The sequence below is a fragment of the Verrucomicrobium sp. 3C genome, from assembly GCF_000379365.1.
GTDB lineage: Bacteria > Verrucomicrobiota > Verrucomicrobiia > Methylacidiphilales > Methylacidiphilaceae > Methylacidimicrobium.
The window spans coordinates 619427-732093 of the sequence record NZ_KB901875.1 but is presented as its reverse complement, the minus strand read 5'-3'; the positions used below and the strand labels follow the sequence as shown (position 1 = coordinate 732093).

Genomic DNA, 112667 nt, shown 5'->3' with positions numbered 1-112667 from the left:
TCCGAGCCGCCGTCTTTTACTGCTATTGAACGAGGAAAAGATCACTTCCCCTTCGCGGAAGGTAATCGTAAGAGCAGCTCGGGCGGCTCGGCGCGCTGATCCTGCAAGAGGCCGCTGTAAAAGAGGCGGAAAACATACCCGTAGAAGCGCTGATGGGGGACGGGATGATCCAAGCGATAGACGACCCGAAGCACTTCGACGCGGTTGCCTCCCCAGGACGGGAAGGCATTCTCGAAGGCGACGGTGATATGAGCGTTGGTCGGCACGATGATTCCCGAATCGATCTGATCGTAGGCGTAGAACTGGTAACTCGTCTGTTCCAAGGAGATTTTCGTTCTGGGGTCGGCGGCGATCCGGAAACGGAAAAGCAACTCCTGGCCAAATGGGCTGCCGTTGCCGTTCCTGCGCTCGACTCCGAGGAGGCGAAGGGGGGTTTTGACCCGATGACGGAAGGTCGCCTCACTGGAATCGGTGCCTTCCGCTTGCGCCGCTTCTTGGAGGCGGCTGCGGGCCCTTTCGTAGGATGCCCCCGCGGCCGGGCCCATCGAAATGATCCGACTCCAGTAATCCGTAGCACGCGAAACGTTCTTTTCTTCTTGGGCCAATTCCCCTTGTCGTTCCAGGACGGTTGGATTTTGAGGCTCGAGATCCTCCGCTCGTGCGAGGGCTGCCCGAACCATTGATCGATCTCCTTCGCTCCGAAAACGTTGCGCTTCCTGGAGAAGAGCCGCCACCCGTTCTCGGTTGGTCAGGGCGGGAGGAGCCAAGCGTCCACCGTTGGGGTGGGGATCGAGGACGAGCGATCGAGGACGATGATCGTATTGGGTGGACGGAACGGGAGGCCGAGGCGCAAGCAGCGCCAGCGGCGGATCCTGCGACGGAGGCATGAGTCGGGCGCTGGGCATCAGGGCAGGGGCGCGTGTGTCCCCCTTGATCCTGTGACGGAGCCAGAATACCGACAAAAGCGCCATGGCTTGGGCAGAAACTACGAGAGCGGCAAACCAGAGAGACCAGGCGTAGATTTTCGGGGCGACCCGCCTTACCGGCGCAGGTGGTGGTTGCGGGGAAGCAGTCGTTTTCGGGAAAGATGGCGAAGGGGACTGAGCCGGGGTTCCATCCTCCAGGAGCTTGGCGCTCACCCGCCGCAGAAGCTCTGCGGGCGTGCCTGGCGCAGCGGGCTCCTTCCATGGCTCCGAGGGGACGGCTACCTCCATCGCGGCGGGGTACGAGGGAGCGGTGCTCCGGGCTTCGGCGAGGAGGAGGGGCAGACGCTTGACCGCAGCCCGGAGGGCAGCCGCGTTGATTTTTCTCCCCGGGGCAGGCAAAGGCAGCGTGGAGGACGACGAGTCGAGGGAAGCGGTTGCCCGGGCGAAGGAAGACGTTGCTTCTCGATCCGGCGAGACTAAGCTATCTGCGTCAGCCCTTTTCTGATCTTGCATGGAAAAACCCACGCCGGACGTTCCGATTCGAGAACCTACCGACCGAGAACTGGTCCTCTCTCTACAGAGCGGTGATCTTGGCGCGTTCGATCAGCTTGTCAAGCGGTATCAGGCGCGCCTCTATCGGGTGATCTATGGAGTGCTGCTCCATCACGAGGATACAAATGACGTTCTCATGGAAACGTTTGTAAAGGCTTATCGCAACATGGGGCGATTCCGGATCGGGGCCTCATTCTATACCTGGATCTATCGGATCGCCGTGAATACGGCGATTAGCCATCGGAGGAAAGTCGCCCGCTTTCGGGTGGCAGGCAGCACCGGCGAAGGGGACGAGGAAGAGAGAACGCCAGAGGCGTTCGTGGACGAATCGGCGGGAAAGGAAGCTCTGCGGAAGATCGAGCTTCAGGAGCTTCATCGAGAGCTCGATCAAGCGCTTGGCCAGTTGAGCGAAGCCCATCGGGCGGTGGTCACCCTTTTCGACGTGGAAGGTCTGAGCCATGGAGAGATCGCAAAGATTCTCGGTTGTTCGGAAGGAACGGTTCGCTCCCGTCTCTTTTACGCCCATAAACGTTTGCAGCAATTGCTGCGTAATTATGTTTGACGGCTTCGGTGGCAACGGAGCAAAGTTTGAGGCCAACGATGAACGGAAAGCAAGCGGGCGAGAGGAAACTCAACGAGCAGTTGCGCAACTTCTTTGCCAATCGTGTCGTGGAAAAGGCAACTCCTGAGTATTTCGAGACGATGCTGGGGCAGGTACACCGGCGGCTGCGGCAGGAGCTTGTGGGCCGTCCTCGCTGGTGGGATCGGTTCGCGGAACTCTTTCCTCTCCCCGTGTCGGATATGCGACCCCTGCTCGTTCGATACGCTCTCCCGCTGGTTCTTTTCGGCTCAGCCGCAATCCTTGCGTTGCACCACGACCACTCGGCATCAAAAGTGGCTTTTTCTACGGGCGGAACTTCATCGCTTGCCGAAGCTGCTTCCCCAGCGCATTGGTTCACGGCGAACCAGGATCTACTCCGTGATCCGAGGGGGACCATAGAGCCATCCATTATTACACCCACGACTGCGCCGGGAGCATCAAGAGCATCGGGACCTAGAGGAGAATTGACAACTAAGGCAAAAGGCCGGGAGAATGGAGAGCGATCGTTCGTGAGCGTGCTTCCCGTCCGGTATGAAGCCAGCGTTGACTTCTAGAATTTCCCTTTTTTCGGCTAGCGTTCTGCTATTCGCCTCGAGCGCGATACCCTGTCTGGCATGGCAGGAATCCGTCGCCGCTCTCGGTAGCGAAGTCACGCGCATATTCGAAGTCGCTCAGCACTCCGTCGTGCGTGTCCGGGTGCGGAGCCACTCAGTGGACACGGTCGGAACTGGCTTTTTCATCGACGCCGGTGGCTCGGTCGTCACACTCACGGAACTCGTCGGTCAAGGGCAGGAGATCCGAGTAGAGTCGGAAAGTGGGATCTTGCCAGCCGTCCTGGTGGGGGAGGATCGCCGGAGTGGGCTGGCGCTGCTGCGGACTAAACCCGCTCGCGCCACGCCTTTTCTCCACATTGCTTCTGGAGGTGAACCGCCGCCGGGAGCTTTTGTGGTCGGAGTGGGATATCCATTCAATCTATCCGTGTCGCCTCTCGTGGGAGTAGTGCTGGGTTTGGATCGGCAGTTTCAAGATCGGCTCTTTTGCGTATCGCATTTGCGGGTTGATGTCACCGTCAGCCCGGGGGAGCTGGGAGCGCCGCTGCTTAATCTCCAAGGGTTTGTCGTTGGCGTGGTGACGGCGGTCGTCAATGAGGGAAGGTGGGCGTATGCATTGCCCGGTAGAGCTGCGGAGCGGGTGATCGCGGACGTTCGGCAGCATGGTCGGGTCCGGTATGCATGGGCCGGGGTCGGCGTGGCTATGGCCGGTGATGATCGAACGAAGAGCGCCGTCATCATCAGCCGGCTCTTTCCCGACTCGTCGGCCAAGGCGAGTGGACTGCAAGAGGGGGATCAGCTCGAACGGATTAACGGAAGGCCGATCCACCACTTGGCGGACGTCGTGGATGCATCCTTTTACGCACCCGTGGGTCAACCGATGAAGATTGCCATTTTCCGAAACGGGAAAACCAAGCACTTTTCCCTCCTGGCTGGGGAGCGGCCTGCGGATAATCCGGGAGGAGACTCCGGCACTCCCGCCGTCACGGTCGAAACCTCCGCGGCGGGTTCCGCTACGGACGCTCCCGTGCAGAAAGCGGTAGGAACCGGCCCGAATTAGAGGGCCGACGTCATGACTGTTTCTCTGCCAATGCGGCCAGACGGGCCTGCCGGTAGAGTCCCCTGGTAACGGAAATGGAGAGTCAAAAGCCCAACGTCATTTTGGTCGACGTTCCCAAGGGCCGTCCGAGCGTGATCCCGTACGGAGGCATGGGTGGACTTCTCTTCTGGATCGCCGTCTGCGTCTTCCTCGGAATTGGGACCTTCCACTTTCACGGTGCATTTACGGTTCAAGACCGCAAGGCACGAGCCTTGCAAGGCGAGTCTGAGCTTCTGCGAAGAGAAAACCAAAAGCTTCACGCGGTGGTCGATCAGCTGCAGACCGAGCTCGGCCAGACGGGCAGCCTGCTGCGGTTGCAGCAAGAGCTTATCGGACAGTCTGCGGCTGGGAATGGAATGGACGATTCGAAAAAGGAAGAGCCGAGATCACAAAGTCTTTCGCCCTCGGAAACCCTGGAGCTTCGGACTCTGGAGGAGAGGTTGGATAAAGCTTTCGCGGCACGGCTGAACGCCAAGGAAGCGGCAATCCTCCGGCGAGAAGACCGGATCGTGATCGTCCTCGACCATCGCACCCTTTTCCCCGGAGCAGGACTCAAGATCGGGACTTCTGGCCTGACGCTCCTTCACGAAGTGGCGGCCGGCCTGCAATCCCTTCCGGAGTCGCCCGAAGTTCGGGTCACGGCTTTCGCCGATCCGTCTCCCACGACTGCGAGCTCCCGCCAAGCTTCCCTGTCCAACTGGGAAGTCTCCTCCCTGCGCGCCTCGGCCGTCGCAAAACAGCTGGTGGAAGGCGAGCATCTTCCCGCCGGGCAAGTCATTGCCTCTTGTCGTGGAGCGCAGCTTCCCTTGGTAAAGGGTCCCGGAGTGAGCCCAGGACCTTCCGCCCATCGGCTGGAAATCTGGCTCATTCTCCATCCGGATGCTCCCCTGAGCGGCTGGCGAGAGGCAAAAGGAAGTGGTCGGCTCTAGCCGCCATTTCTCGTGCGCCGTGAAAAGGGTGTATCGCCCAGTGGGGAGGGAGTGATCTCCACCCGGCAACGATTGCTCCAGCCGGAAGCACTCGGAGCGGCTACTGGTGGTAACGCCAGCGGTCGAAGCCTCTGGGGGAAAAGGCCCGGGAAGCGGGTCAGCGAGCAAGCAGGCCCTAAGGAAAGTGAACGCTGAACAAAGCCTCGAAACGGGCAATGCGGACGCCGAGCTCGTGAGAAAGAAGCGAAGGCCGTTGTCTCCCTGGGAAGGAGAGCAATACGTGCACTGGGGAGAGCCGCCGGGGTATTGGGCGAGGGCATGCGGGCAAAGGACGATGCATCAACACGGGAGGCCCATCTGGCCGGGAGCTCGGGTTGGCCCCGAGCGGACCGACCGCTGCCCTGCGAGGGGCCGAAGCGGGACCAGGTGGGAGTCGGATAGGTCCATACTACCTGTGAGCTCGGAGAAAGTCCGAGGGAGGGAAGGGGCCTTAGTTCAAGGGAAACGTCGGAAGGAGCGAGAACGGAGAGTGGCGGTACGCCTACAACCTCCCTTGCGTGTTCGGAAGCTCCAGATGACGTTGCAGGAGAAAGCGAAGGCAAGTTCGACCTCATCCCCCTCAGGAGCTGTACGAGGAGCTTACCGTGGGCATAATCCTGTACCAACCTTGTCCGGAAGCCGAATGCGGGAAATCCGCCTGTTCGGTTTGATGAGCGGGGAGTGGAAACGGCCGATAGGGAGAGATACTCAGGCACTGTCATACCGAAAGGGGCAGCCCCCGCTATGGCTCTCCTACGTCGCACCGCGCCACTCCTCGACTCCACACAAGCTTTCCCCTGCGGCTTGCGGGTGGGAGTCTGCTTCGCTCTCGCTTGGTTTTCCATCCTTGCCGTATGTCCTCATTCAGCTTCGGGGGAAAACCGTCGCCGCGCCTAGGCTACGAAATTTGTGAGAAATGGCTGCTAGCGGGCACCAAGATGGAAGGTGAACACCTTTAACCGGGCTTCCTTCGCCTTTCTGCGTCGGCGATCGGACGGTTTTTCGAAGGATCGCCGCGCTCGCACTTCTCGTAGCGTTCCCTCACGGTCGAGCTTGCGCTTGAGCCGTCGTAACGCCTTATCGATCGATTCGCCTTTTTTTACTCGGACTTCGGTCATTTCCCTCCAGGATTTGTTTTGCTCTTCAACGGGAAAAGACACTCTTTTCCCAAAAATCGGAACCACTCTCTTCAACTGCCAGGAATTAGTACGGCCGCACCCGCGACTCGGCCCTCCCGGAGCGCACTGAGCGCCTCGTTTGCCTGCGAAAGCGGGTAGGAGTGGATATGAGTACGAAAATGCACGCGCGCTGCCAAGGAAAAGAATTCTTCGCCATCCTGCCGAGTGAGATTGGCAACCGAGGCGATCTGCCTTTCTTCCCAGAGGAGACGGTAGGGAAAGGAAGGGATGTCGCTCATGTGAATCCCGGCACAGACGACCTTCCCGCCTCGATCGAGCGCGCGCAAGGCGGCTGGAATCAACTCGCCGGCCGGAGCGAAGAGGATGGCTGCATCGAGAGGAACGGGAGGGGCTTCGGTCGAAGCGCCCGTCCAGGCTGCGCCCAGCTCCCGAGCCAGGCTTTGCGCGGCGATATCACCGGAACGGGTAAAGGCGTAGACCTCTTTCCCTTGGGCGACGGCGAGTTGGATCAGAAGATGCGCTGCGGCTCCGAATCCATAGAAGCCTAGCTTCTCCCCGGATTCAGCTAGCCGATAGGAGCGGTAGCCGATGAGACCGGCGCAGAGAAGCGGAGCGGCTTCCCCGTCGCCGTAGCTCTCAGGCAGGGAAAAGGCAAACCGCTCGTCGGCTACCAGGTGTTCCGCATAGCCTCCATTGCGGGTGTAACCAGTAAATTCGGGATCTTCGCAGAGGTTTTCCCGGGCGCTGCGGCAGAAGCGACAGTGCCCGCAGGTTTTGCCTAGCCAAGGAATTCCCACCCGCTGCCCGACCACGAACCGTTTTGCCCCCGGGCCCAGGCGCGCGACCTTCCCAACGACCTCGTGGCCGGGAATGAGGGGGAGCTTTGGCTCTGAAAGCTCGCCGTCGACGACATGGAGGTCGGTCCGGCAGACCCCGCAGGCGCTGACCTTGACGAGGATCTCGCCCTCCCCCGGTTCGGGCGTGGGCAACTGTCGCTCGACAAGAGCCTTTCCGGGCCCGTCCCAGACCATAGCTTTCATCAATGGAAGGGTACCTTTCCGCGTCCGAACGGGAGCGAAACCCCAGAGTATCCCGTGAGGCGCCTGCCGTCAATCGGACCTCTTTCTGGTGTCTTGACGAGAGCAGGGGAAAGTCCCTAGGTTAAACAATCGGCTCAAAACCCGGTCCGGAGGAATGGGTCGGGAGCAGGAACGAACGAAACCAACGAGTGGACTAGGCGGAAGATCTCATGCGGATAGAGGCGTTAATCACGGCGGACTTGGGGCATCTCAAGGCATATCGGGTATCGGTGGACGAGCTTTCCGGGAAAATCCATGTTCAGAACCTCGTGGATCAGATTCTTCCGGAGGCGCATAAGAAACTGGCGGATATCGAAACAGATGAGCCCGGGCGCTATTCGGTTCGAACCGGAAAGATTACGTTAGGGCGTCCCGCCGGAGAGCAGAACACCCTCGAACTGGAGATTCGCAAGCGATTGCTGGGGCAACTGGCTCAGGAGATTGACGCCCTAATCCATCGGGAAGATTGCAAACGTTGGGGCTTGGCCGCCGGCTCCGAAGTGCTTCCGAGGCTCCTGGAGAAGCTGTCCTCTTCTACCCGGGAACGGCTGGTCAAGACGATTCCCTCCGATTTGACGAAGCTCGACAAGGGAGACGTTCTCGCCCGGTTTCTCGCCTAGACTGCCTATCTCACAAAGTTCGTACCCGAGGCGCGGCGAATGAGCTTGGATGCAAGGCGGGGCACAGGTTTTCCCCCGAAGCTGTCGGACGACATACTGCGAGGAGGGAAAACCAAGTCCCAACGAAGCAGCCGGGTCCATTTCGCAAGCTGCAGGAGAACGCTGGTGAGACAGGCAGGCTAAGCACGCTGGCCGATCACAAACATCCGGGCTTCCTTCGCGCCGCCGGCTTGTCGGTGGGTGCGCTATTCTTCTCGAAAAGGTCCGCTAGATGCAGCCGCCGGAGCATCGATCGCTTCTTCGTCTGGTGGGCTTCCATTCTCCGCAGGACATCGTCCAGGAAGTGGAGGGCCTCTTCAAGATGAGGCCCTTTGTTGAGCATCACGCACTCCGATCGTTCCGCCATGGCCGCGTCGGTGACTTCCGCTCGGGAGGGAGTTCCCGTCGTCGCCAGCGTTTCCAGCACTTGTGTCGCCCAAATCACAGGCAGGTGCGCGGCTTCCGATACCCACAGGATTTCTTCCTGAACCTCCGCGAGCCGTTCGTATCCACACTCCACTGCCAGATCCCCCCGGGCGATCATGACCCCGACCGATGGGCTGCGCATCGCCGTGAGCAAGGTCGCGGGGAGTGCTTCGAACGCCTTCCGGGTTTCAATCTTGATGATGATCGGAAGTCCTTCGTCGCCGGCTTGCCGTAGAGCATCCTGTAGGGTCGTCACATCGGCAGGACTGCGCACGAATGAGAGGCCTATGCCATCTCCCCGTGCTCGATGATCCAGGGAAGCAGAGCGCGGTCTCTTGCGGAGAGAGGAGGGAGGTCGAGATCGGTTTCCGGGAGGTTGATTCCCCGATTTGAGCCGAGTTTCTCTCCCCGAGGCTGGGCTCGGGTGGTTTCGAGGACCACTTCGCTCGGCGTGGCGGTGCAGACCACCCCTGCGATCCGCCCATCGTCAAACAAGATGGTCTGATCCTTGCGCAAGGAGCACAAAACCCCGGCCGGTTCCACCTCGATTGCGGGAAGCGCTCTCTTCCCTTGGAAGGTAACGCGATCCTTGGAGTCCGGTGAGACCAACCGGAAGCGGTTTCCAAGATAGAGAAGCAGGAAGGAGCTGGTATCGCCCAGCCCCTGAGCGAATGCGGCCCGCTGGTCGAGATGCTCCAGACTAGGAGCCGGATCGAAGGAAACAAAAGCCGTCTGCTCCGAGACCGTCGCGCCTTGGCGAGACTCAGCCAGCAGACCTCCCTCGAGTCGTTCCACGATCCGGATCGAGCGGGGCCTCCCGCGGATGTCGAAAAAGAGAACGTCCATCCCCGGCGCGAGCTCCCGTAACCAGTCCTCAGGAAAAAGGAGGGTGGCGGAGATCCCTTCGGGCATGCGGCGGCCTGGCGGCACTGCGAAGAGCCCGATCTGCGCGGGCTGGATCACGCGGCCGAATCGATCGGTAACGGGCTTCCAGGCGGTGAAGCGCGGTCCGTTCCGTATGGCGCCGGTCCGCAGCTTTGGTCCCGCAAGGTCTAGGATGATGCGAATCGGCCGATTCTCCTTTCGAGCCGCCCGGCGGAGGTTTTTCACCATCCGAAGCCAGATGGCCTCGCTGTCATGGGTGCAATTGATTCTCGCGATATCCATGCCTGCTCGCAGAATCCGGCGGGTGAGCTCTGGATCCTGCGCCGCTTCCGCCGGCATCGTCACCATGATGGCGGAGTTTCGACCCTCCGGCTTGGGACCAAGAAGAGAAGTCGTGTGCGCTTGAAGAAGCTGTGCGCCCTCCAGCCGGGTCAGCGGCGGGCGGGCCTTGGCCAGTCGCGTGGGGACCTCTGCCCCCAGCGCCTGCAGGACGGCCTGCAGGCTGAAGAGCACGCAGCCTTCCGCCCGTCCGAGCGAAGAGAGCCCTCGGTCGGCAAGCTCCTCTTGGAGCGGGCGCAGGTCGAAGCGGCGGAAGGCCAGGTAGTGGACCAGGTTGCGTGCGCTCGCCTGATAATGAGGGTGAACCTTTGTGATCCAACCCTGGAACTTTTCTTCTAAATCGAGTGCTGCTTCTCCGATCTCGATCAGCTTTTCGACAAGAGTTCGACGCTTCATCGATGGCCTGGTTGCACGATGGCGACGCTCGAGGAAGTACCCAGCCGCGTAGCTCCGGCTGCGACGAGCCGCTCGGCGGCTGCCCGATCCCGAATCCCGCCCGAAGCCTTGATGGGCAGGTCCGGTCCGACCGCCGAGCGCATCAGGGAAACCACTTCGGGGGTGGCTCCGCCGAAGCCAAAACCGGTGGACGTCTTGAGAAATGTCGCACCCGCCCGGGCCGCGTGGAGGCAAGCGGATCGAATTTCGGCTTCCGTCAGTGCCCCGACTTCGAGAATGGCTTTCACCGGGTGAGGAGCAGCCGCGCGCACCACGGCTGCAACGTGGGCTTCGACGCGGTTCCAATCTCCCTCTTTCGCTGGGCCCAGAGGGATGACCATGTCGAGTTCCTGGGCTCTTTCCTCCACCGCGATCTCGGCTGCCAGTGCTTTTAGTCGCAAGCTCGATGCCCCATGGGGGAAATCGATCACGGTGCATAGACGCACTCCGCTATCTTCGAGCCAGTGCGACGCTTCAGCGAGCCAGATCGGCTGAATGCAGACCGAGTAGAAGCCGTAGGCCAAGGCTTCCTGGCAGAGCCGAGCAATCATCGCGGAGGTGGCTTCCGGCCTCAATAGGGTGTGATCGATCATGGAGGCGAGCTTTCTGCCCGTTTCATCCAGGATCGGATCTTCCATCGCTTCCGCGATCATCGTTTTCTTCGAGAAGAGAATTCTTCCCCCTTTTCGCTCAGGGGAGAAGGAGAGATGCGAGGATGATTCACCCCTTGGAATCCCTGCCGGCCGAAAAACCGATCTCGCCCTGTACTTCCAGCCGTTCCGTAAATTTTGGTCTCTTTTCCACTTCGTCCAAGAAGCGGAAAAATTCGTCCGCGGTCTCGAAAAGGTGCCCCTTTTCCACATAGGAATCGGTGGTGAAGGGGGAGAACCCTCCAGGGAAAATCATGTACCGAGCCTTCATGTAGTCGCGGGCATGGCCGAGCTCGTCCATCATGCCAGCGGAAAGCGGGGGACGCTCAGGATAGGGATGGATCGCGACCACGGCATGCACTTTACCGACATACCAGTGGAGATCCCGGTGGACCGTATAGGCGTAGATGACCTCGCGATCGATGGGACTGTCAAACTCCCGGGCGATTTCGACGGTCTGCGGGTCGATGACCACCGCATACTCCCGCAGACGCTGGACGATCCTGTTGACTTCCAGCCGCATGGCTGGCTCTGCGTGAGTCATCGAATAACTCACGTAGACGACCCACGGCTTTGGATAGCAGACCAGCTTGTAGAGCGCATCCGCCGGTTCGTTGACGGCAAGAACATAGTGGGGAATCCCCATATAGCGCGCCCAATCCTCGGAGAGGGAGACCTCCTCGTTCATCCAGGAAAGAATCTCGTAGATTGTGTGGTGGCGCTCCTTCAGAGTCCGGAGGAAGCGATCGGGATGATCGAGGGACTCGAGTTCCTTCTTGATCGCCCATTCGGCCTCGATCAGGGTTACGACCGCGTCCGGCCCGATGAAGTCCCGGAGGATTCGCTGATCCTTGAATTTCCGGTTGATCCGGTTCCATTCGATGGTCGCGGGCAGGCGGACAACCACATCCGAGTAGCCGTGCTTGGCGATCTCGTAACCGATCTTTTCGTACTCCCGCTCGCGGGTGAGCTCGAAGACATAGTCGGTCGTTCCCAAGAGCCGTTCCAGGGGCTTTTTCCCATGCTTCGTAAACTCGCCCACCGCATCGAAGACCCGGATGTCCCTTCCATTTTCCTTGCCGAGAGCGACGACTTTGCGCAGATACGAAGCGTCGCTCATGCCCGCGACCATGCCCGTGACAAGGAGTTTCATGATCGGAGCCTAGCCGCCATTTCTCGTGCGCCGTGAAAAGGGTGCATCGCCCAGTGGGGAGGGAGTGATCTCCACCCGGCAACTATTGCTCCAGCCGGAAGCACTCGGAGCGGCTACTGGTGGTAACGCCAGCGGTCGAAGCCTCTGGGGGAAAAGGCCCGGGAAGCGGGGGTCAGCGAGCAAGCAGGCCCTAAGGAAAGTGAACGCTGAACAAAGCCTCGAAACCGGCAATGCGGACGCCGAGCTCGTGAGAGAGAAGCGAAGGCCGTTGTCTCCCTGGGAAGGAGAGCAATACGTGCACTGGGGAGAGCCGCCGGGGTATTGGGCGAGGGCATGCGGGCAAAGGACGATGCATCAACACGGGAGGCCCATCTGGCCGGGAGCTCGGGTTGGCCCCGAGCGGACCGACCGCTGCCCTGCGAGGGGCCGAAGCGGGACCAGGTGGGAGTCGGATAGGTCCATACTACCTGTGAGCTCGGAGAAAGTCCGAGGGAGGGAAGGGGCCTTAGTTCAAGGGAAACGTCGGAAGGAGCGAGAACGGAGAGTGGCGGTACGCCTACAACCTCCCTTGCGTGTTCGGAAGCTCCAGATGACGTTGCAGGAGAAAGCGAAGGCAAGTTCGACCTCCTCTCCCTCGGGAGCTGTACGTGGAGCTTACCGTGGGCATAATCCTGCGCCAACCTTGTCCGGAAGCCGAATGCGGGAAATCCGCCTGTTCGGTTTGATGAGCGGGGAGTGGAAACGGCCGATAGGGAGAGATACTCAGGCACTGTCATACCGAAAGGGGCAGCTCCCGCTATGGCTCTCCTACGTCGCACCGCGCCACTCCTCGACTCCACACAAAGTTCGTAGCCGAGGCGCCGCAAATGGGCTTGGATGCGAGACGCGTCGCCGGTTTTTCACCGTAACTGTATGAGGACATACTGCAAGGATGGAAAACCAAGCCCAACGAAGCAGACAAGCCCATTGTGCAAGCCGCAGGAGAAAGCTTGTGAGAAATGGCGGCTATGGATCAGATTGCGACAAAGGGAGCGGTAGCGATCGCTCTTCCGCATCCGGTGACGACTTCCGAGAGTCGGGCGCTTCTCCGCGCTCACGCCGCAGCGACACGGCGACGCCTTCGGCTTGGGGCAGCGGGAACTTCTCCAAAACGACCGAGACGCTTTTCACCTTGGGGCGGAAGAGGATCGTTGAGGCAATCTCTTCCGCCAGTCGTTCGAGGAGGTTGCGCGGCTGGGCGCCGGCTACTCGCCGGACCTCTTGAGAAAGCTCGGCGTAGTCGACCGTCTCCTCGATCTGATCGGATCGGGCGGCTTCGGTGAGGCTGCCGACCTCCAGGCGAAGCGAGACGCGCAGAGGCTGCGCGCGATTCCTCTCCTCCGCGGTAATCCCGATCCGGCTTTCGAGCCAAAGCCCTCGGATTTCGATGGTGTCGATCCCCGCTCGCAGTGCGGTCCCCGGCCCCGCTCCTTCGGAGGGCGCCAGGGCGAGAAAAGGGGGAAAGAGGACTTCTTCTAGGATCGTCCAGACGAGCCGGCCTACCCCCGGTTCTCGGCTGCTTCGGGAGCCCGCAACGTTGAGGACGCGAACGCGGTGCCCTTCGAGGAAGGCGCGCAGTTTCTCCGCCGCGCAGCGAGTTGCCCCGTCCAAGTGAATCCAGGGCTTGCGGAGACGAGCCGCTTCTTGCGCGGTAAGACGGGAGCCACCGGTAAGTGTCGGGCCAACGGTGAAGATGGCGGTGCCGTCGCTGTCGCGAGCGTTCCAGAGCGTACGCTCCGCATAATCCTCGCTCGGTGTCTCCTCCAGCGGATAGCGGAGGGGGATGGGGCCGTCTTCGGCGCGACGCCCCCGCGGGCACCATCCACCCGCTGGGATTCCATGGGCGAGCGCCCAATCGAGAGCCGTGCGATCGGCTCCGGTTTGCCCACCGGAAACAATCTTCGCAAGCGGCGGTCGAAGCTCTTGGCGCATCCAAGGATTTCTACCGGATCTCCTCGTTCCTGGCGAGCCTCCTTGCGAAGGGAAGAGTCGTCGGAAAAGACCTTTCCCCTTCCGACCGCTTCGGCGTCGTGGCAGAAAAGGAGACATGATCCACTTGCCACCAGATCCCCGGATCGAGACGCGCCTCAAGGTCTATTACTTCGACACGGACGCGGCCGGCGTGGTCCACAACGTCGCCTACCTGCGGCTCGTCGAAATCGCTCGTTCCGAGCTGGCGGAAAAGCTTGGCTGGAGCTTGGAAGAGATGGGGCGGACAGGTCTTGTCCCCGTCCTGGTTCGGACCGAGATCGACTACTTGCGGCCGGCCCGGTTGGGAGAAGAGCTCTCCATTGAGTCGAGGCTGACCCGGCTGGAGCGACTGCGCTTCGTCATCGAGAGCGCGATTCGGAAGTGCGGAGAGCCGGACGATCTGGTCCACTGTCGTCAGACTCTCGTCACGGTGCGCCTCGAGGACGGTCGTCCCCAAGCGGTTCCGGATGCCTGGGCAAAAGCCTATCCCCATCTGTCGATCGGCCGCACGCAGCCGAAGATCGGCTCCTGAGATCGGCGGTTTTCGGCTTGCCGATGAACGGCTGGGCGGCCGACGGGACTCGAACCCGCAACAGCCAGAACCACAATCTGGAGCTCTACCATTGAGCTACGGCCGCCGTCTGCTTTCGAGCACCATAGGGCAGCGAGAATCCCGGCGCAAGCACCGGCTTCCCCGTCTTTTCTTAGCCTGTGCAGGCTAGTACATCGCTTCATAATTACGTGACATAACAGTGCAGACTAGGTATTATGGCTTTCATTATGGGAGCCATTTTAACTGCATTACCGATTCGTGAAGAGCAGAGAGAAGTGTTAGAAGAGATCGTCCGCAAGAGGAATGCGAAAGCCGGGTTGGTGATGAGAGCACGGATAATTCTGATGGCTGCCGATGGGGTTTCCAGCGCGGCGATTTCCCGGCAGCTCCAGTGCAACGCGCATATCGTGGGCAAATGGCGGCGACGGTTTTCCGCGGAGGGGATCGCTGGGCTCAACGATGAGCCGCGGAGCGGACGCCCGGTAACGATAAGCCAATCGCTTACGCGCAAAGTGGTGATGACCGCGTGCAGTAAACCGCCGAGAGGTTTGAGCCGGTGGAGCATCCGCACGCTGGCGCGGGAGGTGGGTTTGCCCCCAGCTCGGATCGCGCGCATTCTGCGAGCTTACGATCTGCATCCGCATTGCCTTCGCACCTTCACGTTTAGCCCGGATCCCCAGTTCAAGGAGAAACTCCTCGAAGTGGTCGCTCTGTACATGCAGCCTCCGGAGAACGCCGTGGTGCTCTGCGCGGACGAGAAAACCGGCATCCAGGCCCTGGATCGCACGCAGCCGATGCTGCCTTTGCGGGCGAAAAGGCCCCGTTGCTGGACCAACGAGTATGTCCGGCACGGAACGCGCACGGTCTTGGCCAGCCTGGAGGTGAAGACCGGGAAGGTCTTTGCCCATGTCAAGGAGACCCGGACCTCGGCCGATTTCCTCTCGTTTCTGGACGAGCTTGTCAAACGCTACGAGGACCAGCGGCTCTACGTGGTTTTGGACAATTTGAACACGCACAAGAATGAAAAGGCCCGAAACTGGCTCAGGCTTCACCCTAATGTCAGCTTTCACTATACGCCGACCCATGCTTCCTGGGTAAACCTCATCGAATGCTTCTTCAGCATCCTGACCCGACAGGGCCTCCAACACTCTGTTCACAAATCGAGCAAGGACTTAGAGCGCTTCCTCAAGGCTTACTTCGCCAAATACAATGAGCACTGTCAGCCCTTCCATTGGACTAAAGGGCCGGAAAAGCTTCAGCACATCATCGAGCTCACCCAGCAATTCCAAGCCGAATATGCTGCTGCGAACCTATGAGGCGATGTACTAGTTCGACCTCTCTCCCGCTCCCGGCCGAAGAGCGAGACCTTTCTCGCTTGTTCTCGGGCGATTGCGGAGAATACTCAGAGAAGATGATCATCCTTTCGACCTCGGCCATCCGACGGAGTGAAGAGAAGGAGAGGGCCTGCGGAATTTCCGAAGAAGAGCTGATGGAGCGGGCGGGGAAGGGGTGCGCTGAGCGGATTCTCGAGGCATATCCGGGAAAGAAGCGCGTGCTTGCCCTGATCGGGCGGGGCAACAACGGCGGCGACGGGCTGGTCATTGCGCGCCGGCTTGCCCGGGTCGGCCGGGAGGTAACGGTCTCCCTCTCTTCCGGGCGAGAGGGGCTGGGCAGGCTTTGCGCGAAGAAGCTCTCGGAATGGGAGGCGCAAGGCGGACAGGTGGCGCCCCCTGGATTTCCCCTCTGGGCAAAAGCCGATCTGGTCCTCGACGCTCTGCTTGGTATCGGGATGAGCGGAGAGCTTCGGGACGAGATGGCCGAGCTTGTCTCCACCCTCAACGCCGAGCGGACCCGGCGGTTTTTCCGAACCGTCGCGATCGACACCCCTTCGGGCCTTTGGGATGGCGCCAGCGCTGCTTCCACGGCCGTGGTGGCGGATCTCACCCTGACCGTTGGCTACGGCAAGGATTTCCTCTTTCGGGAAGCGCTTTCCCGCTTCGTGGGCCGGATCGAGGTGGTTCCGATCTTCTCGGGCGGGGAAGCAGGGTCCGGGGCCGAAGCGATCGTCCCCGAGGAGCTTGCCCGGTGGCTTCCGAGGCGCAGCGCACACTGCCATAAGAATCAGTTTGGCCGGGTTCTCCTTTTGGGCGGCTCCCGCGGTTTTACCGGCGCCCCTGCCATGGCTGCGAACGCTGCGCACCGCGTCGGGGCGGGCCTCGTGACCCTCGGAGTGCGGGAGGAGATCTATCCGATCGTCGCCGCCCGCTCCCGACCGGAGACGATGGTCTTCCCGGTCTCGGACCAGCTTCTCCTCTCCTCGAACCTCTCCCGAGCGACGGTCGTCGCGATCGGCCCGGGTCTCGGCTTGGATCGGGCGGCCGAGGATCTCCTTGCCCTCCTTGTGGAAGCAAACCGATCCCCCGCCGTCTTCGACGCAGATGCCTTAACCCTTTTGGCGAGAAATCCGGGGCTCTTTGATCGGTTCCGCTTCCCGGCGGTTCTCACCCCTCATCCGGGAGAGATGAGCCGGCTTCTCGGACGCGAGATCAGGGACGAAGCTAGGGAAGAGGCGGCGCGCGAGTTCGTCGAGCGCACCCCGGCGACCCTGGTGCTCAAGGGCACTCGCACGCTCGTCGTCCAGAAGGGATCGCCTTTCTGGTACAATACGACCGGCAATCCCGGCTTGGCCGCTGGGGGATCCGGAGACATCCTGTTGGGGATGCTGGCCGGGTTGATCGCTCAGGGAATCCCTCCCTGGGAGGCGGCAAAGCTGGGAGTCTGGCTCCATGGACGGGCAGCCGATCTCCTCCTTCAGGAGAAGGAGGTCGAAGAAGGAATCCTGGCGAGCGAGGTGGCCGAGAGGGTGGGTGCGGCGAACCGAAGCCTCCGTGCGGCGGCCCGGCGTGCTCTCCGCGAACGGGAGGAGTGGTCTGCGGGCAACCTCGCGGCGGCTGCTACCACCAGCCGGGACCCCATCCCATGACATCTGGCTCCCAACCGATCGGATTCCAGTATTGGTCAATGGCGCCATATTCGTCAATCGACCCGTAGGCTGCGAGCTTCTTGTTCTGCTCCTCCTCGATCGTTTTCGGTTCGTGCGGCCACAGGCAGAAACGAATGGCCTCCAGCCGGATCGTTGGGCCGGGGCGGAGCGCCGGATTAGGGAGGAGGCGGCCGGCCACGGTGAGCCTCTTCCCGGGGCTGTAGACTGCGGGATCGAGTCGCCCCTCGTACTCGACGAGGATCCTGCCACCGGATTCCGCCGTCCTGAGCGGCACATCGTGGGCGCTCAGTGGTCGCTGCGACAGGAGCACGATGCTCCCCTTCTCGAAGAGTCGGGTCTCGATGATCCGGCCGCCGAAGATGACGATCCTGCCTTGATAGGCGGCCGGGTCGGACGCGATCTCCGAAAGAAGAGGTTGACCTTTGGCCTTGTGGCGCAGGGACTCCGGAAGGGGGCTCAAGTTGGCGCATCCCGGCAGGGAAAACAAAAGGAAAATCAAGAGGCTGGCACCCACCAGCCGCTCTTTGTGGTTACCCATCGTTGGACAGGAGTGAAGCAGCCTTGGCTTTCCCGGCCAAGGCTGGAATGTGGATCGGGTGGATTTACTCGGCAAGTGAGGGAAAAAAGACTTGGCAGGCCGATTGCAAATGAGCATGAGAAGGCAGATCGGCTCCTGTGACAAAGGGGCTGCCAACCGAGAAGCCTCGAGAAGCCATGGAATCCCGGAATCGCGTTCGCGTTGCCCTTCTCCAGGCTGGAGCGGGGAAGGATCGAGACGACAATCTCCGGCGGCAGGAGAGGCTTTTCCAAGAAGCGGCGGAGCAGGGGGCGGGGGTGATCTGCACGCAAGAACTCTTCGCCGCCCCGTATTTTTGTCAGGAAGAGAATGTCGAGGCCTTCCGATGGGCCGAGGCGATCGACGGCCCGACCGTCCAGTTTCTGCGGAGGCAGGCGCAAAGAGCCAAGGCGGTGGTGATCGGCTCCTTCTTCGAACGGCGCGCCCCAGGACTTTTCCATAACACCGCCGTGGTGATCGACGCCGAGGGTAGCCTGCTCGGCTCCTATCGGAAGATGCATATTCCCGACGATCCGGGTTATTACGAGAAGTATTACTTCACACCCGGGGACTTGGGCTTCCGCGTCTGGCCAACCCCTGCCGGTCGGCTGGGTGTTCTGGTCTGCTGGGATCAGTGGTTTCCCGAGGCGGCGCGGCTGACCGCCTTGCAAGGGGCGGAGGTGCTTTTCTACCCTTCGGCGATCGGCTGGCATCCGCACGAGAAGGAGAGCGAGGGCGCGGCTCAGGTGGATGCTTGGCGGACCATCCAACGGAGCCATGCCATTGCCAACGGTTGCTTCGTCGTTGCCGTCAATCGGGTGGGACGGGAGGAGGGGCCGGGCGGACGCGCGATCGAGTTTTGGGGGCGCAGCTTCGTGGCCGACCCGATGGGACGCGTCCTCGCGGAGGCCATCGGGAAGGAAGGAGTGCTCTTGGCCGATCTCGATCTTGGTTTGATGGAAGAAGTTCGCGGTCATTGGCCCTTTCTGCGCGACCGCCGAGTCGACGCCTATGGAGAGATCGTGGCGCGCTATCTGGGGTGAGGGCAAAAAAGGCGGTGAAGGGCGAGAGCGGGGAGCCGCAGGGAAGAGGCAGGATGGATACTCCTCGGGCTTTCGGGTTTCGCATGCCCGCCGAGTGGGCGCATCATCGGGCGACCTGGCTGACCTGGCCGCGCGCGGAAGGGATCAGCTTTCCAGGGAAAGAGAAGAGGATGATCGCCTTCTGGGCGGATCTGGTCCAACACCTGTCCAAGGACGAGCTTGTGCGGGTGAACTGCTTTTCCTCCGAGCAGCGGGAATCGGTGCAAGAGCTGCTGCAAGGCCGTGGCCTTCCCCTCGGCCGCAGAGTCCTCCTCTACGAGAATCCCGCCTATGAGCCATGGTGTCGGGATCATGGGCCGATCTTCGTTCAGAATAGCCGGGAGACCGCGATCGTCGATTGGGGCTATGACGCCTGGGGGAAAAAATATCCTCCCTACTCGCTGGACGACCAGGTACCTCAGCGAGCCGCCTCCTTTCTTGGAATGTGCTGTTTCGATCCTGGGATCGTCCTGGAAGGGGGAGCAATCGACACCAATGGCGAGGGCATCTTTCTCGTGGGCACCCGCTGTCTTCTGGATCCGATTCGCAACCCGGGAATGACGAGGGAGCGGATGGAGTGGGCCCTGTGCGAATACCTGGGTGCGGAACGGATCATCTGGCTCGAGGCGGAGATCGCGGGGGATGATACGGACGGTCATGTTGACGAGATCGCGCGCTTCATCGACCGGTCGACCATCGTGGCCCCGCGCACGCACGACCCCCAAGACCCCAACCACGCGGCTCTCGAAGAGAACTTCGAACGCCTTCAGACGGAAGCGGCGAAGGGCCCCGCGGGGCTTTGCGTGGTTCCCTTGCCGATGCCGTCGGCGATCTACGAGGGGGAGACGCGGCTTCCCGCCTCCTACGCAAACTTTTATTTCTCAAATGGAGCGCTGCTCTACCCCGCTTTCGGAGATCCCATGGATGCCGTCGCCGGTAAGATCTTCGGCGAGCTGGTCCGCGACCGGCCGGCGGTCCCCGTGCCGGCTCGCGATCTGATTTGGGGATTCGGCGGCTTGCACTGCATCACCCAGCAGGAGCCGGAATGAGGCAACTATGATCTATCACGTTTCCTTGGGCCTAGTGGCCCTCGTCGTCGGCCTGCTCCACGGACTGGCCGGGAGCCTCGCTCTTCTATGGCCTAATCGGGTGCAACGATTTATGCAGAGGTTCCCGAGAAACCTTGCCCTTGGCAGGATCCTGTTGGGAGGCGGCACCGTGTGGGCGGCAACCCTCTGCGCCACCACCGATCTGGGGGAATATTCCGCGTTCCGTTCAGGCCTTGTCTTAGGGTGCCTGATTCTTGGGACACTTTCGATCTGGCTCCTGGACGACTTTTCCTCGGTCCGGGGGCTTTCGATTCTCCTTTTACTAGCAGCGGACGTCCTGCTCGATGCTGCCTTCCCGAGCGACCGCCCCGGGAAGATCGCCTTGGTTCTCCTAGCCTACCTTTGGGTGGCTGCCGGGATCCTCTTTGTGAGCCTCCCCCATCTCTTCCGCGATCGGGTCTGCGAGCCGCTCGGACTCCCTGGCCCCCTACGCACGGCCGCGTGGGGAACGCTGGCGGTGGGCGCGGGATTCCTCGCCTTCGGCTTGGGACTCGGCTAGGCAGGCTAGATCCCGACGGGAGGAAGATTGACAAGTCGCAGTTCTCCTCCGAAAGTGAATCCTCTGGTAGAGGCGTTCGGACCCTGCCTTCGAGGCGGGTGGGAGCGATTGAGGCGAGCGGGAGGAGCAGGACGTGAGCAGGCGACTGATTTACCTGGATAACAACGCAACGACCGCGGTGCTCCCGGAGGTGGTCCGGGAGATGGTTCCTTTCTTTTCTGTCTATTACGGGAACGCATCGAGCGCCTACTCCCTCGGTCAGGAGTCCAGAGAGGCTGTCCAGTCGGCTCGGCGCCGCGTCGCGCGGCTCTTGGGCGCTTCTGAGGAAGAGATCGTCTTCACCAGCGGAGGCACCGAGTCGGACAACACCGCGCTCTGGTCCGCGCTGTGGACTTCCGGAAAACGGGAGCTGGTTACTACGGCTGTGGAGCACCCGGCCGTCCATCGTTTCTGCCAGGAGCTGGAGCGAGACGGGTATCGCGTCCGACGGCTCCCCGTCGGTTCCGACGGGCGGCTCGACCCGGCGGACGTCGCTCGGGCGATCCATCCGGAGACGGCGGCCGTCTCGGTCATGTGGGCAAACAATGAGACCGGGGTGCTCTTTCCGATTCGTGAGATCGGCGAGATCTGCCGAGCGCGTGGAGTTCTCTTTCATACCGATGCCGTCCAGGCGACGGCCAAGCTCCCGATTGCCCTGGCGGAAATGTCCGTCGACTTCCTTTCGGTTTCCTCACACAAGTTCGGGGGTCCCAAAGGGGTGGGCGTTCTCTACGTTCGTCAGGGAGTGCCCTTTCGGCCCTACCTTTGGGGAGGCTCACAGGAGCGCGGTCGGCGCGCCGGAACGGAAAATGTCGCGGCCATCGTGGGCATGGGCCGAGCCGCGGAGCTTGCCTCGGAACGGCAGAGTGAGTACGCGGATCGTGTTGGAAAGCTGCGAGATAAATTTGAGCGGACGATCCTTGCTGGCTTGACGGAGGTTCGGATCAACGGCCACCCGACCGAGCGCGTTCCGAACACTTCCAATCTCTGCTTTCAGAATGTCGAGTCCGAAGCCCTGCTCTTGGAGCTCGATCGACAGGGAATCCAGGCGTCGGGTGGATCGGCCTGCAGCACGGGGAGCGCCAAACCCTCCCGTGTCCTTGTCGAAATGGGGCTGAGCGTGCGGGAGGCCTTCGCCAGCGTGCGCTTCTCGCTCGGCTGGAATAATACCGAGGACGAGATCGACCATGCGACGGCCGCAGTCGTCGCTGCAGTGCGGCGCATTCGGGAAAAGCTCCCAGTGGCGCTGGTTACGGAATGACCATCGATCAGATCATAAACGATGTAGATCTCCGGTCCCGGCTCTTTCCGGTCACCAAGCGGAGGATTTTTCTCGCCCATGCCGGCGTCGCTCCGATCACTCAGGCTGCCGTCGATCGGATTGGGATCGCCGCCATGGAGGGGGCAAGCCAGGAACAGGAGACTGAAGCGCTACTGCGGGACCTTGAGGAGAGTCGGCGGGTGGCTGCTCGGCTTTTGAAGGCTGATGCGTCCGAGATTGCGCTGGTCGGGCCGACGGCGTTTGGCTTGAATCTCGTGGCCCAGGGAATCGATTTTCAACCGGGAGACGAGGTGGTCTTCTATCCGGAGGATTACCCATCGAATGTCTACCCCTGGCTGAGACTGGCTGAGCGCGGAGTAAAGCTAGTGCGGCTCCAGCCCGTCTCCTTAGGCCGCCTCACCCCGGAGTTGGTGCTGGACGCCATCGGCCCGCGGACCCGCCTGGTCTCACTCGCCTCCTGCCACTTTCTCTCCGGCTACCTGCTCGATTATCGAAGCATTGGGGAAGAGCTTCGTCGTCGAGGCGTGCTTTTTTGCCTGGATGGGATTCAAACACTGGGCGCTGCTCCCATGGATGCAGCCTGCTGCGACTTCTTGAGCGCCGACTCCCACAAGTGGCTTTTGGGCCCGCTGGGCGCTGGGATCTTCTATGTTCGCAAAGAGCGGCAGCCTTTCCTCCGGCCTGCGCTCGTGGGAGCTTGGAACATTCGATCGCCGGGATTTATTGCTCAGGAAAATCTCGAATGCGAAGCGGGTGCCCGGCGCTACGAATGCGGGGCTCTCAACGCATTGGGCATTCTGGGTATGCGGGCTTCCATGGAGCTACTTTTGGAACTGGGAATCGAGACGATTCGCGAGCGGCTTCTCTCCCTGCACGCTTTCCTGGCCGAAGAACTTTGTAAGCGCGGATGGAGACTCCTTGCCGAGGATATTCCGGAAGAAGCCCGATCCGGGATCGTGACGGTGACGCACGACCAGCGCAATCTTAGCGCAGCGGTCGAGGCTCTGAAGGAGCAGGGGATCGTCGTCTCCCTTCGGTGGGATCGGCAGGGCAAGCAATATCTCCGTCTCTCTCCCCATTTCTACAATACGCACGCGGAACTCGCCAAAGCGGTCAGCGTCCTTGATCGGAGCGGTTTGGGATAGCCGATGCTCTTCGACTACCACATCCATACTCCTCTCTGCCGTCATGCTGTGGGAACGCCCGCCGAATATGTCCGGCAAGCCCGGGAGGCTGGTCTTGGCGAAATGGGATTCAGCGATCACAACCCGATGCCGACCGCTTTCGACGACTGGCGGATGGGGCCGGAGGATCTGCCGCGCTACCTTGCCCTCGTGGAGGAAGCGAAGTCCTCGGCGGGAGAGTTTCCGATCCGCCTAGGGCTCGAGTGCGACTATCTCCCCGGCTATGAGGATCATGTCCGCTTTCTTGCCAAGCAAGCCGACTGGGACTACCTGATTGGTGCCGTCCACTATGTGGAGCCTCATTGGGATATCGACAACCCGGCGAAATTGGCCAAATGGGAAGAAAGGCCCATCGAAGAGGTCTGGCGGCTCTACTTTGCCGCATATGCTCGCATGGCCGCTTCGGGACTATTCGATTTCCTCGCCCATCCCGATCTGGTGAAGAAGTTCGGGAAGAAGCCCCCTGGGGATCTGGCCGACTACTACCGCGACGCGGTCGACGCGATTGCGGACGCTGGGTTGGCGATCGAGGTGAGCACGGCAGGGCTGCGCAAGGAAGCTCGGGAGATCTATCCGGCGAAGCGCTTCTTGGAGATGGCTCACCGCCGCCATATCCCGGTGCTGCTCAGTTCCGACGCCCACCGCCCCGAGGAGGTGGCTTACCGGTTCGACCTGGCGTTCGATCTCGTGCGGGAAGTGGGCTATCGACGGCTCCTTGGCTTCGAGCGGAGAAAGCCGATTCCTGTGGCCATCGGATAGAGCGGACATGACGGCGGGTCGGAAGCTGGCCGAGGAAGAATTCCTTGGAAACGATCCAGCCGATCGGGCCCGTTTCTTTCTCGGGAAGCTCCTAATCAGCCGAACTCCCGAAGGTCGGGTCAGTGGTCTCATTTGCGAGACCGAAGCCTACGGGGGAGCCGAAGACAAAGCCTGCCACGCCTACGGAAACCGCAAGACGCCGCGGACCCGAATGCTTTTCTGTCCTGGAGGAGTCGCCTACGTCTACTTCTGTTACGGCATGCACCACTTGCTCAACTTCGTGACGGGTCCCGAAGGGATCCCCCAGGCGGTTCTGATCCGGGGTATTTGGATTCGGGAAGGCCATGCCCTCGTTCGGGAGAGAAGGGGCATGGTGCCGGAGCGGGAATGGGCCAATGGTCCGGCCAAGGTTTGCGAGGCTTTGGGCCTAGATTTAGGGCATAACGGCCTCTCCCTCCGCGGCGAGTCGATCTGGGTCGAAGACCTGGGATTGGTTGTCCCGGAGAAGCAGGTCGTGCGCACGCCAAGGATCGGGGTGCGCTACGCGGAGGAGTGGGCCGAAAAGCCACTCCGCTTTGTCTGGGATCCCCAGGCGTGAGCCCTGCAGGCTAGACGCCGTTTCTCACAAATGTCTTAGCCGAGGCGCCGCAAATGGGCTTGGATGCGAGGCGCGGCGCCGGTTTTCCACCGGAGCTGTATGAAGACATACTGCAAGGATGGAAAACCAAGCGAGAACGAAGCAAACGGGCCCATTTTGCAAGCCGCAGGAGAAAGCTTGTGAGAAATGGCGTCTAGTACCCGTTGCGCATCCGAGCCTCCTCCGGCAGCTTCCGGGGTCCGTTCTCCCCGAAGCGAGCGATCTTTTCCGGTTGGGAGGAGGCCGCAGTCTCCCTTCGTTGACGGCGGCGGCAGACCAGCCAGAAGATCTGCGGGAGAACGAGGAGGCTGGCGATGAGGCAAAAGCCGATCGAGATCGCCATGAGAAGGCCAAGGCCGAAGAGGCCGCGATAGGAGCTGATCATGAGCGTTCCGAACCCGATCACGGCGGTCATTCCGGAGAGCAGGATCGCCTTTCCGGTGCTGCTGGTAAAAAGCTCGGCTCTCCCGCTCTCGCAGAATCGGTCGACCGTATAGACGCCATAGGCGACCCCGGCGCCGATCGCGAGGGGAAGGGTAATGATGTTCGCCGGGTTAAAGGGAACGTGGAAGAGCACCATCGTGCCGAGGGTCCAAAGAATGGCCAGGCCGAGGGGGAGGATCGCCAGGAGGCTATACCCCACATGCTGGAATCGGAGGGCAATCAGGATCACGATTGCGAGGAAAGCCCACTGCGCCGCCTGCACATAGCTCGATCGCAGGAGCTCGATGTATTCGTAGTTCTGCACCGGTGTGCCCGTCACATTCGGATCGACCCTCCGCAGATCCCGCACGAAACGGACGTCGGCTTCCCGGTTCCAGACGTTTTCCTTGGGAAGCACCTCGATCAGGATCTTCCCGTGCGGGGAGAGAAAGCGGTGCGCGATCTCCGGAGGGAGATCCGCCACGGTCACCCCCCGGCTGGTATCTTGAGACCGCAGCCAGGAAAGGCCGGTCTGCATCGACCCGAAGACCTGCTGATTGGCCTTGCGAAGCCGGGAGTTGAGCTCCGCGGGCGGGAGATTTGCCATCGCCCCATCCAGCCGTTCGAGCGCAGGAATCAGCTTGCCGAAGACCTCGACCGCATCCCGAGCCTGCTGCGCCAGGGCCACGTACCGCTTGGCCGCCGCCAAGCCTTCCCGCGACTTCGCGAGCAGCTCTTCCACGGCTGTTCGGACCTGCTGTCCGTTGATGGGCGGCAAATCGCGATCGACCGGAATGGACTGGACCCGCTGGACGATGCGGCGGACGATCGCCTGCTTCTCCTCTTGCTTCTCCGGGAGGACCGACGAAAGCGAGTGGACCTCGCTCACGGTCGGTAGGGCTTCAAAGGCGGCGATCCGCTTGGCGGCCTGCGCTTGGTCGTCCACAATTGAAAGGCCGAAGAGAAAAGCCCGGGCGGGAGAGTTGACGAGCGCCTCCTCCTCCTTTACCGACTCGAGCGTCGGATCCTGAAGGTTCAAGAGATTGTAATCGAATCCGACGCGCGGGGCCAGCCAAGCCGCTCCGGAGGCCGTCAACAGTGCGCCGATCAGAATCGTCCGCGGCGCGCGGAAGAGAGCCCGATTGAGCCACGGCGGAGAAGACCAGTTCGAGCGCAGGGCGGTTTCCCGGAGCTGTGTGGGATCCCTGCGACGGTCGATCCAGGCGTAGGCGGCCGGAAGGACCAGTAGGCTGCCCGCCAGGCAAAAGAGAATACCGGAACCCGCAATGATCCCAAACTCCCGGAGTCCAACGAAGTCGTTGAAGCACATCGTGAAGAAGGCGACGGCCGTCGTGCTTCCCCCGGTCACTACGGCGACCCCCGTATGGGCGGCCGTGATCTCGAGCGCCTCGCGGACCGAGCGGCCGTGCGCCAACTCTTCCTCGTATCGGCCCATGACTTGAATGCTGAAGTCGATCCCCATGCCGAGCACCATGGCCACGAATGCTTGGGAAATGATGTTCAGGTGACCGATGACCAGGACGCCGAACGCCAGAGACCAGGAGAGCGCCATGACGAGGACGAGCAGTCCGAGCCCGGGCCGGCGAAGCGCCCGGTAGCTGAGCACGAAGAGAAGGGCGACTAGGCCGAAAGCCAGCTCCGCCGCATGAACGCTGTCGGTGGAACTCTGGTCGAGTTGATCTTCGTCGAGGACCGGCTCTCCCGTCAGCCCGAAGGAGACTTCGGGATAGTCGGCGCCCAGATATTTGATGATCTCGCGGATCTTGTGAACCGTCTCAGTCCGGGCGGAGCCGTCGAGCGCGTCGGGTCCCGGTGCGGCAGTCACCAGGAAGAGATGGCCGTCCTCGTAGGAGATATACTCATGGTCGGCAATCAGCTTCTCGATGTCCTCCGCTCGCAGTCGGGCGAGATCGGTGTCGGGAACATTTTCCCCGTGCTTTCCTCCGACGCTCGGCGCGGCGGTTGTCGTCGAGGCCCGATGCTGGGCGACGGCCTCCGCCATGTCGTTGAGCATGCCGACGAAGCGGTCGATGAAAGGCTTGAACTCGGTCCAGTTCTCCTTTTTCCGCAGATAGTTGGCCTGGAACTTCCCATTCGCCTGCGAAAGCACCGAGGCGATATTGAGCTTCATCTTCGGCTGGGCCGCCAAGGCATGAACGTAGCTAGCGACCTCGGTGTCGATCTTGGTGAGTTCTTCGAGGTCCAGAAAGAGGAGGGCCTTCTTCTCCAAGCCCGAGAAATCAAACCGATAGGTCACATCTTGGACGAGAGGCTCGAGTCCTTTGAGCTGCTCTCCGAGCGCCTCGGCCGCGCGCTTGTTGGTCTCCGGATCCGGAGAACGGATCGTGATGAGATACTCCTCGGCGACGCGAAACTCCTTCCGGTAGGCGAGATAGTTGCGGTGAATCGGAGAATCGGAGCGAATCAGGGCATTGGTATCGTTAACGACACGAAGGCGGGTCGCCACTACCCAGGCTGAAAAGCCGGTGGCGACCACGGCGGCCAAAAGCACAAGGCCAGGTGATGTGGCGGCTAGCCGCACTAGGCGAACCAGGAGCCACTGCAAGAGTCTCTTCATCTCTTCCAAAGAACAGGGAACTGCGCGGTCGTCGCCTCCCGTCGCTGTGCCTTAAACGACATCATATTTCACTCTTTCAGATGGTCATCTTCCAGGCAAGAGCGAAACAGAGATTGGACTTTGCCTTGACACGTCGATCTCAAGCCGTTACCAAAGAAGGGCGGTATGTCGATTGCGGCCTTATGACGGCCCTTGAAAGCTCGGTACTCGTACTCAACCGGCTCTGGCAGGCGGTGAATCTTTGCTCCGCGCGGCGTGCCTTTGGTCTTCTGTATCAAGGACATGCTCATGTCGTGCACGCGGAGGAGAGCGACTTCTATTCTCTTGATTTCGCCCGCTGGGCGGAGCACTCACGACACTACGATGGGGCTGACATCGTCCATACCGTTTCCGCTCGGCTTCGGGTGCCGCGCGTCATCCTCCTTCTTCTCTTCGAAAGGCTTCCCAGCAAGGAGGTCAAGTTTACCAGGCATAATGTCTTCGAGCGCGACAATCATACCTGCCAATATTGCGGCCGTCGCTTCGATAACCGCTCACTCAATCTCGATCATGTCATTCCTCGGGAGCGGGGCGGGAAGACCGCCTGGGAAAATATCGTCTGTTCCTGCATCTGGTGCAATAGCCGCAAGGGGAATCGGACCCCCCAGGAAGCGGGGATGAAACTTCTCCGTAAGCCGCGGCGGCCCCGATGGCGGCCCCTAGTCGCCTCGGAATCCGCCGGTGTTCCCGAGGCTTGGCGGCGGTTCGTCGACGTCGAATCCTGGACCGTCGAGTTGAGCTAGTCTGCTGAGCGAGAAATAGCTAGACACAAGGATCTTGTTCTGATATTTTGGATAAATGGGCAGATCCATCCGCATTCTTCCAGCGAGCGACAAGCAGAAACACGAACTCCAAAGCATGATCAATCGTCCCATGACACCGCAACGTGAGGCGCGGCGAGCGAGAATCATTCTCCACCGCATCAATGGGCTCACCCAAGAGCAGACGGCGCGCACCGAAGGGGTCAACCGCCCGGTGGTTGTTCAATGGGAGAGGCGCTTCCGGGAGCGGGGAATTGAAGGCTTGCGCGAAGCCAGGAGATCCGGACGCAAGCCAAGCATCAGCGATCGGATCAAGAAGGAGATTATTACGGAGGTCACGCGGCCTCCCAAAGGATTTACCCAATGGTCCTCGCGTAAGATGGCGAAGGCCAAAGGGGTCTCGGCCAACACGGTGCAGAGACTTTGGAGGGCCAATGACTTAAAACCCCACCTCCACCGCACCTTCAAGGTATCGAATGATCCCCGATTTGAAGAGAAGTTTTGGGATGTGATCGGTCTTTATCTTAATCCGCCAAAACGGGCGCTGGTCCTCTGCTGTGATGAGAAAAGCCAATGCCAGGCCCTGGAGCGCACACAAATCGCTTTGCCTCTTGGGCCTCGATGGGTTCGCACCGGCACCCATGACTATGTCCGGCACGGAACGATCACGCTTTTCGCGGCCTTGAGCTATTTGGACGGAACGATATTCCGCCAGACGGCTCCTCAACACACTCATAAAGAGTGGCTCGCCTTCCTAAAGAAACTCGATAGGGAAACCCCTTCCTCTTTGTCGCTCCACCTGGTCGTCGATAACTATGCCACGCACAAGCAACCGCTCGTCATGGAGTGGATCCACGCGCGCAACAAGCGTCAGGAGCGCATGCGGGGAACCCACAGAATCCACCTTCACTTCACGCCAACGTCCAGTTCGTGGATGAATCTGGTGCAACGCTTTTTCCGGGATTTGACGGTGGACTGCATCCGGGACGGCAGCTTTACAAGCACCAAGGAATTGGTCGCTTCAATAGAGGCCTATCTGCAGGACCGCGACCTTTCGCCCAAGCGATACGTTTGGAAGGCTGAAGGGCAGGCCATTTTGGAAAAAATCCAGCGTTCCCGCGCAGCAATCGAAGCAAAAGCTAATACATAGCTATTTATCGTTCAGCACACTAGCCGCCATTTCTTTCCTAAGCTTTCTCCTGCGGCTTGCGAGAGGGACCTTCCTGCTTCGTTGGGACTTGGTTTTCCCTCCTGGCAGTATGTCGTCATACAGCTGCTCCGGGGGAAAACCTGGGCCCCGTCTTGCATCCAGCCCCATCCGCCGCGCCCTCGGGTACGGAATTTGTGAGAAATGGCTGCTAACCGCGTTCAGTGGCGAAAGTGGCGCCTGCCAGTGAAGACGAGGGCGATCCCGTGCTCATCGGCTGCGGCAATCACCTCCGGATCCCGAATGCTCCCTCCCGGCTGAATCACTGCCGTCGCTCCGGCTTCGGCGGCGTAGACGACCGAATCGGGGAAGGGGAAAAAGCCATCGGAGGCGACCGCGCTTCCCGCGAGCGAGAGGCCCGCGTTCTTCGCCTTGGCGATCGCCAAGCGTACCGCGTCGACCCGGGACATCTGGCCCGCGCCGATCCCGAGGGTGCGATCCGTCGCTCCGAAGACGATCGCATTGGACCGCACATGCTTGCAGACCCGCCAGACAAACTCCATCGCTTCCCGTTCCTTCGGAGTCGGGAGGCGGCGGCTGACGACCCGCCGAGGTTCCGAGTCGAGAGCTGCGGCATCGGGCTCCTGAGCGAGGATCGAGTCGCCGAGGATGGATCGGAAGGAAAAGCGGTGTCGTGGAATCTGCGAGAAGTCAGCGGAAAGCAGCCGCAGGTTTTTCTTCTTCTGCAAAAGCGCCAGGGCTTGCGGATCGAATTCCGGCGCAATCGTCACTTCGGTGAAAACCTCCGACAGGGTTTCCGCGAAGGAGAGATCGACCGGTCGATTCACCGCAACCACTCCTCCAAAGGGGGCTTCGCGGTCGGTTGCCAGGGCCTTTTCCCACGCCTTGGGGAGGGTTTCGGCCGAGCCGACCCCGCAGGGGGTGCCGTGCTTGAGGATCGCCACGGTCGGCCGCTCGGAAAAATCCGGGAGGAGCGAGATCCCGCTGTCGATGTCCAGCAGGTTGTTGTACGAGAGCTCTTTCCCGTGCAGCTGCTGGAAGTGGAGCCAGAACTCCCCGTAGAGGATTCCTCGTTGGTGAGGGTTTTCCCCGTATCGGAGCGATTGGCCGTTCACAAGGGGAAGGCTCCACGTGGCGGGAAGCTCGTCGATGCCGATGCGTTCCCGTAGATAGCCGGCGATGGCGGAATCATACGCCGAGACCTGTGCAAAGGCTTTGACGGCCAACCGCTGGCGCAGCCCGAGGCTCGTCTCTCCGGACTGAGCGAGCTCTCGGATCACTTCCGGGTAATCCCGAGGATCGACAACAACCGTCACGTGTCGGTAATTCTTGGCGGCACTCCGCGCGAGGGCGCACCCTCCAATGTCGATCTTCTCGATCGCCTCCTCGAGCGCCACGCCCGGCCTTCGGATTGTCTCCAGAAAGGGATAGAGGTTGACCACCACGAATCGAATCTCGGGAAGGCCGAACGCCTGTCGCTGGCGGTCGTGCTCTTCATTTTCGCGGAGCCAGAGGATGCCTCCATGGATCTTGGGATGGAGCGTCTTCACCCGACCGCCCAAGAGCTCGGGAAAGCCCGTCACGACCTCGAGTTCCTGAGCGGGGAGTCGGGCATTTCGAAGGGCCCTTGCCGTCCCTCCGGTGGAGAGAATCGTGATGCCGACCCGTGTGAGAGCCTCCGCGAAAGGAACGAGCCCAGTTTTATCCGATACGGAAATCAGCGCGTAGCTCATCGCGTCCTGCTCGACGAGACCGAAACGCGATTATGCCGAAAGCGAAAGAGATTATGCCAAGTCTTTCGCAAGGCTGCTTGCGGCTTGATGTAGTGCTCTTCGAACTTCGCCGATCCTTTGCGAAGTGCGGCGAGGACTCCGGTTACGGAGAACTCCTCCGCCTCCAAGATCACATAGGCGGTCCCGATCGCTTCGGCCTCATGAGAGTCGCTGGCTGCCACCATCGGAAGTCCCCGGGCCTTGGCGTAATGAAACGCCTGCCGGTTGCTCCGGCGCAGCGTCGCCGCCGCGTTAAAAACCTCGATAGCGTCCAGAGGCAAGGCATCGAGCGTCCGGCTGCGAATCCCGGCGCGAAAATAATCGAACGGATGCGGGGCGATCGAGAATCCCCCTTGGCTGCGGATCAGGGCAACGGCATCCGCAGCCAAGATGCCATGGAGATCCGGCAGGCGCAAGCCCAGGGCCAGGAGATGGCCTTCCCGGGTGCTGATTTCCTGGCCTGGGATGACCAGAAAGCCGTCGATCGGAGTCCCCTGGGGGCGGAGCAGGCCCTTCGACTCGAGGTAATCCACCCCCGCGCAGCTGTTGTGGTCGGTCAGGGCAATGGCGTTCAACCCCTTCTGCCGAGCGATACGGATCATCTCCTCGGGCGGAGCGACCCCATCGGCCGAAAAATAGGAATGGCAATGGAGATCCGCTCGAATCTGCATAAGTGTTCTTACCATAGCACGGCGGCGGAGGCGAACTCCAACGTCTTTCGTTGTCTGGTTGTCTACCTCACACCCCTGTTGCTCTTCGCTTGCACTCCCCTGCTCGGTGCGCCAGCATGTCTGCCCGGTAGTTCGTCGAAAAGTTGCTCATGGCCTCTTCCCGCCTCCCGCCCCAACCGCACACTCATCCGGAAGGACCTTGCCCGAGACCCGCCGGATCGATGGGCGAACTCTTCGACTCGGTGGCGCGGCACTACGACTTTCTCAACCACCTCTTAAGCCTTGGGACCGATTGGTGGTGGAGAGCAAGGGTTGCCACTGCCGTCCGACGGCGCAGGCCCAAGCGGCTGCTCGACGTCGCGACCGGCAGCGGGGATATCTTGCGGCTGCTCGAGCGCCGCGTTTCGGGTCTGGAGGAAGCCTGGGGGGTCGACGTCTCCCCCGCGATGCTCGCGGTCGCCCGCGCCAAGGGGCTGCAGCGTCTGCTCCAAGCCGATGCTCTGGCGCTTCCTTTTCCCGACGGGAGCTTCGACGTCGTTACCGTCGCCTTTGGGCTGCGCAACTTTTCAGACCGCAGCCGCGCCTTTGCCGAGATGCGACGCATCCTCCGCCCTGGAGGGGCGGCTTTTATCCTTGAGTTCTCCCGTCCCTGGGCCTGGATCGCTCCGGCCTACTTTTTCTATCTAAGGTCGATCCTTCCGGAAATCGCCCGCCTCTTCGGAGCGCCGCGCGAAGCCTACCGGTATCTTGCCTCTTCGATCGCTGCTTTCCCCGGGGCAGAGGATCTCGCCGAGGAGATGGAGCGCGCCGGGTTTGGCTCGGTCCGCTTTCAGAGGTTGACTGGTGGGGTGGTTGCCCTGCACGAAGCAGACGCGGGAAGCGCCGGAGCCGTGTCCGAGCAGAGCGACCAGAGTCGCCGCTTGGGGCCTCCCTGAAGGGGATGCCCGAATCCGCTTGACCGTTCCCAACGGGACGAGTGAGCAGGAAAGGAAGATGTCTTTCCCTGGAGAATGAGGAAAGAAAAACTTTCTGCTTGCCGAAGCAGTGGTCGCCTCGTTAGCTTGCGTGCAATTCTGTGAAGGTTCGCTTGCTGCTACCCCTCTGGTTATTCCTGCGGGGAGCAGATCGGCATTAACTAACCGCTCCCTGATGGGAGATTTCGTCTACCGAGCCGTATGTTCGGCGCGCCTAGGGGAATACCACAGAACCCAGTGAGTATCCCTATGCATTCTTCTCTTTCCTTCCGAGATTTTCCTCTGGGAGCCAAAATTTGGCAAGCAGTCGAGGAGGCCGGCTACACGACACCGACTCCGATTCAGGCGGCGGCCATTCCCCCCATCCTCGCCGGACGCGACCTCATCGGCATCGCCCAGACCGGGACCGGGAAAACAGCGGCTTTTACCTTGCCGATCCTCGCCAAGCTCTGTCCGGAAGGCAACATCCCGGCGCGTAGCGGTACCCGGGCGCTCATCCTGGCTCCGACACGAGAGCTGGCGGCGCAGATTGAGGAAAATGTGCGGGCCTATGGCAAGTACCTTCCGTTGCGGATGGCCACCGTTTTCGGAGGCGTAGCGGGACGACCCCAGGTCGCCGCCCTACGCTCCGGGGTGGACCTCGTCGTGGCCTGCCCCGGACGGCTTCTGGATCTGCTGGAGCAGGGGCACGGCAACCTCTCCCGGCTTGAGTTTCTGGTCTTCGACGAAGCCGACCGCATGCTCGACATGGGCTTTCTACCCTCGATTCGCAAGATCATGAAATGGATCCTGCGCAAGCGGCAGACGCTGCTCTTTTCGGCAACCTGTTCGGCCGAGATCGAGGCTCTGGCCCAGGAATTCCTCACTTCCCCCGAAGTGATCGAGATCGGTCGCCGGGCCAATCCGGTAGAGGCCGTCAAGCAGCTGGTGTATGAAGTAGAGATGTCCCGGAAAGCCGATCTGCTCTGCCACGTATTGGAGGACTCTGAGTTGCAGACCGTGCTTGTCTTTTCTCGGACCAAACATGGCGCGGATCGGATTGCGAGGACATTGGAACGCGCCGGAGTGCGAACGGCGATCATCCATGCGAATCGATCCCAGAGCCAGCGGACGCGGGCCCTGGAGGTTTTCAAGGCGGGAGAGGTCCGCGTCCTCGTGGCAACCGACATTGCCGCTCGGGGGATCGATGTGGCTGGCATTTCCCACGTTGTCAATTTCGATTTTCCCGCGACCGCCGACGACTATGTTCACCGAATCGGTCGGACGGGACGGGCCCAGGCCACCGGGGATGCGATCAGCTTCGTGACCCGGGAGGAGTTTGGTGCCCTCCGGGCGCTGGAGCGCTTTCTCGGTCGAAGCCTCGAAAGGAAGCGGATCGAGGGGTTCGCTCCGGAAGGGTCCCCTCGGACTCCCTCCATCGGAGGGCGAGAAGGATCGGCTCCCAGACGCTCTTCTTGGAGAGGCCGGCGGCCTGGCCTGCGTCGCAGGGGCTTGCTGCCTCAAACCTAGCCTGCCTCTCTCCCAAGCGCTCTCCTGCGGCTTGCGCTCGATCGCGCGCGCAACCCATCATCAGGCCGACCGCCCCTTTAGGGGGCAGCACTCCACCGGAGAAAGCTCAACGACATCCCCAAGCTCCATCACACGGGCGGGGGGAAGACCGAAAAAGTCACTGCCGCCCGTAGAGATCCGGAGCATCAGGGCAAAGAGCCGCTCTCTCCAGAAATCGAGGCCCACCTTCCCCGTGGGAACCACCAGTTGACGGGAGAGGAAGTAGGTAACATCCGGAAGAGGGCAGAGCATGCCCTGATGGACGCAGGAATCGAGTAGCCCCTGGATGTCGGGATGCTCCATGAACCCATAGCGGGCGACGAGGCGTACGAATCCTTTTTGGTGCTTTTGGAGCGTCACTCGTTCCGAGGGAGGGATTCGCGGCGCTTCCTCGAAAAGGAGCGTGAGAAGGATGATCTGTTCGTGAAGCACTTTATTGTGGGTGAGATTCTGGAGGAGGGCATGGGGAAGGCCGTGCGCTCCGGAGGTTAGATAGACGGCGGTGCCGGGAACCCGGATCGGTGAGGCGGGGGAGAGGGAACCGAGGAAACCTTCGACGCGGAGAGTTTCCGGATAGAGTTTCCGAGTGAGGAGCTCACGCTCTCGATGCCAGGTGGACATCAAAAGGAAGACCCCTAGGCCGATCACCAGAGGGAACCATCCTCCTTCCCGGAATTTCATGAGATTTGCGCCGAAGAAGACTCCATCGAGTACGATAAAGCAGCCGAAGAAAAGACCCGTGCCCCAGAGCGACCATTTCCAGGACCGGCGGGCGATGAAGACGACCAAGAGGGTCGTGAGCATCATCGTGCCGGTGACGGCCGTCCCATAGGCGGAACTGAGGGCGGCGGAAGACCGGAACCAGAGAACTACGGCGATTGCCGCCCCCAGCAAGAGGCAATTGAGCGCCGGCAAATAGATCTGACCCTGCTTGGCTTCCGAGGTGTGAATGATCTTCATCCGGGGCAGATAGTCGAGAAGGAGAGCTTGGTGGGTCGCGGAATAGGCTCCGGAAATCACCGCTTGCGACGCGATCACCGTGGCGATCCCGGAAACGGCGACCATGGGCAGTGTCGCCCATGGAGGAAAAAGCTGGAAGAAAGGATTCTGGATGGCTGCGGGATTTCGATCGAGCAGTGCGCCCTGCCCGAAGTAGTTCATCGTCAAGGCAGGAAGGACCACAACAAACCATGCGGCCCGAATCGGTCGGGAACCGAAGTGGCCCATATCAGCGTAGAGGGCTTCCGCACCGGTCACGGCAAGGACGACTCCTCCCAGAATCAGGAATCCCCCCAGCCCGTGCATGCCGAGAAAACGGAGGGCAAACCAGGGATTCATGGCGAGCAGGATCTGCGGATCGGTGAGGACCCAGCGGAGGCCGGAGCCAAAGAGGAGGAGGAACCAGATCGCCATGGCGGGCCCGAAGAGGTGGGCGATGGCCGCGGTGCCTCGGCGTTGGACGAAAAAGAGCCCGACGATGATGCCCAAGGCCAGCGGTATGACCCAGGGTTTTCCGGCCGGCGAGGCGACTCCGATCCCTTCGGTTGCCGACAGGACGGAAATGGCCGGCGTGATCACTCCATCGCCGTAGAAAAGCGCCGCCCCCAGCAGCCCGATGATCAGAATCCTCTGGGAGATCCGTCCGCTCTTTCGCGTCGCACGGGAAGCCAACGCGGTTAACGCCATCACCCCACCCTCCCCATGATTGTCTGCTCGCATGACAACCCATGCGTATTTGATGCTCACGACCAGGGTCAGGGTCCAGAAGAGGAGGGAAAGAATCCCCAGGAGATTCCCGGTGTTGGTGGGAAGAGAGGTCGCGGAGAGACACGCACTCAGCGTATAGAGAGGACTGGTGCCGATATCTCCGAAGACGACGCCGAGAGCCGCCAGCGTGAGCAGAGGCATCGATTCTGCATTCCGATTCATAGAGTTCCTGCAAGGAAACCTGCGATTTCAATCGCGGGAGGAATTGCGGTTGCTGGGAACGAGACATGTGACGTAGGATTCCAGATGTGCAACGAGTTGTCACCAATCGCAATCGTGTTTACCAAACCGCATACCATGTGGTATGGTGCCCAAAGTATCGGATCGACGTGTTGACGGGACCGGTGGCCGAGGAAATGCGAGCGATGCTGGATTCGATTTGCGCGGAAAGAGATTGGCCGATGATCTCCAAGGAGATTCAGCCGGACCACATCCATCTGTTTCTCAGCATGCCTCCCGCCATTGCCGTGGCCGACGCCGTCAAGGTGCTCAAGGGCGTTACGGCTCGCTTGCTGTTTCAACGGTTTCCAGCACTTAAGGAGCGGTTGTGGGATGGACATCTCTGGTCTCCATCCTATTACGTCGGCACCGCCGGCAATGTCAGCGCGGAAACCATCCGTCGCTACATCGAACGATCCGAACACGTCACCAAGAGGCGATAGGCCATGATGCGCACGGCGTCGATCAAGTTGTACGCGTCGCCAGAGCAGCGAGCGGCGCTTGCCGCGCTGCAATCCGACTTTGCGAACGCCTGCCAGCGGCTTTCCGCCGTCGTTCGCGAGCATCGGGTCTGGAATCGGGTGGCATTGCATCAACGCGCTTATTCGGATCTGCGTTCTTCGACTCCGCTGGGCAGCCAGATGTGCTGCAATGCCATCTTTTCGGTTTGCAAGGCGTACAAGGCACTCAAGGTAACCGGGCGGATTCCGAAAGACACGCCGGTTCCGGCAATCAGCTTCCAGCGCGCCACGTCCACTTCGACAAGCGCACCTACGCGCTCAAGAAGAATGCCGTCTCGCTTTATACCCTGGGCGGACGCGTCATCGTTCCGATGCGTCTTGGGGAACACCAGCGGCGCATCCTCTCCTTCGGCCGGCCGAAGGAGGCGGAACTGGTCTTTCGCAAAGGCAACTGGTATTTCAATCTCGTCGTCGAATCCGACGACAAGGAGCCGATCGCATCCGGCCCGGTAATGGGCGTGGATGTCGGCGAAAACAATCTCGCGGCACATAGTTTGGGAGGGATATTCGGCGGCGGTCGTCTGTGCGATCGTCGCGACCGCCATCTCGCCCTGCGTCGCCGTCTCCAGTCCAACGGCAGCCGAAGCGCAAAACAGAAGCTTCGGCAGGTCTCCGGCAAGGAGCGGCGGCACGTCACCCATGTGAACCACGAGACGAGCAAGGCCATCGTGCGGGAGGCGCTCGAGGCCGGAGTTGCCAAGATCATGATGGAGGACCTGACGCATATCCGAGACCGGATTCAAGGCTGGCAAGCGCATGCGAGGAAGATTGCATCGCTGGGCCTTCCGGCAGCTCCAACGCTTTGTCGAGTACAAGGCGAAATCGGCCGGCATCGCGGTCGAATACGTCGATCCGGCCTACACGAGCCAAACCTGCTCGTCTTGTAAACAATTGGGCAGACGCACGAAGCATCGGTTCGTGTGTCCTCACTGTGGTCTCCGGGCGCATAGCGACTTGAACGCAAGTCGGAACCTTGCCCGGATTGGCGGAACGATGGTTCCGCCAAGGGCGGCCGTAAGCACGCCTAATGTTGGAGGTGCGGATGTTGGCAACCATGTCTGCGCTTCACGATAAAGCCTGCGACTTCAGTCGCGGGTTGTTTACGAAGCCGTCTCCCCTGGCGGAGCGGGGGAAGAGCAGCGACCGAGGCGATTTCGGAAAACGGGAGCAATCCTGGGAAAATCGAATCGGGTTACAGCCATGCCGCGAAAATCACCTTACGCATTTATGTCCAAGAGCCTTCCTGCAGGCACGGGAAATCTTTTCCCTAGAAGACGATTCCAGGGCGCCCCGATCCTCCTTTCCGCAGGATCGCCCTGTCCGAGGTCGATGCTTCCAGACCTCAAGCCGCTTCCTTATCGGGAGATCGCCTCGAGTGCGAGGCTGGGGCGTATCCGCCGACAGCGCAAAAGGAGCAGGCCGGACGCAGCCAGAGCCGCTTGGGCCGATCGCTGGGCAGGTAAAAATCGGCCCGATGGCGGCTGTAGCCTACCGCTTCCCAGTTGCTCGCCTTGTAGCAGGTCCCCGCATGGGCCTCCGGATCGGTGAAGCTCTCGGCCAAAAGCGGAGTGTAGCCAAAGCGATCCCGCCACTGGGCCGGCAACGCCCGCAAGGCCGCTCCCAAAGCTTGGGAGGCCAGATTGGGTGCCTGCTGCCCCTTGGGGTGAGCAGCAGAAAACGCCGGTTTTGTACGATTAGCTTCAGCCGCTCCACCCGCTGTACGGCGCTCCATCCAATCCACCGATCCCGATCCTTGAGCGCGTAGCAGGCCGGCCCCCAAACCAGCAGCGCCACCGCCTGCCCATCTTGGGCAATGACCTGGCGCAAATCGTCGCCCACCGATCGCCCCGCCCCCAGATAGTGGCGTTCCTTCCACTACCGATCGAACCATTCGATTTCTTCGGGAGAACTGGCAATCGCAACTCGCAGTCCGTAATCTCTTGCCCCACTGGCTCCTGAATGGAAACGCTGTCTCGTCGAGCCTATTGCATTGAAAAAGTCGCCTCATGTCTAGCCTTTTTTTCCCTCCCTGGCGCAGAATCAGTTGGCCGTTCATAAAAAAAGACCCTGCAGGGAAAAGGCAGAGGATTGCGATTTGGCTTGGCGGCGATCGATCCCGTCGCGTATGGTGGACAACTCGCACGGAGAACGGATGGGAAACGCAGGAGAAAGACACGAATCGGGAAGGTTCGAGGTATGACCCCGGCCTGAGATTGGTCCTTTCTCCTCTACGGCGAATGACTTACAGAAGGTGCGGCGCGGCGCGCCCAAGCACTGAGGAAGATAATTTTAACGGAAAGATCCAAACAGCAAACCGAGGATAGGAGATGGTGGACGTAAAGGCATTGGTTGAGGCCGGGGTGCATTTTGGACATCGAACCGACAAGTGGCATCCTCGTATGAGGCGGTACCTCGCTGGATCGAGGGGCGGGATCCACTGGATTGATCCGGAGAAGACGAGACAGCAACTCGAAAGCGCGTCGCGCTTCCTGGAGAAGTTGTCGGAAGGCGGCGGTAAAGTTCTCTTTGTGGGTTGCAAGAGGCAAGCGCAACCGATTGTCGAGGAGTGTGCGGCGGCGAGCGAATCTTTTTACGTCAGCCACCGTTGGCTTGGCGGCACGCTCACGAACCTCGTTACGATCCGAAAATCGGTAGAGCGGATGCGATGGATCGACCAGCTCGAGGAAAAGGGCCTGATGGACCGAATGCCCAAAAAGGAGGTTGCCGTTCTCCGTCGGGAGTATGGGAAGCTCCGTCGGCATCTTTGGGGCCTCCGGGCAATGGAGAGGATCCCGGAGGCGCTGATCGTGGTGGATGTCGTGCGGGAGGCAATCGCCGTCTCAGAAGCCAGGAAGTTGCGCATTCCCGTCGTGGCGATCGTGGACACGAATGCAGATCCCGAGGGAATCGACTGTCCTATTCCCGCCAACGATGACTCCATCCGTTCGGTCCGCCTGATTCTTCGAGAGCTTACTCAGTCGATCATCGAGGGGAAGACGAGGCTGGGGTGGAGTCCGGCTGCCTCTGGCGAGGGAATCTCTGGTCAAGAACAGCCTACGCAAGCGCCTTCCCATGTGCCATTCGTGGACGTCACGTTGATTACGTAGGGGCTTCGGAATGGGAACGCTGACGCCGGTGGCCGAAGAAAATGGGTGGCGGAAACATGAAAGAACGGATTGGGCTTGAGCGAATCAAGGAGCTCCGGGAGAAGACCGGGGCGGGAGTCATGGACTGCAAGCGAGCGATCGAGCAGTCAGGCGGAGTTCTGCAAGAAGCTGAAAAGTGGCTTTGGAAGCATGGGATTGCCAAGGCTCAAAAGAAGTCGGCACGGGAAACTCCGGAAGGCGTCATCGCGTCCTACATTCATGTGGGCGATAGGGTAGGCGTCCTTGTGGAAGTGAACTGTGAAACCGATTTCGTGGCCCGCAATGAAGCCTTTCGGGGCTTGGTAAAGGATCTTACCCTCCAGATCGCTGCTGCAAATCCTCAATATGTTAGCCGTGACCAAGTGCCGGCTGTGGAGGTGGAGCGCGTGCGCCAAGAAATCATGGCGGAGAACGTAGGGAAGCCCCAGGGGATCTTGGAAAAAATCGTCGCGGGAAGGTTGGAAAAGTATTTTGCGACGAATTGCCTCATGGAGCAGACCTTCATCAAGGATCAGAACGCGACGGTGCGCGACGTGCTGGGGGCAAAGATCGGCCAGATCGGGGAAAACATCGTGATCCGTCGGTTCGTGCGATACCAGTTGGGTGAACCTTTGCACTAATGGCCGAGGGGGCGCGTCCCAGGGATGGCCGCAAACCGAGAGGAAAAGAGCGGAAGAGTGCCATCCGAGGCCTGAAAAATGGGTGTGCAAGGGATGTTTAGCAAGGTTCTCGTTGCGAACCGAGGGGAAATCGCCGTCCGGGTCATCCGGGCTTGCCGCGAACTTGGAGTCCGAGTCTTGGCGGTCTACTCGGACGCGGATCGAGATTCCTTGGCCGTCCGGATGGCGGACGAAGCGATCTGCATTGGATCGGGGTCGGCATCGTCGAGCTACCTGCGTGCCGATCGAATCATCAGTGCTGCGGAAATCGGCGACGTGGACGCCATTCACCCCGGGTACGGGTTCCTAGCGGAAAATGCCAACTTCGCTGAAATATGTTCGAGTTGTAATATTAAGTTTATCGGACCGTCAGCCTCCGCCATCGCCAAGGTAGGCGACAAGGTGCAGGCTCGCTTTCATGCGCAAAAGCTCGGCGTCCCTGTTCCTGCGGGGAGCGAAGGGATCGTGGAGAACGAGCAGGAAGCACTGAAGGCGGCCCGTCGGATTGGGTTCCCGGTCGTCTTGAAGGCTGTGGCAGGGGGTGGGGGGAAGGGCATGCGCGTGGCCCATAACGACGTGAGCTTGGTGCAAGGCTTTCATGCCGCGCGCATCGAGGCGGAAAAGTCGTTTGGGGAAGGCGACCTTTATGTGGAGAAGCTGATCGAAAGTCCTCATCATGTGGAGATTCAAATCGTCGGGGATCAGCGGGGGCGGATTATCCATCTCGGAGAGAGAGACTGCTCGATTCAGAGGAAGAATCAAAAGCTCTTGGAAGAATCGCCTTCCCCGATCCTGGATGTAGGACTTCGTAAGAAGATGGGTCGCGCAGCCGTCCGCTTGGGGGAATCGATTCACTACGAAAGCGTGGGAACCGTCGAATTTCTCGTCGATGGCAGCGGCGCTTTCTACTTCATCGAGATGAACCCTCGCATCCAGGTCGAGCATGCCGTCACCGAGCAGGCTTACGGGATCGACCTAGTAAAGGAGCAGATCAAGATCGCCGCTGGCTATCCCCTCGATAAGACTTGGGATAGTCGAGCGGTCGTGCAACATGCGGTGGAGATGCGGATCAACGCGGAGGATGTCTGGAAAGAGTTTCGTCCTTCACCGGGCAGGGTCGAGGCCCTCCAGTTTCCCGGCGGCCCTGGAATCCGCGTCGACTCTCACTTGGTTCTTGGCACGACGATTCCTCCCTATTACGACTCTCTGCTCGCAAAAATCATCGCATCTGGCCAGACGCGAGAGGACGCGCTGGCGCGCTTAGGACGAGCGTTAGACGAACTGGTCTTGGAAGGGGTCAAGACGACCGTGCCGATCGGAAAGGCGATTCTCCAAGATCCCGACTTCCGCAGAGGGAACTATTCGACTGGCTTTTTGCCTAGGCTGTTGGCTTCGAAGGGAGCACTGACCGACTAACGGCCATGAACGGAGCGGAACGGTTATGGCTTCGAAGGATGCGACTTCGCCAGGCGCGTCTTTACGGAATCATTGACCTGGAAGTGGCGGGGTCGAGGGACCCTGGGAAGATTGCAGAAAAGATGGTGGGCGGCGGAGTCGACGTCCTGCAGCTTCGAGCGAAAGGCCGCACGCCGGAATCGTTGGAGGCACTTGCCCTGTCCTTGCGGGAACAGGCCAATGCAGTCGGAGTTCTTTTCCTCGTGAACGATTGGCCTCTCTTGGCTCGGCGAGTGGATGCAGATGGGGTCCATCTCGGTCAAGAAGATCCGCCCATTGCCGAGGCGCGGAAAATCCTTGACGATGCGCAACTGATCGGGAAATCGACGCACTCGCTGGAACAGGCTTTAGCCGCGGAACGGGAAGGAGCCGATTACATTGCGGTCGGCCCCGTCTTTGCCACGCCGACAAAACCCGAGGCCAAGCCCGTCGGTTTGCCTTTGATCGGGGAGGTGCGCGGATGCCTGAAGAAACCGTTCTTTTGCATCGGCGGAATTCGGAGGGACAATTTGCCGGCAGTCTTGAGCGCGGGAGCGGATCGCGTGGTGATGGTCTCCGCGATTCTGCAGGCTGCAGACATCGAAGGATATTGCCGCGAGGTCGCAGCCATGCTCGGGCCCAAGAACCTTCTGGCAAACGAACCGGCTGATCCTCGTTCTTCTCCGCGGGATTAGCCTGCCTGTCTCCCAAGCGTTCTCCTGCGGGCTTGCGCAATGGTCCTGTCTGCTTCGTTGGGAGTTGGGTTTGTGGCCCTCCTCGCGGTATGTCGTCCTACACTCCAGGGGAAAACTTCGCCGCGCCTTGGGTTCGAACTTTGGGAGACAGGCAGGTTAGGAGCCCCTGGCCAGATCGATCGAGGAAAAGTCGAGGCGATTTGGGGAAACCGTGGGAGAAAGCTTGGGAGAGATACAGGTTATTCTACCAAGGCGAGAAGCACGCTCGAGGGATTGAAGGCGGCGCAGATTCTCTTGCCGACCTGGAGATCAAGATCCCTCGCCGACCCGTTGGTCACGATCGCGACGACGGACAGATCCTTTTGGATCTGGAGAATCACCTCGGTGTTGACCGCGCCGTCGTGGAGTGCCGACACCGCTCCGCAAAAGCAGTTCCGCGTGCTCAGTCGAAGAGGGCGATCCTCGGCAAGCAAGATGACCTGGGAGGCCTTGATCAGGACTTGAACCAAGGAACCGACCGACAAGCTCAAGTCGGCCAGACTCGAAAATGCGATGTGGGAAACCATCGACGTCTGCTTGCCAACCTCGATCTCCAGTTCAGCGAGGATCGGTCCCTTCTTGATGGCGACGACCTTTCCGGAAAAGCGATTCCGTGCACTAGTCTGCATGCTTTGAAGCAGTAGGCCGGCTTTCGAGGGAAGGGAAAGAAAAAACGGATGCTGCTCGAGAGGAGGTAAAGCGCAATCCTTGCCCCGATCCGCGTCCGGCGTCAGGATCGAGCGCTATGCGTGCAATCGTGGTCAAGGCTTACGGGGGGCCGGAGGTTTTGTCGTGGGAAGAGTTTCGGGAGCCGCGCCCGGGCCCGGGCGAGCTTCTCCTCTCGGTCCGGGCGGCAGGGGTCAATCCGGTCGACGTCTATCTTCGATCCGGAGGACACGGTGCGTCGCTCTTGCCGTTTGTCCCGGGCTTTGATGGATCCGGCCTAGTCGAGGAGGTAGGCCGGGGGGTGCGTCGATTTCATCCGGGAGACCGTGTCTATTTTTCCCTGTGGAAGAACACGGGAGCCTATGCCGAGCGGGTCGTCTGCCGCGAGGAAGAGGCGGTGCGGCTTGGCGATACTCTTGATTTTGCTCAAGGGGCCGCCGTCGGAATGCCCTGCGCTACTGCGTATCGGGCGCTCTTTCTGCGCGCCGGGGCTCTGGCGCGGGACGTCGTCCTCGTTCACGGGGCAAGCGGAAGCGTGGGGCTGGCCGCCGTTCAGCTCGCGCGAGCTGCCGGACTGACCGTTATCGGTACTGCCGGCGGGGAGGAGGGGAGAAGACGAATCTCAGAGGAAGGAGCTCACCATGCCTTGGATCATCGCTCGCCCGAGCATTTTCGCCAAGTCCTTGAGATCACCAAAGGGAAGGGGGTGGACATCGTGCTGGAGATGCTGGCGAACGCCAACCTGGGAAAGGACTTTGACGTCACGGCAATGGGAGGAAAGGTCGTCGTGATTGGCTCCCGCGGGTTGGTAGAGATCGATCCGCGTGGGTTGATTTCCCGAGACCTTTCCGTCATGGGAATGTCGCTTTTCTGCGCTTCTCCTAGGGAGCGGCAAATCATTTCGGCGGCGGTGGCGGCAAGCTTGGAGAAAGGAATCCTGCAGCCGTTCATTCGAATGGTCCTGCCAATGCCTGCCGCAGCTCAGGCACAGCGGCTGGTCATGGAACCGGGAGCTTCTGGAAAAATCGTCTTGGTCCCGCCCGCATTCGTCTAGGCTGCCTGTCACACAAGCGTTCTCCTTGCGGCTTGTGGCGACCTCTGGATCGGTCGAATCAAGCCGTAGCCTGGAGCCGCTCCAAAGCAGCAATCCGCTCCTCAAGCGGAGGATGGGTAGCTAGGAGGGAGAGAAAGCCGCTCGGCTTGCCATTGATCTTGAGGGTGTTCAGGCTGGCCGATCGCTCGTCGATCGCTGGCCCGCCCTCGGTAAGAGCCTGAAGCCCGCGAAGCGCCGAAAGCATCGCGTCTGGCCCGGCGATGTGGGCGCTCCCCGCGTCCGCCCGAAACTCCCTCTGCCGGGAGTACCACGCGACGATGAAAGAGGCGAGGAGCCCTAAGACCATCTCGGAAAGGAACATGCCGACGAAGAATCCCATGCCCATGCCCCGGCGCTCGTCCTGGTCCCGATTGAGGAAACTATCCACGGCAACACCGATGATGCGGGACAGGAAGACCACAAAAGTGTTCACCACCCCCTGCAGCAGCGTCATGGTGACCATGTCCCCATTCGAGACATGGGTAAGTTCATGACCGAGGACTCCTTCGATCTGACGGCGATTCATCTGGGAGAGAAGGCCGGAACTGACTGCGACCAATGCGTTGGAGCGGGACGGTCCCGTAGCAAATGCGTTGACTTCCGGGCTCTGGTAGATGCCGACTTCCGGCATCGCAATCCGGGCACGCGCCGCGAGGGATCGTACGGTATTCAGCAGCCATTCCTCCCCTTCGGTCTGCGGGGAATCGATGACCTGAATCTGATAGGTCATCTTGGCCATCCACTTCGAGATAGCCAGGGAGATAAAGCTACCCGCAAAACCGACGACCAACGAGAAGACGAAAAGAAGCGGATAATTGATGCCGGCGGCCGTCAGCCAGCGATCAAGGTGCAAGAGAGAAATGACGGCGGTCAGCAGTACCAGGACTGCGACGTTGGTGACCGTCAAAAGCAAAATTCGTTTGAACATAGCCGGCAGTATAATGGCGCGGAGTGAGAAATCAAGTCTGGCCAGCCTGCATACTCACAAGGGTCGTATCCATGTCGCAAGCCGCAAAGGAACGCTTGTGAGCTATGCAGGCTAGGCTTCCGGTTCCGGAACCGGAAGGCCGGCAAGGAAAGAGGCGATATCCTTGCGGAAATGCATCCCAGCAAAGGAGACTGCATCAACCTGATCGTAGGCATGTTTCCGCGCCTCGACAAGGCGATTGCCCCAGCCGACAGCCGTGAAGACTCTTCCCCCAGCGGTTCGAAGCACCCCTTGGCTCCGCTTCGTGGCGCCGTAAAAGAGAAAGCCTTGCGTTCCTGAAGTGGGGGTTTGTGAGTCGGAAAAGAGAATGGGGTCGTCCAGACGCGGGTTTTCGGGATAACCGGCGGAAGCGATCACAACGCCGACGAGGGAGCGACGGTGGCGGCGAAGATGAAGTCTTCCCAACTCGTCACGGCAGGTTGCTCTGGCGATTTCGCTCAAGGGAGTTTCCAGAGAGGGGAGGAGGACCTGCGCTTCGGGATCTCCAAAGCGAACATTGATCTCCAAGAGGAAAGGACCTTCCCGGGTCACCATCAGTCCGGCGTAGAGCACCCCGCGGTAGTCGAGACGCTCGGCGGTGCAGGCGGCATGCAGGCGGGAGAAGATCGATTCCTCGATCTGTCGGAGCAAGGCTGGGGAGACGAACGGGCTTGGCAGGAAGGCACCCATGCCTCCCGTGTTTGGTCCGTGGTCGCCATCCTGGACCCGTTTATAGTCGTGGGCGGCGCCCAGGACGGTGTACTGCTTGGCATCAAAGAGAGCAAAAGCGGAAAGCTCGACTCCTTCCAGGAAGGCCTCAATCAAGATTCGCCGTCCCGCGGCTCCGTGAAGGCGTTGTTGCATAAGGGAGGCAATCGCTTGCTGAGCTTGAGAAAAGTCTGCCGCAATGAAGACCCCTTTGCCGGAAGCAAGGCCATCGGCCTTGATGACTTGGGGAAAGGGGAACCCTCGACTGAAGGAGATCGCTTCAAGGGGGTCGTCGAAGGAACGGGCTTCCGCGGTAGGAATGCCGTATCGCTGGGCGAGTGCCTTTGTCCATGACTTGCTGCCTTCGAGCCGCGCCGATCGAGCAGACGGTCCGAAAACCGAAAGACCGTGCCGTCCGAAGGCGTCGGTGATCCCGGCGCAGAGGGGGGCTTCGGGGCCGACGATGGTGAGATCCGGCCTTAGTTCTTGCGCCAGGGCGGTTAGCGAGCCGATGTCGTCAGCGGCAACCGGCAGGTTTTCGGCATGCAACGCGGTGCCGGCGTTGCCGGGCGCCGCGTAAAGCTTTTTGACTTCCGGATCTTGACCGAGCGACCAGCAGAGAGCGTGCTCCCGGCAGCCGCCGCCTACAACCAACAGTTTCACGGAGTGCCTCGGAACGCATAGATCATTGGGGAGGGAGGCAACTCCGGAGCGGAGAGAGAAAACTCCGACCCATCGATCCATCGGATATTGGTTCGATTGTCCAAGTAGCTGGCCAGAGTCCGTAATTCCAAGTCGCCGCTCAAGTCCGTTCGATAGGCGATGGGAACGATCACCCGTGCCGCAAGATCTGCGGCGATCTTGTCCAGCTCGGAGGCGAGCAGAGTATCTCGGCCAACGGGAAGAAAGAGAACGTCCACCTTCCCAAACTCGGCAAGCAATTCCGGACTCAAGGGATGTCCCAAGTCGCCCAGATGGGCGAAGCGCATCCCATCCAGGTCGAAAACAAAAGCGGTATTGTGCCCATGAATGGCACCTTGGGACTTGTCGCGAAAGGTAAGGATGCCTCGGAAGAGAAGGCCGCGAGCATTATTGGTGCCGAGGGCGGCGACGCTGCGAAAAAGCTGAGGCGTGCCCTGGATGCGTTCTCCTGCGGACCGATCGTTTGCCTCGTTGCTGATCAAGACGACATCAGCCTGAAGAGAGGCAGGGAAGCGATAGTGCACCGTTTCGTCGCCGAAAGGATCGATGGCGATCCGAATGCCCGAAGAAGCGATGAGATAGATGAAAGCGTGACCGTACCATCGGATCAAGACGGTCGGAGGGGCAGCATGTCCATTTTCGGCAAGGACGAAAAAGAGAGACGGCGAGAAGAGCAGGAGGAAGGCAGCGATCAGCCATGGCCTTCGGCGAAGGGTTGCTCGGCAGGGGGAGAGATTGCCCTTCTTTTCAAGCCTTGGCCTTAGGCTGCCTATCTCCCAAGCGTTCTCCTGCGGCTGGCGAAATGCGTCCGGCTGCTTCGTTGGGCTTGGTTTTCTCTCCTCGCAGTATGTCGTCATACAGCTCCGGGGGAAAACCGGCGCCCCGCCTTGCATCGTGGCCCATTCGCGATGCCTCGGGTGCGAGCTTTGTGGGACATGCAGGTTAGCGGCATAGTGCGTTAAACCGGAGCCAACGGGTCTCGAACCCGCAACCTCTGCCGTGACAGGGCAGCGCTCTAACCAATTGAGCTATGGCTCCCTGGTTTATGCGAAGCGTCCCATTTCCGAACGGAGGCGAGGATGTTTCGCAAGAAATTCAAACCCCTGGAAGATCTGCCACCATATTCCATGATTTGCGGGGGTGACAATGGAAATCTGCCTGGATTGTTCGCCGATGGACGCTTGTCGCTGCCACAAAGGCGCAGTTGCAATCGGCGTGCTTTCTCGAGCCTCTTCCCCCGATCTCGATTCATCAAAAGATTCGCGGAACTCCTTCGTGGAGAAAATGGACTTGCGAAAGGATGCCTGCACGGCTTGCGGCGACGAGCAGCCGATGGGCAGGCTCATGAAGAGGCTCGTAGCTCATTCTGTACGTTCCGAAATGCATGGGGATTAGAATCTTGCCCTGCAATTCCAGGAAAGCTTGGACGGCTTTCTCCGGGGTGATGTGTGACACCCGTTTCGAAGGTTGATCGTAGGAGCCGATCGGCATGAGGACGATCTCCGGACGGAGACGTTTGCCGATCTCCGGGAACTCCTTGAAGTAAGCGGTGTCCCCACAGTGATAGATGGTGCGTGCTCCATAGGCGAGGGAATAGCCGCCATAGCCCCGATGTCGGTCCGCGAGATACCGTGCGCCCCAATGATGAGCGGGTGTGAACGTGACCGAGAGATCCTCCACCTCCCAGTGATCCCACCAGGTCATCTCCCGCACCTGGTCGAAGCCCAAACCGTGCACGAGGTTGCTGACTCCGGACGGGACGGCTACGGGTTGCCGCGCAGCAACTTCCCTAAGAGACCTCCGGTTGAGATGATCGAAATGAGCGTGGGTGATCAACACCAAGTCGATGTCCGGCAGGTCACGGATGGCGATGCCCGCTCGCTTGAGCCTGCGGATTACGAGCAGCCAGTTCGCCCAGTTCGGATCGATCAGGATATTATGCCGTGGAGTTTGGACCAGGAAAGACGCGTGGCCAACCCATGTCAGGCAGACTTGGCCTTCGGACAGCGAAGGAAAGGAAGGAGAGAGACGGACCCCCCCTTTCCGTACAAAGAGCGAAGGCAGCAAGACGTCCAAGAGAAAATTGCGACGCCCCTTCCTTGGCGGCTTGGAACTGTGCACCGTAGGGATGGCGCGGTCAGTGGTTTAGTGCCGGCGACCTCCCCGTCGGAATCTTTGGTGTTTCCTCCGCGCGGGGCGATTGTCTTGAGATGGACGATCCAGTCGGTAGAGAACGCGAGCTTTGGTCAGATCGTGGGGAGACATTTCCAACTTGACGCGATCCCCGCACGTCAATCGGACGAAATGCTTCCGCATTTTACCGGAAATATGTGCGAGTACCTGATGCTGGCTCTCGTCCAACTCGACCCGGAACATGGTTCCGGGAAGAATCGTGACGATTGTGCCTTCAACTTCGATCGTGTTCGGTGTGGTCATTTGCAATCAAGCAGGAGATTCCTTTATTGGGTATTTTTGAGAGCCAAGGAATTGCCGACCTTCTGCAGCAGGGTGACGTAATCTCCCAATACGTTCAGAGCCTCTTCCAGAGAAAAATCGTTCCCAACCTGCGGAGTGCCGTCTTCCGAGTTCTTTTCTTCGAGATCTCGCACGATCGAGCCATCGCCCGACGTTTCCGCAGGAGAATTCTTTACCGTGGATCGCGGCAGAAGTTTCAATGGCTTACGGCTTCGCGCGGAGTCGATATCCAGATAGTAGATGTTTTCGTTTGGCGCGGGCCGGCGTGCGCGCTTTGCCTCCAGGGCTGCCTTATTCGCTTCGGCCTCCTGCTTCTCTTTGAGCCGGATCGACTGACTGAGCGAAACCGCCTTATCGGCGTTCTTGCGCTTGATGAGATCGATCTGTGCCAAGACGTAGGCAAAGTCCGGATTAGACGCCACTCGCTCGGAGGAACGTTTCTGCAGAATGGGCAGGAAGTCTGCTTCTCCACTAGCTTTTTGAACATAGGCCGGAGGAATGGCGTCGGCAGGGAGAGCGTGAGGCAGGGACGACTCTCCAAGCTCGAGATAGTCGTCAATCGACGGAAGAAGCACGTCGGACGCGACCCCACGTTGTTGGGTGCTCAATCCGGTCACCCGATAAAACTTCTGGACCGTTACCTTCAGCTTGCCAGGATCCCCGTGGAAGTCCCATGGGACGTAGTCGGAGAGCGGGAGGAGCGTTTGTACCGTGCCCTTGCCGTGAGTCGTCCGATCGCCGATGATCACTGCACGGCCGTAATCTTGAAGGGCCGCCGCGACAATCTCGGATGCGGAAGCGCTGAAGCGGCTGACCAGGACGAGCAACGGACCCGCATAGCAGAGATGGTTTCCGGTGATGCGGAAAGCCTGGGTCCGTCCGCGATAGTCCTTCACCTGGACAACGGGTCCGTCTCGAAGAAAGAGGCCAGCTAAGTTGATTGCCTCTTCCAACATCCCTCCCCCATTGCGCCGCAGGTCGAGCACCACTCCAGCGACATGTTCCTTTTCCAGGCGCTTGAGCAGCAGCGCGACATCCTCGCTGCATTTCTCATAGAATCCCGGGAGCTGGATGACGCCGAACCGTTCCGGCGGATTCCCCTGCGTCGCGGGGCGATCGTAAACAAACGCCTTCGCGTGCTGCTCGGTCAACTTGACGACATCTCGAGAGAGAGTGATCGATCTGCGCACCGACTCGTCTGTGGCATCTGCCGGGATCACCAGAAGGGTTACCTTGGTGCCGCGTTCCCCGCGAATCTGTTCGACGACTTTGTTTAGCTTCATGTCCACCACGTCCACGGGCTCGCCGTGCTCCTGCTGGACGGCAACGATCCGATCGTTGGGTTTGAGCCGCTTATCGAGATCGGCGGGCGCGCCGGGGACCAAGCTGACGATTTTCGGGTAGCCGTCTTCCGATTTCAGCACAGCTCCGATCCCCGTCAAGGAGAGCTTGATGCTGTTGATTTCGAAGTTTTCCGCTTCGCTCGGCGATTGGTAATCCGAATGGGGATCATAAGCGTGCGCAAGCGAGTTCAGGTAATAGTCGACGATCTCCTCGGTGTCCGCCTCGCGCATCTCCTTGAGAAATCGGCTGTAGCGACGGGCGATGGCTTTCCGGGTCTGCGCCGGGTTCTCGTTGGAAAGCAGTCCTTGGAGAAGCTCATATTTGACGCGCTTTCTCCAGAGATCACGCGCCTCCGCCTCGTCCTTCGGCCAAGGCAGCTTGCTGCGATCCGGCCGGTAGGTCTCGTCCTTCGAGAAGTCATGAGGCTCCGAGAGCAGAGACTCCACGCCCTGCTCCTGTTCCGCCGCCCGGGTCAGAAATCGATTGTAAATATCGAGAGCCGGAGAAATGTCTTCCCGCCGGGTGTAGTCACCGAGGGTGGTTCCGTATTTTTTCTGAAATTCATCGATATCCGACTGGAAGAAAATGGTGTGATTGAAGTCGAGCGCATCGAGGTAGTTTCGCAGGAAGGTCTGCGAAACGTGCTCGTCGAACGGCTTTTGTGAAAAGTGCGCTTGCTGGAGAAAGATCGCCACCAGCTTGGCGATCTTGCCGCATTGAGTCTGGTCCAAGTCGGCCCGCAAATCTGCCGGCGCGAGCAGCAACAGAAGGCCGAAAAGCCACAAATGACACAAAATACGCCTCATACAAGCTCCTTTGCATAATAAGCGCGAAATGCTTTCGGGAGCAACACCCGGCCATCCTCCTGCTGGTGATTTTCCAGCAGGGCCGCCAGGACACGAGGCAGAGCCGTCCCTGACCCATTGAGCGTGTGGCAATAACGCAGCTTACCTGCGGGATCACGCTTACAACGGAGATTCATTCGGCGAGCTTGAAAGTCTTCAAGGTTGCTGCAGGAGGAGACTTCGAGCCACGCTCCCACCCCAGGGGCCCATACTTCCAGGTCGTAACATTTCGAGGCGCCAAACCCCATGTCGCCGGTGCAAAGGAGGGTGATTCGGTAGGGTAGCTCCAGAAGCTGGAGTACCTTTTCCGCATGGCGCACGATCTCCTCTAGGGCGTTGTCAGAGTCCTCCGGGTGGGTAATCTGAACGAGCTCGACCTTTTCAAATTGGTGAAGGCGCAGAAGGCCGCGGGTGTCCTTTCCCGCGCTCCCTGCCTCCCTTCGGAAGCAGGGGCTATAGGCGACGTAGCGGAGCGGGAGTGCAGCTTCCCGAAGAGTTTCCCCACAGTGCAGATTGGCCAGCGCCAGCTCGGCAGTCGGCAGGAGGTAGAGATCGTCCGACGGGATGTGATACATCTCCTCGGCGAATTTCGGCAGATGGCCGCTGCCGATCGCGACTTCCCGTCGAACGAGAAAGGGGGGCCAAATCTCCGTATAGCCGTGTTCCTGGACATGAAGATCCAGCATGAAGTGGATGAGGGTGCGCTGCAAGCGTGCTCCCTCGCCGCGGAAGAGAGCAAAGCCACTGCCAGCAAGCTTGGCGGCGGTGGGGAAATCGAACAACGCTCGCTGTTGGCCGATTTCCCAGTGGGGCTTGGGCGGAAACGAGAAGGCACGAGGTGCTCCCCATGTGCGGATGGTTCGATTCGCCTCGGCTCCGTTCCCAATGGGAACGGAGCGATGCGGCAGATTGGGTAGGAGCAGGAGCAGATTCGTGACCTCCGTCTCCAATCGCTGTCGCTGACATTCCCTTTCCTCAATGGTTTTCCCAAGTGCACGCATTTCCATGAGAAGAGCTTGCGAGGGCTCCTCTTTTCCCTGGCGGAATCCGATTTCCCGGCTCACCTGGTTGCGCTTGGCTCGGAGTTCTTCCACGGAACGGATGCTGGCGCGTAGCTCCTCGTCACGGTGAAGGAGTGCGTCGACCAGATCCTCGTCTCCGCGCCCGCGGGTCTTCAGTCTTTCTCGGGCCTCCTGGGAATGCTGACGGAGCCAATGAATGTCGAGCATGAAGGGGATCAGGGTTGGATCAGGCCATCTCCTCGCCCGTGATCGCGTTCAGAAGGGTGAACTGTTCTGTGCCGAGGTGGGCATCGGGCCGAAAATAGAGCTTCCCCTGCAATCGGCGTTCGAGGTCGAGCAGAAGCTCTTCGTCCTCGGTTTTCAGTCGCTCGAGGGTCGAGGGATGGACGAGCACGCGCAACTCCTTGATCTCCGGATGAAGCCGCATAGCCCGAACGATGGCCCGCTGGATTTCGACGCTCATCGTCTCTGGTGACTTGACCATCCCACGGCCTTTACATGCGGGACAGGGGGAATAAAGGGAATGCCGGATGCTCTCTTGTACTCGTTGTCGGGTCATCTCCACCAGGCCGAATTCGGACATGGGCAAGATGTTGATCTTTGCCTTGTCCCGGCGGACACACTCCTTGAGGTTCTGCACTACCGCTTCTCCTTCGCGCCGGGCCTTCATATCGATGAAATCGATCACGATCAGCCCTCCGATATTACGCAGGCGCAGCTGACGCGCAACTTCCCGAGCGGCTTCCATGTTCGTCTGGAAAATGGCACCTCCTTGGTCGCTTCCGCCTCGAGCCCGCCCCGTGTTGACATCGACGGCAACGAGCGCCTCGGCCTCGTCGATCACGATGTAGCCCCCGCTCGGCAGATCAACCTTCCTGCCGAACGCAGTATCAATCTGCTTTTCGATGTCGAGACGCTCGAAAAGAGGGGTTGGATCTTTGTATGAAACGATCTTCCTTTGGGATCGAGAGGAAATCAGGGCGACCATCTCCCGTATGCGTTTTGCTTCCTCTTCGTCGTCGACGAGAATGCGCTCCACATCCTCGGTCAGAAAATCACGCACCGTTCTTTGGACGAGGTCCGGCTCTTCATAGACGAGGCTTGGAGCGGGAAGAGAGCGGATCTTTTCGTTGATCTCCTGCCACTGCCGAAGAAGAAAGGCGAGGTCGCGAACGAAATAGCGCGCTCGCGCCCCGTCGCCCACTGTGCGGAAGATCAAGCCCATCCCATCCGGTACGTCTAAGGAGTCAAGAATCTTGCGGAGCCGCGCCCTCTCCTTCGGGGCATCGATCTTCCGGGAAATTCCGAACTGCTCGCTAAATGGGCTCAGCACCAGGTAGCGGCCCGCAAGGCTGATATTCGTCGTCACTCGGGCCCCCTTCGTACCGATCGGACCCTTGGTAACCTGGACGACCACCTCGGAGCCGGCTGGATAGATTTTAGGGATATCCTCGGCCCGAGGAGCGCGCGACTTACTCTTGCGTCTGCGCCGCTCGACCGTTTCGAAGCTCGCATCCAGCGCGGCGGGGATCGCGTCCCAATAGTGAAGGAAGGCGTTTTTCCCTACCCCGATGTCGACGAAGAGAGCTTTCAGCGTGGGTTCGACATTGTTTACGCGGGCCTTGTAGATGTTGCCGGCGATACCGCGCTGTTCCCGTCGTTCAAGCGCCAACTCCTCGAGCTGGCCGTCTTCCAAGATAGCAACCCGATACTCCAGTGGTTCGGAACTGATCGCGATCTCTTTTTTGTCTGCATTCGGTTTGAGACGAACCCAACGGCGGATTCGATCGAAAAGCATAAATGATCTCCTTCTTTACTTGCCCTTTTTTTCGCCCTGGCCCCGCAGGCACGGCACCCTTCAGGCCAAGGACCCTTCTGTGAAGTTTGCTCGACGCGGCGACCGAAGGGCGACTCCGCCACGTGCGGCGGGTTCCCTCCCTTTGTCCCCGCAACAAGGCGGTTTGCGATGAGAACGAGAATGCAGATTAGCCCTGTCAGACCCCCCCTGACTCGGCTTCTTCGGCTCTCCGATGAATCCATACGCTCTCCACTAGGCCCAATCCTGCAAGGCAACTGATGAGGAAGGTTCCTCCATAGCTGATGAACGGCAAGGGGATGCCCGTAATAGGCACCACCTTGATGGTCATCCCGACGTTCACGAAAATGTGCGTAAAAAAAATCATGGCGATGCCGACCGCGACGACTCGCCCCGCAGGTTCCCGAGCGGCCATGGCGATGCGGAGGCAGAGCAGGAGCAGAAGACACTCTCCAGCGATCACGGCGGCGCCGCCTAAGAAGCCCCACTCCTCCCCAACCACCGAAAAGATAAAATCCGTGTACGAGATATTCTTCGGAAGGAAACCGAGCATGTTCTGGGTCCCTTTGAGGTATCCCTTCCCGTTCAAGCCTCCGGAACCGATGGCAATCAAGGATTGGTTGATCGTCCAACCCGCGCCCAGCGGATCGAGGGTCGGATCGAAGAACGTGCGGATCCGGTTCATCTGGTAAGGTTTTAGTCCCGGAATGTCCCAACCCAGCTTGCCCACTCCCCAATAGGCGCACACAAGAACGCCGAGCAGGCCGAGCACCCCGAGGAAGACGTACCGCATCTTCAGTCCGCCGACGAAGAGGATCGCAAAGCAGAGGGGCAAAAAGACTCCTGCCGAACCCAAGGCAGGCTGTTTGAGGATCAGAAGCGTGGGGACGGCCATGGCTGCCACGAGCGGACCGGCAAGAACGAGTCCCCGACTCTTCGTTCGGCGAATCCACCAGGCTCCGAAGAGAACAAATCCCACCTTCGTCAAATCGGCGGGTTCAATGCTGATCGGGCCGAGGCGCAGCCAACTCTTGGCTCCGTTGACCGTCTGCCCGACGAGGAGCACGACCAAGAGGGCGGGAAGAGAAAGGAGGAACAAGAGCCATCCCCACTTCACCCAATTCCGGTAGTCGATCAAGGACAAGACAAAGAAGATCGCCGTGCCGGTCAATAGCCAAACGCTCTGGGAGAAAGCTGCGTTGCGAAACTCTTGGCTCTCGCTTGAATAGGTTGCACTATAGACGACGACGATCCCAAAAGCCGACAAAGCCATCGCGACCACCAAAAGGGACCAATCGAAACGCGCCAGCTTTGTGAGGAGGCTGAGCCGCTCTTGTTCCAACATCGTCATTCTTGCTATCCTTCATCGGAGGAAGATCGGTCCTGGGCGTCTTCCTCTTCGCGAACCCGAGTGGCCGGATGAACCGGCGGCGGGGCATCGGCCTTGGGCTGAATCTCCGTCAGGCCGTCGAAGTTGCCCTGGGCCGGATTAAAATAGACCAGTTGCGGAGCGGATCCCGTTCGCTCCAGTTCCAAAATGCCTTCCAGGATTTTATGCACGATCGGGCCAGCCGTTGCACCTCCCCCGATGCCTCCTTCCACCATCACACAGACCACGTACTTCGGATGCTGATACGGGGCGAAGCCGACAAACCAGGCACGGACATCGTTATAGAGCTTTCCGTTCCACCGCCGTTTCGCCTGGGCCGAACCGGTCTTGCCGGCGATGGCGATTCCGGGGATTGCCACAGAGTGGCCAGTTCCGCTTTCGACCACGGCGAGCAGGCCCTTGCGGATTGCATTCAAATCTTGCGTCCGCAATCCAAGGGCGGCCCGTGGTCGGGGAGGAATGGAGGCGAGTTGGTGGCCCTGAGTGTCGGAGACTCCGACCACGAGCCGGGGATAGAGGACGGTGCCGCCGTTGGCGACCGCTCCCATGAGAACCACCATCTGGAGCGGGGTCACTTCCAAGAAGCCTTGGCCGATGGAGAAGTTAGCCGTATGGGCGGTCGTCCATCGTTCCAGAGGGTGGTAAAGTTTCATCCATGCAGGGCCGGGCAAAATGCCCGGGGACTCACCGAGGTAGGGCAGTCCGGTGGGCTGTCCGAAGCCACAAAGCTCCGCCATCTCGTCCAAATTCTTGATTCCAGTGCGGATGCCCAGTTGATAGAAAAACGTATTGCACGAATATTGGAGCGCTTCGTCTAGGGTGATGTTGCCGCGCCCAGTCTTGGTCCAGTCATGAAATAGGTGTCCACCGATGTCAATCGCGGCGGGGGAATAGATCTGCGTCTGGGGAGTGATGGCCCCGTACTTCAAAGCGGCGAGAGAAACCAGCACTTTGAAGACGGAGCCCGGGGAGTAGGCGGAGACGCTCCGATTGAGAAGCGGTCTTGTCGGATCGGAAGCGAGCCTTTTCCAATCTTCCTGGCTGATTTTGGGAACGAATCCATTGGGGTCGAAATCGGGTACGGAAGCCATGGCCAAGACGTCCCCGGTATTCGGGTCCGAGACGATCGCGGCTCCACGCCCCACCGTGCGAAGCGCGTCTTGCACGATTGCTTGTATCCGCGCATCCAGAGTTAGGTAGACAGACGCGCCGAGGTTCGGACTCGTGTATCCCTCTTCAGCGACGATGTAGCCTCGATGATTGACGCGAAGAATTCTGCCTCCTGGCTTTCCTTGCAACTGCCCATCCATCAACCGCTCGACGCCGATGCGGCCGACCGTCTCCAGATCGTAGCCGTCGGGCCCGAGGCGCTCCGTGTCACGGGGAGGGCCGACATAGCCAAGAACATGCGACGCAAAGGCACCGAAATTATAGTGGCGTACCGGACGCACGGCGACGTCGATCCCGGGAACGCCCAGGTTTTGCTCGGCAAAGCGAGCGACGGTCGCGTAGCTGAGCTCCGATGCGAAGCGAAAGGGGACGTTTGGGCTGGTAAAATAGTGACGTTGGAGTTCCTTCGGATTGAGTTTGACTTCGAGGTGGAGAGCGTTGGCGACGGGAATGAGATCGGTCATGACCACTCGGTAGATATCCGGCTCCTTGCGAAGCAGAGTTCCCCCGCCCATCCTCCGTTCCACCTGGATCCGGGGCACGCGGCCGCGATGGCGCTTCGGATACTCGCGCACCAGTTGATCGAGATAGAGATCGATTTCGTAGGTGGCACGGTTTTCGGCAAGAGCGATGCCGTTTCGATCAAGGATCGGACCGCGTGCGCCATCGAGGCGAAGGGCGATCGTGGTCTGATTTCTCAATCGACTCGCGTAAGTCTGCCCTTCGATCACTTGGAGAATCCATAGACGGACGATCAAAAGCCCCAGGCAGGATGCAATGACCAAGGCGACAAGGCCGACTCGGACTTTCGGCATGTAGAAGGCTGGAGAAGCCAGAGAATTCCTCACAACACTTCTATCTCCAGCAAATCGTCCTCTTTGTCGACGGATCTTCTGGATAGCAGCAACTTCCAACTCCAGTCAAAAAACCAGCCTGTGGGGACGCTGACGACTGCGGTAAGCAGCGCCGAGATCACAAATCCATTCCAGGGGGCGACCGACCAAACCCATTGACGATGCTCCAGAAGTGCGATCGCATGCGCCATTCCGAGAATTACGAATGTGGCCAGAGCGGCCATCCCTGGGAAGAACCAGGCGCTGTCCAGGAACAAGCCGTGCCGCACCAGAAACACAAGAATCGAAGTCAGCGTAAAGGCGAGTAGGTACGGACCAATAGGGCCTGGCGTGAGCAGATCGCGCCAGAACCCTACAGCCGCCGCGAGGCCGAAGGATGGGATCAGAGGCAGCCGGAAGGCGGCATAGGCAATCAGCATGGCTGACAAATCCGGCTTTACAAAAACCGGCGGCAAGCTTGGAAGAATCATCTGCAAGGGCACTACGACGATGCAAAACCCCAAGCAGAAAAGAGCTGGCACTGCGTAGATCGCCTTGCGGCCGAGATCTGCACCCAGCGAGCGCATCCTGAATCCGCCCGCCGCCATTGTCGTCACCCCATCCACTCTACCCTGCGTTTCGAAGAGCCAAGGGCAGAATCGAATTCGAATTCCTCCCTAAGGGCGGCGAGCGCAGTCCCGCCTTTTCGCGCAAGTCGTGGAAATCTGCACCTTCGGCCAGCCGCCCGCATCGTTCACTATTTTATAGCGCCTCGGGATTCGAATGGCAATGGAAAGAGAACCGGATGGACGGGCCGTGCTACCGGCCCAGCAAGACGACAAACATCTCGGACAGCTGGGTCAGATCGACTCCGGGATCGATCGTAGCTTCCCGGTAGAGGCCGAAGGAGCGCGAAGCTTCCAAGGGCAGCACCTGCCTGATGCTTCCCACATAGAGTCCGGCTGGAAAGACCCCTCCCAACCCGCTGGTCAGCACGCGCTCCCCCACGGCAACCTGAGCGTTCCTGGGAAGATAGATCATGCGGGCGTAGGGTTTGTTGTCCTCCGGTGTGCCCGCACCGACCACCAGGCCTTGATCCTTTGAGATCTCGCTCATCGCCGACACTTTGCAGTTCTCATTGGTTAGCAGAATGATTTGGCTGAGGTTCCGTGCGACGAGCCCCGTCTTGCCGACCACCCCGCGGGGGGTGACAACGGGAAGATCGGAAGAGAGCCGGCTGTCGTCGCCCCAACCCACGTCGACGTAAATGTTGCTCCACCAGTTGGAGGGGTCGCGGCTGATTACCCGGCAGGAGAGCAAGTGAAAGGCCGAGTTGTGCCGAAAGGAGAGCATCTCGCGCAGCCGATCGTTTTCCTCCTGCAGGTGGTTTAGATAGCTGTTCTGCATCGCTAGCTCGGCGTTGCGGACGCGCAACTGCTTCAGTTCGGCCTGGACCTCCGTCAGGGTCTTGGTGCCCAGATCGAAATCCTCCCAGGTCTTTAGGATGCGATCCCAAGCGGAAAGGAAGGGGGAAGCCATTTCGAGCCCGATCCTGTGCAGATCTCCTTCCCAGGCGCGGGGGAGTGCGAGTCCGATCAGCAGGAGAAATAGGGAAGCGGCCCCCAGATAGAGGGGGACGCGTCCCACCCTGCCGCGAGGCTCGATCGACGGTTCTCCGTGCGTGGGAATAGGCGAATCTTCGTCAACGGGCATGATGCGCGACAACTTCCGGAACCGCGGGAAGGTCCGGCACTGTTCCTAGCTCACCGGCGCCCTTCGGCCCGCGCGACCTTTTTGAGAACGGAATACTCTTCGAGGACCTTGCCTGTGCCCTCGGCAACGGCGCTCAACGGATCTTCAGCAACATGTACCGGTAAGGAAGTCTCTTCGCTCAAAAGGCGATCGAGGCCGCGCAGAAGGGCACCCCCTCCGGCCAGGACTACGCCCCTCTCGAGAAGATCGGCTGATAGCTCCGGAGGACAGCGTTCCAGCGTAATTCGAACCGATTCCACGATCACGGATAGCGGCTCCATCATGGCTTCCCGCACTTCCTGAGAAGTAACCGTCAAGGTCTTTGGAAGGCCCGCAACCAAATCACGTCCCCTCACCTCCATCACGGTCTCGGTTTCCAGCGGGTGGGCGGAACCAATCCGCATCTTGATCTCTTCCGCCGTGCGCTCGCCGATCATCAAGTTGTAGGCACGGCGGAGGTAGTTGGAAATGCTCTCGTCGAACTCGTCGCCTGCTACCCGGACGCTGCGGGAATAGACGATTCCGGAAAGGGAAATGATGGCTACCTCGGTCGTCCCGCCCCCGATATCGACAATCATGTTGCCCGAAGCCTCATGGATGGGTAGACCAACCCCGATGGCAGCCGCCATCGGCTCTTCGACGAGATAGACTTCACGAGCTCCGGCATGCCGGGCGGATTCCTCGACGGCCCGTCTCTCGACTTCGGTGATCCCGCTCGGCACGGCGACGACGATGCGTGGCCTCCGGAAGGAGATCTTCGCTTGGGTTTTGCGGATGAAAGCCTTGAGCATTTCCTCCGTGAGCCGGAAGTCCGCGATGACGCCGTCCTTCATCGGACGAATCGCCTGGATATTCCCCGGGGTGCGACCCAACATCCGTTTGGCCTCTCCGCCGACTGCCACCACTTGCTTGGTCGATTGGTGTACGGCGACGACCGAAGGTTCTCGCAGGACGATGCCTTGGCCACGGCAATAGACCAAGGTGTTTGCTGTCCCCAGGTCGATGCCAATGTCTCTCGCGAACGCAGAGGTCGCCCATTCCCACGGGCGGATGGATGGCTTTGGTGTCTGAATGCTGTGTTCCGGTAGAGGCAAAGCTTCCTTCGTGGAAGACGTAGAGTCGAGTAGAGGAGGGTTGTTCACGGGCGCGTTGGTAGCTTGAAAAAAAATCGGGGGGATTGCTAGAAAAAAGGATAGACTGGCAAAATGGTCGTTATTTATCCCGCACAGCTTTGCTCTTGGAAGGATCTGGATCCGTCACGAGCGGTCAGCGAACCCGAATGTTGCGATGGAACAAACGGCTGAGCCGAGGCGGGACGGAGAGGAAAAGTGGGCACAAGGCCCATGGATCGTCGGAACCATAACGACGGCGCGGGGCTTATCTTTTCTTAAGACCGCCGTATCGTCAGCGAATCTTGTAGAGGTGAGGCTAGACGCCCTGCTCGAAGGCGGGGTTCCGCCCCGGGAAGTGAGCGCACGCTTGGCCGAGCGAACCCGGCCCGCCCTCCTGACGCTGCGCATCCCCGACGAGGGAGGGCGCCGGCAATGGGCGCAAGCGGAACGGGAGAAGCTGCTCGACCAGCTTTTTCCGTTCATCGACGCGTTGGATGTGGAGCACCGCTCGCTGCCCCAGTTGCACGAATGGTGGGAGCGTGCTCGGGCAGAGAGGAAATGGCGGATTCTCTCCGTTCATTGGCTGGAGGGCAGCCCCGGAGAGGATCGGATCCTGGAGTATTGTTTCTGCCTGAAAGGAGCCGCGCCAGACTGGGCGAAAATCGCTCTACGGCTCCGCGGGCCCGAAGATCTTCGATCGCTCGTTCGTGTCTTGCTCGATCATCGATCCCAAGCCTGGGCCCTCATGGGGCTCGGGCCATGGGCTGGACTCTCCCGCATCGTCCTTGCCTCCCTGGGAAGTGAGCTGGTCTATGGCTATCTGGACGAACCGGCAGCCGCCGGTCAACCTTCGGTCGATGAGCTCGTCGATGGCTTGCGCCGCGTTGGGCTTGCGACCTCCTCCGATCGAAGGATGATGCGGGCTCCCAGGCGGTAAGTAAGGTAAGACCAGATCCATTGAAAGAGGACGATGACCTTGTTGCGGAATCCGATCAAAAAGACCAGGTGGATCCCCAGCCAGGCAAGCCACGCAGCCGGACCATTGAAGACCGCCTTGCCGATCCAGGCGACGGCCGCTGCCCGTCCGATCGTGGCCATCATCCCCTTGTCGCGATAGCGGAAGGCGGGGCGGTTCTCCGGAGGGCCGACGCCGGAGGAAAGCTCGGCAGTCAACAGGTTCGCGACATGTCGCCCCATTTGCATAGCAGCGGGAGCGATGGCGGGAACGTTTGGCAGGGACACGATGTCGCCGATCGCAAAGGCGTTGGGATGCCCGGGTAGGCTGAGGTCCGGGAGCACCAACAATCGTCCCGAGCGGTCGCGTGGTACGGGGAGGGCGGCGGCGAGGGGATGGGGAGCGATGCCTGCCGTCCAAAGGATATTAGCGGAACGAATCGTCTCCTCGGCCAGGGTCACGGACCCATTTCCAAGATCCTGAACGCGACTGGAGAGCCGAACGTCGACTCCAAGAGACTTGAGCCTGCGTTCCGCGATGCGCCCCAGCTTTTCCGGAAATTGCGCCAGGAGGCGAGGTCCCGCTTCGATCAGCAGAATGCGCGCCTTTGTCGGATCGATGTGACGAAAATCCCGGCGCAGTACATGCCGGGTCAATTCACCGATGGCTCCAGCCAGCTCGACTCCCGTCGGGCCCCCGCCGATGACAACCACCGTGAGAAGGTCCTTCCGTCGACCGGGGTCTTCCGCGCACTCGGCTTCCTCGAACGCGAGGAGGAGTTGAGCGCGGATTCTGTGGGCGTCGGAGAGGGTCTTGAGGCCTACGGCGTACTCCTCCCAGCCCGTTCGTCCAAAGTAACTGGTCACGGCTCCCAGAGAGAGGACGAGGTAGTCGTATCCGACGGAACTGTTCTCCAGCAAGACATTCTGCTTTTCCAAGTCGAATCCGACGATGCGATCCATACGAACGGTGATTTGCGGATAACGTCTGAGGATCGAGCGGATCGGGATGGCGATGTCCGGACCGGAAAGCCCCGCGGTCGCCACTTGATAGAGCAGGGGCTGGAAGAGGTGATAGTTTTCCTTGTCGATCAGAAGAAGCTCTCCCACGGGAGGAAGCCGGGAGAGCCGTTCTCCAAACGCCCGGGCCGCTGCCAAACCGCCGAAACCGGCTCCACAGATTACGATCCGAGCGATGCTCACGGAAAAAACCCCTTTCCCCCGGTTTCGCCTCGTTCCCCCGGTCATGGAAACCTAGGCCGGAACGCGGCGAAGCAAAGCGCCATTTCTCACAAGCTTTTTCCTGCGGCTAAGGTTTACAAACCTTCCCAGAGTTGATTGACCGGTAGAAAGCTGTTCGCTCGCACGACGATCTCCGTCTTCGCGTACGGAGAAATCGAGAACGGGAAAAGGCTCCAATGTTCCTGGCCGCCTTCCTCCGTCACCAGCCAGAGAAAGTAAACGCCGGAATGAAAACGCCCGTTCTGCTCCAGGCGACGCCATTCGAAGTGTCCATCCGCTCCCACCGGTATCGCCTCGAGGATCGAGCGCCTGGGAAGCTGAAGCAGCTGCTTTTGGAAATTGGCTCGTGCGGCTTCCGCTTGCGCTGTTGCGATTGAAAGCTCGTTTTGATTCGCTGTGAACTCTTGTTGGAGAGGAAGCATCTCCTCTTCGGATTCTGTAATGCGACCTTCGAGGAGGGAGATCTGATTCCGGATTTCCGTCACCTTGGGAGCGATCTGCGCCTGGAACTCTTCGGTCTTCTTTTTGAGCGCCTGCTGCTTCCGTTCGTAGGTGGACTGAAATTGCTGCCAGACCTTCAGCCCTTCCTCGGCCCATTTCCGCTCCGCGGTCACATTGACGGACGGAGGGGCGGAGTAGAGAGCGAGCTCGTAGGCGTTGGCCCACGCTTCCGGGGCGTGGACGGAAACGTCTTTCTCCGTGATCGGTAGTCCGATCTGCTTGCTCCGTTCCTGGAAGTTGGATTCGATGTGTGAAACCATCGCATCATACTCCCCTTCCAAGGCGGCTCCCTCGGTGGCCCACAACTTCCTTCCCTTTTCCTGGGCTTCCTTCCCTGCATTCTTCAGTTCTTCCTCCGCAGCATGGATCTGCTCCTTGAGCAGGCGGATCCGTTCCTGCTGGGCAACGAGGTCGGAGCGGACGTGCTGCAGGTTGCTTTCGCAGCTTTGAACGGTCTGACGGTAGGGCTCCACCGAACTGCCGCAATCCCGTCGCAAGGCGCGGACATCTCCAGAAAAGTCGTAGACCACATACGCCTTGGCCGGCATGGGAAGCTTGCCGGGAAAAATCTGGCCTTCCACGCGGGTTTCGCGCAGCGAGTAGTAGGTGCCATAACCCATGGCAGCCACGGCGCTATAGAAGAGCAAGCGGGCGAGGACGGCTAGCCATACGGCACCCCGAACCCCGGTTTTGGTCTCCTTCTCCTCGCCGAGCACCTCCTCGCGAAAGGCTTCGTCGGAAACCGCAGTCGACTGCTTCGGGGCCTTTGCTTTCGGTTCCCAGGCAATTGGAGAAGGGAGAACGTCGGAATCGACGGAGCCGCTCTCGCCGCCGTCCGGGTCGAGAGGCGGCTTGCTTTTCGTGTCGGCCTCTTGGGCGATAGACCCGGACAGGGAGCGGGGAGGACGGTGAGTCACCCTCCCAACCATCCAGGGCGGACCTTCGCTTCTGGGTCCGCGTCGGGAGGCGGGGCGAGGCTGGGTGCTCTGGGAGCCGGACTGCTCTGAACCGATAGAAGCCCCCCCTTTTTCGGATCGAGTGCTCATAAGCGGGTATCGGATGATACAGGGTAGGCCCCCAGGAGCACGATCCAAGCGGAATCCCCGCAAAGGGCGCTGCAGGTCTCCCGCAGCGCCTCGCGCGATGGAGGATCGAACACTTCCCAGAGGTGAACGAGCGCGCTCGCATCCGGCGGCTCTTTGCCCCCGGCGCAGGGATTCGTTGGAGCCCAGCAACCGCCGAAGCGGTGCCGCCACCGATCCATTGCCTCCCGCGAGCATCCGGCCAGGAGGAAGACGGCCTTTTGGCTTTGGGAACCATCTTGCGGCCGGATTGGCTCCTTTCCCAGGCGGATGATATAGAAACGGGAGCGCCAGCCCATCCGGTGGATTGCGAGCAGGTGGGGTAGATCGCTCTCGCCGCAGACGGTCACGGGCGATTGGGCATCGGGCTTGCGCAGGAGCCAGTGTGACCAATCGAGCAGCCGTTGCTTGGGGAGGACGAGAATGTCGATCGATTCCTCGACGAGCAGCCGCTTGCCTTCCTCTGCGGAGCGGACCATGCGATACCCGTCCGAGGAGCCGAAACGGCGATGGGCGGCGAGCAGACTGGCGGCTCCTCCGCAGCAGCCGATCCGGAGGACGCCCTGCTGGGCACGTGAGAGGGAAAAGATCTCCTGGAAGATTGCTCGAATCCCTAGAGGAGAGAGAGAGCCGGCATCTTGCTTGACTAGATCTCGGATCACGGCTTCTTCACGGACGGGATCGAAAATGAGTTGGGATTCTCGGCGTTTTCGCTCTCCGATCCGTTTCGCCACCTCCATCCTCTGGTTGAGGAGCGCGAGAAGCTGGCGATCCATCTCGTCGAGCCTTCGACGCAGCCGATCAATCTCCCCAAGGGAAGTGGCGTCTGGATCCATGGGATCGTTCTCGATGGGATCGAATCAAGTTGCGGATCTCTTTAACCTGCTTATATCACAAAGTTCGTACCCGAGGCCCGGCGAATGAGCCTGGATGCAAGGCAGGGCGCCGGTTTCCCCCCGGGAGCTGTATTGACGACATACGGCGAGGAGGGCGAAAAACCCAAGTCCCAACGAAGCAGCCGGGTCCATCTGGCAAGCCGCAGGAGAATGCTTGTGAGACATGCAGGCTAGAGCAGACCAACCGCTCGCCGCGCTAATTCCCATGTCGGAGCGGCCGCTGCACGAGCCGAGCGAGCGCCTTCCTCCAAAACCTCATCGACAAGTTGGGGTTTTGCCCTTAGCTCCTCATATCGTTCGCGGAAAGGTGCCAGAAAGCGCTCGAGCTTGCTAAGAAGCTCCTTCTTGAGGGGCGCGTAGCCGACTCCTCCCCGCCGCATGGAGGAGATGAATTCCTCGAGTTCCTGCGGCTCGCTGACGAGTCGATAGAGGGAGACCAGCACCGAGCCGGCAACCGGCTTCGGCTCGCCGACGGGGGTGGAGTCGGTGCGAATGGCCATCACCCTCCTGCGGAACTCTTCCCGATCCCCGAAGAGCTCCAGTGTGTTTCCATAAGACTTCGACATCTTTTGTCCGTCGATTCCCGGAATGGTGGCCAAGCCCTCGTCGATGTCTTCCTTCGGAACGACGAACACGGGTCCGAAGGTCTGGTTGAACTTCACGGCCAGATCACGCGTCACTTCCAGGTGCTGTTTCTGGTCGGTTCCCACCGGAACCAGATCTGCCCGGTAGAGCAAGATGTCGGCCGCCATCAGGACCGGATACGCAAAAAGGGCATGTGTCGGAGCAATGCCCTTGGCCAGCTTATCCTTATAACTGTGGCATCTTTCGAGAAGACCGATCGGAGTCACGGTGGATAGGAGCCACGAGAGCTCCAAGACCTCGGGCACCGCGCTCTGCCGGAAAAAGACTGCCCGCTTCGGATCGAGCCCGCATGCCAAGAACGCGAGAGCTGCTTCTCGAACGTTCCGGCGCAAGGCCTCGGGGTCGCCCAGAGTCGTTAGGGCGTGAAAATCGGCGATGAAGAAGAAGACTTCTCCTTTTTCCTGCCATCGGATTCCTCGCTGCATCATGCCGAAGAAGTTCCCGAGATGAAGGAACCCGCTGGGTTGAATACCAGACAAGATGCGCATTCGCAACGGCCCTCAATGTTGGTGGAAATCAGGTCCACGAAGTCGATCGACCGTCATTCGCCTTCTCTTGCGGGGGACGCCGACTTGCCGCCAAGAAGCGGTCACCATCTAGCCTTCCGGTGAACTCGACTCAAGGTAGCCACCAGCTTTCCTTGTAGTTGTTCCAGTTCGGAAGCGAGCCATTCCGGCGAGGAGCACCAGGCTCCCATCGCTTCGATGGAGCGCCGCTCCGCCTGGTCCGCGGTAACCACCGTCACCCGCTCTCGATCTGCCCGCTGGGCAATAAAGGCTTCGATGACCGAGTCTGCCGTGCAATCGGGGGCGGAATAGACAACGACCATCTCCTCCGCCGACGAGTCGATCCGATCCCGCCGAGAACCGAAACGCCCGTCGAAGACGAGGATCACCGACCAAGCCCCTGTGTCATGCATCTGCTGGAGCTGCTCGGAGAGAAGCTCGCGTGCCTGCCTGGGCGAGTGTGCGTGGATTTCTCGCAACTCCTTCCATGCAAAAATTACGCTGTGACCGTCGACGACCAGCGCCGGAGCGGCAGAGCGCTCCCGGGCGATGGCGGCCTTGGTCTTCATCTCATTTTCTTCCTGGCGCAGGCTGAGGGACCGCAGACTTCTCGCGTTTGCGCTTGAGATAAGCCTTGCGGCGCCTTCGCTTTTCGAACTTATTCCACTGTTTGCTCACGATTAATGGTAGTGGGCGCAACCTCAGCCTCTCTGTCAAGGCTCAACTGCTTGGGAAGTTCTGGTTTCTCGACCCCGCGGAAATCCCGATTGCAATATCGCTTGAAAGGAGTGCGCGTTTCCGTTCAACTCTTGCCGAAAACTCGGAAGATTCCAGAAGACTAACCTATCCTGCACGCATGAAATCCAATTGGCCCGCGGGCGCAAGCCTAGTCCTTTGCATTGTCTATTGTCTCCTCTCCTTTCCTGTCCGCTCGGTTGCTACCGTGCAGTCTCTTTCTTTGGCGAGCCCTTCCAGACAGGTCAAGGAGACATCATTCTCCATTCAGGTCGACGACGCAGCGCTTCCCCGACAGGGGGCGGGCCTCCTGACCAGCTTCGCGCCGATCGTGAAGAAAGTGGTCCCAAGTGTCGTGCAGATCGCGACCACCCAGCGGGTCAAGGTGCCGGAAGGCTGGCCTTTCCCTTTCCCTCCCTTTTTTAACGAGCCTCCTTTTCGCCGCTTCTTCGGACCCCCGGAAGGAGAAGATCAAGGGGGAAGGCGGCAGGCCCCCTCGCAGCCGCCTCGCTCTCACCGCCAGAGCGGGCTTGGATCCGGGGTGATCATTTCCCCCGACGGGTACATCCTGACGAACAATCACGTTGTGGAGGTTGCCGAAGAGATCAAGGTTCTGGTGGGCGAAGCGAAGAAGGAGTATGCCGCGAAGGTGGTCGGGAAGGATCCCTATAGCGATATCGCGCTTGTCAAGATCGAGGCGAACGATCTGCCGGCGGCCGTGTTCACGGATAGCGACAAGGTCGAGGTAGGCGATATCGTCCTGGCGGTGGGCAACCCCTTTGCCTTGAGTCAGACCGTGACGATGGGGATCGTAAGCGGCAAGGGACGAAAAGACGTCGGCATCGAAGAGTACGAGGATTTCATTCAAACCGATGCGGCGATCAACCCCGGCAATTCTGGAGGAGCCCTGGTCGATGTCGAGGGTCGGCTGGTTGGGATCAACACGGCGATCGTGAGTCCCGGCCGTGTCGGCAATCTCGGCATCGGGTTTGCGGTTCCCTCGAACATGGCTCGCTACGTCATGCAGGAGCTCGTGAATCACGGGCGAGTGATTCGCGGTTTCCTCGGCGTGACAATTTCGGAAGTCACCCCGGACTTGGCGCGGGCATTTAGGCTGAACGAGCCGATTGGCGCCCTGGTCGAACAAGTGACGCCGGGAGGGCCCGCCGCCCAGGCCGGCGTCAAGGACGGGGATGTGATCATCGGATTCAACGGGCAGAAGGTGATCGATCCCCGAGTCTTCCGCCTGGCGGTATCGGAGACGCCGCCCGGATCGAAGGTTATCTTAAAGATATGGCGCGATGGAAAAGAAGTCACCGCACAAGCCATTCTCAAGGAACGGCCGAACGAGCCGGTCGCTAGCAGCGGCACTCCCGGAGGTTCGGAGCAGGGGACATTTCTACCCGGAGTCGAGATCGCGGAACTCAATGGCGCGGCTCGCCAGCAGTTGGAAATTCCGGCAGAAGTGCAGGGAGTCGTGGTGACCAATGTCGACCAGGATTCGCCGGCCGCGCGTCCCGGGCGGAACCAACTGCAGCCGGGCGATGTCATTCTACAAGTGAACCACCGCCCCGTGCGTGCCGTTCGTGAGGCTCTGGAGGCGGCGAAATCGAGCCAGGGAGACATGCTCCTGCAAGTCTGGTCGCGGGGAATGACGCGGTTTGTCGTGGTGAAGCGATAGCGGCTCCCATCCAGAGAGCGGGAAAAGACTGGGGAATGGGAGAAAGAGGCGTTGAGCAGGGGGCTTTGACGAGCGAAGCCACGACGAAGAGTTTCTCTCGCGACCAAATCGAAAAACTCCTGCCGCAACAGCCACCCTTCCTCTTTTTGGACGAGGCCGTCGTTGCAGAGCGACGGGTGCGGGCGAACTACCTGCTCCGAGGGGAGGAAGACTTTTTTCGCGGTCATTTCCCGGGAAATCCGACTACCCCCGCCGCCATCGTCTTCGAAGCTCTCGGTCAAGCGGGCTGCCTTTGGCTTTGGACCGTTGCGGACAAGCAGGCTCGGAGGGAGATACTCTTTGCTGCGTCCGACGGCGCCCGCTTCTTTCGGAAGACCGGCCCAGGAGATCGCCTTCTGCTGGAAGTCGTCGTCATGCGGATTTTTGGACGAGCGGCCATCTTTTCCGGCAAAGTCTCTGTTCGAGGGGAAGAAGTCGCCCGGGTCAAGCGGCTCACGCTGATCCTCCTCGAGGAGAATGGGCGTGGGAGAAAGCTTGCCGGCTCACTTTCTTGTCGCTGACGTCAGTAATTCCTTTACGAAAATCGCGGCGGTTCGGAAGAGCCGGCTCTGCGAGCTTCAGCGGAGGGCCACCGAGGAGGTTGACGAACCATTCGTTCTTTCTCTAGCCGCTCGCTATTCCTCAGTACCTCTGGTGCTGGGAAGTGTGGTTCCCGCTCGAACCAGCTTGTTTTGCTCGGCTTTTGCCAATAGCCACTTTCTGGTCCATGGCCGGGCAGACCTCGGCTTCCTTCTCGACTATCCCAATCCTGCGGAGATCGGGGCGGATCGGCTTGCGAATGCGGCTGCGGCGCTCCACTTCTGGCATCCTCCGGTCGTCATCGTCGATTTCGGGACCGCCACCAACTTCGATATCGTAGACGCTTCGGGCGCCTTCTGTGGAGGAGTTATCGCTCCCGGCCTCGACCTGATGACCTGCTATCTTCACGAGCGGACTGCGCTCTTGCCGAAAGTCCGTCTTGCGGAGCCGGAGCGTGGTTTCGGCCGGAGCACCGTCGAAGCCATTCGGGTTGGGGCCATTCACGGGTACCGAGGGATGATCCGTAGCTTGCTTGAGGGAATCCGCAAGGAGCTTGGCGTGGACCGATTGACCGCAGTGGCGACCGGAGGCCATGCCGCTCTGGTTGTGCGCGGACTGCCCGAGGTCTGCGGCGTGCGCCCGAATTTGACCTTGGAAGGGTTGCGCATCCTAGGAGAAAGATGGCTGAGCGGGCCTCGCCCGGGAAGAAGAGCTTCTCCCCGCTTGCGTTAGCCGCCACTTCTCACAAATGTCGTAGCCGAGGCGCCGCAAATGGCTTGGATGCGAGGCGCGGCGACGGTTTTCCACTCAACTGTATGAAGACATACTGCAAGGATGGAAAACCAAGCGAGGGCGAAGCAGACAACCCAATTGTGCAAGCCGCAGGAGAAAGCTTGTGAGAAATGGCGGCTAATCCCGGAAGTTTTGAAAGGAGAGCGCGTAGGGGAATTCCCTGCCTCGCAAGGCGGTGATGACCTGCTGCAGATCGTCTCGGTTCTTGCCCGTGACGCGGACCTGATCTCCTTGGACTTGTGCTTGGACCTTCAGGCCCGTTTCGCGGACGGCATGGGTCAGAAGCCGGGCGGCGTCCGAGTCGAGGCCCTGCTTGACGATCAACTCTTGGGAAGCCTTGCCCGTGGACGAAACCGAAGGAGGCTTGATTTCGATATTCTTCAAGCTCACGTTCCGGCGGGCCAGCTTTCCCAATAGGATCTCTCGGATCACCGAGAGTTTGAAGGCGTCGTTTGCTCGTAAATGCAGGGTAGGGCGCTCGTAGTCGATTTCGGCACCGGCCCCTTTGAGGTCGAAACGGTTGGTAATTTCCTTGCGCGCTTGATTGAGCGCATTCGTTACCTCCTGCTCATCTACTTCCGAAACAATATCGAACGAGGGCATGTCCTTATGTTTCCACGGAGCAGGAGAGTCGAGCAATCGGGAAAATTCTCGATCGGCGGCAAAGCTGGCCTGAAACTCCCCATGACTAAAACCAGGGGGCTCTAGAGAATAGAGATCCGGCTCTCCGGGGCTCTCGCTTGCGCTACAGCATCCCCGGCCTCGCCGGAACGGCTGCGAGGGCAGCCGCTTCCCACTTTCCCCTTCGACGGGCGACCAGCTCTGACGTTCCCGACGTGCGGTCGGGACAAGCCCTCCCGGCTCGCTGGTTCCTTCACTCTCGACATCGCCCGTCGCAGGAGCGGTTCCGCACCCGGCCAGGACTTTCCAACCCGGCTGATGTCGAGGAAATCCTTCTCGGAGCATTTCGCGAGAAAGGCGCTGTAGAGATCCCGCTGCACCGGCTCGGTGCGGCCATCGCCGAAGACGTATGTCCGCAAAGAGAGCGGCTTCTTCACGTATTGGCCAGTCGTATGGTCGAACTGGCTCAAGCGGGTCTTCCGGGGATCGATCTCGTTGAATCCGCCGCCAGCGCTTTCAGCCTTGCGGCGAATCCTCTCCACCCACATCCCCGGAGCGCGCACCTTCACGCTCCGTCCGAAATTCTTTTGAAAACTGCTATAGCATAGCTTCTCCCCCTTGATGGTCTTTCCCTGCGCCAATATCCGATTCGCGAGATTGCCGTGCGCGGTCTTCCGTGCGGCGGCCAGCCGCCGCTCGGTTTCCGCGAGATCCCGTCGCCTGCGCTTGTAGCGTTCCGACCGGACCCAGCGCTTGACGCCGCGCTTCACCCGGCCCTCGGTGTCGTAATTTCCAGGATTGGTAGGGCGAATTGACTCATAAAAAATGACACCGAAGAACCACGGAGGTCATGAAGATGAGTCAACAGGTTGCGGAAGAGGTGCTTGGGCGGATGCGTGAGCGATACGCCCGGCGGGGGAGGAAGGGGCGGATGCTCGATGAGTTCTGCGAGCAGTGGGGCTACTCGCGCAAGCATGCGATCAAGCTTTTGTCCGGCAAGCGGGCACTGAAGGCCGAGGAAGAAAGGAGAGGGAGGCCCGCTCGGTACGGAGAAGAAGTCCTGGAGCCGCTCAAAACGATCTGGCAAGCGGGAGAACAGATGTGCGGGAAGCGGTTAGCGGCGGCGATGCGCTTGTGGCTTCCCTGCTATCGGAAGCGCTTTGGGAGACCGCCCAAGCGGGTGGAGCGGGACCTTTGCGAGATGAGTCCTGCGACCATCGACCGGCTTTTGGCTCCCATCCGCTGCGTGATTCCCAAGCGACTTTGCGGGACCAAACCGGGCAGTCTGCTCAAGACCCAGATTCCGGTGCGAACCGACCATTGGGATGCCACCGAGCCCGGTTATCTGGAAGCGGACACCGTGGTCCATTGTGGGCAGAGCTTGGCCGGGGACTTCGTCTGGACGGTCACCTACACCGATATCTACTCGGATTGGACCGCTTCCCGAGCCGTTTGGAACAAGGGAGCAACCCAGATCGTGGAGAAGACACGCCAGCTCGAAGGCGAGCTGCCTTTTCCGATCCTGGGCTTTGATTGCGACAACGGGAGCGAGTTTTTGAACCATCATCTGCTCCGCTACTTCTCCTGAGCGGCGCAGGCCCGTGGGCTTCACTCGCTCCCGGCCCTATCACAAGGATGACAATGCCCATGTGGAGCAGAAGAACTGGAGCCGGGTCAGACAGCTCCTTGGCTACGACCGGCTCGGGTCTCCGGAGCTTCTGGAACCCATCAACCGGCTCTATCGCGAGCTTTGGGATCCGCTCCAGAACTTCTTCTGTCCCTCCGTCAAGCTTGTGGCCAAGACACGCATCGGCAGCCGTTACCGTCGCCGCTACGATCGTCCGTGGACCCCTTGCGACCGGCTTCTGCAAAGCAATGCGATTGACCCAGCCGCGAAAAGACGGCTGCGGGAGATCCGACGAAAACTCGATCCGTTCGCCCTCAAAGACGCCATCGAAAAGGCGCTCCGAACGATTCTCGCGCAGCCTCTACACTCCGGTCGCCCTACGGGCTCCTTGCGTTCCGAGGCTGCCCTTGCTAAAGCAGAAAACATCACCAATTAGGGTGTCGTCGATTTTTGAGGCAACGACCCTCAATCCTCGCACCTGTTCGGTGTCGTTTATTTTTGAGGCAACGGGCCCCATGGCTAAAGCCAGGGGCTTGCGCGGCGATTTTCGGTCAGGGGGAGGCAGGAGCGGGCGGAGTGCTCGAAGTGCGCTTCTTTTTGCCAGCTCCCTTCGGGACAAAGATCTTTTGGCCTGGATGGAGGCTTTCCCGCCGAGAGAGACCGTTGGCCGCGCGGATCTGTTCGGCGGTCACCGGAACCCCGCTTTGCCGATAGGCCTCGGCGATGGCGGAGACGGTGTCGCCGGCTTGGACTTTATAATAGTAGCCGCTCACGACTTTCGTGCGCGGGGCGTCGTGTGCGGGCCCGGGGTCCGGCGGGTGGGCATGGGTTGGTTGTCCATCGGATGTCCCCTTTTTGGGCTCCACCGTTGAGGGAGGAGACGAAGCGGCCGTCTGGGAAAGGACTCCGTGGAGGTTCCGAAGCTCCTCTTTCAATTGAGAAAGCTCCTGCTGCAGGCGCTGAAGTTCGCGGGTGTGTCCCTCGACCGTGCCCTCGATCTGATCGAGCGTGTCCGAGGCCCGGAGGACCTTACGCCTGGCCTCCTCCTCGTCCTGCTGACGAATGACCTCCGGCGTCTCTTCCTGTGCCAGGAGCCTTCCATTCCAGGCGAGATGGAGAGAAAGGCAAGTCCAGAGACAGGCGATCGGGATTCGGCGGACGAATCGTCGGATGCCTGTCGAGTTAGGGCGCCTCGTCGCCATGGATTTGTCCCTCCAGAAGCCTTTCCATATCGCCTTCCGAAATCTCCGGCACCCCAAGCCTCCTGGCTTGCATGAGCTTGGAGCCGGGCTCACTTCCCACCACTAGAAAACTCGTCTTCCGGGAGACGCTTTCCGTGAGCTTTCCTCCCGCCTGGCGAATTCTCTCCGCGATCTCTTCCCTGGGCTGGGAAAGAGTTCCGGTGATCACGAAGGTCTTTCCTTGTAGGATCCTTTTCTGGCCCGTCGGGCGCTTCGCTTCCATCTTCACGCCCGCTTGCCGGAGCCGATCGATGCGCTGGCGGTTGAAAGCCTCCCCGAAATAGTCGGCAACGCTTTGGCCAATGATCGGGCCGACGCCCGAGGTTCTCTCGATCTCCTCCGGCGTAGCGTTCTGAAGGCGCTCGATCGTTCCAAAGCGGGACGCTAGCGCCTCCGCTGCCGTTTCGCCGACGTGGAGAATCCCCAGACCGAAGAGCAGCCGCGCCAAACCTCGGTCCTTGCTTCCTTCGATCGCCGAGAGGAGATTCGCCCCCGACTTCTCTCCCATTCGTTCGAGCGGAAGCAGATCGGCGAGCGTGAGATGGTAGAGGTCGGCCACGTCCCGGATCAGGCCCGCGTCCACCAACTGGTGGATGAGGGATTCGCCCAACCCCTCGATGTCCATGGCGTGACGACGGGCGAAGTGGCGGATCAAGCCCTTGAGCTGGCCGGGACACTGGGGATTCGGGCAGCGGAGAAAAAGTCCATCCCATCGGAGGGGGGTGCCGCATGCGGGACACTCCTCCGGGGCTTCGATTTCCTTCTCCTGACCCGTCCGAGCCGACCGGTCGACCTCGATGACCGCTGGAATGACTTCCCCTGCCTTTTCGATGTAGATCCAGTCCCCGATCCTGACCCCTTTTCGTTTGATCTCGTCGAAATTGTGGAGGGTGGCGCGGCTCACCGTGGATCCGGCTAGAAAGACGGGCTCCATTTCGGCGACCGGGGTGATCACGCCGGTTCTCCCGATCTGGAAGACGACGCGGAGGAGGCGCGTCCGCGCGCGCTCCGCGCCATATTTGTACGCAATCGCCCAGCGAGGCGCCTTTGCCGTTGATCCTAAGAGTTCGTAAAACCGCCATTCGTTCACCTTCACGACGGCTCCATCCGTAGCATAGGGCAATCCCTTGCGGAAAGTATCGAGAGCCGCAATGGCATGCGCCAAATCTTCCTTGTCTCGGCAGAGCCAGTAGCGGGAGGGCGAGGGCAAGCCAGCCTCGGCCAAGAGGTGAAGCCAGCGCTCCTGAGATTCGCAGGCGACACCCTCGAACTCGCCCGCTCCGTAGAAGATCACCGATAGAGGTCGTTGCGCCACGATTCTGGGATCGAGCTGCTTCAACGAGCCAGCGGTGGCGTTTCTTGGATTGGCAAAAAGCGGCTCCCCCCGAGCCTCTCGTTCCTTGTTGAGATCCTCGAAGACCTTCGTGGGAAGATAGGCTTCCCCACGCACTTCGAGGAGTTCGGGTGGATGCCGGAGCGCCAAGCGAAGGGGGAGAGCGCGGATTGTCCGGAGATTGGCGGTGATCTCGTCTCCGGTCTCTCCGTCGCCGCGGGTGGCCCCTTGAACAAAGATGCCCTTTCGATAGACCACGCTGATCGAAACCCCGTCGATCTTCGGCTCGACGACGTAACTGGGTGTTTCCCTGGCCAGCGTGCGCTCGACACGATCGACAAAGGCGAAGAGCTCTGCGACGGAATAAGTGTTGTCAAGGCTCCGCATGGGAACCCGGTGGGTGACCGGCGAAAATCCTGGCAGCGGAGTTCCTCCGACTCGTTGAGTCGGCGAGTCCGTGGTGACTAGATCCGGATAGCGACGTTCCAGGTCGCGGAGTTCGTCGTAGAGCGCGTCGTATTCCGCATCGGAGATGAGCGGCTTGGCTTCTACGTAGTAGGCGTAGTCGTGCTTTCGAATCTGCTCGGCCAACTGGCCGTGTCTTCGAGTTGCATCCTCTCTGGTCATGCCGGCCACCCCTCCATCGTCCCTTCCGAGAGTTCTCCCGTCCCTCAATCCCTGGGGTTCATCGGACCCTGGAGCCGATGGAGAGCCGGCGCGTTCGAGGGAAGCAACAAGGTTTCGGAGCACGCTTGTGAGACATGCAGGTTAAGATTCAGTCTATCGTCGGCAAGGAAACTTTACAACCGTTGCAGCTCCTTTCTCCGCTCACCGCTGCCAGAGTTCCCGGGAGACGGAAGCTCCTTTTGGCCAGGGATGAACCAGCCCGTGCATGGCCAAGCCGAGAAGCCGGAGCGGTCTCTGCTCCTGCCACGCCGCCTGGAGCAGGCGGATGGCGCACTCGGCAATCTCCTTCGGGTCGGCTGTTGCGACGGGCAACGTAATCTGGCGGGAGAGCGTTTCGAAGTTGCCGTAGCGGAGCTTCACCGTGACGGTCTTGGCCAGGAGGCTCTTCGCTTGAAGCTCTTCGGCCATCTCACGGCCAAACTGATCCAGGATCTGGCGGAAGAGAGCGAAATCGGCGAGATCCCGTTCGAAGGTGGTCTCGTGGCTGATCGACTTGGGCTCCCACTCCGGCTCAACGGGTGTCGTATCGATGCCGTGGGCGGACTCCCAGAGGTAAGCGCCATGCTTCCCGAATTCCCGCGCCAGCATCTCCCGAGGCTGAGCGGCCAACTCGCCGATCTTCCGGACGCCCATCTCCCGCAGGCGCGCATGGGTTCTTGGGCCGACGCCGGGAAGCTTTTCCACCGGAAGCGGGGCAAGGAACGCCTCCTCCGCGCCGTGGGGGACCACGATCGTTCCGTGCGGCTTCACCGTATCGCAGGCGACCTTGGCGACGAGCTTGTTCGGGGCGACGGCCACCGTGCAGGAAAGAGCGAGATCGCGCGCCACCTGATCCTGGACCGATCGGGCGACCATGTTCGGATCTATGCCGTCCGGCAGTTCGGCGCAGGCTTCGTCGATCGAGAGAGCTTCCACTTTTCCGAAAAGGGCTTGCAGCAGGCCTCGCACCTTTTCGGAATAGGCCGAGTAGAGGTGATGACGGGCGGGGAGAACGACGAGATGCGGGCAGAGCGCGATGGCGCGTCGCAGCGGCATGCCGCTACGAATCCCAAAGCGGCGGGCGGGATAGCTGGCCGTCGAAACGACCCCTCGTCCTCCCGGATGGCCGACCGCAACGATCACGGGCTTGTTCTGTAGGGTAGGGCGGCGCAAAAGCTCGACTGCGGCGAAGAAGGCATCCAAGTCGAGAAAAAGAACCATCATCTCCGCTGCAGGCGCATGGCGGTTTTGGGCGAGAGTGCGTCGAGAGCTCTATGCCGAGGAGGAAGCAGGATCTTCCGGGGAGAGAGTTCCGCAGGGGGGCTCTCCCGCGACGGAAGCGGGAATTGGGGCCGCAGGCGATTCCAATCCATACCCGGCTTTCTCCCAAAGGCGGAATCCTCCGAGAAAGGCGAACGAGTTGTCTCCCAGGCGGACGAAGGGCGGGAAAGACTTGAGGTGCTTGCGGTTGCCGCCGCCGATCACGAGGTAATCCACTTGAAAGGCTTCCCGGAAGAGATTGACGACGCATCGGACTTCCGCGCGCCACCGCTTTTTGCCCAAACGGGCAAGACCCGCATCACCCAGGATCTCCTCGTAGGTCAACCCCTTCTTGTAGGGGAGATGGCTCGCTTCCAAAGGATGGAGAAGGCCATCGACGATCAGGGAGGTTCCTACGCCCGTCCCTAGGCCAAGGAAGAACATCCGCCCCCCGGCGTAGCAGCCCCAGGCTTGCATTGCGGCATCATTCACCAGCTTGACCGGGGACCCGAAGGCTTGCGCAAAGTCGAATTCGAGCCAACCGGAACCTAGGTTGCGCGGCTCCGCGGCGGGCTTCCCTCCAGAGACCGGTCCAGGATAGCCGATCGAAATCGCCTCGAAAGACCATCCGGCCACGACCTCAGGAAGACGCGCGACCAAGTCTTGCGGGGTGAAAGCGGGCCCCGAAGGGATCTTTCGAGGCTGCGTTTCCCCGGTGGCCAACAGCTTTACGTTGCGGCCTCCAATGTCGATCACAAGCACCTTTGTCATCGAATGACAGCGAACTCTTCCCTGAGCGGAGCCAATCCGCAAGCGCAAAGCGACGTTCTTTTTCTTGAAACCGCGCCTTGAGCGGCGCGCCATGGGATGATCCGCTACGCCTGGGGCACGAACTTGGTGAGACAGGCAGGGAGGCTCGCGCTATTTCTGCTGCTCCTTCCGGAGGAGAGCTTTGCGCGCTCGCTCGAGAGCTTCCCGTTCTGCCTTGGAGAGGCTCGCGATGCCGCTTCGGGAGATCTTATCGAGAATCGAATCGATCGATTCGCCCGTCGCTTTCGTGCCCTTCTGCCTAGTCGGAGCGGAAGTGACGGGGCGAGTCCGCGTTGTCCACTCTCGGCCCCAGAATCTCATCCCGGAGACATCGGGCATGCGAACAGAGAGGTAGGCGATGCCGGAAGCGACGCTGAGCATGAGCAGGGGTGTCCAAGCGTGGGCCGAGATGTCGATGAGGACATAGAGGGCCAACAGGACGATGGCATACCACTTCGCCGTGATGCCGAAGAGGAGCTCGGCACCGGGCGATAATGCGGCAAAGGCAACGAAGATCGCCATGTGAGCCTCATCTGGACCATAATAAGTGCCTCCGCTCGAATCGATCAGGCTGAAGAGAACCGCGCAAATGGCCGGTGCGAGTATTAGCGAAAAGTAGAGAAACAGATACTTCCGCGGCCCAAGGGCGAACTCGACTTCGCGCCCGAACCAGAAGAACATCAGCATCCAAAGGGCAAACCAGAGGGAGGGGGAATGAACCCATGCATAGGTAAAGATCTGCCAGATCTTACCCTGGGAAAGCACAGCCTGTGGGCTAAAAGACAGCTCTTGGAACCAGGCAAGCCGGTAGGTCGCAACCGATAAGACTCCGACCACAAACGAAAGACAGTGAAATGCAATAAAGATGTCGGTGAGGTAGACCGGCCGATTCTGCAAGTGAAAAACCGGCTCTCCCCGGCCATCTGCGGGCCAGTATGCCATAACTTAAAGTCTGCCGAATCTCGATTCGGTCGTAAATTCCATTTTATGAAAAAAAGAGCCTATTCCGTTCTTGTTCACGCGAACAAAGCATTTTACGGCCGCACCAGGACAAAAGTCTGCGCACCGTTTCGGCGGATATAGAAAAGAACCGGCACCTTGCCATGCTCCTCTGTGGCGACCCGGAGGAGATCTCCGATGTTGCGGACCTTCTCCGAGGGCTTGCCCACCAGCCGGATCTCCTCGATTACGTCTCCGGGTTGAAGGAGATCAAGAGATGGCGCTCCTTCCTCGACATCGACGATATAGACGCCGGCGGCACGGGGCTGAAGCCCCAGCTGGGCACGCAGCCCCTCGTCGAGGCTGACAATCTGCAGGCCGGTAAACGCGTTGTCGAGCTTCCCGGTTCGGACCGCTTGCCACCGAGAGCCTTCCTCGGTGCGGCCGCCTTGTTCCGGCTGCTCCGTAATTTGGGCTTCCGCCGTGAGAGACCGTCCGTCTCGATAAAAGATGATGGGGATTTGGGCGGACGCGGATGTTTCGGAAACGTAGAGCCGCAGTTCCGCAGGATCGCGCACATTCATCCCGTGATACCGGACGATCACGTCTCCGCGCCGGATCCCCGCCTTTGCCGCCGGGGAGCCTGGCTCAACCCGCGTCACGAGCGCTCCGGAGGTGTCCGGCAAGTTGAAGGCCTGCTGCATGTCTTCATCCACCTCTTGGGCCTCAACGCCGAGGAATCCGCGAACGACTTTCCCGCGGGCGACGAGGCTCTCGTAGACAAAGCGAGCCAGCTTGCTCGGGATCGCGAAGCCGATGCCATTCGAGCCGCCGCTGCGCGAATAAATGGCCGTGTTGATCCCCACGAGGAACCCTTCCGCGTTAATCAGGGCTCCGCCAGAATTGCCTGGGTTGATGGCGGCGTCGGTTTGGATGTAGTTCTCAAAGCCGGAGGAGGAAAGATTCGGATTGCGGCCTTTGGCGCTCACGATGCCGCGGCTCACCGAGCCGCTGAGGCCAAACGGGTTGCCGACGGCGAAAACCTGCTCGCCCACCTCGAGCCGGTCAGAGTCCCCCCAAAGGGCCGGTACAAGCCCCTTGGCTTCCACCTTGAGCACGGCGATATCGGCCGGCTCGTCCAGTCCGAGGAGCTTGGCCTGATAACGGCGCCCGTCGAAGAGCTGCACCCGGATTTCGCGAGCGTTCTTGACCAGATGGGCGTTTGTCAAGATGTACCCCTGCGGGTTGAGAATGACTCCGGATCCCAGGGAGGTTTCTTCGTCCATTGGTGTACGTCGCGAGTTACGGCTGTCCCCGTCCGTAGAGGGGACCGCCTCTCCGGAGTCGGCGCTGACGGGTCGCGCGGTGAAGATATTCACAACGCTGGGGAGAATCCGCGAGAGCACGTCCACGTACTCCCGATTGAGCTCTTGCAGCAGTCCACCGGCGGTCGGGTGCGACTCCAAGGCGTGCGGTATCGGGATGGCGCGGGGAATAAGAGGCTCCGAGGTGGCGGTCGGTGGAGGCACGGGCTTGGGAGAGGGCAGGAAAAACTCACGAATCCCCAATCCGAGCGCGACGCCCAGGAGCGCGACAGCTAGGAGCAGTCCTCCCTCTTTCCAGGGTCGCTTGATCGGCGCATGCCCTTCCATAAGGCGCAACATACCCATATTCCTATCTCCCGCGGCGCTTGCTCGGGGACCAGGCTGATTGCACGAGCGTCACGCTTCGCACGTGAAACACGTCTTTCCTGAGCTTCACATTAATCTGCCTGTCTCCCAAGCGTTCTCCTGCGGCTTGCGAAATGGACCTGTCTGCTTCGTTGGGCCTTGGTTTTCCCTCCTCGCAATCTGTCGTCCTACAGCTTCGGGGGGGAAACCTGCGCCCTGCCTGGCCTCCAGGTCCATTCGCGGCACCTCGGGCACGAACTTTGTGAGACAGGCGGGTTAAGACGCAAAACACTCTTACCTCCGACCTCCCACGAGAGCGAGCAAGCAAATCGGCGTCCATATTGTCAAGTCTCTTGCGAGGGTTTTCTTCCTAAGCGTTCTCCTGCGGCTTGCGAAATGGACCTGTCTGCTTCGTGGGCCTTGGTTTTCCCTCCTCGCAGCATGTCATCCTACAGCTTCGGGGGGAAACCTGCGCCCCGCCTCGCATCCAGGTCCGTTCGCGGCACCTCGGGCACGAACTTTGTGATGCGTGCAGGTTTTATGTTTTAACCTCGTCTACTCCATCATATCCGCGGGACGGAGGGGCGCAAGAGGAGGGCGTGGCAGATGTGGCGGTCGAACCTCCGGCAACTTCCGGCTGCGAGAGAGGGAGGCCGACCTCTCCCGCCGCTTGGGCAAAGGTGCGAAAGTGCACCTTGACCAGAGTGCGGAGTCTCTCGGAACCCTGGCGGCGTACCATTTCCCGCGCTGCTTTCAGGACGGGAGACGATGCCCCCTTGGGCAGAGTCATTCCGGCTTCCTTGCCGAGAAGGGCGAGCCGGCGGAGGAACTCTCCTCGGGCCAGAAGCGAGGCGGCAGCGACGGCGATATCGGATTCCGCTCGCGGCCTTTGCTCGACGGGGAGAGAAAGCCCCTGCCGCTCAAGCGCCCGCTCGAGAACAGGGGTTTTGGCGAACTGATCAACCAGTGCTCGCGGGCAGGAGGGGATCTTGCGCAGGAGCTCGGCAAGTGCGGTGGCATGAGCCCAGGCTAGCAGCCGGTTGAGGTTGCCGAAACGGCAATAGAGTTCATTGTACTTGGCGGGTCCCAGCACGACTACCGAGTAGAGGCCGCGGACGGCTTTGCGGATCTCCTCGCTTAGACGAATGGCGCGCAGATCGCTCTTCACTTCCTTGCTATCCCGCACTCCGAGTTGGCGAAGGACGGGCGCGATTTCCGGATCGACATACGTCGCCGCGACGATCAGAGGCCCGAAAAAGTCTCCCTTTCCGCACTCGTCCGAGCCGGCGTGCGGAAGGCACTCTGCTGGATCCAAGGCTTCTTCGTAACCCATTCGCGCTTCCCGCAGGATCTCCGGCTCCAGAAACATTTCCACGAAGTCTGCGGCACCACTCCCTTGGATCAGAACCTTCCTGCTCCGGTAGGCGCGGACGATGACCGATGGCCCGCGGCCTTCGAACAAGCCGTGCTCGAGCGCCCTCATCTCGAATCCCTTTTGCCGGAGGCGCTCCCGGAGCGCCTCGATCTGCACGGGCAGCAGGGAGAAGGAAAAAGTGGAGGGTCGGGGCGTAGGAGGGGCGATCGGGGAGGAGCCGCGGCCGACCGAGGCGCTTCCCGGAGAGAAAAAGTCCTTGGATCGGCAGAGCAACCGCCTCAGAAGGAAGTGCATGGGGAGAGCTTAGCGCAACCCAATGAGGATCCAGAGGAAATTTCGTCAAGAGTTGACGACGCGGCTGCTAGCCTGGTACCGCGAGCTTGCTGCGGATCTCCCGTGGCGGCGGGAATCGAACCCCTATTCGGTTCTCGTATCCGAGTTCATGTTGCAGCAGACCCGCGTCGCGGCGGTCGTTGCTTACTACGACCGCTGGATGGAGCGATTCCCGGATTTGTCTGCCTTGGCGAAAGCTTCGGAAGAGGAGGTGCTCCGCTCCTGGGAAGGGCTCGGCTACTATGCCCGGGCAAGAAATCTGCACCGAATTGCCCGTCTTTTGGTGGCGGAGCATGGAGGACGGCTTCCTTCGCGGGTCGAGGATCTCGAACGACTTCCGGGAGTGGGCCGGTACACGGCGGGTGCCATCGCCAGCCTCGCCTTTGGGAAGAGGGCGCCTCTGGTCGATGGAAATGTCCGCCGCCTCTTTCATCGTCTCTTTGCCTTGCCGGAGGAGACTCCTACCACTCGCCTCTGGGAGATTGCGAAACTGCTTCTGCCCTCTTCCCGGCATTGCGCGGCGCACAATTCGGCCCTGATGGAAATCGGCCGCACCGTCTGCATGCCGCGAAAGGCCGACTGCCCACGCTGCCCCGTGTCAGACCTCTGCCGGAGTCGGGGCGGGCGGGCCTCTTCGACGCGGAAGGGCTCCCCAACTCGTTGCGAGGAGTCCGCTGCCCTGATTGTTCGGGACGGCCGGATTTGGCTGGAGCCTTCGCAAAACGGGCGATACCGTGGATTTTGGCGGTTGCCGATGTTCGAGTCAGGCCGGATGAGCAATCTGGGAGAAGTTTGTCGGCTCTCCTACTCGATTACCCGATACCGAGTCGATCTCGTGGTGTTCCGGGCCGACTGGCGAGAAAAAGAGAGCGGCGAGGGAAGATGGGTCTCTCGGGAGGATCTGCCGGCTCTGCCCCTCCCAACTCCACATCGAAGAGCCTTGGACAGGATTGCGCGCTGCGCGGATTTGCCCTCGGCACTGCCATCGCCCGGCGCCGGGCCCGGAGAAGCGGTTGCTTTTTCGCCGATCGGCAAGTAGGCTCTCGACAATCATGCTGCCTTTACGGGATCTGCGTGTCCGCTCCGTCGAGCGTCTGGTGGCCCCGCGCGCCCTGAAGCAGGACCTTCCCTTGACCGACGTGGCGAACCAGACCGTCTATGAGAGCCGAGCTGTCATTCAGCGAATTTTGTCGGGGGAGGACAGGCGTTTTCTGGTGATTGTCGGTCCTTGCTCGATCCACGATCCGGTAGCTGCGTTGGACTATGCCCGGCTCCTCCGGGGCTTACAGGACGAGTTACGAGGAGAGCTCTTCCTGGTGATGAGGTCCTATTTTGAGAAACCGAGGACGATGATCGGCTGGAAGGGACTCATCAATGATCCCTTTCTCGACGGCTCCTGCGACATCCAGGAAGGGCTGCGGCTGGCGAGGAAGCTCCTCCTTCAAATCAACGAATTAGGAATTCCGACAGCAAGTGAATTCCTCGATTCGATTACGCCCCAGTACATCGATGACTTGGTCAGTTGGGCGGCGATCGGAGCTCGCACCACGGAATCCCAGCTCCATCGGGAGATGGCGAGCGGACTCTCCATGCCCGTCGGCTTCAAGAACGGGACCGATGGCTCTCTGCAGATCGCCGTCGACGCCCTGGGTGCCGCACTCCAGCCCCACAGCTTTGTCGGGATCGACCAGGAAGGCTTCACGAGCGTCATCCGGACCTGCGGGAACCCTTGGGGTCACCTGGTCCTGCGAGGGGGGCACAAACGGAGCAACTATGACCCGGAGAGCATCCAGGAAGCGTGCATTCGACTTCTCAAAGTGGGGCTGCCCAAGCGGCTCATCGTCGATTGCAGCCATGCAAACTCAGCGAAACGGCCGGCAGTTCAGGGAGCCGTTCTGGGAAGCATTCTCGAGCAGCGGGTGCGCGGCACCGGAGCGATTCTTGGAGCGATGCTCGAAAGCAACCTCTTCGAAGGAAGCCAGAAGATTCCCGGAGATCTCACGCAGCTTCGCTACGGGCTCTCCATAACGGACCCCTGCATCTCCTGGGAGACGACCGAAAAGCTGCTTCGCCATAGCAGTCTGCGAATTCGGGAAGCGCTCTCGACCGAGCGGTGAGCTGGCCCCCTTTTCCGTTTCGGAACCTTCCTCCATCCCAATGAACCTGTTGTCGCGGCCTTTGACGCTCCGAAGGCTTCTCGCCCTTTTGGTCACTGGCTCTGCCTGCGTGCTCTCCTGCGCCGATGCGGTCCAGGCATCCGCCCGAGCTCCGACGACAGACCGGGAGATCACCACCGAAGTCTGGCAAAGGATGGAGCGAGCGGCCCAGCGCGGGGAGGCGGACGCCCAATATCGATTGGGCGCGGCCTATCTGGAGGGCCTGGGGGTGAAGCCGGATCCAAAAAAGGCCGTCGAATGGTACAGAAAAGCTGCCCGGAATGGGTCGGCGTCCGCCGAAGCCGCCCTCGGGCTCTTATACACGATCGGCCAAGGCGTCGAGCGTGATTTCCGTCAGGCATTTGAGTGGAGCAGACGGTCGGCCGAGCATGGCGACCCTTTGGGTGAATGGAGCCTCGGCGTCCTTTTTGCGCATGGTCTTGGCGTGAAGCAGAACGATGAGCAGGCGGCCCGTTGGTATCGGAAGGCGGCGGAAGCGGGACAGCTGGAGGCGCAGCACAGCTTGGCGCGCCTCTATGTCAAGGGCCGGGGAGTAGAGTCCGATCCAGCCGCGGCGACTTCCTGGTATCGGAAGGCGGCCGAGCAGGGGTATGGTCCCTCCCAGTTCCGCTTGGGCATCGCCTACGTCAAGGGCGAGGGCGTGCCCCAGGATTATGCGCAAGCGGCCTTCTGGCTCCAAAAGGCCGCAGAGGCAGGCGATCCCTTTGCGCAGTCGGATCTTGCGGTGCTCTATGCCGAAGGGAAGGGCGTCACGCGGGATCCAGCGCGAGCCGTTTCCTGGTGGCAAAAGGCGGCCGAGCAGGGGGAGCTCAAGGCGCAAGACAACTTAGGGGCTGCCTACGAAAGCGGACAGGGAGTGCCGCAGGATGCCAAGTTGGCGGCGGAATGGTATCGGAAGGCGGCCGACCATGGCTATCCTCCTGCGGCCCGGCACTTGGCGTACCTCTACGAGGAGGGGAAGGGAATCCCACGAGATCCTGCGGAAGCGGCGCACTGGTATCGGAAGGCGGCAGAGATGGGAGATACCGTTTCGGAACGCGAGCTTGGGCGCCTCTACCGATCCGGAGAGGGGGTCAACGCTAACCTGGGAGAGGCCGAGGCCTGGCTCGAAAAAGCGGCCCGGCAGGGGGATCCGGAGGCCCGAGAAGAGCTCTCGCTGTTGGGAAAGGCCGGCAAGCCTTCCGCTTCCGATCGCTGAGGAAAGGGCGAGCGTCGGCGCTCCTCGGCAGTCGGGCTTTCCCTTGACAGGTGGCGTGAACGGTGGCAGGGATGGGGATCTTAGCCGGGGTCTTAGCTCAGTTGGTAGAGCGCCTCAATGGCATTGAGGAGGTCAGGGGTTCGAATCCCCTAGGCTCCAGGAGAGCGTCCCGTCAGGGCAGAATGCGCTCTCGAAGCCCCGCTCACGCCCGAATGTCCTCCACCGGATTGGAGCCATTCGACGGTCCCCCCTCCCGGTGCGGCTTTGGAGCTGTGGGAGGACGTGAAGCGGATCGAGTTTCGGTTCTACGCGGAGCTCAACGACTTCGTACCGAGCAGGAAGAGGCAGCGGTCTTTAACCCATCCCTTCTCTGGCGAGGCATCGGTCAAGGATCTCATCGAGTCGCAAGGGATCCCCCATTCCGAAGTCGACCTCGTGCTCGTCAATGGCGGGCCGGTCGACTTCTCCTATCTCCCCCGGGAGGGGGACCGGATCGCAGTCTACCCTAAGTTCACCTCGCTCGATATCGCCCCGTTCTCCTCCCTCCGCCCTCAGCCCATTCCGGGATCCCGCTTCGTCCTCGACGTCCATCTGGGCAAACTCGCCCGCTACCTGCGCCTCCTGGGATTCGACTGCCTCTATCGGAATGACAGGGGAGACGCGGACCTCGTCAGAATCTCCTCGGCCGAAGGGAGGATCCTGCTCACGCGCAATGTCGGCCTGCTCATGCGCGCCTCCGTCATCCACGGCTATTGGCTGCGGCAGACGGAGACCAGGAGGCAGCTCCGCGAGGTGCTTCTCCGCTTCGATCTCTTCGAACGGATCGCCCCGTTTACCCGCTGCCTTCTTTGTAACGGACTTCTCCATCTGGCGGATAAGCGGGAAATCAGGGAAGAGCTCCCGCCGAGAGTCGCCCGGGTCTTCGAACGGTTTGTCCGGTGCTTGGAGTGCGGAAAGATCTACTGGCGCGGTTCCCACTATGACCGGATGAGCCGTTTCGTCGCCACGCTCTGCCCTGTGAGGGAAGGATTCCGCAAGGGGGAGCGTGGCTCCCTGTAGGCGGCCTGCCTGGGGCAAGCTCGTCGGGCCACGGCGAAGACGATTGGACGGCCGCCGACGGTTGGTCGAGAGCCCCCTTGACGGAACTGTTTTTCTTGCGACGTCCGGTTCTTGCATTTTAGCCTGTATGTCTCGCAAAGTTCGTACCCGAGGCGCGGGCCGATGGACCTGGATGCGAGGCGGGGCACAGGTTTTCCCCGGAGTGTATGAAGACAGGCTGTGAGGAGAGGGCCAAAACCCAAGACCCAGCGAAGCAGCCGGGTTCAGCGCGCAAGCCGCAGGAGAACATTTGTGAGGCATGCAGGTTAGATGCCTGCGCGAAGAGAATGAGACGATTTGCGCGAAACCAGCCGCGCCGGGAGCGATCGATCTGGGCTATTCTCTTGGGACTTTTACCCGGTGTCCTTTTCCTGTTGATCGGATGCTCTTCCCCCTTCGCATCGCTACCTAGACGCGAAGATCTCCTCGAAGCGGCGCATCGTCAATCGGCTCCGGGATGGAACGTCGCAACGGTGAATCAAGTCCACTGGAAAGCCCAGGGAGATCTGGCCATAGCCAACTGCTCTGTCTCCCTCATTCCCGCAGGCGATGTCTACAGCGTTCGCGTTGTCACAGCCGCCCGCACCCCTCCGGCGGCGGTCTCCTCCACCGCGGCGCAGTTTTTGCCCTATGTGATCTTCACCGACTTATTGCCCGCCGGTTCTTACTATCAAATGGCATCGCGGAAGGTGGTCCTGCGACAGGGGCAGGGCCCTTTTCCCGTGCCGTGGAAGGCCACGTTTCGCAAGGATCTCATCGATGTACCCGAGGAAATTCGCGCTGGTAATGAGATCCGGATTCGTCTGCAGAAGAAGCTGACCTGGAGCTTCATCCCGGGCGAACCTCTTCTCCCGCCACCGATCAAGCCAGCCGCTGCGGGAGATGCCGTGCTCGCTCAGGAGCTGGTGCAAAGGATTGCGGACGAGCAGGACCGCCGATGGAGTAGCTTTCTCACACAACTCCAGAGTTATGATCAGTCATATCAATGGGGCCTGCAAGGCATACAGGCACAAAGGAGATTGATCGACTCGGAATCATGGATCCGCAACTCGCCCGCAGTGCTGAATCAGATGTTGGCCGAAAATCAGCAGAAGTCGCGTTCCCTTTGGCCAAGCATCTACGGCCAATTTAAGCAGCAGTTGATGCAGGCTGCGCAAACTCACGACGCAGAGCTCAAATCCACGGCGCACGCCAGAGGAATAGCGGGATCTCCTTTCAACTAATCCACTAGCTGCGGCTGCTTTCCTTCGCTGAGCCGGGCATAGGCCCTGCGGCAGGCAACCAGGGTCTCGTCGCGGAAGCAGACCAGAAAGACCTTTTCCGGAAGCGAGTTGCCGGCGAGAAAGGCCGCGATCTCTCTAAGGGCAATGAGGGCCGCCCGGTCGGCGGGGAAACGATAGGCCCCCGTGCTGATCGCGGGAAAGGCGACCGAGCGGGCGGGAAGCGCGGCTGCGAGGCCAAGGGCTTCGCGGTAGCAGCCGGCCAGAAGGGCATCCTCCCCTTGGTCGCCGCCCTGCCAAAAAGGCCCCACCACATGGATTACCCATTTTGCTGGAAGGCGATGGCCCTTGGTGAGCTTGGCCTTGCCTACGGGACAGCCACCGAGCGCGCGGCATTCCTCGAGGAGTTCGGGACCCGCGGCGCGATGGAGTGCCCCATCGACTCCTCCTCCGCCCAGGAGACTCGAATTGGCCGCGTTGACGACCGCATCGACCGGAAGACGGGTAATGTCTCCAAAGAGGATCTCCACGCGATCAAGCAGAGAAGCCATGTTCAGAAGAACTCCTACACGCTAGAGAAGATCACGCGCCCAAGGCATTCCCCGCAAGCCAATCCAGGGAATCTCTCGGATTGCCTTCGGCGCGGGAACTGTGGAGGTTGGGGGATTCGAACCCCCGACCTTCTCATTGCGAACGAGACGCTCTACCAACTGAGCTAAACCCCCAGGAACCTATCGTAAACTCTACAAAACAAATCCGCGGTTGGGAACCGCTATTTCGCACCGGACGTCGTGAGCAAGCATCCGCCCTCTAAGGCGCGTCGGCTACGAAATTTGTGAGAAATGGCGGCTAGGGCGGAGGAGCGGGAAGAAGATCACATCGCGAATCGATTCGCTTCCGGTGAGGAGCATGACCAGTCGATCGATCCCCATGCCCAAGCCTCCGGCCGGGGGCATCCCGTACTCGAGAGCCATGAGGAATTCCTCATCGAGCTTCTGCCTCTCTTCCCCCGCCTGATGCTCGAGCCGCTCTCGCTGGACGATCGGATCGTTGAGCTCGCTATAGCCGGGAGCGATCTCTTGCCCGCCGATAATCAGCTCGAAGACATCGACCACGGAGGGATCCTCCCGGTTTTGTCGGGCGAGCGGCACCAGCTCCCTGGGAAGATGCGTCACGAACAGGGGGCCGGCCGTGCGGGCCTCGACAAGCTTCTCGAAGGCGTGCCGGGTCACGTCGATCTCTTCGGCATTGGGCAGAAGTGGAACGCCCAATTCTTCGGCGAGCCTACGGCGCTCCTCGGGAGGGAGGGAGAACCATTCCTTCCCCGTCGCTTCCCGCAGGCAGTCGGAAAACCTCTTCCTTGGCCACGGAGGGGTCAGATCGATCGAGGGAAAGAGTCCGGTCGCTGCGGAAAGATGGAGTCCTCCGCAGACCTTCTCGGCCAGATGGCAGACGAGCGATTCGAGAAGCTCCGCCATCCGCGGAAAGTCCGCGTACGCCCAGTAGGCCTCGAGCATCGTGAACTCCGGATTGTGCTTGCGGGAGAGGCCCTCGTTTCGAAAGTTTCGGTTGAGTTCGAAAATGCGCTCGAAGCCTCCCACCAGAAGCTGCTTGAGGTAAAGCTCCGGGGCGATCCGGAGGTAGAGCGGGATGCCCAGAGCCTCGTGGAAGGTGGAAAAGGGGGTGGCTGCCGCTCCACCGGGAATCGGTTGCATCATCGGGGTTTCCACCTCGAGGAATCCGCGCTCCTCGAGGAAGGAGCGAATCTCCCGGACGATCCGGACTCGCTTGTGGAAGATCTCCCGGACCTCCGGGTTCGCGATCAGATCAAGATAGCGCTGCCGGTAGCGAGCCTCCACGTCATGCAGGCCGTGCCATTGCGAGGGGAGCGGGCGGAGGGACTTGGAAAGAAGATCGAAACGGCCGACCCGCAAGGTCTTCTCTCCGGTCTTCGTCTGAAAGCAGTCGCCTTCGACTCCGACGATATCGCCCAAGTCGAGAAGTTTGAGATCGGCGAACCGCTCCCCCACCGACTGGAGGTTGGCATAGATCTGCATCCTCCCGCTTGCGTCCTGGAGATGAGCGAAGAGGCTCTTGCCCATCTCCCGGATGGAGAGGAGGCGGCCCGCCAGCCGGGCCTTCCGTCCTTCCGCAAAATGCATCAGGATCTCGGCAACCGATGTCGTGTCGGGGAAGGAGCCGCCGAATGGATCGATGCCGCGGCTGCGCCAAGCGGCCAGCTTTTCTCGGCGAAGGCGGAGCAACTCGCTTGTTTCTTCGTTCTCGCTCATGAGCGGGCGGAAGAGGGAGTGGGGCCGCGATAGAGGCATCGGACCCGGGATGTTTCGCAAATGGTGATCTGGGCAAGCCCGGGAAGGAGGGAAACGAGCCTTTCCCAAAACCACCGCGCCATGGATTCGATGGTTGGATTTTCGAGGCCCGGAATTTCGTTGAGAAAGCGATGATCCAACTCTGCCAGCAGGGGCTCGACCGCACGGGAGATCCGGGCATGATCGTAGAGAATGCCGGTAGCGGGATCCACCTCGCCCTCGACCGCGACGCGCACCTCGAAACTGTGGCCGTGCAGCTGGCGGCACTTGTGGCCTTCCGGAAATCCGGGTAGCTGCTGGGCCGCCTCGAAACGGAAATCCTTTTCAATCGTTACGCGCATAGAAGGAAGACCAATTTCCACCTTATCGGCGGAAGCCGGCAGACGTGCAAGCCCGGGAAGAAAAAGAAAGTTACCGCAGCTCTTGGGTTTCGCGCCGAAAGATCCAGATGGCCAGTTTTCTCCCTTTGCCATAGACTTCGGAACCGAATGCGACTCCGGCCTCTTGGGAAAACTGGATTGCTGGTCTCCCCGCTTGGCTTGGGTGCCGCCGAGATCGGCTTTGCCGGAATGGCGCAGCCGGCGGCCACCGAGCTGCTCCACTTTGCCATCGATCACGGGATCAACGTGATCGACACCGCGGCGGTTTACGAAACCTCTGAGGAGAGAATCGGCAATGCCCTGGGCCCTCGACGACGGCAGTGCGTCCTCGCATCGAAATGCGGCTGGGCGGCAGAGGGGAAAAGTAGTCCGGCATCCTGGACGGAGGAAAACATTCGGCGCTCGATCGACCGCTCGCTCGTGCGATTGCGAACCGATCACATCGATGTGATGCTCCTCCACTCGTGCGATCGCCCGGTTCTCGAACGGGGAGAAGCGCTGGCGGCTTTGCGGAAGGCGCAGGAGGCGGGCAAGGTCCGGTTCATCGGCTACTCGGGGGACGGCGAAACCGCGGAATTCGCCTGCCGGCTGACCGAGGTGTCGGTCATCGAGACAAGCATCAATATCTGTGACCAGGCGAACATCGAAACGGTCCTGCCGGCGGCTCGGGAGGCCGATGTCGGGGTGCTGGCCAAGCGCTCGTTGGCCAACGGAGCCTGGCGGCGGCTCGAGGAATTCCCTCCTGCCTATCGCGAGTTCTATCGCGAGTACATACGGCCCTATGCCGATCGCTTCCAAGCGATGGGAATAAAACTCGCGGAATGGGGGGCGACGGAGATGAGATGGGCCGAGGTGGCCCTCCGTTTTGTCCTCGCACAGCCCGGGGTCCATGTTGCCTTGGCCGGGAGCGCCAGCCTCGAGCATCTGTTTGATAACCTGCAGGCTGCCCGACGGGGCCCATTGCCCAAGGAGATGGTGGACCGGCTGCGTCAGGTTTTTAGCCAGGCGGAGAGCCGGTCGGGAGAAAAATGGGGAGCCTTGCGATGACAGCAAAAAGAGCCGTTCCGACCAAAGCTTCCGGCCTGAACCGGAACCGTCTTGTCGTGCGAGTGGTCCCCAACGCTCGGAAGAGCGAAATTGCAGGGTTCACGGATGGGGTCGTTCGGGTGCGGCTGCAAGCCCCGCCCTCCGAAGGGCGGGCCAACGAGGAGCTCTTGCGGCTGCTTGCCAAGGTGTTCTGCACGCGGAGATCCCAGATCGTGATCGTGGGCGGGGAGAAATCGCGGGAAAAATCGCTCGAAATTCAGGGCTGGGAAGGAAACGGAGAGTCAGCCGAGGACTACGTGGCGCGCTGGCTGGAGCGGGCTTCCGGTCCGGGAGGTGTGCGTCCATGAACCTCTCCGGATGGAGGAGGAGACGATTCCCCGCGGCTTGGTCCACCGCGCTCGTGCTTCTTGGCTGGAGCGGGCTTCCCGGCACCGCTCGGGCGGTCGAAGGTCCGCTGGTCACCAATCCACCCATCATCACTGTTTTCCCCGTGGAGGATCGCCCCGGCGGTGTCCATTTTCAATACCCGGTCGCCATCAACGAGTTGATCGTAGTTCGCCCCAAAGACACGCTTCGAACCATCTACGTGAAGCCCGAGCTTGAGGAAAAAGTGGAGGAAGCACAGCAGAATAAAGAGCACAAAGAAGCGGCTTATTCGCGGAAGCCGACTCCCGACCCGCTCAGCGAAACTCCGGCGGAGCGGGCGCTCAAGAAGTTCACCCGCACGGTCTGGCCTTCCAAGACAACGTTTCTCCAGGCACTCGAGGTGTTGAGCGGCGCCGATCTGCGGCTGATGTTTCAGAGAGCGGACGAGGACAAGATTTGTGACGAGCCGGTGAGCCTGCCCGCCGGCCTTTTGTTGGCTGCCGTCGACGGACGCATCACGATCTTGGCCGTTCAGCCGGGCGAGACGGGCGAGCGGGGGGGCTTCCAGCCGGGGGATCTCATTATCACGATTGGCGGGGAGCCCTTCACGGGATCGCTGGACGAGTTCCTGGAAATCTATCGGAGAGCCAATCTCGGCCCAAAATCCGGCGAAAGTAAGGCGCTGAGCTTCACGGTCTACCGGGCGGGGAGCGCGGAACCGGTCTCCGTTTCTCTTCCGCGTCCTCCCAGCCTGCAGCAGAGTCTCTTGGACTTTTCCCCCGAAATGGGGCGTGGCCATTCCGAGTGATCCTCGAAAGGACGTAGGCCGATGGTTTCCGATGGATTTTGGGGAATGGATGAGTAAAAAGGCCAACGGCAGGTCGGAGCGAATGGAAAGGGAGGAACGTGCGTGATCAAGTTTTTTTTGGGAATTGCACTGATCGGCAGTTTGGCGACGGCGGTGCTTGGGTATCTGGTGGCAAATCAGCGGAACAGCTATCGCCAGGAGTATGAAAAGACCGCTGCTCAGCTCAAGGCGGTGACCGAGCAGGTGGAGGAGAGCAAGGTTCTGGCGGCCGAGGCCCAGAAAAAGGGGGAGGAGACCCGCGCCAAGCTGGCCGAAGCCACCGAAAAGCTGTCTCAAGCAGAGAGTCAGGTTGGAAGCGGGGACAGCCGGATCGAGGAGGCGGAGAAGCGCGCCAAGGATGCCGAGCAACGCGCGCAACAAGAGAAGACGGAAATCGAAGAGTTGGGGAGCAAGCTCGAATCGGAGAAAGCCGCAAGCGAGGCGGCAACGGCCAAGGTAGAAAGCCTGCTTAAGGAGAAGCAGGCATTGGAGGAAAACATGGCCAAGTTGACTTCGGAACTTGGGCGGTTGCGCGAACTTTCCCCTTCGACCGCCCGAGCGGTCTCGATGCGGTCGGGAATTCGAGGCAAGGTCGTGTCGGTCAACCGCAATTGGAATTTTGTCGTCTTGAATGTGGGCGAAAAGGACGGCTTGGTGGAAAATGGCCTGCTCAACGTCTACCGAAGAGGCCAGCCGATCGGTAAGGTGAAAATCGTCTCCACCGAGGCCCATACGGCGGTAGCCGACGTGGAGACCGGATCCAATCCAGGGGGACTTCAGCCCGGCGATGATGTGTTGAACTGATCTTGGAGTTGTGACAATCTTAATGTGGCAAAAGGTGGCTGGGCAGTCCGGGTGGCTGCCGCAGCGCGAAAGAGGCGTGGATCGTTCACCCTAGAGTTCAAGAAAATACGGAAGACGATGACAAAGGCCAAGTGGGGTTTCATTCTGGTTGCCGGAGCAATCATGTTCGGAGGCTGTGCCTCCTCCGATAAGCAATCTGCGGCGAAAAAGCAGGCCGCGAAACAGGGGAAACAGGTCTCCGACCTCCCGTGGAATCGGCCTCCGTCCTGGCAGCAGGCAGGCGCGGCAGGTGCCTACATGGGAGGGATGGGGGGAACGACCCCCGGAGCGCCTTACTAGCCGCCATTTCTCATGAATTTCGCAAGCCGCAGGAGAACGCTTGTGAAATATGCCGGCTAGACTCCCCTGCGGTCGGGAGCCCAGATAACCTTGTGGAGTTGGAAGCCCAAGCGGACGGGCAACCGGTCACGGAGCAGCCAACCTGCCAGGACTTCCAAGGAAAGTTCTCCCTGCACCGGAGAAAAGTGGACGGCTCGGACCAGCCTTATCCAAGGAGCGTCGCGGAGTTGCGCCTCCGCCCACCGGTAATCCTCTTCGGTGCCGATCACGAACTTCACCTCGTCCCGCGATCCCAGGAGTTCCAGGTTGGAGGGCAGATTTCGCGAGGACTCCCCGCTCGAGGGACACTTGCAATCGACGATGCGATGCACCCGCGGATCGATCCCGGCGATCGAGTGGGCTCCGCTGGTTTCGAGGAGAACGGTGTAGCCCCCGTCGCAAAGCTGCTGGAGGAGGAGGGGGGTATGCTTCTGAAGAAGCGGCTCCCCGCCGGTCACCTCGACGAGCCGGCAGCCGAAGCGCTCCACTGCCGGCAAGAGCTGGTTCAGGGGCGTCCGCTTCCCCTCGAAGAAGGCGTACTGCGTATCGCACCAGCGGCAGCGGAGATCGCATCCCGTCAGCCGGACGAAGACGCATGGCTCGCCGGCAAAGCTGCTCTCTCCTTGGATGCTGTGGAAAATCTCGTTGACGACGACCGCCGGTTCTTTGCGGAGCGCCTCGGTTGAGGATGCATCCATGGTTCGGAGAGCTTCAGAGCGGGATTCGCCCGCGAAGATCGGCGGGCTGGAAGGGGCCGGGTTCGGCGAGAAGCGCCCGCGCCGCATCGACCTGGCCCCAAACATTCCAGAGCAAGACTCCGCGAACCCTTCGCCGGTCCAGATAGTAGATCACCCCGGCGTGGAATCGTTCCTTCCAGTCACAGAAGACTTCGAGGCGGTTGTCGATCAGGCCGACCGCTTCGTAGCCGAGATCGAAGAGATCCGAGTAGAAAAACGGAATGTGATCGTATTTGTCCTGGCTTCCGGCCATGTTTCTTCCAGCGAGGATGCCCATATGGCGAGCATTGTCCTCATGCTCGAAGCGGACCCGCTGGCCCAGCGCGGGATGGAAGAAAGCCGCCACGTCTCCCGCCGCGTAGACATCCGGATGGGCGGTGCGGAGAAACTCGTCGACGACAATGCCGTTCTCGACCGCAAGTTGGGCATCCATGGCCAGCGCGACGTTGGGCGAGATGCCGATTCCCGCGACAAGAGCGTTGACCGAAAGGGTCCCTTGGCCGAGCCGGATGGTCAGCACTCCCTGGTTTTCTTCCGCGGCCGAGACGGTCTGCCGGGCCAGTACTTCCGCACCCTTCTGGCGGTAATAGTCATTGAGGAAAAGCGAGAGCTCCTCCGGAAAGATCCTGCCGCCGATTCCCGTCTCCGCGAAGAGGAGCGTTACGTGTTTTCGGTTGAGCGTGAGCGCCGCAGCGATCTCCGAGCCGATGAAGCCCCCTCCGAGGACGCAGATCCGCTCTTCGGATTCGGCCCAGGAGCGCAACTTCCGATAGTCGGCCAGCGTCCGAAAGTAGAGAATCTTCTGGCTGGCTGCCGGGAGACGGCGCGGGTCGCCGCCTGTCGCCAGGAGGAGCTTGTCGAAAGAGAAAACCGTCCCCCCTTCGGTCGAGATCGTTTTGGACCGGAGGTCGAGAGCGCGTGCGGTACACTCTCGGTGGAAAACCAGACCCTCCTGGGGCGTGTGACACCAGATGGAGTCGAGAGCCTCCCCCTTCCAGAGGCCCTTGGAGAGCGGCGGCCGGTTGTAGGGAAGCTCCTCTTCGGTCGTGAGCACTCCGATGGATCCGTTCGGGTCGATTTCTCGGATGCCACGAACGGCAGCATCGGCGGTCATCCCGCCACCGACAATCAAGTAAGTATATTTTGGCATAGAAAAAGTAAGTCGATGAATGAGAGAGCGTCGCGCGCGTGAATCCAACCTTAACCCTTTTCGCCGACTCGTCCAGTTTTCGATCGCGGCGTCCGAAATCCGGGGAATTCCGCGGGATCGAGCCGAGGAGCGGGACCGGTCAACGAGTCGCGGCTGGGAGGTGCTACGAGGTTTCGCCGCTCAGGATGGAAAAGGTCTGGATCCAGGCTTCGGGCCCAAAGAAGAGCCGGGCTCGTGCCACGAGTTCCGGAGCGGGGAGGCTTTCCCACAGGCCGAAGACCGAGCTTCCGCTTCCGCTCATCATGGCAAGCTTGGCACCCGCTTCCTCTCGGAGCCAGTTTCGGGCCGCGGCGAGCCATAAATACTTCTCGAAGACGGCAGGCTCCAAATCGTTCCGGACCGGCCCCCAGGGCGGAGTGCCGCGCTCCTCCCCCGGGAGAGGCTTCCGGGCGTAGGCTTGGTAGGCCCACGAAGTCGGAACGGGAAATCCCGGAAAAAGGAGGAGCCCATGCCGCGGACCGAGCCAGGGCTCCGGGGAGACAATCTCTCCTCGGCCACGGCAGAGCGCTGGCCTCTGGACAAGAAAGAAGGGAACGTCGCTGCCCAGGGAGGCGGCCAGAGGAAGGAGCGCGTCCCGGGAAGCGGGATAGCCGAGGAAGCGGCGGAGGGCCAAGAGCGCGGTGGCGGCGTCGCTGCTGCCTCCCCCCAAGCCGGCACCGGCGGGAAGTCTCTTTTCCAAAGAGATCGTCAAGCCGCGGAGGAGGCCGAACGAGTCGGCGAAGAGGCGCGCCGCCCGGCAGACCAGATTCTCTTCTCCCGCCGGCAGGCGTGGATCATCGCAGCGAAAGGAGATCTCTGGTCCAGCATGTGGGGCGATCCGGAGCCGGTCGTAAAGGGAGATCGGAGCCATCCGCGTCGAGAGCTCATGAAACCCGTCGGAGCGGAGGCCGAGAATACGCAGGTCGAGGTTGATTTTCGCCGGGGCCAAGAGTTCAATGGCGATTGAAGTGTCCTCCCTGCCCTTAGCGAATGGGCTCATTGTGGCCTTGGATCTCTTCGAGGTGGACAATGCGCTCCTTCTGGCGCGCCGACTACGCAAGCATGTCAATTGGTTCAAGGTGGGAAGTCAACTCTTCCTGCGCGGCGGGCCAAGAGTGGTGGAGGAGATTCGTTCCCTGGGCGCGCACGTCTTCCTGGATCTGAAGTTTCACGATATTCCGGCCACGGTCGAGCGAGCTGTCCGAGCTTGCGTGCAAATGGACGTCGGCTATCTGACCGTGCATGCCGTGGGCGGAAGGAGAATGCTGAGGGCTGCCGTAGAGGCGGCCGCGGGCAGCAAGACCAGGATTCTCGCGGTGACGGTGCTGACGAGCCTCGAGGAGACGGACCTCTCGGAGGTCGGCATGGGCGGAAGCCTTTCGGAGCGTGTCTGCGCCCTTGCGGCGCTTGCCGGGGATTGCGGGATTCGCGGCATCGTCTGCTCCGCCCGGGAGCTTTCCTCCCTGCGGAAAGCCGGCATCCGACCGGAAGTGGTTGTGACCCCGGGGATCCGGCTCACGCAGCGGAAAGGGGACGACCAGAGGCGCACTGTCTCGCCTCGAGAGGCATTTGCCCTTGGCGCGACCCACATCGTGGTCGGCCGTCCGGTGGTGGAAGCGGAGGATCCGGTCAACTTGGTGCGGAACTTGCTTCAAGAGGGAAGCGGCCTCGCTTAGGAGGTCGATTTGCGGAGCGGAGCGCATGTGCCTATTGTTGGAAGCATGGCGAGAAAAGAAAAAGGATGCGGAGCGGAGATGCCTACGTCTTTCGAAAACTTAGAATCGGCTTCCGCCTTGCAGGTCGTCGACCTGATTGGACAAGCGCTTTCCTTTGACGCGGTCTCCCGGGAGGCATTCTTCTATCTTCGGCGCCGAGTCGCCGAGCTGGAGGAGACGGGTGAGCAGGCTCGCCAGGCTTTGGAAAAGCTCAACGAGGCGGTGGAGAAGCTTTCCTCCCCGGCGAATCGGGTCGCCACCCTTCTCGGCCTGCCCAAGAAAGAGATCGCGCTGGTGGTTCAGGGCGGAACCGAGTTCTACTGCAGCATCGATCCTCGGCTTGGTCATGAGACGCTCCTGGTCGGCACGCGAGTGCTGCTCAACGAGGCCTTTGCGGTCGTCGGCGATCTCGGCTTCGACTTTTCCGGCCCCGTGGTGAAGGTGATCGACACCTTGCCGGACAACCGGCTTCGCGTGGGCCACGAAGGGGTGGGAGGAAGCTTCGTGGTCATTCGCTCGACTCCGCTGGCCAAAGAGCGGATCAAGGCAGGGCTCGAGATCCGGGTTGACGGCTCCTCTCGAGTTGCTCTGGAGGTCGTGGCGACCTCGAAGACGAGGCACCGGCTGCTCGATCAGGTTCCGGTGCTTCCGTGGGAGAAGGTGGGTGGCCAGAAAGAGGCGGTCGCCGCCATACGGGACGCGGTGGAGTTGCCTTTCCTCCATTCGGACCTCTTTGCGAAGTATCACCACCATGTCCCGAAAGGATTTTTGCTCCACGGGCCGCCGGGATGCGGGAAGACGCTCTTGGGTAAGGCAACCGCCTACAACCTGACTCGCAAGCTTCAAGAAGAGACCGGAGAGGAGAGGAAGGAGTTCTTCCTCCACGTGAAGGGCCCGGAGATTCTGAACATGTGGGTAGGGGAATCGGAGCGGCAGGTGCGCGAGCTTTTCGAGCAGGCCCGAGAGTTGGCACGCGAAGGATTCCTTCCCTTCATCTTCATCGACGAGGCGGAATCGATCCTGGGTACCCGGCGAGCAGGACGGTTCAACAGCATCCTCAATACGCTCGTCCCCATGTTCTGTGCCGAGATGGATGGCATCGAGTCGATGCGGGAGGTGGTGATCATCCTCGCCTCCAATCGAGCGGACTTGATTGACCCCGCGATTCTTCGGCCAGGCCGGATCGACCGGAAGATCAAGGTCAATCGCCCGGATCGCGCGGGCTCTGCCGAAATCTACCGGATCTACCTGGAGCGGGATCTCCCCTATGCTACCGAACTCTTGGGTCAGGCGGGCGAGGATCGCGGGAAGGCGATCGACATGCTGATTGAAGGAGTGTTGAACGCCCAGTTCGCCCGCGCGGAGCAAAACCGGTTTTTGGAAGTCACCTTTCGGAGCGGGAGGAAAGAATATCTTTATCGGGGCGACCTCATCAGCGGCGCGATCATCGCTTCCATCGTCGAACGGGCGAAAGAGTTGGCGATCAAACGGGCGATTTCCGATCCGTCGAATCACGGCTTGGGGTTGGAGGATCTTTTGACAGCGCTCGATATCGAGTATCTTGAGAATGACATCTTCCCCCCTTCCGACATTACGGAAGACTGGCTGAAGCTGGTGGACTACGATCCACAGAATGTGGTTCGTCTGGCCCCTGTAGTTCGAAGGGAGGGAGCGACGGTGGGTCAAGTCGTTTGAGCGTTCGGGAACAAGCTACCGGGAGGAGAGCGGCGCCATGGACAAGCACAGACCAATTCGAGCGTGGCCGATCTACTTTGGATTGGAAACCGAATTCGGGATTGCCGTTCGGGAAAACGCGGAGATCGACGTGGTCGAGGAGTCGATCTATCTGGTGCGGGCTGCCGCCCAGCTCGGCAGCCCTAATCTTTGGGATTACACGCGGGAAGATCCTCACCGCGATGCCCGCGGCTTCCGGGCGAAGCAGTTGCGCCAGGATGGGGACGAGGCGAACTTCTTTTCCCAAGATCGCCAGAGACCTTATAGCTTCGAGGAGATCAAGAGCGACTTTGTCCTGCGCAACGGCGCCCGTTTTTACAATGATCACACGCATCCGGAATATTCCACCCCGGAATGCTCTACCCTGCTGGAGCTCGTGGCGCAGGACAAGGCGGGCGAAAGGATCTTGGAGGAGTGTGCTCGAGCGGCGAGCCGGAAGCGCAATCATACGGTCTGCCTCTACAAGAACAACACCGACTTCGCGGGGCACAGTTATGGCTGCCACGAAAACTACCTGATCCCGCGGATGATTCCCTGGGACCGCATCGTCGAGGGGATGATGGCGTTCCTGGTGACGCGGCAAATCTTCGGCGGCGCGGGCAAGCTGGGTTGGGAGAAGGAAGACCAGGGCATGGTGGGAAGCTTTCAAATTTCCCAGCGAGCCGACTTTTTCACGGAGCTCGTAGGCATCGACACCATGAACCGGCGACCGCTGATCAACACGCGGGACGAGCCCCATGCGAATCCTAAGCTCTACCGCCGCTTCCACGTCATCGTGGGCGATTCCAACCTTTCTGAGTATGCGACCTGGCTGAAGGTCGGCACAACGGCCTTGGTTTTGGAGGCTCTCCAGTACGACCGGGTGCCGCGCCGTTTCTTCCTGGCGGACCCTCTCTACGCCCATCGGAGCATTTCGCGGGACCGAACCGAACGTTGGGAGATCGATCTTGCCCACTCCGGGGCGACGACCGCCGCCCAACTCCAGAGCGACTATGCCGATTGGGTTGGCCGTTACGTGGATCTCGACCATCCCGAAAAGCGGGCGGTCTGGAAGAGCTGGAAGGAGACGGTGGAACTGCTGCAGACCGACCTGGGTGCGCTGCGGGATCGGCTCGACTGGGTTGCCAAGAGGTCGCTGCTGGAGTCCTTTCGCGAGGAGCAGAAGCTTTCGTGGGATGATCCCTGGCTCCAGAGCGTCGACCTCGAGTATCATCTGGTCGACAGGGACCGGGGCCTCTATTACGCGTTGGAATCGGCTGGAGAGATCTCCCGAATCTCCCGGGAAGAGGACATCTACCGGGCGATCCAACAGCCGCCCAACGCCTCTCGGGCCTATGTCCGGGGCAAGTGCATTCAGAAATTTGCCCGAGACTTGGTCAACGTTCAGTGGGACTACATTGCTTTCCGCTGGCAGGGACACACCTACCGGGTTGAGCTCTCTTCGGCCTTTCCAGGGGTCGACTTGGAGCGCTACTGCGAGGTGATCGATCGAGCAGAGCTCGTTTCCGACATGATCGAGGAGTTGAAGCTGGAGCCGATCAGCGGTTAAAGTGTAACAAAACATAGGAGGCCTATGCTGATGCCAGAACAAGTACAGAAGACGCACCCGGTTGGTCCCGGACCAGGGCCGGGAGGAGATGGACCGGGTCCTAGGGCGCCGAGGGTGGAGCGGCCCAATACCGAAGAAATCCTCAAGCGCATGCGCAGGGTCGATCCCGATCAGGCGAAGCGCTATCGGCAGCGGACCGGAGAGTAGGAAGGTGGAGACCATCGGCGTCTCTCCCGGGGCGCAGAGTGGCGATTTTTTTGCCGTCCTCCGGTCGAGGAACCTCCTTTTTCCGGAAGGGAAGCAGACGGTGACAGGGAGTGGTTCGCTCCTTCTCCCGGAATCGACGACTGTTCTCGGTTTTCATTATCGGGACGGAGTCATCGTAGCGGGAGATCGGCGGGCCACGATGGGGCATACGGTGATTCACGACCGGGCGGACAAGGTGATCGAGATCGACCGCTTCACGGTCATGGCGATCGCCGGCGCTCCGGCGACCGCGTACGAGATCGCTCGAGTACTCCAGCACTCCTTCGAGTATTACCGGCGGAGCCAGCTCCAGCCGTTGTCGCTGGACGCCAAGGTGCGAATGGTCGGAAAGCTTCTCAAGGAGAACCTTGCCATGACCCTTCAAGGGGTAGGGGTCGTGATCCCCGTTCTCACCCTGGTCGATCCCCTGGGGAGCGGGAGTCCGAAGATCTTTTTCTACGATGCCCTGGGCGCACAATTTGAAGCCGTCGACTTCGCGGTTTCGGGCTCCGGATCTCCTGCGGCTCGCAGCGTCCTTCAATACTTGAACCGGTGGAGCGGATCCCCCCCGGCAGAGCGCACAGAAGAGGATGCGATCGCCCTGGCCTTGCAGCTTTTGGATGTAGCGGCGGAATCCGACACCGCTACGGGAGGTATCGATCGGCGGACGAAGATCTACCCCCAGGTCAAAGTGGTTCGGAAAACCGGAGTTAGGTCGATCTCCGAAGAGCAGTTGATTCGTCTGCTCCCTGCGGCGCCTTGAGACCTTCCCACTCCGCTCGCCGAGTGCGTTGGCGGAGGAGGCAGGAGAGGGAGCGCTGCCGCTCGCGGCGCGTGTGTGGCTCGTTGCCGAAGGAGAGCGTCCAGCGAGGCGTCCGGGTTCCAGTAGTCCGCGTCGCGGGGCGAAAAGGGAAGAGAGATCGAAAAACCCGAGGGATGGGGCCGTAGCGGCGGGAAATGACGAACGCTCATTTGCATTGAACTGCGCCAGGGTGCTGGTAGGCTTTCGGTTTTCCTTTCCCTTTTGGCAAAAGCCGTTCGAGGTCGAACGCGACCCGGGGAAAGGGAGTAAAAGCTGCGAGGAAGAGGGCCAAGCGTGATCGAGGAACCTTATCGATGGTTGGAAGCGGTCCAAAATCGGCGCGAGTACATCGAGGATCAGCTTCGAGGCGCCGCCCCCGTTGTCGCCGTCAGCGGAGAGCCGGGCATCCTTTTGCTCGCCGGGAAGGCGCCTACTCCGAAGATCTTCGAGATCTACGACCATCTGGCTCTGGGAGCTGTAGGCCATCCCGCCGACTTGGAGAAGATACGGCAAACCGCGATCGAGGCAGCGCACGTCGAAGGGTTTTCGCGGTCGCGGGCCGACGTGAACGCGCGAAGAATCGTGAGTTATGGGCTGGCTGGCGCCCTCAAAAGCGCCTTCGAACAGATCTTCGCTGCGCCCTTGCTCTTTCGGGGAGTTCTCGTAGAACTGGGAAGCTCGCCCGCCGCGGATCAGGGATGGCTTCTCGAATACGACGGCGCCTATGCCGGGGTGGAGCGGGAGCAGATGCTGCGCGGAGTTCTGCTCGGCGCACGCAAAGACCTTTCCTCGCGGTGGCGGGAAGAGAGTCGCACGTCCTTGCCTCCCTCGGGTAAAAGCTGGAAGGATCTGGCGCTGCACGCAGCGCGGGTGCTCGCCTGGTCCGCCCAGGAAGATGAGGGAAAGCGCGTCCCTTGGGCGGAATTTACGCTGCCGAAGGAATCGGGCGATCGCAACCGGAACGAGCGATTCGAGGTCGGAGCGCTCTCTCGGGAAGCTGCCGCCGCGGGCATCCCCGCTTTTCTCGTCCCGGAGCCTGAGCAGCTAGGATGGGTAGGGGAAAAGGAGTAGGAGATGCGGCGGATCGCAGGCCTGGAAACAGAATTTGGCTGCCTTTCGCAGCGAAGCATGGAGAGTCCACCGGTGCCGGAGCGCGTCCGGGACCATCTCTTTTATCGAGAGCGTGTCGGTCTGATCGATATCCACGACCGGGATTACGACGAACCTGCGGGCAACGGCGGGTTTCTTTTTAATGGAGGGCGGCTCTATGTCGACATGGGGCATATCGAGTATTGCACCGCCGAGTGCCTTTACCTGGCAGACCTGCTCGCTTCCGATCGGGCGGGGGAGCGTTTTCTGCAGCAGGCGCTGATCGACTTGGACATGACAGGGAAAGCGTCCTTCATCAAGAACAACATCGATCACTACACGGGCGCAACCTTCGGCTGCCACGAAAATTATCTGCTCCAGCGAGACGCTCCTCTGACTCAAGGCAACGTCGATGCGCTACTCGCCTTTCTGGCCGTCCGCGGGCTGATGGTCGGGGCTGGCCGGGTCGGGACGGTGATGGTACCGCGAGGGATAGACCGGGGTACCCGAACGCGGGCCCTGCCGTTTCAAGTGATGCAGCGCGCCGATTACATTCAGACCGAGATCTATGAATGGGTCCAGTTCAACCGGGCGCTGATCAATGCCCGGGACGAACCCTTGGGAGATCCCTGCCGCTTCCGTCGCTTCCACCTTCTCCTTGGGGATTCGAACATGCTTCCCTTTTCCCAAGCCCTCAAAGTAGGAAGCACCTCCCTCGTCCTCGATCTCTTGGAGGTGGATCGGATGCCTCATGTCGCCCTGGCCGACCCAGTGCGAGCGATGCATCAGGTGTCGCACTGCCCCGACGGCCCGTGGCTGCTGGAACTGTCTGACGGAAGGAGATGGACGGCGGTGGAGCTTCTGGAACACTTTCTGGTTGCCACCAGCCGGATGGATCGGGAAGAGGACCCAGACAGCCGATGGACCCGGCTTGCTTGGGAAGAGGTCTTGCGCGGGCTGCGCGAGGATAGCGATGCCCTTTTAGGGAAAGTCGATTGGATCACCAAGCGGCATCTGCTCGAGCTCTTTGGGACCCAGGAAGGGGTCCGGTGGGACGATCCCTGGATGGAGAGCCTGGACCTCGAATACCATAATCTGAACGAAGAGCGGAGCTTGGCGGGCCTGATGCCGCACCCTTCGCTCGAGGAACTCGGCCTACCGGGCTTGGCGGAGCAGGATCTGCGGCAAGAAGCTCCCCGGAACACCAGGGCCTCCGCGCGCAGCCAGCTCATGAGGAAGCTGGCGGCGGACAAGATCTCGTACGTGATCGATTGGGACTACGTTCAGGTTGGCAACAGCGGATTCTACTCGTTGGAAGATCCCTTTGTCAGCGCGGTGCCCCCGAAGGCGGAGCTGCCGGGCCTCTGCGAGGATCTGGAGCTTCGGTCGAAATGAGATTCGCTTCCGAGGAGGTTCCTCCCCATGCTTGAAGAACTCCAGAAAAAGCTCGAAGCGGCTTTCCGGAACCTTCGTGGCTACGGAAAACTCTCCGAGTCCAATATCGCCGATGCGCTCCGGGAGATCCGTCTCGCCCTTCTCGCTGCCGACGTCCACTATCCCGTGGCAAAGCAGCTCTGCGAGGAGATTCAAAAGAAAGCCCTTGGGAAAGAGGCGCTCGCCGGCATCCGGCCGGGTGATCAATTCGTCAAGATCTTCCACGAGGAGCTCGTCTGCCTTCTTGAGGAAGGCGATAGGGAGATCCGGCGGAAGAGGCCGCTTCGGCTCCTTCTCTGCGGGCTCAACGGAGCGGGAAAGACCACGACCGCGGCAAAGCTCGCCCTCTGGTTCCGAAAGCAGCACCAGAGGGTGGCTCTCGTTGCGGGCGACTTCACTCGTCCTGCTGCTCGCGAGCAGCTACAGCGGCTCGGAGAGCAGATCAAAGTCCCGGTCTACTCCTGGCCCGATGGAACCTCGATCGAAACGGTCGCTCGAGAAGGACGCCTTCGGAGCGAGCACGAAGGAATGGATGTCGTAATCTTCGATGCCGCCGGGCGGTTGGATGTCGATGCGGCGCTCCTCGAAGAGCTTGCGGAAGTGGCCAGGCTTTGGGAGCCGGGGGAATCGCTTCTGGTCGTCGACGCTGCGACGGGGCAGGTGGCGGTGAAAGTGGCGGAAGCCTTCGCGGTCAAGGTGCCGCTCACCGGCTTGGTTCTGTCGAGGGCCGATGGCGATGCGCGCGGGGGTGCCGCTCTCTCGATCCAGAGGGTGACGGGCATTCCCATCAAGTTTCTGGGTGTGGGGGAGAAGCCCGACGCCTTGCAGACCTTCGTTCCCGAGAGATTCGTCGGGAGACTCTTGGGAATGGGGGACATCGTGGCGCTCGTCGATCGCGCGCAGGAGGAAATCGACGTCCAATCGATGGAGGAGATGGCGAGGAGGCTGAAGAGAAATGAATTCGGGCTCCAGGATTTTCTCGGGCAGCTTCGGCTGATGAAGCGGCTGGGTCCGCTGGAGAACTTGCTGGGGCTTCTTCCCAGCTTTCCGGGAAAGGACGACGTGAAGGTGGATGAGAGGAAGATGAAGCAGATTGAGGCGATCATCCTCTCCATGACGCCGGGAGAACGGCGCCGGCCAGAGATTCTCAATGGGCGGCGCCGGCTGAGGATCGCCCGGGGAAGCGGAACGCAGGTGACGGATGTCAATGATCTCTTGCGCAAGTTCGATTCGATGCGGAAGATGATGCGGCGGATTTCAAAAGGGGGACCGGGAAAGGGTTGGCCCAAGGCGGCGATTCCTCGGAACCCGCGTGGATGAAGAGCAAAGGAGAAAGAGAGCAATATGGCAGTGGTAGTGCGTTTACGGAGGGAAGGGAGAAGAAATCGCCCCTTCTTTCGAATCGTCGTCACCGATCGGCGGGCTGCTCGGGACGGCAAGTTTTTGGAGGCGGTCGGAACCTACGATCCCGTCCTGAGAGAAGGCGGGGTACGCGTGAAGCTCGATCGCGTGGAGTTTTGGACACAACGGGGAGCGCAACTGAGCGAAACCGTTGCGCAGCTTGTTCGGACGGCTCCGCGCGGGCCAACGGACAAAGAGGTCTCACCGGCGGCCTAGGCGGCCGCCTAGCATTGATCTCCGAGTGCCGCGCCCCGGGTACGAAATTCGCGAGAGATTCGGGCTGAGGGCTCTCGGGCGGGGGAGTCGTGCGGATCGACGTGATCACCTTGTTCCCCGGCCTGCTGGAAGCGGCGGCTCGGGAGAGTATTCTGAGCCGGGCGATCGAGAGCGGGCGGTTGGTGTTCCGCGCGCACCAGCTTCGGGACTATGCCCATGATCGCCACAAGACAGTCGATGACCGTCCCTACGGAGGCGGGCCCGGGATGGTGCTCAAAACCGAGCCCCTCGTCGAAGCGATCGAGTCGGTGCAAGCCATGGCGCAAAGAGCGCCCGTCCGTCTTCTCTCTCCGGGCGGACGAAGGTTCGATCAAGCCATGGCCTGGGAGCTTTCCCGCGCACATCGGCTCATCTTCGTTTGCGGACACTACGAGGGAGTAGACCAGCGGGTCATCGATCATTGGATCGACGAGGAGGTTTCGATCGGCGATTTCGTCGTGGCGAACGGGGCCGTGGCCGCTCTGGCGATCGTCGATTCGGTGGTCCGGCTCCTTCCTGGAGTCCTCGGGAATGCAGAATCCGTATTGCATGAATCCTTCGAAGATGCTCTTCTAGAGGGTCCGCAATATACACGGCCGGCTGTTTTCCAGGAGTGGGGGGTGCCCGAAATCCTTTTGTCCGGAGATCATGCTGCGATTTCGCGTTGGCGGCGGCGCATGGCCGAGGAGAAGACACGGCGCGTGAGAAAGGATTTGTGGGAACGCGGAGAGAAAGGAGAGAGCAATGAACCTAATCGAGAGGATTGAGCAAGAGCAGCTCAAGAAAGAGATTCCCCGCTTCGCAGTGGGCGACACCGTGCGTGTCCATTCACGGATTCGAGAGGGCGACAAGGAGCGGATTCAGGTCTTTCAGGGAATCGTGATCGCCAAGAAGGGACACGGGATCAACGCGGCTTTTACCGTGCGCCGTTTGAGTTACGGAGAAGGAATCGAGAGGACTTATCGGCTCCACTCTCCCTGGATCGAAAAGATCGAGGTGGAACGGAGCGCGAAGGTGCGTCGCGCCAAGCTCTACTACCTGCGCGGGAGGAAGGGCAAGGACGCGGTTCTTGGACGGAAGTAAGCCTCCGGTTTTATCCGCCACTCTCTTTTCCTCTTCTGAGGTCGGTTGCCGGAGAGTCCCTCTCACCGTACTGCTGTGCGTAAGGAGGAGGCAATTCGCGAGGCCAGATCCGGGCGCAAACCCGTCGATCGGCGATTGGAGCGTCTTCTCGCAGCACAAGGCTTCACCCCCGCTGCAGGGATCGACGAGGTCGGTCGCGGGTCGCTCGCGGGACCCGTCATCGCGGGGGCCGTCGTTCTTCCCCCGCGGATTCCCCTCCATCCGTGGCTTGATGATTCCAAGCGGCTTGAGCCCCGACGGCGTTTCGCTGTCTGCAACTGGATCGTAAGCCTGCGGGGCGTCGCCTATGGAATCGGCCTGGCAAGTGCCCAAGAGGTTGACCGGTGGAACGTGCTGGCGGCGACAATGCTGGCGATGTCCCGAGCGGTTCTTGCCTTGCGGGAAAAACCGGCGATCGTCTTGGTCGACGGGCGGGAGTCTCCTCCCTTGGAGATGCCCGCCCGTGCCATCATCGGCGGCGATGGCCGCTGCGCTTGCATCGCGGCAGCCTCCGTGCTAGCCAAGGTTACGCGAGACCGATGGATGGAAGAGATCGACCGAGACCATCCGCAGTTTGGCTTTGCGCGCCACAAGGGATATGGAACGGCTGGCCATTGGGAGTCCTTGCGGCTCCACGGCCCTACATCCTTGCACAGACGGAGCTTTCTCGGACGGCTCTCCGAGGGCAGGATCGACGATCTTCCCTTAAACGATGGTCCAGATACCTCATTCCGAAGCGAGTGAGCCTCGTGCTGGATCTCTTTAGGTGGCCCTGGCGCAGGAGCCGTGAACTCGGAAGATGGGGGGAGCGGGAAGCCGCCCGCTTTCTTTGCCGGAAGGGATACCGGATCCTCTTGCGTAACGTGCGGATCGGAGGGGGAGAGATCGACCTGGTCTGCCAGCATAAGAGCATTCTGGTCTTCGTTGAGGTGAAAACCCGAAGCTCTCTCCGGCACGGAGAGCCTGCGGAGTCCGTCGACGCCGGAAAGCGGGCCCGCTTGGTGCGAGCCGCTTACGCCTACCTCGAGGAGTTGGGACGCGACGACGTGAACTACCGCTTCGACATCGTCGAGGTGCTCGCCGAGGCGCAGACCAAGCCGCGGAGTCGGCTCCTCTCCAATGCCTTCGGGCCGCCTTGAGCATGCATGAGGGACCGTTCCTAAAACCATAGTCAACCATTCCGCAACCAGGGAAGATCGTCCACGACGACGGCCGAACAGTGCTGCCGACGGTTCGCGTGCCGGAGTTTCGCCGGCAAAGTCCGGGTAGCGCCCAATGCCCGCGCTTTCGGGGACAGAGGCGCGGGAGACAGTCGATTGCCTCCCGACCGGGCATGCGCTGCATGCGCCGCTTTGAGTCTCTTCCGGACGCCCGCCCAGAACGACCATACCGGCTTCGTCCGATTCCTCGCGGGTAGGGCGAAGGTGAGCGTGAGCCGTCCATTGCAGGTCGGCACGATTGCCTCCCGCACGGACGGGCGTTCGGATAGACCCAATCCTCTCCGGGCGACGGCATAGGCCGCGCCCTGGTGAGAGCTGATACCATGACGGTGCGCGTGGTTGACCGCGCCGATCACGGAAGTGTTGGCCGGGTTGACTTCGATCCCTTCAACTCCGGCACGAAAAGAAGCCGCCTTGAGCATGGAGATCGCCTTGGCGTAGGAGAAGGAAGAGAGCGAGCGAGCCCGGACGGAATCGACCGCCTCCAGTTCGGCCCTCCGCTTGCGAAGATCCAATTGCTGGATCACGAGCGGCTTGCCCGATTCGGTGCAGGCCCGGACGATCTCCCGGCACGCATCGCCGATCGCGGCTTTCGCCTGCTCCTCGCTCTTGCCATAGAGATTCAATCCGATCCGGCGGATCTCCACGAGATTGCCGAAGCGGTCCGTTTCGGCCAAGGCGAGATGATCCTCATTGATGTCGATGCCGACCGCTACGGCAAGGCGGCGTGTCACCACGGAAACGGGTTTCACCTCGACGCTCGCGAACACCCGCCACCCCTTCCGGTCCCGCACGAAGCGGTAGCTCACCGCGGATCCCTCCCGCTTGCGGACAAGCTTCCCCGTCTTGGTTGTCCCGGTCACGATCCGGCTGGCGGAGAGGAGGGCCTGGAGGATCGCCTCCTGGCCGTAGGCGAAGCGCACGCCCTCCAGCACCAGGTGTTTGCTCGGGCCTCCCAATCCGTCCGGCAACCGCAACCGCAGCCGCAGGCTGCCGTCCGGTTCGGCTACTGCTTGGCAGGACTGGTTGCCCGCCGTCTCGTCCTTTGATCCGAGCACGAAGAACTGGCTGCTCCGCTCCGTCTGCCAATCCTTCTTCCAAGCGGCATGATCAACGTATCCGCTCTCTTCCAGGGAAAACTGCCTGCGGAAGAGGCGGCGGAAACCGAAGCAGAGCCGGACCTGGCCGGACTCCTGATCGGCAAGGAGCGCATCGAGCTTCGTCCGTAGGATGGCCAGCCGCCGCTTTTTCTGGTGCAGCAGGCTTGAGCCCGGCTCCTTCTTCTCAAGCCGGCCGATCGCCTCTTCCGCTCTCTTGAGCCGCCCTTTGGTCTCCTCAATCAACTCGGGCCGCCTCTCCTGGATCGAGGCGATCTTGCCTTCGAGCTCGACCCGGATGGCGTTGAACTGCCGGGCGGTGAGGCCGAAGCGGCGTAGGAACGACCGCTTGAGCTCGTTCAGGGGAACGCCAGCCCGCATCTTGGCGAAGAGAGTCCGCTGCGCCAGCCCGTGGAGCGCCGCATAGGCATCGAGACACGAAGCCTGCTCGGGGGTCACACTCAAACGGGTCTGGTAGGTGAAAACAGGGAGCTTACTCATGGATCGCTTCCAGCGCCTTCTTGGCGCTGTTCTGCGCGGATCGCTTCCCGTAAGACCTTGCACACAGGGAAACGATAACTTCGTGCAGGTAGCGCACGATATCGTCGGTCCTCTCGTCCGGATCCACTACCAGGACCGATCGACTCTGCGCGGCCAATGCCGCTTCCAGGTACTCGAATCCGAAGCGCATCAGCCGGTCGGGATGCTCGACCAGGATGACGCCGACTTTCGGATCACGGAGCAGCCCGATCATGCCTTTCCGATGGCCCTTCAGTCCGAAGCCGACCTCCTTGACGACCTTGACGATCGGCAACCGTTTGCTTGAGAGCGAACTCGGAAAACCCGCGCCAATTGCCGGTTCAGATCCGCTTTTTGATCGGCGCTGGATACCCGCGCGTAGAGGGCGACCCCATTAGGTTGTAAGGACTACGCATGAACGATCAGCGTTCCGGTCGGCAACTGCTCGACCGGGACGGGCAAACGCCCTGCCGCTTGGCCCAGACACTTAACTTCATGCCGATATATTGCCATGAACATCTCTATGCGGCCATATTTTATTTCGCTGTTGGCAACCCCCGGGCCTGCCGGACTCAGCCCAACTTCCCAGGGTAGAATCGCAAGTTATCCCGCTTTGCCTTGAGCCGCTGCCGTGGACCAAACTCCTCGGGCAGCTTGCTCGGAACCGCTTCGCCTCTCCGGTCCGCTTCCTCCGTCTTCTCGAAGATGACAAACTGCACCACGTCGTCTTCGGCCAGCCAATCCCGCGGGTCAATGTAGGATCGCTCTTGAAGAGGGTCGGTCAAGATCGAGAAGAACAACGATATAAGGGCCGATGGCCTTCCGGCGGCCGCGCTCAAGTTTCCCGGCGAAAAGCCATCCGTAGAGCGTCGAGAAATCGTTTCATCGATGGGTCGATGGTCGCAGCGCGCGACAGATCCATCGCATCAATGATATCGTTTGCGAATTCAATGCCGCCGAAGTTTGGATTTACGCCGGCTCTCTGGACAGCGTGGATCAGCTCTTGCTTATAGCGGCTGCGGTCGCACTTTTGGTCCGGTGCCCGGCAGCCTTCCCCAAGGGCCTCCTTGAAGGCAGCACCATCCAACAACAACCATCGCTCGACATGGGGATCGGGTATCGCGAGCACTGCCGTCACGGGACTCAACTGCGTGGGAATCTCTCGAGCGCGGTCGTTTAGCCCTTTGCAGTTTGCGTCGGTCGCAACGGCGATGAGGTCGGGAGAAGCACCTTCCTCCTTGATATCTCGGAAATATTCCCGGAGTTCGTTGACGATCTTGCCGTGGCCTCTGCGGGCGCTGCGCCACTTGACCTCAACCGGGAGCTTCGACTCTTTCGCCACTCGCCGGATCAGCGCCCCGACGATTTCGCGGTGTGCGAAGTCTTCTCCAAATGCGGCGATTGACTTAAGCATCGAAGTCCCCCCTCAGCAGGCGCTCCGACACCAGCAGGTGTTCTTCTTTCTGATCCTTCAAGGCATGGTCGATGTCGCCTTTCCGAGTCAGTTTCCCCAGTGTTCCATAAGAGGTGAGAGGCTCGATTCGGGTGTCGGATTCCGACTTGCCGGCGACGAAAAGGGAGTCGTCTGGAATAAAGTCCGGCAGGATGGGCGAGTGCGTGGTCACGATGTACTGCGTCTGGCCAAGGTTAGATCTGGTTTTGAGAAACTCGGCGATGAGTTCGATGCGCCTGGGGTGGATACCGTTTTCCGGCTCCTCAAATCCGACCAGGGAAGGGGGCTCCTTGGCTCCCGTGAGCGCGAGCATGCCGAGAATACGGAGAGTGCCTTCCGAGAGAACGCGGGCGGGAATGAGTATGCCTGCTTCCTTGAGTCTCAATGCGACTTCGCCCAAGTCGTTGACTTCGACGTCGATGCTCTCGATCTGGGGTAAGATGGCTTGCAACGCCTTTTCTACAGCTCGGAATTGCCGGGGTTCGAGTGCCTTCAGGGTGTTGAGATAAGCAGGTAACTCCTCGCCCATGAGTCCGATATGTCGGACCTCCTTGACCGGGTTGGCGGCACGCATCCGTTCTCGGGGTTCGAAATAGAAAAACAGCCAGCTTTCCAGTTCCTGACGTGCAGCCACTAGATGCGGGTAATACGGCGGATAGTGCGGCAGCGACAAGATGCTGTGATCGAGATAAAGACCTAAGTAGGTGGGGTGGCCTTGCCCTTCGAGCCTTAGGTGCAACCGGTTATCCTTACGCGATAGGAAAGGATCGCGGTTGCCGGTCGGCTCCCCTTTCCTGTTTAGCGCTGCAAGAGATTCGTCGGCCACCCGGAGAATGCCGGATTTCGGCAACATCTCGATCTCGATACAATAACGAAGATAACGCTCCCGTACCGCAGCTTGGATTTTTTCTGGGGTCGATGCAGAGGGTAAACAACCCGCGACTGAAGTCGCAGGCTTTATCGTGAAGCGCAGACATGGTTGCCAACATCCGCACCTCCAACATTAGGCGTGCTTACGGCCGCCGTTGGCGGAACCGCCGTTCCGCCAATCCGGGCAAGGTTCCGACTCGCGTTCAAGTCGCTGTGCGCCCGGAGACCACAGTGAGGACACACGAAACGATGCTTCGTGCGTCTGCCCAATTGTTTACAAGACGAGCAGGTTTGGCTCGTGTAGGCCGGATCGACGTATTCGACCGCGATGCCGGCCGATTTCGCCTTGTACTCGACAAAGCGTTGGAGCTGCCGGAAGGCCCAGCGATGCAATCT

109 protein-coding genes, 4 tRNA genes and 2 pseudogenes are annotated in these 112667 nt (G+C 60.6%); 57 read left to right on the top strand and 58 right to left on the bottom strand.

Annotation, left to right across the window (positions count from 1 at the left end):
* Positions 1-41: 41 nt before the first annotated feature.
* The gene (locus A37A_RS0104215; protein WP_155996473.1) at positions 42-1214 is read right to left on the bottom strand and encodes a hypothetical protein; all 1173 of its coding nucleotides are present in this window, start codon (positions 1212-1214) and stop codon (positions 42-44) included.
* Between the two features lie 223 nt (positions 1215-1437).
* On the opposite strand from A37A_RS0104215, the gene A37A_RS0104210 reads away from it, so the two are divergent.
* The 4 genes from A37A_RS0104210 to A37A_RS0104195 all read left to right on the top strand — a co-directional run bounded on the left by A37A_RS0104210 (position 1438) and on the right by A37A_RS0104195 (position 4658).
* Positions 1438-2040: an RNA polymerase sigma factor gene (locus A37A_RS0104210; RefSeq protein ID WP_018290279.1), complete on the top strand. Its 603-nt coding sequence runs from the start codon at positions 1438-1440 to the stop codon at positions 2038-2040.
* 38 nt (positions 2041-2078) lie between these two features.
* Positions 2079-2633 (top strand): hypothetical protein, encoded by a 555-nt coding sequence (locus A37A_RS0104205; RefSeq protein ID WP_018290278.1) that lies wholly within the window; start codon positions 2079-2081, stop codon positions 2631-2633.
* Entirely contained in the window at positions 2623-3690 is a 1068-nt protein-coding gene (locus A37A_RS0104200) for a S1C family serine protease (RefSeq protein WP_196799491.1), read from the top strand. The genes A37A_RS0104205 and A37A_RS0104200 overlap by 11 nt, the downstream gene beginning before the upstream one ends.
* Positions 3691-3764: 74 nt before the next feature.
* Positions 3765-4658 carry an OmpA family protein gene (locus tag A37A_RS0104195; RefSeq protein WP_018290276.1) on the top strand — a complete coding sequence of 298 codons (894 nt, stop codon included), beginning with the start codon at positions 3765-3767 and terminating at the stop codon, positions 4656-4658.
* Positions 4659-5620: 962 nt separating this feature from the next.
* Here the strand turns inward: A37A_RS0104195 and rpsU are convergent.
* Together rpsU and A37A_RS0104185 are read right to left on the bottom strand one after the other, a co-directional pair.
* Positions 5621-5815 carry a 30S ribosomal protein S21 gene (gene rpsU, locus A37A_RS0104190; RefSeq protein ID WP_026195642.1) on the bottom strand — a complete coding sequence of 65 codons (195 nt, stop codon included), beginning with the start codon at positions 5813-5815 and terminating at the stop codon, positions 5621-5623.
* 71 nt (positions 5816-5886) lie between these two features.
* A complete protein-coding gene (locus A37A_RS0104185; protein ID WP_026195641.1) occupies positions 5887-6876 on the bottom strand; it encodes a zinc-dependent alcohol dehydrogenase family protein in 990 nt (329 codons plus the stop codon).
* 209 nt (positions 6877-7085) lie between these two features.
* Between A37A_RS0104185 and A37A_RS0104180 the strand changes: the two genes are divergently transcribed.
* Entirely contained in the window at positions 7086-7535 is a 450-nt protein-coding gene (locus tag A37A_RS0104180) for a host attachment protein (protein ID WP_020493995.1), read from the top strand.
* A 196-nt stretch (positions 7536-7731) separates the two neighbouring features.
* Here A37A_RS0104180 and A37A_RS21740 read toward each other — a convergent pair whose 3' ends face one another.
* From A37A_RS21740 to folB, 5 genes are all read right to left on the bottom strand, one after another.
* A complete protein-coding gene (locus tag A37A_RS21740; protein ID WP_051076244.1) occupies positions 7732-8274 on the bottom strand; it encodes a pyruvate kinase in 543 nt (180 codons plus the stop codon).
* Between the two features lie 11 nt (positions 8275-8285).
* Positions 8286-9620 (bottom strand): pyruvate kinase, encoded by a 1335-nt coding sequence (locus tag A37A_RS21735; RefSeq protein WP_051076243.1) that lies wholly within the window; start codon positions 9618-9620, stop codon positions 8286-8288.
* Positions 9617-10312 (bottom strand): deoxyribose-phosphate aldolase, encoded by a 696-nt coding sequence (gene deoC, locus A37A_RS0104170; protein WP_018290272.1) that lies wholly within the window; start codon positions 10310-10312, stop codon positions 9617-9619. Before deoC ends, A37A_RS21735 begins: the two co-directional genes overlap by 4 nt.
* A gap of 67 nt (positions 10313-10379) precedes the next feature.
* Positions 10380-11462: a hypothetical protein gene (locus A37A_RS0104165; RefSeq protein WP_018290271.1), complete on the bottom strand. Its 1083-nt coding sequence runs from the start codon at positions 11460-11462 to the stop codon at positions 10380-10382.
* Between the two features lie 1005 nt (positions 11463-12467).
* Positions 12468-13433, bottom strand: a complete 966-nt coding sequence (folB, locus tag A37A_RS20530) for a dihydroneopterin aldolase (protein ID WP_018290270.1) — start codon at positions 13431-13433, stop codon at positions 12468-12470.
* Positions 13434-13548: 115 nt separating this feature from the next.
* Here folB and A37A_RS0104155 point away from each other — a divergent pair, with 115 nt between their 5' ends.
* Positions 13549-14004: a thioesterase family protein gene (locus tag A37A_RS0104155; RefSeq protein ID WP_018290268.1), complete on the top strand. Its 456-nt coding sequence runs from the start codon at positions 13549-13551 to the stop codon at positions 14002-14004.
* A 34-nt stretch (positions 14005-14038) separates the two neighbouring features.
* On the opposite strand, the gene A37A_RS0104150 is transcribed toward A37A_RS0104155, so the two are convergent.
* Positions 14039-14110, bottom strand: a tRNA-His gene (locus tag A37A_RS0104150).
* 238 nt (positions 14111-14348) lie between these two features.
* On the opposite strand from A37A_RS0104150, the gene A37A_RS15735 reads away from it, so the two are divergent.
* Positions 14349-15341, top strand: a complete 993-nt coding sequence (locus A37A_RS15735; RefSeq protein WP_231363762.1) for an IS630 family transposase — start codon at positions 14349-14351, stop codon at positions 15339-15341.
* Positions 15342-15436: 95 nt separating this feature from the next.
* On the top strand, positions 15437-17008 hold the full coding sequence (locus A37A_RS0104140; RefSeq protein WP_018290266.1) for a bifunctional ADP-dependent NAD(P)H-hydrate dehydratase/NAD(P)H-hydrate epimerase: 1572 nt from the start codon (positions 15437-15439) through the stop codon (positions 17006-17008).
* On the opposite strand, the gene A37A_RS18125 is transcribed toward A37A_RS0104140, so the two are convergent.
* Positions 16980-17567, bottom strand: coding sequence for a Slp family lipoprotein (locus tag A37A_RS18125; protein WP_018290265.1), 588 nt, complete (start codon positions 17565-17567; stop codon positions 16980-16982). The genes A37A_RS0104140 and A37A_RS18125 overlap by 29 nt on opposite strands.
* Positions 17568-17743: 176 nt before the next feature.
* Between A37A_RS18125 and A37A_RS0104125 the strand changes: the two genes are divergently transcribed.
* The 7 genes from A37A_RS0104125 (at position 17744) to A37A_RS0104095 (ending at position 24137) form a co-directional block, all read left to right on the top strand.
* Positions 17744-18628, top strand: a complete 885-nt coding sequence (locus A37A_RS0104125) for a carbon-nitrogen hydrolase (protein WP_020493993.1) — start codon at positions 17744-17746, stop codon at positions 18626-18628.
* On the top strand, positions 18625-19716 hold the full coding sequence (locus A37A_RS0104120; protein WP_018290263.1) for an agmatine/peptidylarginine deiminase: 1092 nt from the start codon (positions 18625-18627) through the stop codon (positions 19714-19716). Before A37A_RS0104125 ends, A37A_RS0104120 begins: the two co-directional genes overlap by 4 nt.
* Before the next feature lie 7 nt (positions 19717-19723).
* Positions 19724-20275: a hypothetical protein gene (locus tag A37A_RS15725; RefSeq protein ID WP_018290262.1), complete on the top strand. Its 552-nt coding sequence runs from the start codon at positions 19724-19726 to the stop codon at positions 20273-20275.
* Positions 20276-20408: 133 nt separating this feature from the next.
* A complete protein-coding gene (locus A37A_RS0104110; RefSeq protein WP_020493992.1) occupies positions 20409-21575 on the top strand; it encodes a cysteine desulfurase family protein in 1167 nt (388 codons plus the stop codon).
* A complete protein-coding gene (locus A37A_RS0104105) occupies positions 21572-22741 on the top strand; it encodes an aminotransferase class V-fold PLP-dependent enzyme (RefSeq protein WP_018290260.1) in 1170 nt (389 codons plus the stop codon). The genes A37A_RS0104110 and A37A_RS0104105 overlap by 4 nt, the downstream gene beginning before the upstream one ends.
* Before the next feature lie 3 nt (positions 22742-22744).
* On the top strand, positions 22745-23539 hold the full coding sequence (locus A37A_RS0104100; protein ID WP_018290259.1) for a histidinol-phosphatase HisJ family protein: 795 nt from the start codon (positions 22745-22747) through the stop codon (positions 23537-23539).
* Between the two features lie 7 nt (positions 23540-23546).
* Positions 23547-24137, top strand: coding sequence for a DNA-3-methyladenine glycosylase (locus A37A_RS0104095; RefSeq protein WP_018290258.1), 591 nt, complete (start codon positions 23547-23549; stop codon positions 24135-24137).
* Between the two features lie 193 nt (positions 24138-24330).
* Here A37A_RS0104095 and A37A_RS0104090 read toward each other — a convergent pair whose 3' ends face one another.
* Positions 24331-27198, bottom strand: a complete 2868-nt coding sequence (locus A37A_RS0104090; RefSeq protein ID WP_018290256.1) for an MMPL family transporter — start codon at positions 27196-27198, stop codon at positions 24331-24333.
* A 182-nt stretch (positions 27199-27380) separates the two neighbouring features.
* Here A37A_RS0104090 and A37A_RS0104085 point away from each other — a divergent pair, with 182 nt between their 5' ends.
* Entirely contained in the window at positions 27381-27980 is a 600-nt protein-coding gene (locus tag A37A_RS0104085; RefSeq protein ID WP_020493991.1) for an HNH endonuclease, read from the top strand.
* Between the two features lie 130 nt (positions 27981-28110).
* The gene (locus A37A_RS0104080; RefSeq protein ID WP_155996471.1) at positions 28111-29148 is read left to right on the top strand and encodes an IS630 family transposase; all 1038 of its coding nucleotides are present in this window, start codon (positions 28111-28113) and stop codon (positions 29146-29148) included.
* 218 nt (positions 29149-29366) lie between these two features.
* Here A37A_RS0104080 and purH read toward each other — a convergent pair whose 3' ends face one another.
* Positions 29367-30899: a bifunctional phosphoribosylaminoimidazolecarboxamide formyltransferase/IMP cyclohydrolase gene (gene purH, locus A37A_RS0104075; RefSeq protein ID WP_018290252.1), complete on the bottom strand. Its 1533-nt coding sequence runs from the start codon at positions 30897-30899 to the stop codon at positions 29367-29369.
* Entirely contained in the window at positions 30896-31609 is a 714-nt protein-coding gene (locus A37A_RS0104070; protein ID WP_018290251.1) for a PHP domain-containing protein, read from the bottom strand. The genes purH and A37A_RS0104070 overlap by 4 nt, the downstream gene beginning before the upstream one ends.
* Positions 31610-31758: 149 nt before the next feature.
* Between A37A_RS0104070 and A37A_RS0104065 the strand changes: the two genes are divergently transcribed.
* Both A37A_RS0104065 and A37A_RS0104060 read left to right on the top strand, forming a co-directional pair.
* Positions 31759-32544: a ubiquinone/menaquinone biosynthesis methyltransferase gene (locus A37A_RS0104065; RefSeq protein WP_196799489.1), complete on the top strand. Its 786-nt coding sequence runs from the start codon at positions 31759-31761 to the stop codon at positions 32542-32544.
* 276 nt (positions 32545-32820) lie between these two features.
* The gene (locus A37A_RS0104060; RefSeq protein WP_231363761.1) at positions 32821-34092 is read left to right on the top strand and encodes a DEAD/DEAH box helicase; all 1272 of its coding nucleotides are present in this window, start codon (positions 32821-32823) and stop codon (positions 34090-34092) included.
* Between the two features lie 60 nt (positions 34093-34152).
* Here A37A_RS0104060 and A37A_RS0104055 read toward each other — a convergent pair whose 3' ends face one another.
* Positions 34153-36060 carry a potassium transporter Kup gene (locus tag A37A_RS0104055; RefSeq protein WP_018290248.1) on the bottom strand — a complete coding sequence of 636 codons (1908 nt, stop codon included), beginning with the start codon at positions 36058-36060 and terminating at the stop codon, positions 34153-34155.
* 86 nt (positions 36061-36146) lie between these two features.
* Between A37A_RS0104055 and tnpA the strand changes: the two genes are divergently transcribed.
* The 3 genes from tnpA to A37A_RS21215 all read left to right on the top strand — a co-directional run bounded on the left by tnpA (position 36147) and on the right by A37A_RS21215 (position 37712).
* Positions 36147-36560, top strand: a complete 414-nt coding sequence (gene tnpA, locus A37A_RS0104050) for an IS200/IS605 family transposase (protein ID WP_020493990.1) — start codon at positions 36147-36149, stop codon at positions 36558-36560.
* Positions 36561-36784: 224 nt separating this feature from the next.
* Complete coding sequence (locus A37A_RS21220) at positions 36785-37525, top strand: transposase (RefSeq protein ID WP_231363759.1); 741 nt, start codon at positions 36785-36787, stop codon at positions 37523-37525.
* A complete protein-coding gene (locus tag A37A_RS21215; RefSeq protein ID WP_231363758.1) occupies positions 37407-37712 on the top strand; it encodes a transposase in 306 nt (101 codons plus the stop codon). Before A37A_RS21220 ends, A37A_RS21215 begins: the two co-directional genes overlap by 119 nt.
* A gap of 268 nt (positions 37713-37980) precedes the next feature.
* Here A37A_RS21215 and A37A_RS21730 read toward each other — a convergent pair whose 3' ends face one another.
* Both A37A_RS21730 and A37A_RS21995 read right to left on the bottom strand, forming a co-directional pair.
* A complete protein-coding gene (locus A37A_RS21730) occupies positions 37981-38370 on the bottom strand; it encodes a hypothetical protein (protein ID WP_343122732.1) in 390 nt (129 codons plus the stop codon).
* A pseudogene (locus A37A_RS21995) lies at positions 38370-38477 on the bottom strand (hypothetical protein); the annotation flags it as partial. The gene A37A_RS21730 and the pseudogene A37A_RS21995, both read right to left, overlap by 1 nt.
* A gap of 488 nt (positions 38478-38965) precedes the next feature.
* Here A37A_RS21995 and rpsB point away from each other — a divergent pair.
* The 4 genes from rpsB to thiE all read left to right on the top strand — a co-directional run bounded on the left by rpsB (position 38966) and on the right by thiE (position 42572).
* Complete coding sequence (gene rpsB / locus A37A_RS0104035; RefSeq protein ID WP_020493987.1) at positions 38966-39745, top strand: 30S ribosomal protein S2; 780 nt, start codon at positions 38966-38968, stop codon at positions 39743-39745.
* Between the two features lie 56 nt (positions 39746-39801).
* Positions 39802-40404: a translation elongation factor Ts gene (gene tsf / locus A37A_RS0104030; RefSeq protein WP_026195638.1), complete on the top strand. Its 603-nt coding sequence runs from the start codon at positions 39802-39804 to the stop codon at positions 40402-40404.
* 93 nt (positions 40405-40497) lie between these two features.
* Complete coding sequence (locus A37A_RS0104025) at positions 40498-41859, top strand: acetyl/propionyl/methylcrotonyl-CoA carboxylase subunit alpha (RefSeq protein ID WP_018290244.1); 1362 nt, start codon at positions 40498-40500, stop codon at positions 41857-41859.
* A gap of 38 nt (positions 41860-41897) precedes the next feature.
* Positions 41898-42572 (top strand): thiamine phosphate synthase, encoded by a 675-nt coding sequence (thiE, locus tag A37A_RS15715; protein WP_231363756.1) that lies wholly within the window; start codon positions 41898-41900, stop codon positions 42570-42572.
* A 239-nt stretch (positions 42573-42811) separates the two neighbouring features.
* On the opposite strand, the gene A37A_RS0104015 is transcribed toward thiE, so the two are convergent.
* Entirely contained in the window at positions 42812-43240 is a 429-nt protein-coding gene (locus A37A_RS0104015) for a molybdopterin-binding protein (RefSeq protein WP_018290242.1), read from the bottom strand.
* Positions 43241-43356: 116 nt separating this feature from the next.
* Here A37A_RS0104015 and A37A_RS0104010 point away from each other — a divergent pair, with 116 nt between their 5' ends.
* Complete coding sequence (locus A37A_RS0104010; RefSeq protein ID WP_018290241.1) at positions 43357-44331, top strand: NADPH:quinone reductase; 975 nt, start codon at positions 43357-43359, stop codon at positions 44329-44331.
* 58 nt (positions 44332-44389) lie between these two features.
* Here A37A_RS0104010 and htpX read toward each other — a convergent pair whose 3' ends face one another.
* The 14 genes from htpX to A37A_RS0103935 all read right to left on the bottom strand — a co-directional run bounded on the left by htpX (position 44390) and on the right by A37A_RS0103935 (position 60446).
* Positions 44390-45298 (bottom strand): protease HtpX, encoded by a 909-nt coding sequence (gene htpX / locus A37A_RS0104005; RefSeq protein ID WP_018290240.1) that lies wholly within the window; start codon positions 45296-45298, stop codon positions 44390-44392.
* A 111-nt stretch (positions 45299-45409) separates the two neighbouring features.
* Positions 45410-46708 carry a phosphoribosylamine--glycine ligase gene (purD, locus tag A37A_RS15710; protein WP_018290239.1) on the bottom strand — a complete coding sequence of 433 codons (1299 nt, stop codon included), beginning with the start codon at positions 46706-46708 and terminating at the stop codon, positions 45410-45412.
* Positions 46705-47604, bottom strand: coding sequence for an MBL fold metallo-hydrolase (locus A37A_RS18115; RefSeq protein ID WP_018290238.1), 900 nt, complete (start codon positions 47602-47604; stop codon positions 46705-46707). Before A37A_RS18115 ends, purD begins: the two co-directional genes overlap by 4 nt.
* A 107-nt stretch (positions 47605-47711) precedes the next feature.
* Positions 47712-47785: transfer RNA gene (locus tag A37A_RS0103990), tRNA-Asp, on the bottom strand.
* A 213-nt stretch (positions 47786-47998) separates the two neighbouring features.
* Positions 47999-48823 (bottom strand): MBL fold metallo-hydrolase, encoded by an 825-nt coding sequence (locus A37A_RS0103980; RefSeq protein ID WP_018290237.1) that lies wholly within the window; start codon positions 48821-48823, stop codon positions 47999-48001.
* Positions 48824-48892: 69 nt separating this feature from the next.
* Positions 48893-49183 (bottom strand): translation initiation factor IF-1, encoded by a 291-nt coding sequence (infA, locus tag A37A_RS0103975; RefSeq protein WP_018290236.1) that lies wholly within the window; start codon positions 49181-49183, stop codon positions 48893-48895.
* Positions 49184-49206: 23 nt separating this feature from the next.
* Positions 49207-51372: a carboxy terminal-processing peptidase gene (locus A37A_RS0103970; protein WP_026195636.1), complete on the bottom strand. Its 2166-nt coding sequence runs from the start codon at positions 51370-51372 to the stop codon at positions 49207-49209.
* Positions 51369-52640, bottom strand: coding sequence for a serine--tRNA ligase (gene serS, locus A37A_RS0103965; RefSeq protein WP_018290234.1), 1272 nt, complete (start codon positions 52638-52640; stop codon positions 51369-51371). The genes A37A_RS0103970 and serS overlap by 4 nt, the downstream gene beginning before the upstream one ends.
* 19 nt (positions 52641-52659) lie before the next feature.
* Positions 52660-54231, bottom strand: coding sequence for an Rne/Rng family ribonuclease (locus tag A37A_RS0103960; RefSeq protein WP_018290233.1), 1572 nt, complete (start codon positions 54229-54231; stop codon positions 52660-52662).
* 196 nt (positions 54232-54427) lie between these two features.
* Positions 54428-55600: an FtsW/RodA/SpoVE family cell cycle protein gene (locus A37A_RS0103955; protein WP_040887613.1), complete on the bottom strand. Its 1173-nt coding sequence runs from the start codon at positions 55598-55600 to the stop codon at positions 54428-54430.
* 5 nt (positions 55601-55605) lie between these two features.
* Positions 55606-57657 (bottom strand): penicillin-binding protein 2, encoded by a 2052-nt coding sequence (gene mrdA, locus A37A_RS0103950; protein WP_018290231.1) that lies wholly within the window; start codon positions 57655-57657, stop codon positions 55606-55608.
* Positions 57654-58259 (bottom strand): hypothetical protein, encoded by a 606-nt coding sequence (locus A37A_RS0103945; protein ID WP_155996469.1) that lies wholly within the window; start codon positions 58257-58259, stop codon positions 57654-57656. Before A37A_RS0103945 ends, mrdA begins: the two co-directional genes overlap by 4 nt.
* 202 nt (positions 58260-58461) lie before the next feature.
* Positions 58462-59355: a rod shape-determining protein MreC gene (gene mreC, locus A37A_RS0103940; protein ID WP_018290229.1), complete on the bottom strand. Its 894-nt coding sequence runs from the start codon at positions 59353-59355 to the stop codon at positions 58462-58464.
* 50 nt (positions 59356-59405) lie between these two features.
* On the bottom strand, positions 59406-60446 hold the full coding sequence (locus tag A37A_RS0103935; protein WP_026195634.1) for a rod shape-determining protein: 1041 nt from the start codon (positions 60444-60446) through the stop codon (positions 59406-59408).
* Positions 60447-60681: 235 nt separating this feature from the next.
* On the opposite strand from A37A_RS0103935, the gene A37A_RS0103930 reads away from it, so the two are divergent.
* Positions 60682-61443 (top strand): type I 3-dehydroquinate dehydratase, encoded by a 762-nt coding sequence (locus A37A_RS0103930; protein ID WP_018290227.1) that lies wholly within the window; start codon positions 60682-60684, stop codon positions 61441-61443.
* Here the strand turns inward: A37A_RS0103930 and A37A_RS0103925 are convergent.
* The 5 genes from A37A_RS0103925 to A37A_RS15695 all read right to left on the bottom strand — a co-directional run bounded on the left by A37A_RS0103925 (position 61350) and on the right by A37A_RS15695 (position 66901).
* On the bottom strand, positions 61350-62663 hold the full coding sequence (locus A37A_RS0103925; RefSeq protein ID WP_020493982.1) for an NAD(P)/FAD-dependent oxidoreductase: 1314 nt from the start codon (positions 62661-62663) through the stop codon (positions 61350-61352). The two genes, A37A_RS0103930 and A37A_RS0103925, sit on opposite strands and share 94 nt — an antisense overlap.
* A gap of 113 nt (positions 62664-62776) precedes the next feature.
* The gene (locus tag A37A_RS0103920; RefSeq protein ID WP_018290225.1) at positions 62777-64132 is read right to left on the bottom strand and encodes a hypothetical protein; all 1356 of its coding nucleotides are present in this window, start codon (positions 64130-64132) and stop codon (positions 62777-62779) included.
* A 113-nt stretch (positions 64133-64245) separates the two neighbouring features.
* Positions 64246-65121, bottom strand: a complete 876-nt coding sequence (locus A37A_RS18110; protein WP_026195633.1) for a chorismate mutase — start codon at positions 65119-65121, stop codon at positions 64246-64248.
* A gap of 230 nt (positions 65122-65351) precedes the next feature.
* The gene (trpS, locus tag A37A_RS0103910) at positions 65352-66314 is read right to left on the bottom strand and encodes a tryptophan--tRNA ligase (RefSeq protein WP_018290224.1); all 963 of its coding nucleotides are present in this window, start codon (positions 66312-66314) and stop codon (positions 65352-65354) included.
* Positions 66315-66415: 101 nt separating this feature from the next.
* Positions 66416-66901, bottom strand: coding sequence for an NYN domain-containing protein (locus A37A_RS15695; RefSeq protein ID WP_018290223.1), 486 nt, complete (start codon positions 66899-66901; stop codon positions 66416-66418).
* A 287-nt stretch (positions 66902-67188) separates the two neighbouring features.
* On the opposite strand from A37A_RS15695, the gene A37A_RS0103900 reads away from it, so the two are divergent.
* The 3 genes from A37A_RS0103900 to A37A_RS15685 are packed head-to-tail and all read left to right on the top strand — an operon-like array spanning position 67189 to position 70059.
* On the top strand, positions 67189-68748 hold the full coding sequence (locus tag A37A_RS0103900) for a Do family serine endopeptidase (RefSeq protein ID WP_020493981.1): 1560 nt from the start codon (positions 67189-67191) through the stop codon (positions 68746-68748).
* A 35-nt stretch (positions 68749-68783) separates the two neighbouring features.
* Complete coding sequence (locus tag A37A_RS15690; protein ID WP_018290221.1) at positions 68784-69308, top strand: 3-hydroxyacyl-ACP dehydratase FabZ family protein; 525 nt, start codon at positions 68784-68786, stop codon at positions 69306-69308.
* On the top strand, positions 69283-70059 hold the full coding sequence (locus A37A_RS15685; RefSeq protein WP_231363755.1) for a type III pantothenate kinase: 777 nt from the start codon (positions 69283-69285) through the stop codon (positions 70057-70059). The genes A37A_RS15690 and A37A_RS15685 overlap by 26 nt, the downstream gene beginning before the upstream one ends.
* Before the next feature lie 177 nt (positions 70060-70236).
* On the opposite strand, the gene A37A_RS0103885 is transcribed toward A37A_RS15685, so the two are convergent.
* The gene (locus tag A37A_RS0103885) at positions 70237-70722 is read right to left on the bottom strand and encodes a YajQ family cyclic di-GMP-binding protein (RefSeq protein WP_018290219.1); all 486 of its coding nucleotides are present in this window, start codon (positions 70720-70722) and stop codon (positions 70237-70239) included.
* Positions 70723-70823: 101 nt separating this feature from the next.
* The gene (locus tag A37A_RS21210) at positions 70824-71510 is read right to left on the bottom strand and encodes a hypothetical protein (RefSeq protein WP_018290218.1); all 687 of its coding nucleotides are present in this window, start codon (positions 71508-71510) and stop codon (positions 70824-70826) included.
* An 86-nt stretch (positions 71511-71596) separates the two neighbouring features.
* On the opposite strand from A37A_RS21210, the gene A37A_RS18105 reads away from it, so the two are divergent.
* The gene (locus A37A_RS18105; RefSeq protein ID WP_231363752.1) at positions 71597-72328 is read left to right on the top strand and encodes a hypothetical protein; all 732 of its coding nucleotides are present in this window, start codon (positions 71597-71599) and stop codon (positions 72326-72328) included.
* A 13-nt stretch (positions 72329-72341) separates the two neighbouring features.
* Positions 72342-72803, top strand: a complete 462-nt coding sequence (locus A37A_RS21205) for a hypothetical protein (protein WP_051076241.1) — start codon at positions 72342-72344, stop codon at positions 72801-72803.
* Positions 72804-72918: 115 nt separating this feature from the next.
* Here the strand turns inward: A37A_RS21205 and A37A_RS0103870 are convergent, their stop codons facing one another.
* The 7 genes from A37A_RS0103870 to rnhC form a co-directional block, all read right to left on the bottom strand.
* Positions 72919-73569: a LysM domain-containing protein gene (locus tag A37A_RS0103870; protein ID WP_018290217.1), complete on the bottom strand. Its 651-nt coding sequence runs from the start codon at positions 73567-73569 to the stop codon at positions 72919-72921.
* Positions 73550-75568, bottom strand: a complete 2019-nt coding sequence (ligA, locus tag A37A_RS0103865) for an NAD-dependent DNA ligase LigA (protein WP_020493979.1) — start codon at positions 75566-75568, stop codon at positions 73550-73552. Before ligA ends, A37A_RS0103870 begins: the two co-directional genes overlap by 20 nt.
* Positions 75569-75769: 201 nt before the next feature.
* Positions 75770-76831 carry a DNA polymerase IV gene (gene dinB / locus A37A_RS15675; RefSeq protein ID WP_018290215.1) on the bottom strand — a complete coding sequence of 354 codons (1062 nt, stop codon included), beginning with the start codon at positions 76829-76831 and terminating at the stop codon, positions 75770-75772.
* Between the two features lie 48 nt (positions 76832-76879).
* On the bottom strand, positions 76880-77638 hold the full coding sequence (locus tag A37A_RS15670) for an ROK family protein (RefSeq protein ID WP_020493978.1): 759 nt from the start codon (positions 77636-77638) through the stop codon (positions 76880-76882).
* 150 nt (positions 77639-77788) lie between these two features.
* Positions 77789-78574 (bottom strand): rhomboid family intramembrane serine protease, encoded by a 786-nt coding sequence (locus tag A37A_RS0103850; protein WP_231363751.1) that lies wholly within the window; start codon positions 78572-78574, stop codon positions 77789-77791.
* A gap of 137 nt (positions 78575-78711) precedes the next feature.
* Complete coding sequence (locus A37A_RS0103845) at positions 78712-80268, bottom strand: trypsin-like peptidase domain-containing protein (RefSeq protein ID WP_018290212.1); 1557 nt, start codon at positions 80266-80268, stop codon at positions 78712-78714.
* A 556-nt stretch (positions 80269-80824) separates the two neighbouring features.
* Positions 80825-81955 carry a ribonuclease HIII gene (rnhC, locus tag A37A_RS15665; protein WP_018290211.1) on the bottom strand — a complete coding sequence of 377 codons (1131 nt, stop codon included), beginning with the start codon at positions 81953-81955 and terminating at the stop codon, positions 80825-80827.
* A gap of 22 nt (positions 81956-81977) precedes the next feature.
* Between rnhC and A37A_RS15660 the strand changes: the two genes are divergently transcribed.
* The 6 genes from A37A_RS15660 (at position 81978) to A37A_RS0103810 (ending at position 87690) form a co-directional block, all read left to right on the top strand.
* The gene (locus tag A37A_RS15660) at positions 81978-83033 is read left to right on the top strand and encodes an A/G-specific adenine glycosylase (RefSeq protein WP_018290210.1); all 1056 of its coding nucleotides are present in this window, start codon (positions 81978-81980) and stop codon (positions 83031-83033) included.
* A gap of 13 nt (positions 83034-83046) precedes the next feature.
* On the top strand, positions 83047-84111 hold the full coding sequence (locus tag A37A_RS0103830) for a 3-deoxy-7-phosphoheptulonate synthase (RefSeq protein ID WP_018290209.1): 1065 nt from the start codon (positions 83047-83049) through the stop codon (positions 84109-84111).
* Between the two features lie 40 nt (positions 84112-84151).
* Positions 84152-85369, top strand: a complete 1218-nt coding sequence (locus A37A_RS15655) for a tetratricopeptide repeat protein (protein ID WP_018290208.1) — start codon at positions 84152-84154, stop codon at positions 85367-85369.
* A gap of 86 nt (positions 85370-85455) precedes the next feature.
* Positions 85456-85528 (top strand) — tRNA-Ala (locus A37A_RS0103820).
* A 123-nt stretch (positions 85529-85651) separates the two neighbouring features.
* A complete protein-coding gene (locus A37A_RS15650) occupies positions 85652-86428 on the top strand; it encodes a Mut7-C RNAse domain-containing protein (protein WP_051076270.1) in 777 nt (258 codons plus the stop codon).
* A 326-nt stretch (positions 86429-86754) separates the two neighbouring features.
* Positions 86755-87690, top strand: a complete 936-nt coding sequence (locus tag A37A_RS0103810) for a hypothetical protein (protein ID WP_018290207.1) — start codon at positions 86755-86757, stop codon at positions 87688-87690.
* Here the strand turns inward: A37A_RS0103810 and A37A_RS0103805 are convergent.
* From A37A_RS0103805 to queD, 4 genes are all read right to left on the bottom strand, one after another.
* Entirely contained in the window at positions 87687-88238 is a 552-nt protein-coding gene (locus A37A_RS0103805) for an O-acetyl-ADP-ribose deacetylase (protein ID WP_018290206.1), read from the bottom strand. The two genes, A37A_RS0103810 and A37A_RS0103805, sit on opposite strands and share 4 nt — an antisense overlap.
* 101 nt (positions 88239-88339) lie before the next feature.
* A tRNA-Ala gene (locus A37A_RS0103800) sits at positions 88340-88412 on the bottom strand.
* Positions 88413-88511: 99 nt separating this feature from the next.
* Positions 88512-89978 carry a lysine--tRNA ligase gene (lysS, locus tag A37A_RS0103795; RefSeq protein ID WP_018290205.1) on the bottom strand — a complete coding sequence of 489 codons (1467 nt, stop codon included), beginning with the start codon at positions 89976-89978 and terminating at the stop codon, positions 88512-88514.
* Positions 89975-90358: a 6-carboxytetrahydropterin synthase QueD gene (queD, locus tag A37A_RS0103790; RefSeq protein ID WP_026195632.1), complete on the bottom strand. Its 384-nt coding sequence runs from the start codon at positions 90356-90358 to the stop codon at positions 89975-89977. Before queD ends, lysS begins: the two co-directional genes overlap by 4 nt.
* Before the next feature lie 147 nt (positions 90359-90505).
* On the opposite strand from queD, the gene A37A_RS0103785 reads away from it, so the two are divergent.
* From A37A_RS0103785 to A37A_RS0103765, 5 genes are all read left to right on the top strand, one after another.
* Positions 90506-91444 carry an aldo/keto reductase gene (locus A37A_RS0103785; protein WP_026195631.1) on the top strand — a complete coding sequence of 313 codons (939 nt, stop codon included), beginning with the start codon at positions 90506-90508 and terminating at the stop codon, positions 91442-91444.
* Positions 91441-91791 carry a DUF167 domain-containing protein gene (locus tag A37A_RS0103780; protein WP_026195630.1) on the top strand — a complete coding sequence of 117 codons (351 nt, stop codon included), beginning with the start codon at positions 91441-91443 and terminating at the stop codon, positions 91789-91791. The genes A37A_RS0103785 and A37A_RS0103780 overlap by 4 nt, the downstream gene beginning before the upstream one ends.
* Complete coding sequence (locus A37A_RS0103775; RefSeq protein WP_018290201.1) at positions 91788-92618, top strand: PDZ domain-containing protein; 831 nt, start codon at positions 91788-91790, stop codon at positions 92616-92618. Before A37A_RS0103780 ends, A37A_RS0103775 begins: the two co-directional genes overlap by 4 nt.
* A gap of 102 nt (positions 92619-92720) precedes the next feature.
* A complete protein-coding gene (locus tag A37A_RS0103770; RefSeq protein ID WP_018290199.1) occupies positions 92721-93461 on the top strand; it encodes a hypothetical protein in 741 nt (246 codons plus the stop codon).
* A gap of 117 nt (positions 93462-93578) precedes the next feature.
* A complete protein-coding gene (locus A37A_RS0103765; RefSeq protein WP_018290198.1) occupies positions 93579-93800 on the top strand; it encodes a hypothetical protein in 222 nt (73 codons plus the stop codon).
* Between the two features lie 56 nt (positions 93801-93856).
* Here A37A_RS0103765 and A37A_RS0103760 read toward each other — a convergent pair whose 3' ends face one another.
* From A37A_RS0103760 to ispE, 3 genes are all read right to left on the bottom strand, one after another.
* On the bottom strand, positions 93857-94537 hold the full coding sequence (locus A37A_RS0103760) for a radical SAM protein (protein ID WP_020493974.1): 681 nt from the start codon (positions 94535-94537) through the stop codon (positions 93857-93859).
* A gap of 13 nt (positions 94538-94550) precedes the next feature.
* Positions 94551-95726: an NAD(P)/FAD-dependent oxidoreductase gene (locus tag A37A_RS0103755; RefSeq protein ID WP_018290196.1), complete on the bottom strand. Its 1176-nt coding sequence runs from the start codon at positions 95724-95726 to the stop codon at positions 94551-94553.
* 163 nt (positions 95727-95889) lie between these two features.
* Positions 95890-96714, bottom strand: a complete 825-nt coding sequence (ispE, locus tag A37A_RS0103750) for a 4-(cytidine 5'-diphospho)-2-C-methyl-D-erythritol kinase (protein WP_018290195.1) — start codon at positions 96712-96714, stop codon at positions 95890-95892.
* A 7-nt stretch (positions 96715-96721) separates the two neighbouring features.
* Between ispE and pyrF the strand changes: the two genes are divergently transcribed.
* From pyrF to A37A_RS0103680, 13 genes are all read left to right on the top strand, one after another.
* Entirely contained in the window at positions 96722-97441 is a 720-nt protein-coding gene (gene pyrF, locus A37A_RS0103745; RefSeq protein WP_018290194.1) for an orotidine-5'-phosphate decarboxylase, read from the top strand.
* Between the two features lie 78 nt (positions 97442-97519).
* Positions 97520-99175, top strand: a complete 1656-nt coding sequence (locus A37A_RS0103740; RefSeq protein ID WP_231363749.1) for an AAA family ATPase — start codon at positions 97520-97522, stop codon at positions 99173-99175.
* A gap of 37 nt (positions 99176-99212) precedes the next feature.
* Positions 99213-100763, top strand: a complete 1551-nt coding sequence (locus A37A_RS0103735) for a proteasome accessory factor PafA2 family protein (protein WP_018290192.1) — start codon at positions 99213-99215, stop codon at positions 100761-100763.
* 24 nt (positions 100764-100787) lie between these two features.
* Entirely contained in the window at positions 100788-100970 is a 183-nt protein-coding gene (locus A37A_RS19970) for a ubiquitin-like protein UBact (RefSeq protein WP_026195628.1), read from the top strand.
* 4 nt (positions 100971-100974) lie between these two features.
* Positions 100975-101772 carry a hypothetical protein gene (locus tag A37A_RS0103725; protein WP_018290191.1) on the top strand — a complete coding sequence of 266 codons (798 nt, stop codon included), beginning with the start codon at positions 100975-100977 and terminating at the stop codon, positions 101770-101772.
* A 333-nt stretch (positions 101773-102105) separates the two neighbouring features.
* Complete coding sequence (locus tag A37A_RS0103715) at positions 102106-102882, top strand: hypothetical protein (RefSeq protein WP_020493970.1); 777 nt, start codon at positions 102106-102108, stop codon at positions 102880-102882.
* Between the two features lie 3 nt (positions 102883-102885).
* Positions 102886-104295 carry a proteasome accessory factor PafA2 family protein gene (locus tag A37A_RS0103710; RefSeq protein ID WP_018290188.1) on the top strand — a complete coding sequence of 470 codons (1410 nt, stop codon included), beginning with the start codon at positions 102886-102888 and terminating at the stop codon, positions 104293-104295.
* 27 nt (positions 104296-104322) lie between these two features.
* Positions 104323-105654 (top strand): signal recognition particle protein, encoded by a 1332-nt coding sequence (gene ffh / locus A37A_RS0103705; RefSeq protein ID WP_018290187.1) that lies wholly within the window; start codon positions 104323-104325, stop codon positions 105652-105654.
* 24 nt (positions 105655-105678) lie between these two features.
* Positions 105679-105951: a 30S ribosomal protein S16 gene (rpsP, locus tag A37A_RS0103700; protein ID WP_020493969.1), complete on the top strand. Its 273-nt coding sequence runs from the start codon at positions 105679-105681 to the stop codon at positions 105949-105951.
* Positions 105952-106040: 89 nt separating this feature from the next.
* Positions 106041-106757: a tRNA (guanosine(37)-N1)-methyltransferase TrmD gene (trmD, locus tag A37A_RS0103695; protein WP_018290185.1), complete on the top strand. Its 717-nt coding sequence runs from the start codon at positions 106041-106043 to the stop codon at positions 106755-106757.
* Positions 106735-107073, top strand: a complete 339-nt coding sequence (gene rplS / locus A37A_RS0103690; RefSeq protein ID WP_018290184.1) for a 50S ribosomal protein L19 — start codon at positions 106735-106737, stop codon at positions 107071-107073. The genes trmD and rplS overlap by 23 nt, the downstream gene beginning before the upstream one ends.
* A gap of 75 nt (positions 107074-107148) precedes the next feature.
* Positions 107149-107856 (top strand): ribonuclease HII, encoded by a 708-nt coding sequence (locus A37A_RS15645; RefSeq protein WP_018290183.1) that lies wholly within the window; start codon positions 107149-107151, stop codon positions 107854-107856.
* Positions 107853-108251: a YraN family protein gene (locus tag A37A_RS0103680; protein WP_018290182.1), complete on the top strand. Its 399-nt coding sequence runs from the start codon at positions 107853-107855 to the stop codon at positions 108249-108251. The genes A37A_RS15645 and A37A_RS0103680 overlap by 4 nt, the downstream gene beginning before the upstream one ends.
* 32 nt (positions 108252-108283) lie before the next feature.
* On the opposite strand, the gene A37A_RS0103675 is transcribed toward A37A_RS0103680, so the two are convergent.
* From A37A_RS0103675 to A37A_RS18930, 6 genes and pseudogenes are all read right to left on the bottom strand, one after another.
* Positions 108284-109930: an IS200/IS605 family element transposase accessory protein TnpB gene (locus tag A37A_RS0103675; RefSeq protein ID WP_026195626.1), complete on the bottom strand. Its 1647-nt coding sequence runs from the start codon at positions 109928-109930 to the stop codon at positions 108284-108286.
* Positions 109923-110445: pseudogene (locus A37A_RS15640) on the bottom strand (IS607 family transposase). Before A37A_RS15640 ends, A37A_RS0103675 begins: the two are co-directional and overlap by 8 nt.
* Before the next feature lie 75 nt (positions 110446-110520).
* Positions 110521-110733, bottom strand: a complete 213-nt coding sequence (locus A37A_RS0103665) for a hypothetical protein (RefSeq protein ID WP_196799487.1) — start codon at positions 110731-110733, stop codon at positions 110521-110523.
* A gap of 50 nt (positions 110734-110783) precedes the next feature.
* The gene (locus A37A_RS0103660) at positions 110784-111362 is read right to left on the bottom strand and encodes a hypothetical protein (RefSeq protein WP_018290180.1); all 579 of its coding nucleotides are present in this window, start codon (positions 111360-111362) and stop codon (positions 110784-110786) included.
* A complete protein-coding gene (locus tag A37A_RS18095) occupies positions 111355-112254 on the bottom strand; it encodes an AAA family ATPase (RefSeq protein ID WP_018290179.1) in 900 nt (299 codons plus the stop codon). Before A37A_RS18095 ends, A37A_RS0103660 begins: the two co-directional genes overlap by 8 nt.
* 104 nt (positions 112255-112358) lie before the next feature.
* A partial coding sequence (locus tag A37A_RS18930; RefSeq protein WP_155996595.1) for a zinc ribbon domain-containing protein occupies positions 112359-112667 on the bottom strand: 309 nt, incomplete at its 5' end.

Excerpts from the sequence above, each read along its gene's own strand:
- A37A_RS0103870 (WP_018290217.1), bottom strand. The coding sequence starts at position 73,569 with ATGGCGACGAGGCGCCCTAACTCGACAGGCATCCGACGATTCGTCCGC.
- A37A_RS0104210 (WP_018290279.1), top strand. The coding sequence starts at position 1,438 with ATGGAAAAACCCACGCCGGACGTTCCGATTCGAGAACCTACCGACCGA.
- A37A_RS18115 (WP_018290238.1), bottom strand. The coding sequence starts at position 47,604 with ATGACGACATACTGCGAGGAGAGAAAACCAAGCCCAACGAAGCAGCCG.
- A37A_RS0104215 (WP_155996473.1), bottom strand. The coding sequence starts at position 1,214 with ATGGAGGTAGCCGTCCCCTCGGAGCCATGGAAGGAGCCCGCTGCGCCA.
- A37A_RS0104055 (WP_018290248.1), bottom strand. The coding sequence starts at position 36,060 with ATGAATCGGAATGCAGAATCGATGCCTCTGCTCACGCTGGCGGCTCTC.
- queD (WP_026195632.1), bottom strand. The coding sequence starts at position 90,358 with ATGCGCGTAACGATTGAAAAGGATTTCCGTTTCGAGGCGGCCCAGCAG.
- A37A_RS15735 (WP_231363762.1), top strand. The coding sequence starts at position 14,349 with ATGAGAGCACGGATAATTCTGATGGCTGCCGATGGGGTTTCCAGCGCG.
- ffh (WP_018290187.1), top strand. The coding sequence starts at position 104,323 with ATGCTTGAAGAACTCCAGAAAAAGCTCGAAGCGGCTTTCCGGAACCTT.
- A37A_RS15655 (WP_018290208.1), top strand. The coding sequence starts at position 84,152 with ATGAACCTGTTGTCGCGGCCTTTGACGCTCCGAAGGCTTCTCGCCCTT.
- A37A_RS15690 (WP_018290221.1), top strand. The coding sequence starts at position 68,784 with ATGGGAGAAAGAGGCGTTGAGCAGGGGGCTTTGACGAGCGAAGCCACG.
- A37A_RS0103920 (WP_018290225.1), bottom strand. The coding sequence starts at position 64,132 with ATGGTTGGGAGGGTGACTCACCGTCCTCCCCGCTCCCTGTCCGGGTCT.
- A37A_RS0104100 (WP_018290259.1), top strand. The coding sequence starts at position 22,745 with ATGCTCTTCGACTACCACATCCATACTCCTCTCTGCCGTCATGCTGTG.
- lysS (WP_018290205.1), bottom strand. The coding sequence starts at position 89,978 with ATGAGCGAGAACGAAGAAACAAGCGAGTTGCTCCGCCTTCGCCGAGAA.
- A37A_RS15670 (WP_020493978.1), bottom strand. The coding sequence starts at position 77,638 with ATGACAAAGGTGCTTGTGATCGACATTGGAGGCCGCAACGTAAAGCTG.
- A37A_RS0104080 (WP_155996471.1), top strand. The coding sequence starts at position 28,111 with ATGACACCGCAACGTGAGGCGCGGCGAGCGAGAATCATTCTCCACCGC.
- A37A_RS0104010 (WP_018290241.1), top strand. The coding sequence starts at position 43,357 with ATGCGTGCAATCGTGGTCAAGGCTTACGGGGGGCCGGAGGTTTTGTCG.
- A37A_RS0103885 (WP_018290219.1), bottom strand. The coding sequence starts at position 70,722 with ATGCCCTCGTTCGATATTGTTTCGGAAGTAGATGAGCAGGAGGTAACG.
- A37A_RS0104105 (WP_018290260.1), top strand. The coding sequence starts at position 21,572 with ATGACCATCGATCAGATCATAAACGATGTAGATCTCCGGTCCCGGCTC.
- A37A_RS0104085 (WP_020493991.1), top strand. The coding sequence starts at position 27,381 with ATGACGGCCCTTGAAAGCTCGGTACTCGTACTCAACCGGCTCTGGCAG.
- deoC (WP_018290272.1), bottom strand. The coding sequence starts at position 10,312 with ATGATCGCGGAAGCGATGGAAGATCCGATCCTGGATGAAACGGGCAGA.
- ligA (WP_020493979.1), bottom strand. The coding sequence starts at position 75,568 with ATGACCAGAGAGGATGCAACTCGAAGACACGGCCAGTTGGCCGAGCAG.
- A37A_RS0104015 (WP_018290242.1), bottom strand. The coding sequence starts at position 43,240 with ATGCAGACTAGTGCACGGAATCGCTTTTCCGGAAAGGTCGTCGCCATC.
- A37A_RS0103740 (WP_231363749.1), top strand. The coding sequence starts at position 97,520 with ATGCCTACGTCTTTCGAAAACTTAGAATCGGCTTCCGCCTTGCAGGTC.
- A37A_RS0103900 (WP_020493981.1), top strand. The coding sequence starts at position 67,189 with ATGAAATCCAATTGGCCCGCGGGCGCAAGCCTAGTCCTTTGCATTGTC.
- A37A_RS0104185 (WP_026195641.1), bottom strand. The coding sequence starts at position 6,876 with ATGAAAGCTATGGTCTGGGACGGGCCCGGAAAGGCTCTTGTCGAGCGA.
- A37A_RS0103780 (WP_026195630.1), top strand. The coding sequence starts at position 91,441 with ATGACAGCAAAAAGAGCCGTTCCGACCAAAGCTTCCGGCCTGAACCGG.
- A37A_RS0104025 (WP_018290244.1), top strand. The coding sequence starts at position 40,498 with ATGTTTAGCAAGGTTCTCGTTGCGAACCGAGGGGAAATCGCCGTCCGG.
- A37A_RS0104090 (WP_018290256.1), bottom strand. The coding sequence starts at position 27,198 with ATGAAGAGACTCTTGCAGTGGCTCCTGGTTCGCCTAGTGCGGCTAGCC.
- A37A_RS21730 (WP_343122732.1), bottom strand. The coding sequence starts at position 38,370 with ATGGAGCGCCGTACAGCGGGTGGAGCGGCTGAAGCTAATCGTACAAAA.
- thiE (WP_231363756.1), top strand. The coding sequence starts at position 41,898 with ATGCGACTTCGCCAGGCGCGTCTTTACGGAATCATTGACCTGGAAGTG.
- serS (WP_018290234.1), bottom strand. The coding sequence starts at position 52,640 with ATGCTCGACATTCATTGGCTCCGTCAGCATTCCCAGGAGGCCCGAGAA.
- A37A_RS18110 (WP_026195633.1), bottom strand. The coding sequence starts at position 65,121 with ATGGATCCAGACGCCACTTCCCTTGGGGAGATTGATCGGCTGCGTCGA.
- A37A_RS19970 (WP_026195628.1), top strand. The coding sequence starts at position 100,788 with ATGCTGATGCCAGAACAAGTACAGAAGACGCACCCGGTTGGTCCCGGA.
- A37A_RS0103970 (WP_026195636.1), bottom strand. The coding sequence starts at position 51,372 with ATGAGGCGTATTTTGTGTCATTTGTGGCTTTTCGGCCTTCTGTTGCTG.
- rplS (WP_018290184.1), top strand. The coding sequence starts at position 106,735 with ATGAACCTAATCGAGAGGATTGAGCAAGAGCAGCTCAAGAAAGAGATT.
- A37A_RS18095 (WP_018290179.1), bottom strand. The coding sequence starts at position 112,254 with ATGTTGCCGAAATCCGGCATTCTCCGGGTGGCCGACGAATCTCTTGCA.
- dinB (WP_018290215.1), bottom strand. The coding sequence starts at position 76,831 with ATGATGGTTCTTTTTCTCGACTTGGATGCCTTCTTCGCCGCAGTCGAG.
- A37A_RS0103785 (WP_026195631.1), top strand. The coding sequence starts at position 90,506 with ATGCGACTCCGGCCTCTTGGGAAAACTGGATTGCTGGTCTCCCCGCTT.
- A37A_RS0104140 (WP_018290266.1), top strand. The coding sequence starts at position 15,437 with ATGATCATCCTTTCGACCTCGGCCATCCGACGGAGTGAAGAGAAGGAG.
- A37A_RS0103755 (WP_018290196.1), bottom strand. The coding sequence starts at position 95,726 with ATGCCAAAATATACTTACTTGATTGTCGGTGGCGGGATGACCGCCGAT.
- folB (WP_018290270.1), bottom strand. The coding sequence starts at position 13,433 with ATGCGCCAAGAGCTTCGACCGCCGCTTGCGAAGATTGTTTCCGGTGGG.
- htpX (WP_018290240.1), bottom strand. The coding sequence starts at position 45,298 with ATGTTCAAACGAATTTTGCTTTTGACGGTCACCAACGTCGCAGTCCTG.
- A37A_RS0104205 (WP_018290278.1), top strand. The coding sequence starts at position 2,079 with ATGAACGGAAAGCAAGCGGGCGAGAGGAAACTCAACGAGCAGTTGCGC.
- rpsB (WP_020493987.1), top strand. The coding sequence starts at position 38,966 with ATGGTGGACGTAAAGGCATTGGTTGAGGCCGGGGTGCATTTTGGACAT.
- infA (WP_018290236.1), bottom strand. The coding sequence starts at position 49,183 with ATGACCACACCGAACACGATCGAAGTTGAAGGCACAATCGTCACGATT.
- A37A_RS0104070 (WP_018290251.1), bottom strand. The coding sequence starts at position 31,609 with ATGCAGATTCGAGCGGATCTCCATTGCCATTCCTATTTTTCGGCCGAT.
- A37A_RS0104165 (WP_018290271.1), bottom strand. The coding sequence starts at position 11,462 with ATGAAACTCCTTGTCACGGGCATGGTCGCGGGCATGAGCGACGCTTCG.
- A37A_RS0103845 (WP_018290212.1), bottom strand. The coding sequence starts at position 80,268 with ATGGAAGGGCATGCGCCGATCAAGCGACCCTGGAAAGAGGGAGGACTG.
- A37A_RS0103765 (WP_018290198.1), top strand. The coding sequence starts at position 93,579 with ATGACAAAGGCCAAGTGGGGTTTCATTCTGGTTGCCGGAGCAATCATG.
- rpsP (WP_020493969.1), top strand. The coding sequence starts at position 105,679 with ATGGCAGTGGTAGTGCGTTTACGGAGGGAAGGGAGAAGAAATCGCCCC.
- mreC (WP_018290229.1), bottom strand. The coding sequence starts at position 59,355 with ATGCCCGTTGACGAAGATTCGCCTATTCCCACGCACGGAGAACCGTCG.
- A37A_RS0104180 (WP_020493995.1), top strand. The coding sequence starts at position 7,086 with ATGCGGATAGAGGCGTTAATCACGGCGGACTTGGGGCATCTCAAGGCA.
- A37A_RS0103810 (WP_018290207.1), top strand. The coding sequence starts at position 86,755 with ATGAGACGATTTGCGCGAAACCAGCCGCGCCGGGAGCGATCGATCTGG.
- rpsU (WP_026195642.1), bottom strand. The coding sequence starts at position 5,815 with ATGACCGAAGTCCGAGTAAAAAAAGGCGAATCGATCGATAAGGCGTTA.
- pyrF (WP_018290194.1), top strand. The coding sequence starts at position 96,722 with ATGGCGATTGAAGTGTCCTCCCTGCCCTTAGCGAATGGGCTCATTGTG.
- purH (WP_018290252.1), bottom strand. The coding sequence starts at position 30,899 with ATGAGCTACGCGCTGATTTCCGTATCGGATAAAACTGGGCTCGTTCCT.
- rnhC (WP_018290211.1), bottom strand. The coding sequence starts at position 81,955 with ATGCACTTCCTTCTGAGGCGGTTGCTCTGCCGATCCAAGGACTTTTTC.
- A37A_RS0103805 (WP_018290206.1), bottom strand. The coding sequence starts at position 88,238 with ATGGCTTCTCTGCTTGATCGCGTGGAGATCCTCTTTGGAGACATTACC.
- A37A_RS0103735 (WP_018290192.1), top strand. The coding sequence starts at position 99,213 with ATGGACAAGCACAGACCAATTCGAGCGTGGCCGATCTACTTTGGATTG.
- A37A_RS0104155 (WP_018290268.1), top strand. The coding sequence starts at position 13,549 with ATGATCCACTTGCCACCAGATCCCCGGATCGAGACGCGCCTCAAGGTC.
- A37A_RS0104125 (WP_020493993.1), top strand. The coding sequence starts at position 17,744 with ATGGAATCCCGGAATCGCGTTCGCGTTGCCCTTCTCCAGGCTGGAGCG.
- A37A_RS0104065 (WP_196799489.1), top strand. The coding sequence starts at position 31,759 with ATGGCCTCTTCCCGCCTCCCGCCCCAACCGCACACTCATCCGGAAGGA.
- A37A_RS0103675 (WP_026195626.1), bottom strand. The coding sequence starts at position 109,930 with ATGAGTAAGCTCCCTGTTTTCACCTACCAGACCCGTTTGAGTGTGACC.
- trpS (WP_018290224.1), bottom strand. The coding sequence starts at position 66,314 with ATGCGCATCTTGTCTGGTATTCAACCCAGCGGGTTCCTTCATCTCGGG.
- A37A_RS0104195 (WP_018290276.1), top strand. The coding sequence starts at position 3,765 with ATGGAGAGTCAAAAGCCCAACGTCATTTTGGTCGACGTTCCCAAGGGC.
- A37A_RS0103710 (WP_018290188.1), top strand. The coding sequence starts at position 102,886 with ATGCGGCGGATCGCAGGCCTGGAAACAGAATTTGGCTGCCTTTCGCAG.
- A37A_RS0103760 (WP_020493974.1), bottom strand. The coding sequence starts at position 94,537 with ATGGATGCATCCTCAACCGAGGCGCTCCGCAAAGAACCGGCGGTCGTC.
- A37A_RS15695 (WP_018290223.1), bottom strand. The coding sequence starts at position 66,901 with ATGAAGACCAAGGCCGCCATCGCCCGGGAGCGCTCTGCCGCTCCGGCG.
- A37A_RS0103660 (WP_018290180.1), bottom strand. The coding sequence starts at position 111,362 with ATGCTTAAGTCAATCGCCGCATTTGGAGAAGACTTCGCACACCGCGAA.
- A37A_RS0104095 (WP_018290258.1), top strand. The coding sequence starts at position 23,547 with ATGACGGCGGGTCGGAAGCTGGCCGAGGAAGAATTCCTTGGAAACGAT.
- A37A_RS0103930 (WP_018290227.1), top strand. The coding sequence starts at position 60,682 with ATGGAACAAACGGCTGAGCCGAGGCGGGACGGAGAGGAAAAGTGGGCA.
- A37A_RS18125 (WP_018290265.1), bottom strand. The coding sequence starts at position 17,567 with ATGGGTAACCACAAAGAGCGGCTGGTGGGTGCCAGCCTCTTGATTTTC.
- A37A_RS0103775 (WP_018290201.1), top strand. The coding sequence starts at position 91,788 with ATGAACCTCTCCGGATGGAGGAGGAGACGATTCCCCGCGGCTTGGTCC.
- A37A_RS15660 (WP_018290210.1), top strand. The coding sequence starts at position 81,978 with ATGAGGATCCAGAGGAAATTTCGTCAAGAGTTGACGACGCGGCTGCTA.
- A37A_RS15725 (WP_018290262.1), top strand. The coding sequence starts at position 19,724 with ATGATCTATCACGTTTCCTTGGGCCTAGTGGCCCTCGTCGTCGGCCTG.
- A37A_RS21735 (WP_051076243.1), bottom strand. The coding sequence starts at position 9,620 with ATGAAGCGTCGAACTCTTGTCGAAAAGCTGATCGAGATCGGAGAAGCA.
- A37A_RS0103955 (WP_040887613.1), bottom strand. The coding sequence starts at position 55,600 with ATGACGATGTTGGAACAAGAGCGGCTCAGCCTCCTCACAAAGCTGGCG.
- A37A_RS18105 (WP_231363752.1), top strand. The coding sequence starts at position 71,597 with ATGAGTCAACAGGTTGCGGAAGAGGTGCTTGGGCGGATGCGTGAGCGA.
- A37A_RS0103830 (WP_018290209.1), top strand. The coding sequence starts at position 83,047 with ATGCTGCCTTTACGGGATCTGCGTGTCCGCTCCGTCGAGCGTCTGGTG.
- tsf (WP_026195638.1), top strand. The coding sequence starts at position 39,802 with ATGAAAGAACGGATTGGGCTTGAGCGAATCAAGGAGCTCCGGGAGAAG.
- A37A_RS0103960 (WP_018290233.1), bottom strand. The coding sequence starts at position 54,231 with ATGCTTTTCGATCGAATCCGCCGTTGGGTTCGTCTCAAACCGAATGCA.